The 109,991-nt window shown below is 68.2% G+C and carries 104 protein-coding genes, 2 tRNA genes, 2 pseudogenes and 1 riboswitch (2 of these 109 cut by a window edge); of the genes and pseudogenes, 68 read left to right on the forward strand and 40 right to left on the reverse strand.

Features of this window, described 5'->3' with window-relative positions; all coding sequences use genetic code 11:
- From ACMGEZ_RS00270 to ACMGEZ_RS00320, 11 genes are all read left to right on the forward strand, one after another.
- Positions 1–50, forward strand: the 3' end of a protein-coding gene (locus ACMGEZ_RS00270) for an isovaleryl-CoA dehydrogenase (protein WP_436820252.1). 1,123 nt of this gene lie to the left of the window's left edge; only the last 50 of its 1,173 coding nucleotides appear in the window; its start codon lies beyond the left edge, outside the window; the stop codon is at positions 48–50.
- A gap of 50 nt (positions 51–100) precedes the next feature.
- A complete protein-coding gene (locus ACMGEZ_RS00275) occupies positions 101–1,804 on the forward strand; it encodes an AMP-binding protein (protein WP_436820253.1) in 1,704 nt (567 codons plus the stop codon).
- Between the two features lie 31 nt (positions 1,805–1,835).
- Complete coding sequence (locus ACMGEZ_RS00280) at positions 1,836–3,437, forward strand: carboxyl transferase domain-containing protein (protein WP_436820254.1); 1,602 nt, start codon at positions 1,836–1,838, stop codon at positions 3,435–3,437.
- A 16-nt stretch (positions 3,438–3,453) separates the two neighbouring features.
- Positions 3,454–3,963 carry a DinB family protein gene (locus ACMGEZ_RS00285; RefSeq protein WP_436820255.1) on the forward strand — a complete coding sequence of 170 codons (510 nt, stop codon included), beginning with the start codon at positions 3,454–3,456 and terminating at the stop codon, positions 3,961–3,963.
- On the forward strand, positions 3,960–4,748 hold the full coding sequence (locus tag ACMGEZ_RS00290; RefSeq protein ID WP_436820256.1) for an enoyl-CoA hydratase/isomerase family protein: 789 nt from the start codon (positions 3,960–3,962) through the stop codon (positions 4,746–4,748). Before ACMGEZ_RS00285 ends, ACMGEZ_RS00290 begins: the two co-directional genes overlap by 4 nt.
- A gap of 12 nt (positions 4,749–4,760) precedes the next feature.
- Positions 4,761–5,423: a DUF4126 domain-containing protein gene (locus ACMGEZ_RS00295; RefSeq protein WP_436820257.1), complete on the forward strand. Its 663-nt coding sequence runs from the start codon at positions 4,761–4,763 to the stop codon at positions 5,421–5,423.
- Between the two features lie 19 nt (positions 5,424–5,442).
- The gene (gene bioA / locus ACMGEZ_RS00300) at positions 5,443–6,840 is read left to right on the forward strand and encodes an adenosylmethionine--8-amino-7-oxononanoate transaminase (RefSeq protein WP_436820258.1); all 1,398 of its coding nucleotides are present in this window, start codon (positions 5,443–5,445) and stop codon (positions 6,838–6,840) included.
- A complete protein-coding gene (bioF, locus tag ACMGEZ_RS00305) occupies positions 6,824–8,056 on the forward strand; it encodes an 8-amino-7-oxononanoate synthase (protein ID WP_436820259.1) in 1,233 nt (410 codons plus the stop codon). The genes bioA and bioF overlap by 17 nt, the downstream gene beginning before the upstream one ends.
- 940 nt (positions 8,057–8,996) lie before the next feature.
- Positions 8,997–9,698, forward strand: coding sequence for a dethiobiotin synthase (gene bioD / locus ACMGEZ_RS00310; protein WP_436820792.1), 702 nt, complete (start codon positions 8,997–8,999; stop codon positions 9,696–9,698).
- A 25-nt stretch (positions 9,699–9,723) separates the two neighbouring features.
- Positions 9,724–10,725 carry a biotin synthase BioB gene (bioB, locus tag ACMGEZ_RS00315; RefSeq protein ID WP_436820260.1) on the forward strand — a complete coding sequence of 334 codons (1,002 nt, stop codon included), beginning with the start codon at positions 9,724–9,726 and terminating at the stop codon, positions 10,723–10,725.
- A 32-nt stretch (positions 10,726–10,757) separates the two neighbouring features.
- Complete coding sequence (locus ACMGEZ_RS00320; protein ID WP_436820261.1) at positions 10,758–12,755, forward strand: acetyl/propionyl/methylcrotonyl-CoA carboxylase subunit alpha; 1,998 nt, start codon at positions 10,758–10,760, stop codon at positions 12,753–12,755.
- Positions 12,756–13,026: 271 nt separating this feature from the next.
- On the opposite strand, the pseudogene ACMGEZ_RS00325 reads toward ACMGEZ_RS00320, so the two are convergent.
- Positions 13,027–13,236 (reverse strand): annotated as a pseudogene (locus ACMGEZ_RS00325) (IS481 family transposase); the annotation flags it as partial.
- Positions 13,237–13,269: 33 nt separating this feature from the next.
- On the opposite strand from ACMGEZ_RS00325, the pseudogene ACMGEZ_RS00330 reads away from it, so the two are divergent.
- Together ACMGEZ_RS00330 and ACMGEZ_RS00335 are read left to right on the forward strand one after the other, a co-directional pair.
- Positions 13,270–13,389, forward strand: a pseudogene (locus ACMGEZ_RS00330) (tripartite tricarboxylate transporter substrate-binding protein); the annotation flags it as partial.
- Positions 13,358–13,507, forward strand: a complete 150-nt coding sequence (locus ACMGEZ_RS00335; RefSeq protein ID WP_436820821.1) for a hypothetical protein — start codon at positions 13,358–13,360, stop codon at positions 13,505–13,507. The pseudogene ACMGEZ_RS00330 and the gene ACMGEZ_RS00335, both read left to right, overlap by 32 nt.
- Before the next feature lie 13 nt (positions 13,508–13,520).
- On the opposite strand, the gene ACMGEZ_RS00340 is transcribed toward ACMGEZ_RS00335, so the two are convergent.
- Positions 13,521–14,855 (reverse strand): hypothetical protein, encoded by a 1,335-nt coding sequence (locus ACMGEZ_RS00340; protein ID WP_436820262.1) that lies wholly within the window; start codon positions 14,853–14,855, stop codon positions 13,521–13,523.
- Between the two features lie 81 nt (positions 14,856–14,936).
- On the opposite strand from ACMGEZ_RS00340, the gene ACMGEZ_RS00345 reads away from it, so the two are divergent.
- From ACMGEZ_RS00345 to ACMGEZ_RS00380, 8 genes are all read left to right on the forward strand, one after another.
- Positions 14,937–15,398 carry a CesT family type III secretion system chaperone gene (locus tag ACMGEZ_RS00345; RefSeq protein ID WP_436820263.1) on the forward strand — a complete coding sequence of 154 codons (462 nt, stop codon included), beginning with the start codon at positions 14,937–14,939 and terminating at the stop codon, positions 15,396–15,398.
- A gap of 74 nt (positions 15,399–15,472) precedes the next feature.
- Positions 15,473–16,402: a 2-hydroxyacid dehydrogenase gene (locus ACMGEZ_RS00350; protein WP_436820264.1), complete on the forward strand. Its 930-nt coding sequence runs from the start codon at positions 15,473–15,475 to the stop codon at positions 16,400–16,402.
- A gap of 48 nt (positions 16,403–16,450) precedes the next feature.
- Positions 16,451–17,371 carry a hydroxymethylglutaryl-CoA lyase gene (locus ACMGEZ_RS00355; protein WP_436820265.1) on the forward strand — a complete coding sequence of 307 codons (921 nt, stop codon included), beginning with the start codon at positions 16,451–16,453 and terminating at the stop codon, positions 17,369–17,371.
- Between the two features lie 47 nt (positions 17,372–17,418).
- The gene (locus ACMGEZ_RS00360) at positions 17,419–17,910 is read left to right on the forward strand and encodes a YbaK/EbsC family protein (RefSeq protein WP_436820266.1); all 492 of its coding nucleotides are present in this window, start codon (positions 17,419–17,421) and stop codon (positions 17,908–17,910) included.
- Complete coding sequence (locus ACMGEZ_RS00365; protein ID WP_436820267.1) at positions 17,907–18,164, forward strand: DUF1289 domain-containing protein; 258 nt, start codon at positions 17,907–17,909, stop codon at positions 18,162–18,164. Before ACMGEZ_RS00360 ends, ACMGEZ_RS00365 begins: the two co-directional genes overlap by 4 nt.
- Positions 18,161–18,805, forward strand: a complete 645-nt coding sequence (locus ACMGEZ_RS00370; RefSeq protein WP_436820268.1) for a 2-hydroxychromene-2-carboxylate isomerase — start codon at positions 18,161–18,163, stop codon at positions 18,803–18,805. Before ACMGEZ_RS00365 ends, ACMGEZ_RS00370 begins: the two co-directional genes overlap by 4 nt.
- Positions 18,806–18,947: 142 nt before the next feature.
- Positions 18,948–20,642 (forward strand): MFS transporter, encoded by a 1,695-nt coding sequence (locus ACMGEZ_RS00375; RefSeq protein ID WP_436820269.1) that lies wholly within the window; start codon positions 18,948–18,950, stop codon positions 20,640–20,642.
- Positions 20,643–20,758: 116 nt separating this feature from the next.
- Positions 20,759–20,905, forward strand: a complete 147-nt coding sequence (locus tag ACMGEZ_RS00380; protein WP_174263103.1) for a hypothetical protein — start codon at positions 20,759–20,761, stop codon at positions 20,903–20,905.
- A 47-nt stretch (positions 20,906–20,952) separates the two neighbouring features.
- Here the strand turns inward: ACMGEZ_RS00380 and ACMGEZ_RS00385 are convergent, their stop codons facing one another.
- Positions 20,953–22,065: an ABC transporter substrate-binding protein gene (locus tag ACMGEZ_RS00385; RefSeq protein WP_436820270.1), complete on the reverse strand. Its 1,113-nt coding sequence runs from the start codon at positions 22,063–22,065 to the stop codon at positions 20,953–20,955.
- A gap of 168 nt (positions 22,066–22,233) precedes the next feature.
- Between ACMGEZ_RS00385 and uvrA the strand changes: the two genes are divergently transcribed.
- The 4 genes from uvrA (at position 22,234) to trxC (ending at position 30,879) form a co-directional block, all read left to right on the forward strand.
- A complete protein-coding gene (uvrA, locus tag ACMGEZ_RS00390) occupies positions 22,234–28,260 on the forward strand; it encodes an excinuclease ABC subunit UvrA (RefSeq protein ID WP_436820271.1) in 6,027 nt (2,008 codons plus the stop codon).
- Positions 28,260–29,306, forward strand: a complete 1,047-nt coding sequence (locus ACMGEZ_RS00395) for a histone deacetylase family protein (protein ID WP_436820272.1) — start codon at positions 28,260–28,262, stop codon at positions 29,304–29,306. The genes uvrA and ACMGEZ_RS00395 overlap by 1 nt, the downstream gene beginning before the upstream one ends.
- Positions 29,307–29,396: 90 nt before the next feature.
- Positions 29,397–30,353: a tripartite tricarboxylate transporter substrate binding protein gene (locus ACMGEZ_RS00400; RefSeq protein ID WP_436820273.1), complete on the forward strand. Its 957-nt coding sequence runs from the start codon at positions 29,397–29,399 to the stop codon at positions 30,351–30,353.
- 88 nt (positions 30,354–30,441) lie between these two features.
- Positions 30,442–30,879, forward strand: a complete 438-nt coding sequence (gene trxC, locus ACMGEZ_RS00405; protein WP_436820274.1) for a thioredoxin TrxC — start codon at positions 30,442–30,444, stop codon at positions 30,877–30,879.
- 79 nt (positions 30,880–30,958) lie between these two features.
- Here the strand turns inward: trxC and ACMGEZ_RS00410 are convergent, their stop codons facing one another.
- From ACMGEZ_RS00410 to ACMGEZ_RS00420, 3 genes are all read right to left on the reverse strand, one after another.
- Positions 30,959–31,750, reverse strand: coding sequence for an HAD-IIB family hydrolase (locus ACMGEZ_RS00410; RefSeq protein ID WP_436820793.1), 792 nt, complete (start codon positions 31,748–31,750; stop codon positions 30,959–30,961).
- A gap of 86 nt (positions 31,751–31,836) precedes the next feature.
- Complete coding sequence (locus ACMGEZ_RS00415; protein WP_436820275.1) at positions 31,837–33,465, reverse strand: peptide chain release factor 3; 1,629 nt, start codon at positions 33,463–33,465, stop codon at positions 31,837–31,839.
- A 73-nt stretch (positions 33,466–33,538) separates the two neighbouring features.
- The gene (locus ACMGEZ_RS00420; protein WP_436820276.1) at positions 33,539–34,168 is read right to left on the reverse strand and encodes a hypothetical protein; all 630 of its coding nucleotides are present in this window, start codon (positions 34,166–34,168) and stop codon (positions 33,539–33,541) included.
- A 99-nt stretch (positions 34,169–34,267) separates the two neighbouring features.
- Positions 34,268–34,338: riboswitch (S-adenosyl-L-homocysteine riboswitch) on the forward strand.
- A 72-nt stretch (positions 34,339–34,410) separates the two neighbouring features.
- Between ACMGEZ_RS00420 and ahcY the strand changes: the two genes are divergently transcribed.
- Genes ahcY through ACMGEZ_RS00440 form a run of 4 tightly spaced genes read left to right on the forward strand, consistent with a single transcriptional unit; the run spans position 34,411 to position 38,170 of the window.
- Positions 34,411–35,850 (forward strand): adenosylhomocysteinase, encoded by a 1,440-nt coding sequence (gene ahcY / locus ACMGEZ_RS00425; protein WP_436820277.1) that lies wholly within the window; start codon positions 34,411–34,413, stop codon positions 35,848–35,850.
- Between the two features lie 19 nt (positions 35,851–35,869).
- Positions 35,870–36,667 carry a TlyA family RNA methyltransferase gene (locus ACMGEZ_RS00430; RefSeq protein WP_436820278.1) on the forward strand — a complete coding sequence of 266 codons (798 nt, stop codon included), beginning with the start codon at positions 35,870–35,872 and terminating at the stop codon, positions 36,665–36,667.
- Positions 36,645–37,478, forward strand: coding sequence for a methylenetetrahydrofolate reductase [NAD(P)H] (gene metF, locus ACMGEZ_RS00435; RefSeq protein ID WP_436820279.1), 834 nt, complete (start codon positions 36,645–36,647; stop codon positions 37,476–37,478). Before ACMGEZ_RS00430 ends, metF begins: the two co-directional genes overlap by 23 nt.
- Entirely contained in the window at positions 37,475–38,170 is a 696-nt protein-coding gene (locus ACMGEZ_RS00440) for a septal ring lytic transglycosylase RlpA family protein (protein ID WP_436820280.1), read from the forward strand. Before metF ends, ACMGEZ_RS00440 begins: the two co-directional genes overlap by 4 nt.
- A 10-nt stretch (positions 38,171–38,180) precedes the next feature.
- Here ACMGEZ_RS00440 and ACMGEZ_RS00445 read toward each other — a convergent pair whose 3' ends face one another.
- On the reverse strand, positions 38,181–39,083 hold the full coding sequence (locus ACMGEZ_RS00445) for a 23S rRNA (adenine(2030)-N(6))-methyltransferase RlmJ (protein WP_436820281.1): 903 nt from the start codon (positions 39,081–39,083) through the stop codon (positions 38,181–38,183).
- Positions 39,084–39,269: 186 nt separating this feature from the next.
- Here ACMGEZ_RS00445 and rplM point away from each other — a divergent pair, with 186 nt between their 5' ends.
- The 4 genes from rplM to mdtD all read left to right on the forward strand — a co-directional run bounded on the left by rplM (position 39,270) and on the right by mdtD (position 42,086).
- Entirely contained in the window at positions 39,270–39,701 is a 432-nt protein-coding gene (gene rplM / locus ACMGEZ_RS00450) for a 50S ribosomal protein L13 (protein ID WP_436820282.1), read from the forward strand.
- A gap of 12 nt (positions 39,702–39,713) precedes the next feature.
- Positions 39,714–40,106 carry a 30S ribosomal protein S9 gene (rpsI, locus tag ACMGEZ_RS00455; protein ID WP_436820283.1) on the forward strand — a complete coding sequence of 131 codons (393 nt, stop codon included), beginning with the start codon at positions 39,714–39,716 and terminating at the stop codon, positions 40,104–40,106.
- 131 nt (positions 40,107–40,237) lie between these two features.
- Entirely contained in the window at positions 40,238–40,603 is a 366-nt protein-coding gene (erpA, locus tag ACMGEZ_RS00460) for an iron-sulfur cluster insertion protein ErpA (RefSeq protein ID WP_068683558.1), read from the forward strand.
- 64 nt (positions 40,604–40,667) lie between these two features.
- The gene (gene mdtD / locus ACMGEZ_RS00465; protein WP_436820284.1) at positions 40,668–42,086 is read left to right on the forward strand and encodes a multidrug transporter subunit MdtD; all 1,419 of its coding nucleotides are present in this window, start codon (positions 40,668–40,670) and stop codon (positions 42,084–42,086) included.
- Between the two features lie 10 nt (positions 42,087–42,096).
- Here mdtD and ACMGEZ_RS00470 read toward each other — a convergent pair whose 3' ends face one another.
- Both ACMGEZ_RS00470 and ACMGEZ_RS00475 read right to left on the reverse strand, forming a co-directional pair.
- A complete protein-coding gene (locus ACMGEZ_RS00470) occupies positions 42,097–43,212 on the reverse strand; it encodes an anhydro-N-acetylmuramic acid kinase (RefSeq protein WP_436820285.1) in 1,116 nt (371 codons plus the stop codon).
- A 17-nt stretch (positions 43,213–43,229) separates the two neighbouring features.
- Positions 43,230–44,579 carry a peptidoglycan DD-metalloendopeptidase family protein gene (locus tag ACMGEZ_RS00475; protein ID WP_436820286.1) on the reverse strand — a complete coding sequence of 450 codons (1,350 nt, stop codon included), beginning with the start codon at positions 44,577–44,579 and terminating at the stop codon, positions 43,230–43,232.
- A gap of 160 nt (positions 44,580–44,739) precedes the next feature.
- Between ACMGEZ_RS00475 and tyrS the strand changes: the two genes are divergently transcribed.
- Entirely contained in the window at positions 44,740–45,972 is a 1,233-nt protein-coding gene (tyrS, locus tag ACMGEZ_RS00480; protein WP_436820287.1) for a tyrosine--tRNA ligase, read from the forward strand.
- A gap of 12 nt (positions 45,973–45,984) precedes the next feature.
- On the opposite strand, the gene ACMGEZ_RS00485 is transcribed toward tyrS, so the two are convergent.
- On the reverse strand, positions 45,985–46,545 hold the full coding sequence (locus tag ACMGEZ_RS00485) for an OmpA family protein (protein ID WP_436820794.1): 561 nt from the start codon (positions 46,543–46,545) through the stop codon (positions 45,985–45,987).
- A 47-nt stretch (positions 46,546–46,592) separates the two neighbouring features.
- Positions 46,593–47,084, reverse strand: a complete 492-nt coding sequence (locus ACMGEZ_RS00490) for a FecR family protein (protein WP_436820288.1) — start codon at positions 47,082–47,084, stop codon at positions 46,593–46,595.
- A 118-nt stretch (positions 47,085–47,202) separates the two neighbouring features.
- Here ACMGEZ_RS00490 and ACMGEZ_RS00495 point away from each other — a divergent pair, with 118 nt between their 5' ends.
- Together ACMGEZ_RS00495 and dtd are read left to right on the forward strand one after the other, a co-directional pair.
- Positions 47,203–48,138: a cation diffusion facilitator family transporter gene (locus ACMGEZ_RS00495; RefSeq protein WP_436820795.1), complete on the forward strand. Its 936-nt coding sequence runs from the start codon at positions 47,203–47,205 to the stop codon at positions 48,136–48,138.
- A complete protein-coding gene (gene dtd / locus ACMGEZ_RS00500; RefSeq protein ID WP_436820289.1) occupies positions 48,135–48,575 on the forward strand; it encodes a D-aminoacyl-tRNA deacylase in 441 nt (146 codons plus the stop codon). Before ACMGEZ_RS00495 ends, dtd begins: the two co-directional genes overlap by 4 nt.
- Here the strand turns inward: dtd and ybeY are convergent, their stop codons facing one another.
- Complete coding sequence (gene ybeY, locus ACMGEZ_RS00505) at positions 48,576–49,028, reverse strand: rRNA maturation RNase YbeY (protein WP_436820290.1); 453 nt, start codon at positions 49,026–49,028, stop codon at positions 48,576–48,578. It lies immediately after the preceding gene.
- Complete coding sequence (locus ACMGEZ_RS00510) at positions 49,028–49,975, reverse strand: PhoH family protein (protein WP_436820291.1); 948 nt, start codon at positions 49,973–49,975, stop codon at positions 49,028–49,030. The genes ybeY and ACMGEZ_RS00510 overlap by 1 nt, the downstream gene beginning before the upstream one ends.
- Positions 49,976–50,009: 34 nt before the next feature.
- Between ACMGEZ_RS00510 and ruvA the strand changes: the two genes are divergently transcribed.
- Positions 50,010–50,582, forward strand: coding sequence for a Holliday junction branch migration protein RuvA (ruvA, locus tag ACMGEZ_RS00515; protein WP_436820292.1), 573 nt, complete (start codon positions 50,010–50,012; stop codon positions 50,580–50,582).
- Between the two features lie 18 nt (positions 50,583–50,600).
- Here the strand turns inward: ruvA and ACMGEZ_RS00520 are convergent, their stop codons facing one another.
- Genes ACMGEZ_RS00520 through ACMGEZ_RS00545 form a run of 6 tightly spaced genes read right to left on the reverse strand, consistent with a single transcriptional unit; the run spans position 50,601 to position 56,412 of the window.
- On the reverse strand, positions 50,601–51,521 hold the full coding sequence (locus ACMGEZ_RS00520) for a phosphatidate cytidylyltransferase (RefSeq protein WP_436820796.1): 921 nt from the start codon (positions 51,519–51,521) through the stop codon (positions 50,601–50,603).
- A 32-nt stretch (positions 51,522–51,553) separates the two neighbouring features.
- Entirely contained in the window at positions 51,554–52,237 is a 684-nt protein-coding gene (locus ACMGEZ_RS00525; RefSeq protein ID WP_436820293.1) for a lysophospholipid acyltransferase family protein, read from the reverse strand.
- 26 nt (positions 52,238–52,263) lie between these two features.
- Positions 52,264–52,698: a hypothetical protein gene (locus ACMGEZ_RS00530; protein ID WP_436820294.1), complete on the reverse strand. Its 435-nt coding sequence runs from the start codon at positions 52,696–52,698 to the stop codon at positions 52,264–52,266.
- The gene (locus ACMGEZ_RS00535) at positions 52,695–54,020 is read right to left on the reverse strand and encodes a phosphatase PAP2/dual specificity phosphatase family protein (RefSeq protein ID WP_436820295.1); all 1,326 of its coding nucleotides are present in this window, start codon (positions 54,018–54,020) and stop codon (positions 52,695–52,697) included. The genes ACMGEZ_RS00530 and ACMGEZ_RS00535 overlap by 4 nt, the downstream gene beginning before the upstream one ends.
- Positions 54,017–55,777: a bifunctional alpha/beta hydrolase/class I SAM-dependent methyltransferase gene (locus tag ACMGEZ_RS00540; protein WP_436820296.1), complete on the reverse strand. Its 1,761-nt coding sequence runs from the start codon at positions 55,775–55,777 to the stop codon at positions 54,017–54,019. Before ACMGEZ_RS00540 ends, ACMGEZ_RS00535 begins: the two co-directional genes overlap by 4 nt.
- Positions 55,774–56,412, reverse strand: a complete 639-nt coding sequence (locus ACMGEZ_RS00545; protein WP_436820297.1) for a CDP-alcohol phosphatidyltransferase family protein — start codon at positions 56,410–56,412, stop codon at positions 55,774–55,776. Before ACMGEZ_RS00545 ends, ACMGEZ_RS00540 begins: the two co-directional genes overlap by 4 nt.
- A 108-nt stretch (positions 56,413–56,520) precedes the next feature.
- On the opposite strand from ACMGEZ_RS00545, the gene ruvB reads away from it, so the two are divergent.
- The 4 genes from ruvB (at position 56,521) to ACMGEZ_RS00565 (ending at position 60,750) form a co-directional block, all read left to right on the forward strand.
- Complete coding sequence (gene ruvB / locus ACMGEZ_RS00550; protein ID WP_436820298.1) at positions 56,521–57,579, forward strand: Holliday junction branch migration DNA helicase RuvB; 1,059 nt, start codon at positions 56,521–56,523, stop codon at positions 57,577–57,579.
- Positions 57,580–57,588: 9 nt separating this feature from the next.
- Entirely contained in the window at positions 57,589–58,569 is a 981-nt protein-coding gene (gene dmeF, locus ACMGEZ_RS00555) for a CDF family Co(II)/Ni(II) efflux transporter DmeF (protein WP_436820299.1), read from the forward strand.
- Positions 58,570–58,657: 88 nt separating this feature from the next.
- Positions 58,658–59,536: a UDP-2,3-diacylglucosamine diphosphatase gene (locus ACMGEZ_RS00560; protein ID WP_436820300.1), complete on the forward strand. Its 879-nt coding sequence runs from the start codon at positions 58,658–58,660 to the stop codon at positions 59,534–59,536.
- Positions 59,533–60,750 (forward strand): glycosyltransferase, encoded by a 1,218-nt coding sequence (locus ACMGEZ_RS00565; RefSeq protein ID WP_436820301.1) that lies wholly within the window; start codon positions 59,533–59,535, stop codon positions 60,748–60,750. The genes ACMGEZ_RS00560 and ACMGEZ_RS00565 overlap by 4 nt, the downstream gene beginning before the upstream one ends.
- Positions 60,751–60,765: 15 nt before the next feature.
- On the opposite strand, the gene ACMGEZ_RS00570 is transcribed toward ACMGEZ_RS00565, so the two are convergent.
- On the reverse strand, positions 60,766–60,972 hold the full coding sequence (locus tag ACMGEZ_RS00570; RefSeq protein WP_436820302.1) for a hypothetical protein: 207 nt from the start codon (positions 60,970–60,972) through the stop codon (positions 60,766–60,768).
- Between the two features lie 157 nt (positions 60,973–61,129).
- Between ACMGEZ_RS00570 and ACMGEZ_RS00575 the strand changes: the two genes are divergently transcribed.
- Positions 61,130–61,327: a hypothetical protein gene (locus tag ACMGEZ_RS00575; RefSeq protein ID WP_436820303.1), complete on the forward strand. Its 198-nt coding sequence runs from the start codon at positions 61,130–61,132 to the stop codon at positions 61,325–61,327.
- Between the two features lie 54 nt (positions 61,328–61,381).
- Here the strand turns inward: ACMGEZ_RS00575 and ACMGEZ_RS00580 are convergent, their stop codons facing one another.
- The 3 genes from ACMGEZ_RS00580 to ACMGEZ_RS00590 all read right to left on the reverse strand — a co-directional run bounded on the left by ACMGEZ_RS00580 (position 61,382) and on the right by ACMGEZ_RS00590 (position 63,628).
- Positions 61,382–61,858, reverse strand: a complete 477-nt coding sequence (locus ACMGEZ_RS00580) for a hypothetical protein (protein WP_436820304.1) — start codon at positions 61,856–61,858, stop codon at positions 61,382–61,384.
- 118 nt (positions 61,859–61,976) lie between these two features.
- Positions 61,977–62,053, reverse strand: a tRNA-Met gene (locus ACMGEZ_RS00585).
- A 33-nt stretch (positions 62,054–62,086) separates the two neighbouring features.
- Positions 62,087–63,628: a vWA domain-containing protein gene (locus ACMGEZ_RS00590; RefSeq protein ID WP_436820305.1), complete on the reverse strand. Its 1,542-nt coding sequence runs from the start codon at positions 63,626–63,628 to the stop codon at positions 62,087–62,089.
- A gap of 133 nt (positions 63,629–63,761) precedes the next feature.
- On the opposite strand from ACMGEZ_RS00590, the gene ACMGEZ_RS00595 reads away from it, so the two are divergent.
- Entirely contained in the window at positions 63,762–64,430 is a 669-nt protein-coding gene (locus ACMGEZ_RS00595; RefSeq protein ID WP_436820306.1) for a sigma-70 family RNA polymerase sigma factor, read from the forward strand.
- Positions 64,427–65,596, forward strand: coding sequence for a hypothetical protein (locus ACMGEZ_RS00600; RefSeq protein ID WP_436820307.1), 1,170 nt, complete (start codon positions 64,427–64,429; stop codon positions 65,594–65,596). Before ACMGEZ_RS00595 ends, ACMGEZ_RS00600 begins: the two co-directional genes overlap by 4 nt.
- A gap of 1 nt (position 65,597) precedes the next feature.
- Here ACMGEZ_RS00600 and ACMGEZ_RS00605 read toward each other — a convergent pair whose 3' ends face one another.
- From ACMGEZ_RS00605 to ACMGEZ_RS00620, 4 genes are all read right to left on the reverse strand, one after another.
- On the reverse strand, positions 65,598–66,377 hold the full coding sequence (locus tag ACMGEZ_RS00605) for an enoyl-CoA hydratase (protein ID WP_436820308.1): 780 nt from the start codon (positions 66,375–66,377) through the stop codon (positions 65,598–65,600).
- Positions 66,378–66,424: 47 nt separating this feature from the next.
- Positions 66,425–68,221 carry a M61 family metallopeptidase gene (locus tag ACMGEZ_RS00610; protein WP_436820309.1) on the reverse strand — a complete coding sequence of 599 codons (1,797 nt, stop codon included), beginning with the start codon at positions 68,219–68,221 and terminating at the stop codon, positions 66,425–66,427.
- Complete coding sequence (locus tag ACMGEZ_RS00615) at positions 68,221–68,931, reverse strand: DsbC family protein (RefSeq protein ID WP_436820797.1); 711 nt, start codon at positions 68,929–68,931, stop codon at positions 68,221–68,223. Before ACMGEZ_RS00615 ends, ACMGEZ_RS00610 begins: the two co-directional genes overlap by 1 nt.
- Before the next feature lie 83 nt (positions 68,932–69,014).
- Positions 69,015–70,124, reverse strand: a complete 1,110-nt coding sequence (locus ACMGEZ_RS00620) for an FAD-dependent monooxygenase (protein ID WP_436820310.1) — start codon at positions 70,122–70,124, stop codon at positions 69,015–69,017.
- Positions 70,125–70,194: 70 nt separating this feature from the next.
- Here ACMGEZ_RS00620 and ACMGEZ_RS00625 point away from each other — a divergent pair, with 70 nt between their 5' ends.
- The 3 genes from ACMGEZ_RS00625 to ACMGEZ_RS00635 are packed head-to-tail and all read left to right on the forward strand — an operon-like array spanning position 70,195 to position 72,905.
- Complete coding sequence (locus ACMGEZ_RS00625) at positions 70,195–71,079, forward strand: MOSC domain-containing protein (protein ID WP_436820311.1); 885 nt, start codon at positions 70,195–70,197, stop codon at positions 71,077–71,079.
- A 57-nt stretch (positions 71,080–71,136) separates the two neighbouring features.
- Positions 71,137–72,228 (forward strand): redox-regulated ATPase YchF, encoded by a 1,092-nt coding sequence (gene ychF, locus ACMGEZ_RS00630; RefSeq protein WP_436820312.1) that lies wholly within the window; start codon positions 71,137–71,139, stop codon positions 72,226–72,228.
- Between the two features lie 2 nt (positions 72,229–72,230).
- Positions 72,231–72,905, forward strand: coding sequence for a glutathione S-transferase (locus ACMGEZ_RS00635; RefSeq protein WP_436820313.1), 675 nt, complete (start codon positions 72,231–72,233; stop codon positions 72,903–72,905).
- A gap of 17 nt (positions 72,906–72,922) precedes the next feature.
- Here the strand turns inward: ACMGEZ_RS00635 and ACMGEZ_RS00640 are convergent, their stop codons facing one another.
- On the reverse strand, positions 72,923–73,393 hold the full coding sequence (locus tag ACMGEZ_RS00640; RefSeq protein ID WP_436820798.1) for a YqaA family protein: 471 nt from the start codon (positions 73,391–73,393) through the stop codon (positions 72,923–72,925).
- A 165-nt stretch (positions 73,394–73,558) separates the two neighbouring features.
- Here ACMGEZ_RS00640 and dusB point away from each other — a divergent pair, with 165 nt between their 5' ends.
- The 3 genes from dusB to purH are packed head-to-tail and all read left to right on the forward strand — an operon-like array spanning position 73,559 to position 76,466.
- Positions 73,559–74,617 (forward strand): tRNA dihydrouridine synthase DusB, encoded by a 1,059-nt coding sequence (dusB, locus tag ACMGEZ_RS00645; protein ID WP_436820314.1) that lies wholly within the window; start codon positions 73,559–73,561, stop codon positions 74,615–74,617.
- A 29-nt stretch (positions 74,618–74,646) separates the two neighbouring features.
- Complete coding sequence (locus ACMGEZ_RS00650; protein WP_068683508.1) at positions 74,647–74,883, forward strand: Fis family transcriptional regulator; 237 nt, start codon at positions 74,647–74,649, stop codon at positions 74,881–74,883.
- 5 nt (positions 74,884–74,888) lie between these two features.
- A complete protein-coding gene (gene purH / locus ACMGEZ_RS00655; RefSeq protein ID WP_436820315.1) occupies positions 74,889–76,466 on the forward strand; it encodes a bifunctional phosphoribosylaminoimidazolecarboxamide formyltransferase/IMP cyclohydrolase in 1,578 nt (525 codons plus the stop codon).
- Between the two features lie 40 nt (positions 76,467–76,506).
- Here the strand turns inward: purH and hemL are convergent, their stop codons facing one another.
- Entirely contained in the window at positions 76,507–77,805 is a 1,299-nt protein-coding gene (gene hemL / locus ACMGEZ_RS00660; RefSeq protein WP_436820316.1) for a glutamate-1-semialdehyde 2,1-aminomutase, read from the reverse strand.
- Between the two features lie 47 nt (positions 77,806–77,852).
- Positions 77,853–78,812 carry a bifunctional hydroxymethylpyrimidine kinase/phosphomethylpyrimidine kinase gene (thiD, locus tag ACMGEZ_RS00665; protein ID WP_436820317.1) on the reverse strand — a complete coding sequence of 320 codons (960 nt, stop codon included), beginning with the start codon at positions 78,810–78,812 and terminating at the stop codon, positions 77,853–77,855.
- A 109-nt stretch (positions 78,813–78,921) separates the two neighbouring features.
- On the opposite strand from thiD, the gene ACMGEZ_RS00670 reads away from it, so the two are divergent.
- The 6 genes from ACMGEZ_RS00670 to ACMGEZ_RS00695 all read left to right on the forward strand — a co-directional run bounded on the left by ACMGEZ_RS00670 (position 78,922) and on the right by ACMGEZ_RS00695 (position 88,840).
- The gene (locus tag ACMGEZ_RS00670; protein WP_083944691.1) at positions 78,922–79,092 is read left to right on the forward strand and encodes a rubredoxin; all 171 of its coding nucleotides are present in this window, start codon (positions 78,922–78,924) and stop codon (positions 79,090–79,092) included.
- 78 nt (positions 79,093–79,170) lie between these two features.
- Positions 79,171–79,569 carry a response regulator gene (locus ACMGEZ_RS00675; protein ID WP_068683500.1) on the forward strand — a complete coding sequence of 133 codons (399 nt, stop codon included), beginning with the start codon at positions 79,171–79,173 and terminating at the stop codon, positions 79,567–79,569.
- Entirely contained in the window at positions 79,569–79,934 is a 366-nt protein-coding gene (locus ACMGEZ_RS00680) for a response regulator (protein ID WP_068683498.1), read from the forward strand. The genes ACMGEZ_RS00675 and ACMGEZ_RS00680 overlap by 1 nt, the downstream gene beginning before the upstream one ends.
- Positions 79,935–79,963: 29 nt before the next feature.
- The gene (locus ACMGEZ_RS00685; protein ID WP_436820318.1) at positions 79,964–80,491 is read left to right on the forward strand and encodes a chemotaxis protein CheW; all 528 of its coding nucleotides are present in this window, start codon (positions 79,964–79,966) and stop codon (positions 80,489–80,491) included.
- 41 nt (positions 80,492–80,532) lie between these two features.
- The gene (locus tag ACMGEZ_RS00690) at positions 80,533–82,872 is read left to right on the forward strand and encodes a methyl-accepting chemotaxis protein (protein WP_436820319.1); all 2,340 of its coding nucleotides are present in this window, start codon (positions 80,533–80,535) and stop codon (positions 82,870–82,872) included.
- 16 nt (positions 82,873–82,888) lie between these two features.
- Positions 82,889–88,840: a hybrid sensor histidine kinase/response regulator gene (locus tag ACMGEZ_RS00695; RefSeq protein ID WP_436820320.1), complete on the forward strand. Its 5,952-nt coding sequence runs from the start codon at positions 82,889–82,891 to the stop codon at positions 88,838–88,840.
- 17 nt (positions 88,841–88,857) lie between these two features.
- Here ACMGEZ_RS00695 and ACMGEZ_RS00700 read toward each other — a convergent pair whose 3' ends face one another.
- Positions 88,858–90,360, reverse strand: a complete 1,503-nt coding sequence (locus ACMGEZ_RS00700) for a cryptochrome/photolyase family protein (protein WP_436820321.1) — start codon at positions 90,358–90,360, stop codon at positions 88,858–88,860.
- Between ACMGEZ_RS00700 and ACMGEZ_RS00705 the strand changes: the two genes are divergently transcribed.
- The 8 genes from ACMGEZ_RS00705 (at position 90,359) to ACMGEZ_RS00740 (ending at position 95,987) form a co-directional block, all read left to right on the forward strand.
- Entirely contained in the window at positions 90,359–90,958 is a 600-nt protein-coding gene (locus tag ACMGEZ_RS00705) for a YqgE/AlgH family protein (RefSeq protein WP_436820322.1), read from the forward strand. The genes ACMGEZ_RS00700 and ACMGEZ_RS00705 overlap by 2 nt on opposite strands.
- Positions 90,959–90,969: 11 nt before the next feature.
- A complete protein-coding gene (ruvX, locus tag ACMGEZ_RS00710; RefSeq protein WP_436820323.1) occupies positions 90,970–91,392 on the forward strand; it encodes a Holliday junction resolvase RuvX in 423 nt (140 codons plus the stop codon).
- On the forward strand, positions 91,389–91,883 hold the full coding sequence (pyrR, locus tag ACMGEZ_RS00715; RefSeq protein ID WP_436820324.1) for a bifunctional pyr operon transcriptional regulator/uracil phosphoribosyltransferase PyrR: 495 nt from the start codon (positions 91,389–91,391) through the stop codon (positions 91,881–91,883). Before ruvX ends, pyrR begins: the two co-directional genes overlap by 4 nt.
- Complete coding sequence (locus ACMGEZ_RS00720; protein ID WP_436820325.1) at positions 91,883–92,845, forward strand: aspartate carbamoyltransferase catalytic subunit; 963 nt, start codon at positions 91,883–91,885, stop codon at positions 92,843–92,845. Before pyrR ends, ACMGEZ_RS00720 begins: the two co-directional genes overlap by 1 nt.
- Positions 92,842–94,113, forward strand: a complete 1,272-nt coding sequence (locus ACMGEZ_RS00725; protein WP_436820326.1) for a dihydroorotase — start codon at positions 92,842–92,844, stop codon at positions 94,111–94,113. The genes ACMGEZ_RS00720 and ACMGEZ_RS00725 overlap by 4 nt, the downstream gene beginning before the upstream one ends.
- A 17-nt stretch (positions 94,114–94,130) precedes the next feature.
- Complete coding sequence (locus ACMGEZ_RS00730) at positions 94,131–94,874, forward strand: lysophospholipid acyltransferase family protein (protein ID WP_436820327.1); 744 nt, start codon at positions 94,131–94,133, stop codon at positions 94,872–94,874.
- A gap of 393 nt (positions 94,875–95,267) precedes the next feature.
- Positions 95,268–95,645 carry a hypothetical protein gene (locus tag ACMGEZ_RS00735; protein ID WP_436820328.1) on the forward strand — a complete coding sequence of 126 codons (378 nt, stop codon included), beginning with the start codon at positions 95,268–95,270 and terminating at the stop codon, positions 95,643–95,645.
- Positions 95,646–95,690: 45 nt separating this feature from the next.
- Positions 95,691–95,987 (forward strand): I78 family peptidase inhibitor, encoded by a 297-nt coding sequence (locus tag ACMGEZ_RS00740; protein WP_436820329.1) that lies wholly within the window; start codon positions 95,691–95,693, stop codon positions 95,985–95,987.
- A 30-nt stretch (positions 95,988–96,017) separates the two neighbouring features.
- Here ACMGEZ_RS00740 and ACMGEZ_RS00745 read toward each other — a convergent pair whose 3' ends face one another.
- Positions 96,018–97,100, reverse strand: coding sequence for an NUDIX domain-containing protein (locus ACMGEZ_RS00745; protein ID WP_436820330.1), 1,083 nt, complete (start codon positions 97,098–97,100; stop codon positions 96,018–96,020).
- 101 nt (positions 97,101–97,201) lie between these two features.
- On the opposite strand from ACMGEZ_RS00745, the gene ACMGEZ_RS00750 reads away from it, so the two are divergent.
- The 3 genes from ACMGEZ_RS00750 (at position 97,202) to ACMGEZ_RS00760 (ending at position 99,693) form a co-directional block, all read left to right on the forward strand.
- Entirely contained in the window at positions 97,202–97,846 is a 645-nt protein-coding gene (locus tag ACMGEZ_RS00750) for an SGNH/GDSL hydrolase family protein (protein WP_436820331.1), read from the forward strand.
- Between the two features lie 15 nt (positions 97,847–97,861).
- Entirely contained in the window at positions 97,862–98,929 is a 1,068-nt protein-coding gene (locus ACMGEZ_RS00755; protein ID WP_436820332.1) for a GlxA family transcriptional regulator, read from the forward strand.
- A 92-nt stretch (positions 98,930–99,021) separates the two neighbouring features.
- The gene (locus ACMGEZ_RS00760) at positions 99,022–99,693 is read left to right on the forward strand and encodes an HD domain-containing protein (protein ID WP_436820333.1); all 672 of its coding nucleotides are present in this window, start codon (positions 99,022–99,024) and stop codon (positions 99,691–99,693) included.
- Positions 99,694–99,717: 24 nt separating this feature from the next.
- On the opposite strand, the gene ACMGEZ_RS00765 is transcribed toward ACMGEZ_RS00760, so the two are convergent.
- The 8 genes from ACMGEZ_RS00765 to ACMGEZ_RS00800 form a co-directional block, all read right to left on the reverse strand.
- Positions 99,718–99,792, reverse strand: a tRNA-Arg gene (locus ACMGEZ_RS00765).
- 34 nt (positions 99,793–99,826) lie between these two features.
- Positions 99,827–103,870 (reverse strand): translocation/assembly module TamB domain-containing protein, encoded by a 4,044-nt coding sequence (locus ACMGEZ_RS00770; protein WP_436820334.1) that lies wholly within the window; start codon positions 103,868–103,870, stop codon positions 99,827–99,829.
- A gap of 2 nt (positions 103,871–103,872) precedes the next feature.
- Positions 103,873–105,768, reverse strand: coding sequence for an autotransporter assembly complex protein TamA (locus tag ACMGEZ_RS00775; RefSeq protein WP_436820335.1), 1,896 nt, complete (start codon positions 105,766–105,768; stop codon positions 103,873–103,875).
- Positions 105,769–105,828: 60 nt separating this feature from the next.
- Positions 105,829–106,746, reverse strand: coding sequence for a 2OG-Fe(II) oxygenase (locus ACMGEZ_RS00780; protein ID WP_436820336.1), 918 nt, complete (start codon positions 106,744–106,746; stop codon positions 105,829–105,831).
- A 158-nt stretch (positions 106,747–106,904) separates the two neighbouring features.
- Positions 106,905–108,092, reverse strand: a complete 1,188-nt coding sequence (locus ACMGEZ_RS00785; protein WP_436820337.1) for a vWA domain-containing protein — start codon at positions 108,090–108,092, stop codon at positions 106,905–106,907.
- Complete coding sequence (locus tag ACMGEZ_RS00790; protein ID WP_436820338.1) at positions 108,086–108,706, reverse strand: GNAT family N-acetyltransferase; 621 nt, start codon at positions 108,704–108,706, stop codon at positions 108,086–108,088. Before ACMGEZ_RS00790 ends, ACMGEZ_RS00785 begins: the two co-directional genes overlap by 7 nt.
- A 6-nt stretch (positions 108,707–108,712) precedes the next feature.
- Positions 108,713–108,958: a hypothetical protein gene (locus ACMGEZ_RS00795; protein WP_436820339.1), complete on the reverse strand. Its 246-nt coding sequence runs from the start codon at positions 108,956–108,958 to the stop codon at positions 108,713–108,715.
- The gene (locus ACMGEZ_RS00800; protein WP_436820340.1) at positions 108,955–109,797 is read right to left on the reverse strand and encodes an AAA family ATPase; all 843 of its coding nucleotides are present in this window, start codon (positions 109,795–109,797) and stop codon (positions 108,955–108,957) included. The genes ACMGEZ_RS00795 and ACMGEZ_RS00800 overlap by 4 nt, the downstream gene beginning before the upstream one ends.
- 160 nt (positions 109,798–109,957) lie before the next feature.
- On the opposite strand from ACMGEZ_RS00800, the gene ACMGEZ_RS00805 reads away from it, so the two are divergent.
- Positions 109,958–109,991, forward strand: the start of a protein-coding gene (locus ACMGEZ_RS00805; protein ID WP_436820341.1) for a c-type cytochrome. 650 nt of this gene lie beyond the right edge of the window; only the first 34 of its 684 coding nucleotides appear in the window; it begins with the start codon at positions 109,958–109,960; its stop codon lies off the right edge, out of view.

The following is a 109,991-nucleotide window of genomic DNA, read 5'->3' on the forward strand; positions in this document are numbered from 1 at the left end:
AGATCAGGCGCATGCTGATCGGACGCGAGCTGTTCGCCGAGACGGCCTAGCATTGGACTTCATTCCCTCCCACGGACACGAGGGCAAGACAGGAGACGATATGGCTTTGACTGAGAGCCTCGACCGCGGCCCCACCGATGTCCCGCTGATCGAGCAGACCATCGGCGACTTCTTCGACGACATGGCCCGGCGCCAGGGCGATCGCGATGCGCTGGTCAGCGCGCACGAGCAGCGGCGCCTGAGCTACCTGGAACTGCAGCGCGAAGCCGATCGCCTGGCCAGCGCGCTGCTGCAGCTGGGCCTTTCGCCCGGCGACCGCGTGGGCATCTGGTCGCACAACAACGTGGCCTGGGTGCTGATGCAGCTCGCCACCGCCAAGGTCGGGCTCATCCTGGTCAACATCAACCCGGCCTACCGCACGTCCGAGCTGGAGTACGCGCTCAACAAGGTGGGCTGCAAGGCGCTGGTCACGATGCAGCGCTTCAAGACCAGCGACTACGTCGGCATGCTGCGCGAACTGGCACCCGAGCTCGCGAGTGCGCAGCCGGGCGCGCTGCAGGCGGCGCGCCTGCCGCATCTGCGCACGGTGGCCTGGATCGACAAGCCCGGCGAGGGCGAGGAACTGCCGGGCCTGATGCGCTTCTCGGCCCTGCTCGAGATGGGCAGGCCCGGCGACCCGCGCGTCCCGGGGATCGCGAAGACCCTGAAGGCCACCGACCCGATCAACATCCAGTTCACCAGCGGCACCACCGGCTTTCCCAAGGGCGCGACGCTGACCCATCGCAACATCCTCAACAACGGCTTCTTCATCGGCGAATGCATGAAGCTCACGCCCGAAGATCGCCTCTGCATCCCCGTGCCGCTCTACCACTGCTTCGGCATGGTGCTGGGCAACCTGGCCTGCCTCACCCACGGCGCGACCATCGTCTACCCCAACGACGGCTTCGATCCGCTGACCGTGATGCAGACGGTGCAGGCCGAGCGCTGCACCGGGCTGCACGGCGTGCCCACCATGTTCATCGCCGAGCTGGACCATCCGCGTTTCAAGGAGTTCGATTTCTCGACGCTGCGCACCGGCATCATGGCCGGCTCGCCCTGTCCCACCGAGGTGATGAAGCGGGTGGTCGACCAGATGCACCTCTCCGAGATCACCATCGCCTACGGCATGACCGAAACCAGCCCGGTGAGCTGCCAGAGCTCCACCGACACGCCACTGGACAAGCGCGTTTCCACCGTCGGCAAGGTGCAGCCGCACCTGGAGATCAAGATCGTCGACCCCGAGACCGGCGCGATCGTCCCGCCCGGCGTCTCCGGCGAGTTCTGCACCCGCGGCTACTCGGTGATGCACGGCTACTGGGACGACGAGGAAAAGACCCGCGAGGCCATCGACGTCGAGGGCTGGATGCACACCGGCGACCTCGCCACCATGGACGCCGAGGGCTACGTCAACATCGTCGGCCGCATCAAGGACCTGGTGATCCGCGGCGGCGAGAACATCTACCCGCGCGAGATCGAGGAGTTCCTCTACCGCCATCCGAAGATCCAGGACGTGCAGGTGGTCGGCCTGCCCGACAGGAAGTACGGCGAGGAGCTGTGCGCATGGATCATCCCCAAGCCCGGCCAGACCCTCTCCGCCGACGAGGTGCGCGAGTTCTGCAAGGGCCAGATCGCGCACTACAAGGTCCCGAAGTACATCGAGTTCGTCAAGGAGTTCCCGATGACCGTGACCGGCAAGATCCAGAAGTTCAAGATCCGCGAGGCGATGAAGGCGCAGCTGGGACTTGGAGAGGAGAAGACCGCATGAATACGGACCCGCATTCCAACCCCGCTGAACCATGAGCCAACTAGAAACCAAACTCAACGCCCGCTCCGCCGAGTTCCAGGCCAACGCTGCGGCCATGCGCGCCCTGGTCGAAGACCTGCACGCGCAATTCGCCAAGGTCGAGGCCGGGGGCGGCGAAGCCGCGCGCAGCAAGCACACCGCGCGCGGCAAGTTGCTGCCGCGGGAGCGCGTGGCGCAATTGCTGGACCCGGGTACGCCCTTCCTCGAGATCGCGCCGCTGGCCGCCCACGCGATGTACCACGGCGCGGCGCCCGGCGCCGGACTGATCGCCGGCATCGGCCGCGTGAGCGGCGTGGACTGCATGATCGTGTGCAACGACGCCACGGTGAAGGGCGGCACCTACTACCCGATCACCGTCAAGAAGCACCTGCGCGCGCAGGAGATCGCCGAGCAGAACCGCCTGCCCTGCATCTACCTGGTGGACTCGGGCGGCGCCAACCTGCCGAACCAGGACGAGGTGTTCCCCGACCGCGACCATTTCGGCCGCATCTTCTACAACCAGGCCAACATGAGCGCCCAGGGCATTGCGCAGATCGCCGTGGTGATGGGCTCGTGCACGGCCGGGGGGGCCTATGTGCCGGCGATGAGCGACGAATCGATCATCGTCAAGGAGCAGGGCACCATCTTCCTGGGCGGCCCGCCCCTGGTGAAGGCGGCCACCGGCGAGGTGGTGACGGCCGAGGATCTGGGCGGCGGCGACGTGCACACGCGCTTGTCGGGCGTGGCCGATCATCTCGCGCAGAACGACCTGCATGCGCTGGCGCTGGCACGCACGGCAATACAAAAACTAAACCGGGCGCAAGCGCCCGGTCCTTCTGTGGTCTGCGCCCCCCTCTATGCGACGGAGGAACTCTACGGCGTGATCCCCACCGACACCCGCAAGCCCTTCGACGTGCGCGAGATCATCGCCCGCATCGTGGACGGCAGCGAGTTCCACGAGTTCAAGGCGCGCTTCGGTGCAACGCTGGTCTGCGGATTCGCCGAGATCGAGGGCATGCCGGTGGGCATCGTGGCCAACAACGGCATCCTGTTCTCCGAGTCGGCCCAGAAGGGCGCGCACTTCATCGAGCTGTGCTGCCAGCGCAAGATCCCGCTGGTGTTCCTGCAGAACATCACAGGCTTCATGGTCGGGCGCAAATACGAGAACGAAGGCATCGCGCGCCACGGCGCCAAGATGGTGACAGCGGTTGCCACCGCCAACGTGCCCAAGTTCACGATCATCATCGGCGGCAGCTTCGGCGCGGGCAACTACGGCATGTGCGGGCGCGCCTATTCGCCGCGCTTCCTCTGGATGTGGCCCAACGCGCGCATCAGCGTGATGGGCGGCGAGCAGGCCGCGAGCGTGCTGGCCACCGTCAAGCGCGACGGCATCGAAGCCAAGGGTGGGCAGTGGAGCGCGGAGGAAGAAGAAGCCTTCAAGGCACCGATCCGCGATCAGTACGAGCAGCAGGGCCATCCCTACTACGCCACCGCGCGCCTGTGGGACGACGGCATCATCGACCCGGCCGATACGCGCCGCGTGCTCGCGCTCGGCCTGGCCGCGGCGCGCCATGCGCCCGTGCCCGAACCGCGCTTCGGCATCTTCCGCATGTGACGCCAGGGAGAAGAGCATGTCGCTGCCGAACTACTTCGCGAGCCTGGCGCGCTATCACGTGTGGGCCACGCAAAAGCTGCTCGCGTCCAACCTGACGACGCTGCCCGAGGTCGACTGGCGCCGCGACTGTGGCTTGTTCTTCCGTTCGGTACATGGCACGGTCAACCACCTGCTGGTGACCGACAACATCTGGTACTCCCGCTTCGCCGAAGGCCGCTCGCCGCGCGTGCCGCTGGACACCGAGCTGTACTCCGACCGCGCCGCGCTGTGCGAGGCGCTGGCGCAGGCCGTCACGCGCTGGAGCCCCTGGCTCGCCACGCTCGCGCCCGAGCGCTACGACGGCGAGATGGCCTACACCCGCAACAACGGCGAGCAGGTGCGCATTCCCTTCGCGCCGGCGCTAGGCCATGTGTTCAACCATGCGACCCATCATCGCGGCCAGCTCACGGCGGCGCTCACAAGCATGGTCCAACCCGGGCCCGAGCTCGACTGGGTCTACTTGCTGCAGCAGGAGGCAAAGCAATGAAATTCACCACGCTGGAGCTGGCCTTCGAAGGCCCCGTCGCACGCATCTGGCTCAACCGGCCCGAGCTGCGCAATGCCTTCGACGAGGTCGTCATCCGCGAGCTCGACGAAGCCTTCTCGCAGGCGGGCGCGGCGAACGAGGTGCGTGTCATCGTGCTGGGTGCCAACGGCCCGGCCTTCTGCGCGGGTGCCAACCTCAACTGGATGCGCCGCGCGGCCGAGTTCACGCACGAACAGAACGTTGCCGATGCGGGCGGCCTGGCCGCGATGCTGCGCACCATCGACGAAAGCCCCAAGCCGGTGATCGCGCGCGTGCAGGGCGACGTCTATGCCGGTGGCATGGGGCTCGTGGCGGCCTGCGACGTCGCGGTGAGCGTGGACACCGCCTGGTATTGCCTGAGCGAAGTGAAGATCGGCCTGATCCCGGCCACCATCAGCCCTTATGTGCTGCGCGCGATTGGAACGCGCGCCGCGCAGCGCTACTTTCTCACGGCCGAGCGCTTCAGCGCGGCCGAGGCGCACCGCATCGGCTTCGTGCACGAGGTCGTGACCGCCGATGCGCTCGATGCCAAGGTGGCCGAGATCGTCAAGGCCTTCACGGCCGCCAGCCCGGCGGCGGTGCGCGCCTGCAAGCAGCTGATCGCCGACGTGGCGGGCCGCGAGATCGACGACGCGCTGATCGCGAAGACCGTGCAGGGCATCGCCGACATTCGCACCAGCGAGGAGGGCCGCGAGGGCGTGCAGGCCTTCCTTCAGAAGCGCAAGCCCTCCTGGATTCCCGGCTGAGACGCCCCCGCCATGGACTCCCTCGACCTGCCCCAACTGCTCGCCCTGTCCGCCGCCATCGGCTGGGCCAGCGGCCTGCGCCTGTACCTGGTCGTGCTCCTGACCGGCCTGGCCGGCTACCTGGGCTGGGTGCCCCTGCCGGGCGGGCTTCAGCTGCTTGCGCATCCGGTGGTGATCGCGGCCAGCGGCTTCATGGTCTTCATCGAGTTCTTCGCCGACAAGATTCCCGGCCTCGACTCGCTGTGGGACATGTTGCACACGGTGATCCGCATTCCCGCGGGCGCCGCGCTGGCCGCCAGCGTCTTCGGCGCCGACCATGCCGTGATGGCGATCGTCGCCGCGCTGCTGGGCGGCAGCTTCGCCGCCACCGCGCATGCGGCCAAGGCCACCACGCGCGCCGCCATCAACACCTCGCCCGAGCCCTTCAGCAATGTGGGCGCCTCGCTGGTCGAGGACAGCATAGTGCCCGCGGGGCTGTGGCTGGCGGTGGCGCATCCGTTCGTGTTCCTGCTGCTGTTCGTCGTGCTGCTGGCACTGTCCGTCTGGCTGATCCGCAAGAGCTGGCGCTTCCTGCGCGCGCTCTTCGGCCGCCTGACCCGCATCTTCAGCGGCCGCCCGGATCCGGGCGTGACGTCCGCCTTCCGCCTGAACAAGCGCGAGGACGGCCAGGTTTGAGTCTTTTGTACAGGTCCCCGTGCTGAACCCTGCTTCTCCTCCTCCCGCTACAGCCGCCGCGTCGCGAAATGCCGATTGGCAGCAGCGCAGCCGGCGCCACGTGTGGCACCCCTGCACCCAGAGCATCCGCCTCGAGGCCGTGCCGCCGCTGCCGATCGCGCGTGGCGAGGGCGTCTGGCTGGTCGACCACGACGGCCGCCGCTACCTGGACGCCACCAGCTCCTGGTGGGTCAACCTGTTCGGCCATGCGCACCCGGCCATCAATGACGCGCTCAAGCAGCAGCTCGACACGCTGCCGCACGTCATGCTCGCCGGCTGCACCCACGCACCCGCGGTCGAGCTGGCCGAGCGCCTGTCTGCGCTGACCGGCGGCGCGCTGGGCCATTGCTTCTACGCCTCCGACGGTGCCTCCGCGGTGGAGATCGCGCTGAAGATGAGCTTCCATGCCTGGCGCAATGCGGGCCGCATCGGCAAGCGGCGCTTCGTGGCGCTGCGCCAGGGCTACCACGGCGAGACGCTCGGTGCGCTGCATGTGACCGACGTCTCCGTGTTCCGCGATGCCTACGCGCCGCTGCTGGGCGATGCACACCTGGTGCCGTCGCCCGACGCGCGCGGCGCACGGCCGGGCGAGGACGCCATCGACGTCGCGCGGCGCGCCGCCGACGAACTGCAAGCACTGCTGGCCGAGCAGCACGACAGCATCGCAGCCGTCATCGTCGAGCCCCTGGTGCAATGCGCGGCCGGCATGGCGATGCACGACCCCGAGTACCTGCGCCGGGTGCGCGCCTTGTGCGACCGCTATGGCGTACACCTGATCGCCGACGAGATCGCCGTGGGCTGCGGGCGCACCGGCAGCTTCTTCGCCTGCGAGCAGGCCGGCATCTGGCCCGACTTCCTGTGCCTGTCCAAGGGCATCAGCGGCGGCTACCTGCCGTTGGCGCTGGTGATGACCCGCGAGGCCATCTACCAGGGCTTCGTGGACGACGACGTGGCGCGCAGCTTCCTGCATTCGCATTCCTACACCGGCAATGCGCTGGCCTGCCGCGCGGCGCTGGCCACGCTCGACCTGTTCGCGCACGAAGACGTGCTGAACCGCAATCGCGGGCGGGCCGCGCGCATCCTGCAGCGTCTGCACGAGGGTTTGGGCGCGCGGCCCATCGACCATCTGCGCCAGCGCGGCATGATCACCGCCTTCGACGTGCGCGAGCCTGGCGATCGCTTTGCCGAGCGCTTCCATCTCGCGGCCCGAGACCAGGGACTGCTGATGCGCCCCATCGGCCGCACCGTCTACCTGATGCCGCCCTACGCAATCGGCGACCACGAGATCGATCGCCTGGTCGAGGGCACCGTCGTCACGCTGGACGCGGTCGCCGCCCCGCAGGCTGCCAAGGAGGCCCGCGATGTCGCGCTTGCTTGACCGCCTCCAGCACGAGATCGCTGCGCTGGACGCGCAGACCCTGCGCCGCCGGCGGCTGATCGCCGAGACCCCCTGCGCGCCCGAGCAGCGGCTCACGCTGCCCGGCGCCGCGGCGCCGCGAACCCTGCTGGCTTTCGGCAGCAACGACTACCTCGGCCTGGCCGCGCACCCGGCGCTGGCCGCCGCGCTGGCCGAGGGCGCCGCGCGCTACGGCGCCGGCAGCGGCGGCTCGCACCTGATCCTCGGCCACTCGCGCGCGCATGCGCAGCTCGAGGAGCGGCTGGCCGGCTGGATGGCGCCGCACATTCCCGAGGCGCAGAGCCTGTTCTTCTGCACCGGCTACATGGCCAACCTCGCGGTGCTGTCGGCGCTCGGTGGGGCTGATGCCGTGATATTTTCGGAGACGCTCAACCACGCCTCGTTGATCGACGGCGCACGCCTGGCCAAGGCGCGGGTCGAGCGCTATCCGCACTGCGACCTCCAGGCGCTCGATGCCCAACTCGCGGCCTGCGATGCGCCGGTCAAGCTGATCGTGAGCGACGCCGTGTTCAGCATGGACGGCAACATCGCGCCCGTGGCCGGACTGCTGGCGCTGGCCGAGCGCCACGATGCCTGGCTGGTGCTGGACGATGCCCACGGCTTCGGCGTGCTCGGCGCGCGCGGCCACGGCGTGCTGGAAGAGACGGGCCTGCGCTCCGAGCGCCTCATCCTCGTTGGCACGCTCGGCAAGGCCGCCGGCGTGTCGGGCGCCTTCGTTGCGGCGCACCGCACCGTGATCGACTACCTGGTGCAACGCGCGCGGCCCTACATCTTCACTACCGCCGCGCCGCCGGCCATCGCGCATGCGCTGCTTGCCAGCCTGGACCTGATCGAAGGCGAGGAGGGGACCCGGCGGCGCGTGCAGCTCCACGCACGCATCGCGCAACTGCGCGCCGGCCTGCAGCGCGTGCTGCCCGCCGGGGGCGGCGCCTGGCTCGCCGAATCGCCGACCGCGATCCAGCCGTTGATCGTGGGCGACAACGCGCGTGCGATGCAGCTGTCGGCGCAGCTCGACGCTTTTGGCCTGCGCGTCGGCGCGATCCGCCCGCCCACGGTGCCTGCGGGCACGGCGCGCCTGCGCATCGCGTTGTCGGCGAGCCATGGCGAAGACGATGTTGCGCGGCTGGTCGAGGCGTTGGGGCAGCTGCTGGCTCAGCCGTGGAAGGAGGCTGCATGAGACATTCGATTCGGGCCTTGCTGGAGGACATGCGCGCGGTCTTGCTCCCTCCCCCTCCGGGGGAGGGTTGGGGTGGGGGCACCGGGCGCGTGTTGTTGCGTTGCGCTTGGTTTGAGTCCGGAGCCGGGAATTCGCCCCGGCGGGCGAGTTACTTTCTTTGTCTCGCCAAAGAAAGTAACCAAAGAAAGGCGACCCCACTGCGCGCGACCCTCCGCTTCGCTACGGGCAACCTGCGGTGCTCGCTTCAGGCGGGGTCCGCGCAAACTCGCTTCGCTCAGACACGCGCGGCCCTTAATCCGCCTGAAGCTGCGCTCCTCGGCGCGCGCAGAGGGGATTGGGGGACGGTCGGGCCATTGCTTCGCTCGGCCACCAACGGCCTCGCTGCGCGAGGCCTGGAACAGGTGCATGCGTGTGCGCTCGGACGTGAGCATGAGCATGGCTGCGAGCACCAGCACCAGCGCCAGCACCGACACGAGCACGAGCACGAGCAGCCGCACGAGCGTGCGCGTGAGCGTGAGCGTGTGCGCGAGAGCCAACGTGAGCGAAGACCCGGAGCTCACGCCAACCTGCACCCCACACAAGGACGCGCCATGGCGCGTTGGACTTCAAATCCCCTCTGCGCGTGCCGAGGAGCGGAGCTTTTCGCGGAAAAAGGGCCGCGCGTGTTTGAGCCGCAGGCGAGTTTGCGCGGACCCCGCGAAAAGCGAGCACCGCAGGTTGCCCGTAGCGAAGCGGAGGGACGCGCGCAGTGGGGTCGCCTTTCTTTGGTTACTTTCTTTGGCGAGACAAAGAAAGTGACTCGCCCGCCGGGGCGAAATCCCGGCTCCGCACTCAAACCAACAGCAACGTTCGACTCGACAGCCAGAGTGCTCCCACCCCACCCCCCTGCGGAAGGGGATGGGGCAAGTCCGCATCATGGCGCGGAGGTTTTCCGGTGAAGGTGCACTGCTTCGTCACCGGCACCGACACCGGCGTCGGCAAGACGCTGGTCAGCAGCGCCATGCTGTCGTCATTGGCCGCTTCGGGCCTGCGCGCCGTCGGCATGAAGCCGGTGGCGGCCGGCCTCGAGCTCATCGACGGCACGTGGCGCAACGAGGACATCGAGCAGTTGCAGGCCGCCGGCAACGTCGATGCACCGCTCGCGCTTCGCTGCCCCTATGTACTGCGCGCCCCGATGTCCCCGCACCTGGCAGCGCAGGAGGAAGGCTTGCGCATCGCGTTGCAACCTCTGCTGTCGGCCTACGAGCAACTGGCAGGGCAAGCCGATGCCGTGATCGTCGAAGGCGTGGGCGGCTTCCGCGTGCCGCTGGCCGACGACTTCGACAGCGCCGATCTCGCCGTGGCGCTGGGGCTGCCGGTGGTGCTCGTGGTGGGCCTGCGGCTCGGTTGCCTGAACCATGCGCTCCTCACCGCCGAGGCGATCCGGGCGCGCGGCCTCGTGCTCGCCGGCTGGGTCGGCAGCGTCATCGATCCGCAGATGCTCTCCCTCGAGGCCAACATCGAAACCCTGCGCGCGCGCCTCGATGCACCCCTGCTCGGCGTGGTGCCGCACCTGGCCACGCCCGAGGCGGCCCAAGCCGCCCGCCACCTCGACCTTCGACCACTGCACGCGTTTCGCAGCACCGCGGCGCTGGCCGCCTGAACCCGCCTACAGGAACTCTTCTTTCATGGAACACAGCATCAGCTTCATCGACCGCAAGGCCACGGCCCCGCAACAGCACGCCCTTCCTCCCGACGCCGAGTGGAGCGTCGACAGCGTCGCGGCCCTCTTCGAGCTGCCCTTCAACGACCTGCTGTTCCGCGCGCAGCAGGTGCATCGCGCGCACTTCGACGCGAACACCGTGCAGCTCTCGACCCTGCTGTCGATCAAGACCGGCGGCTGCGAGGAGGACTGCGGCTACTGCCCGCAAAGCGCGCACCACGACACCGGCCTGCAGGCCAGCAAGCTGATGGCGCTCGACGAGGTGCTGGCAGCCGCCCGGGCCGCAAAGGACCATGGCGCCACCCGCTTCTGCATGGGCGCGGCCTGGCGCAGCCCGAAGGAACGGCACCTGGAGCCCGTCATCGAGATGGTGCGCGGCGTCAAGGCGATCGGGCTGGAGACCTGCGTGACCCTCGGCATGCTCGAGGCCGAGCAGGCGCAGCGGCTGGCGGACGCGGGCCTCGACTACTACAACCACAACCTCGACAGCGCCCCCGAGTTCTACGACAAGATCATCACGACCCGGACCTACCAGGACCGCCTCGACACCCTCGGCCACGTGCGAGACGCCGGCCTGCATGTGTGCTGCGGCGGCATCGTCGGCATGGGCGAGTCGCGCCTCGAGCGTGCCGGCCTGATCGCGCAGCTGGCCAATCTCGACCCGTACCCGGAATCGGTGCCCATCAACAACCTGGTGCAGGTCGAGGGCACGCCGCTGGCCGGCACCGAGCCGCTCGACCCCTTCGAGTTCGTGCGCACCATCGCCGTCGCCCGCATCACCATGCCGAAGAGCATGGTGCGCCTGTCGGCCGGGCGCGAGCAGATGGACGAGGCGCTGCAGTCGCTGTGCTTCCTCGCCGGCGCCAATTCGATCTTCTACGGAGATCGCCTGCTGACCACCGCCAACCCGCAAGCCGCGAAGGACCGCGCGCTGCTGGCGCGGCTGGGCATGCGCAGCGACGCCTGAACCCCACACTCCACGACAAGGAAGCACCGCCCATGTTCAACAAGATCCTCATCGCCAACCGCGGCGAGATCGCCTGCCGCGTCGCCGCCACCGCGCGCCGCATGGCCATCCGCACGGTCGCCGTCTACTCCGATGCCGACGCGCATGCCAACCACGTGCGCGCCTGCGACGAGTCGGTGCACCTGGGCGGCAGCGCGCCCAAGGACAGCTACCTGCGATGGGAAAAGATCCTCGAGGCCGCCAAGGCCACCGGCGCGCAGGCGGTGCATCCGGGCTATGGCTTCCTGAGCGAGAACGAGGACTTCGCCCGCGCCTGCGCCGAGGCCGGCCTGGTCTTCATCGGCCCGCCGCCCTCCGCCATCCAGGCCATGGGCCTGAAGGCCGAGTCCAAGCAGCTGATGGAGAAGGCCGGCGTGCCGCTCGTGCCGGGCTATCACGGCAAGGACCAGGACCCGGCGCTGCTGGCACGCGAGGCCGAGCGCATCGGCTACCCGGTGCTGATCAAGGCCAGTGCCGGCGGCGGCGGCAAGGGCATGCGGGTGGTCGAGAAGCACGCCGACTTCGCTGCCGCGCTCGCCTCCTGCCAGCGCGAGGCCATCAACAGCTTCGGGGACGACGCGGTGCTGGTCGAGAAATACGTGCAGCGCCCGCGCCACATCGAGATCCAGGTTTTCGGTGACACGCAGGGCAACTACGTCTACCTGTTCGAGCGCGACTGCTCGGTGCAGCGGCGCCACCAGAAGGTGCTGGAGGAGGCGCCGGCGCCGGGCATGACGGAGGCCATGCGCCGCGAGATGGGCGAGGCGGCGGTGGCGGCGGCACGCGCGGTGAAGTACGTGGGTGCGGGGACGGTGGAGTTCATTGTCGAGCAGCGCAATGACGGCTCGATGAACTTCTTCTTCATGGAGATGAACACGCGGCTGCAGGTGGAGCATCCCGTGACCGAAGCGATCACCGGGCTGGATCTCGTCGAGTGGCAATTGCGCGTGGCCTCCGGCGAGCCGCTGCCCTTGAAGCAGGAGCAACTGCAGATCAACGGCCACGCCATCGAGGCACGCATCTGCGCCGAGAACCCCGACAACAACTTCCTGCCCGCCACCGGCACGCTGCGCGTCTACCGCAAGCCGCAGCACACCTCGTTCCAGCGCAGCCGCGTGCGCATCGACGACGGCGTGCGCGAAGGCGACGCGATCTCGCCCTTTTACGACTCGATGATCGCCAAGCTGATCGTGCATGGCGCAACCCGCGAGGAGGCGCTGGCGCGGCTGGACGCGGCGCTGGCGCAGACCCACATCGTCGGCGTGGCGACCAATGTGCAGTTCCTGCGCGGCGTGCTGCGCACCGATTCCTTCGCCCACGCGAAACTGGACACCGCGCTCATCGAGCGCGAGCGCGCCGTGCTCTTCGACCAGGAACCGCTGGGCCTGCCCTTGGCGGCTGCCGCAGCCGTGGTGCGCACGCTGCTGGCGGAGCGCTCCCAGGCTGCGCCGTCGGAGCCCTTCGCGCGCCGCGATGGCTGGCGCGGCTTCGGCGAGTACCAGCGCCGCTTCGACTTCGAGTTCCGCGGCGAGGCGCAGCAGGCGCTCCTGACTTATCGGCGCGACGGAAGCCTGTGGCTGAAGGTCGGCGGCGTCGAGGGCGTGCTCTCGATGGGGCACTTCCCCTCGGGCGAGATCGAGCTGCAGTTCAACGGCCTGCGGCGCACGCTGAACGTCTACGAGGAGGGCGCCACGACGCATGTCTTCGCCCACGAGGGCGCAAGCCGTATCGTGACGCTGGATCCGATGGCCCACGCCGGGGACACGCATGCCGATGCGGGCCGCCTCACCGCGCCGATGCCGGGCAAGGTGGTGTCCTTCGCCGTCAAGGCCGGCGACAAGGTCAGCCGCGGCCAGGCGCTGGCGGTGATGGAGGCGATGAAGATGGAGCACACCATCGCGGCGCCGGCGGACGGGACCGTGGAAGAACTGCTGTACGTGCCGGGCGACCAAGTGGCAGAGGGCGCGGAGCTGCTGCGCATTGCGGCGTAGCCGGCTGCGAGCTTCGCGTCAAGTGATTCGAGGCGCAAACTCAAAGAGGTGGCTCCGGTCTTGCTCCCCTTTGGGGCTGAGGCCAGCGGCTCCGCTTCCGCCTGCGCGGAACCGGATTGACCGAAGGGTGACCACGTCTCGCGGTCACGCGTGGGGCTGGGGTGGGGGCCCTGGACGCTCGATCTGTGCGCTGCTGTTCGTATTTGTCCCGCTGTATAGACCGGGGACCTGGGTAACAGGTGTGCGGGGACATAGTAAACACTTCGAACGCTCAATCCGAAGCGGCAGAATGGCGCAGGTTCAGGCGCATGAATCTGTGATGACAGAAGAAGGCGTCGAAGCAGCCGTCGGCCTGGGGTCCGGGCGCATTGCCACGGGCAGCCTGTGCAAGGCACTGGACAGGCGCAGCTTGCGGCCCTCGAACTGCACCCCAGCCGTTCCAGCCCACTGTCAGCACCCGGTCGTCCGGCCCGTACTCCATTCTTGAGCTTGCACCAGGTCCGTGAAGCCGCGCCCAGCATCCTCGCCGCACAAGTCTTTCGCCGACGTGATCGCCTATGAAAAGGCGCATCCGGGCCGCATGAGCTTCGCCTCGTCCGGCAATGGCGCATCCGATCACCTCACTGCAGAGCTGGCGCGCACTGGCCACCACCGAGGTGGTCGGCAATACGCCGGAGCAATTCGTCTACCAGCAGGCCGAGTACGACCGCTGGAAGAAGGTGATCGAGACGGGGAAGATCACTGCCGACTAGGCGCTGTCGCTGGTCAGAACTCGTCGTGAGACGTTGGCTCTTGTTCTGTCTCGCACCCCTCGATCCCCTTGCAGAGAATCCACACGCGGCCGTGGTGCTGGGCAGCAAACAGTTTGAGTGGGTCCAACAGTGATGGAGGAGCGATGATGCTTGCGTTCACCGACGGCGACAGCGGCAACTCCACAACCACAAGACCTTTGTCCTCGTTGTAGTAACGGTATATATCTTCCCTTTTCATGCCAATGGCCCAGGCTTGGCTCTGGAGGATCAACACGGTCGGTGCTTTTTTCTGTGCCTTTGCAAAGCCGTCCAACATATCCTTCTGGACTCTTTCAGAAAAACGCGGAGCTTTGTAGGCGGGATTTGCCATAATCAACCCCATCCATGGGACAAGCACGGTGTCTTTGCCTGCGAACTCAAACATCGCGTGTGCAGTCCCCATGCTCGCGATGTCGAAGCCATCGTGCTTCACAAACTCACGCATGTCCATCCGTGACGGGTTCTGGAACGACAGCGGTTTCACTTCTACTCGCCGCGAACTCGTCAGTTCCTCCCGCAGCATGTCCACTTCAGGGCCTGCAGCGTTCGCAGGATCTAGTACGATATGTTTGAGCACCGTTTGGAAGACAAGGTCCTTATCCGCGGTTGTCTGTAAATCCCGTTCGTATTTCTCCTGGATCTCTCGATAGTAGGAGATGCCTTCTCCCCCTTGGTTTGCGCCAGATACCGTGCCGGCAATCAGGGCAATGTTCGCCGAAGCATAGTGGGTTTCAGCCAAAATTATCTTCTTCACTCCCTTATCCCGAAGCTGTCCCACCAAGTCCTTGTAACGGGCAAGCTCCTTGTCATCCTCTCCTCCCGAGGCCTCGATCCTTTGCGAGCCCGAGATCCATTTCCACGTGCTAGAGAATGCATTCCATGCCTGGTGGGACAAGGAGCCGATCATGAAGTTGCGCTCATGCGAAAGAGTGGGAGGCCGTTCGGCAGAGTCGGCCCCATCGATGGGCAAGGTAGAGTTTGCCGATGATGGGCTTTGCTGCTCGCCGGTGTTATGCCTCTGCGGCCCAAAGAAGTGCTGCTTTGCCCGTTCACTCGCCAACTTCTGCTTTTCCGTTGCGTTGAGATAGCGGGCGGACTTCGGTCGCTGCTCCTTTGCATGGATCTTCGCCTCGTGGCGACGCGCTCTCCGATTCTTCGGGTCATTGGATTGTTGTCCGACAGGCACCAAAGCCGTAGTGTTGTTGTTGAAAGATATCGAAGCGTTGGTGTGACCGACAGACGAAAAAGAGGTGGGGGATGATGTAAAGTTCATGCAGCTTGCGTAACGCTGCGGTTGGAAAAGTTCCATGATCTCGGTCGAGCGGCATGTCCGAATCCTTGTCGGTCCGCTTCCTGAATGTCTGCTCCTGGAAAAGGCATATTGACTTATATGACTGACTATCGCCTCGCTTTCATCGCGCTGGCACGGGAGGTTTGCGATGTCCTCGGGAAAGCGCACCTCCATCTCGAAATGGATGCTGAACAACAATGCTCCTTTCAAATGGAGATGGGAGACATTCCATTCCTGATCGTTCACGGCGATACCCACGACCCCGGGCGCTTCAGCATCTACGCGCGTCTGGGCCAGCCCGCCGCTGACGACGCCCGTGCCTATCGCAGGTTGCTGGAAATCAATCCATTGCTGCTGGCCAGTGGCAATGCCACGCTTGGAATGGATTCGCAAAGCGGCGATATCGTTTTGGCTTTTCAGGACGAGATTGCGGCATTCAACGCAGACATTCTGCTCGACCGCCTGGACGACGCCGTGGACCTGGCCATTCGCTGGCGGGAAGATGGATTCGAGGCGGCGCAGGCAAGTCCGGACTGGGCCGCTGCAATCGCGATGGTGTAGGCGAGGCGGCCACGGAACAGCGTAGAGTCCCCGTTCCAATTTGATGGCACTCGCCGAAGACTCTGACATCCAGCATGCGAATCACTGTCTGCCTCACCGGCAATCGCCCCGACGCCTGGATCGAGGGCTTGCGCGCTGCGCTGCCCGCTGCCACGGTCGAGAACTGGCAGCCCGGCGCAGCGCAGGCCGACCATGCCGTGGTTTGGTCGCCGCCGCAGGCTTTCATCGACGAGCAGCCGGGCCTGCGCGGCATCTTCAACATCGGTGCCGGCGTCGATGCGCTGCTCAAGCTGCGGCTGCCGCCCGAAGCCTTGGTCGTGCGCCTCGACGATGCCGGCATGTCGGTGCAGATGGCCGAATACGTGTGCCACGCGCTGATCCGCCATTTCCGCGAGTTCGACTTCTACGAAGCCGAGGCGCGCGCAGGCCGCTGGGCCTTTCGCAAGCCGCGCGAGCGCGAGGACTTTCCCGTCGGCGTGATGGGCCTGGGCGTGCTGGGCGAGCGCGTGGCGAAAGCGGTTGCGCAATTCGAGTTTCCGATCAACGGTTGGAGCCGTTCGCCCAAGGCGATCGAGGGCCTGCGCTGCTTCGCGGGCGAGGCGGAATTCGACGCCTTCCTCGGCGCCACCCGCGTGCTGGTCAACCTGTTGCCGCTGACCGAGGCCACGCGCGGCATCCTCAATCGCCAGACGCTGTCGCGCCTGAACGGCGGCCAGCCCGGCGGTTACCTGATCAACGTCGCGCGCGGTGCGCACCTGGTCGAGGCCGACCTGATCCCGCTGCTCGAGAGCGGGCAGCTCGCCGGCGCCACGCTCGACGTGTTCGAGGTCGAACCGCTGCCTGCGGACCATCCCTTCTGGCGCCATCCGAAGATCACGGTGACGCCGCACGGTTCGGCGCGCACGATGCGCAACGCCACCATCGCCCAGATCGCCGGCAAGATCCTGGCGATCGAGCGCGGTGAGCCTGTGGCTGGCGTGGTCGAGCGGGAGCGGGGATACTGAAAAGCGGATGTCCGCATTCCTGAATGAAGCACTGAGCAAGGCCCACCCATGAAACTCCCCACCCGAGTCAAGCTCGTCGACGTCGGCCCGCGCGACGGGCTGCAGAACGAAAAGCAGGCCGTACCCGCCGAGGTCAAGATCGGCCTGGTCCACCGCCTGCAGGAGGCCGGACTGAAGGAGATCGAGGTCACCAGCTTCGTCAGCCCCAAGTGGGTGCCGCAGATGGCCGACAACGCCCAGGTCATGCAGGGCATCCGCCGCCGGCCCGGCGTGCGCTATTCGGTGCTCACGCCCAACATGAAGGGCTTCGAGGCAGCGATCGCGGCGCCGCGCGAGGAGTGGCCCGACGAGATCGTGGTCTTCGGCGCCGCCAGCGAGGCCTTCAGCCAGAAGAACATCAACTGCTCCATCGCCGAGAGCATCGAGCGCTTCCGTCCCGTGGTGGCGGCGGCGCGCGAGAAAGGGATCCATGTGCGCGGCGCCATGTCCTGCACGGTGGGCTGCCCCTACGAAGGCGAGATCGCGCCCGAGCGCGTGGGCATGCTCGCGAAGCTGATGAAGGACATCGGCGTGCAGCATGTCGGTGTGGCCGACACCATCGGCGTGGGCACGCCGCTGAAGGTGCGGCGCGCACTCGAGGCCACGCTCGAGCACTACGGCATCGACGACATCTCCGGCCACTTCCACGACACCTACGGCCAGGCGCTTTCCAACACCCTTGCCAGCCTGGAAATGGGCGTGTGGCAGTTCGACACTTCGGTCGGCGGCCTGGGCGGCTGTCCCTTCGCCAAGGGCGCGACCGGCAATGTCGCGACCGAGGAGGTGGTCTACATGTTGCACGGCATGGGCATCGAGACCGGCATCGACCTCGACCAGTTGATCGACGCCGGCGTCTACATCAACGAGGCCCTCGGCCGCGAGCCGAACTCGCGGGTGTCGAAGGCGATCCGCACCAAGCGCGCGGGGTGAGCCGATGAAGACGAACATCCCCCGCGCCAGGCACGCATGCCCGATACATGTGCGGCGCTGAATTGACTTCCCTCCCCGAAGGCGTGCAGCGCGTCGCGCGACTGCTGCAGGCGCTTGGCCATCCGCATGCCCCAAGGATGCTCGACGACGCCTGCCGTACCGCGCAGCAGGCGGCCGATGCGCTGGGCATCTCGGTGGCGCAGATTGCCAAGAGCATCGTGTTTCGACGCAAGAGCGACGAGGCGGCGGTGCTGGTCGTGACCTCGGGCGACAAGCGGGTCGACGAGAAGAAGGTCGAAGCGCTGGTCGGCAGCAAGCTGGGCCGCGCCGATGCCGACTTCGTCAAGCGCGCGACCGGCTTCTCGATCGGCGGCGTCTCGCCCTTTGCCCATGCCACGGCGCCGGTGATGCTGATCGACCGCGAGCTGTTCCGCTTCGACGAAGTCTGGGCGGCGGCCGGGCACCCGCATGCGGTGGTGCAGCTGCGGCCGCAGGAGCTCGAGGCGCTGACCGGCGCGCCGGTCGCGGAGGTGGTGTGAGCTGGGATGCCCTCCATCCGCTGGCCGACCGCGCCGTCGCCGCGCGCAAGACGGCACGCGACGTGCCCTCGCCCTGCATTTCCGTCTGCCGCATCGACCCGGCCAGCGGCTTGTGCGAAGGATGCCTGCGCACCATCGACGAGATCGCCGCCTGGAGCGGCGCAGACGACGCGACCAAACGCAGCGTGTGGCGATCCATCGAGCTGCGCGCGGATGCGGGCTTCCTGAACTCAGCGGAAAAAGATCGCCCATGAAGCACATCACCTTCCATCTCGACTTCATCTCGCCCTACGCCTACCTGGCCTTCGAGCATCTGCCGCAGGCGCTCGAAGGGCTGAGCTACAGCGTGGCCTACCGGCCGGTATTGCTGGGCGCGCTGCTCAAGCACCACGGCCAGCTCGGGCCCGCCGAGGTTCCGGAGAAGCGGTCCTGGACCTACCGCCACGTGCTGTGGCTCGGTCAGGCGAACGGAATTCCGATGGAGATGCCGGCGACGCATCCCTACAACCCGCTGCCGCATCTGCGGCTCGCGCTCGCCACCACGACGGACGGCGACATCAACCGCCACGTGGCCGAGACGATCTTTCGCGATGTCTGGCAAGGCGGCGGCGAGGCGGGCGATGCCGCGCGGCTGGCCGCCCTCGCTGCGCGGTTGCGGCTGCAACGCGATGCCGGCGGCGAGGAGGTGAGGGCCCGACTCAAGGCCAACACCGACGAAGCCATCGGGCGTGGCGTGTTCGGCGTGCCCACCTGCGAGGTCGATGGCCGCCTCTTCTGGGGCTTCGACGGGCTGGCCATGCTGGGCGACTACCTGCGCGGGAGCGCCTGGTTCGATGGCCCGGACTGGGAAGGCGCCCCGCGGCGCCCCACGCTGCTGCGCAGCAGCAATCGCTGATTTTTCTACAGCTTGAAACCCGCGCTGCGGGTTTCACCTTAAATCGTCAGCACCGGTTCAGTTTGGCGAAAGCCCTGGGTCAGTCGTCGCGCCAACAATTCGTCACGCCCCACGCCGTGGGAACAACAGGAGACGACAAAAAATGGCAGCCACACTTGATTCGCAGGGAAGGCCGATGCCTGTCCCTCGGCCCATGTCCGCGGAGGAGAAGAAAGTCATCTTCGCTTCCTCGCTCGGTACCGTGTTCGAGTGGTACGACTTCTATCTCTACGGTTCGCTCGCGGCAATCATCGCCAGGCAGTTCTTCAGCGGCCTGGATGCGGGCGCGGCCTTCATCTTCGCGCTGCTGGCCTTTGCCGCCGGCTTCCTGGTGCGGCCCTTCGGCGCCATCGTGTTCGGCCGCCTGGGCGACATGATCGGACGCAAGTACACCTTCCTGGTCACCATCCTGATCATGGGCCTGTCGACCTTTATCGTCGGCCTGCTGCCCACCTATGCCACCATCGGCGTCGCGGCGCCCGTCATCCTGATCGCGCTGCGCATGCTGCAAGGCCTGGCGCTCGGCGGCGAGTACGGCGGTGCCGCCACCTACGTCGCCGAGCACTCGCCGCACGGCAAGCGAGGCGCCTACACCTCGTGGATCCAGACCACGGCCACGCTGGGCCTGTTCCTGAGCCTGATCGTCATCCTCGGCGTGCGCACCTGGCTCGGCGAGGAAGCCTTCAGCACCTGGGGCTGGCGTGTGCCCTTCCTGGTCTCGATCGCGCTGCTGGCGATTTCGGTGTGGATCCGCCTGTCGCTCTCCGAGTCGCCAGCCTTCCAGAAGATGAAGGCCGAGGGCAAGACCTCCAAGGCACCGCTGTCCGAGTCCTTCGGCGAGTGGAAGAACCTCAAGATCGTGATCCTGGCGCTGATCGGCCTCACCGCCGGCCAGGCCGTGGTCTGGTACTCGGGCCAGTTCTACGCGCTCTTCTTCCTCACGCAGCAGCTCAAGGTCGATGCGACCACGGCCAATCTGATGATCGCGGCGGCGCTGCTGCTCGGCACGCCCTTCTTCGTGGTCTTCGGCACGCTGTCGGACAAGATCGGCCGCAAGCCGATCATCATGGCCGGCTGCCTGCTGGCGGTGGTGACCTACTTCCCGGTCTTCAAGATGCTGACCGAGTTCGCCAACCCCGACCTGGCCAAGGCACAGGCCACCGCCGGCGTGACCGTGACGGCCGATCCCAAGTCCTGCTCCTTCCAGGGCAATCCGGTGGCGCGGGAGATCGACTTCAAGAGCTCGTGCGACATCGCCAAGCGCTACCTGGTGCAGAACTCGGTGAGCTACGACAACGTCGAAGGCCCGCCCGGCTCCAAGGCCGTGGTCAAGATCGGCAACAAGACCATCGAGGCGCCGACCGGCAACGTGGTCAACCACAAGTTCGACGAGGCCTCGGCCAAGGAGATCGCCGCCTTCAAGAAGGGCGTGGCCGACGACCTGAAGGCCGCGGGCTACCCGCCCAAGGCCGACCCGGCCAAGATGAACAAGCTGATGGTGGTGCTTCTGCTGTTCTACCTGGTGCTCCTGGTCACGATGGTCTACGGCCCGATCGCCGCCATGCTGGTGGAGCTGTTCCCGACGCGCATCCGCTATACCTCGATGAGCCTGCCGTACCACATCGGCAACGGCTGGTTCGGCGGCCTGCTGCCGACCACCGCCTTCGCGATCGTGGCTTCGACCGGCAACATGTACAACGGCCTCTGGTACCCGATCATCATCGCCGGCATGACGCTGGTCGTCGGCACGCTGTTCATCCGCGAGACCAAGGACGTCGACATCTACGCGAACGACTAGGGCTTTCCAGTCGACCTGAACTGAGCAAAGGGCCACGGCCCTTTGTTCAACAAAGAGGCCTCGTGCCGTGTCCATGGCGCGAGGCTTTTTCGTTGAACATCCAGGAGATTCAGACCATGTGGAAATTGGCCATCGGCTTCGTCATCTTCGCGGCCATCTCGCTCTTCGTCATCATGCAGGCGGGCGACAAGGTCGACATGTCGGGCGAGAAGCACGGCGGCGACGTCACGCACGCGCCGGAGCCTGCCGCGGCCCCGAAGTAGCGCGGGCGTCGACCTGCCGCACGCCGTCGTTCTCGCGTGCCGAACCGTCAACGCTTGAACTTCCCGTCACTGATGATCGAAAGATCGGCGAAGTCGATGCCCGAGTGATCCTGCGGCGAATAGCTCACCTCCAGGCCGCCGCCGAGATCGAAGTTGCGAAGGCTCTCCAGGGCCGCGAGCACCTTGGGCCGGGTCGGCTTGGGGCCGGCGCGGCGCAGGGCCTCGACCAGCACCTTGGCCGAGGCGTAGCCTTCGAGCGCGGCCGGCGACAGTTCCTGCTGGCCTCCCTTGGCGCGCACCAGCGCCAGTGCCTCCTTGACCATCGGGTGACCGATCGAGCGCTCGCTGGGGAAGACCTGGGCCACGATCACGCCGCGGCTCTTGTCGCCCAGCTGCTTGATGAAGCCCGAGGAGGCGTTGTTCGACAGCGTGACCACCTGGGCCGCCGAACCCACCGCGCGCAGCGCCTTGACGCCATCGGCCACCGCCGTGCTGGAGGCGATCCACACCACGGCCTGGGCCTGGGCCGCCGCGATCTGCGGCACGAGGGCCGCGTAGTCCGGCTTGTCGCGGTCGGTCGGCAGCACCACCGCGGGCTTGGCCTTCGCCTTCGTGAACCCCGCCATGGCCCCTTCCAGCCCGTCCTGCCCGAAGGAGTCGGACACGTGCACCAAAGCGATCCGCTCGAGGCCGATGGTCAGCAGGTGCGCCACTGCCTTCTCGGCTTCGCGCTGGTAGGTGGCGCGGACGTTGAACACATGCTTCTGCAGCGGCCGGTGCAGCACCATGGCGCCGGTCGAGGGGGCGATGAGCGCCACGCCGTGCCGGTCGAGCCAGGGAATGACGGCCTGCGAGTGCGGCGTGCCGCGGCTCATGAAGAGGGCGACCACCTTCTTCTCCTCGATCAGCACGCGGGCGTTCTCGCCGGCGCGCTTGACATCGAAGCCGTCATCCATGCGCAGCATCTCGATCTTCTCGCCGTGGACGCCGCCCTGCGCGTTCGCGGCATCGATCGCCAGCTGCGCGCCGAAGATGGTTTCGTTGACGCCCGTGGCGACGGAGCCGGTGATGCCGGCCGTCTGTCCGACCAGGACCTGCGCGGCGGCATGGGCGCTGGCCAGCGCCAGCAGGGCGGTTGCGCAAAGCAGGCGCATGTGCATGGGAGCTTCTCCTGAATACGTTCGATGTAGGCAAAGGTGCCGTCCGTTGAGTCACCCACGGTACCCGGTTTGCTCCGCGCAAACCCCTGCCGAACCGGCGGCCATGTGAAGCTTTGCACGTTGTCGCTCGCCGGTTTCTAGAATGTCTGCCCCACCCCCAAGGCACTCATGACACAGGGCTCCATCCGGATACGCGGTGCGCGTCAGCACAATCTCCAGAATCTCGACCTCGACATCCGCACCGGCGAGATGACGGTGGTCACCGGGCCGAGCGGTTCGGGCAAGTCGAGCCTCGTGTTCGATACGCTCTATGCGGAGGGCCAGCGCCGCTACGTCGAGACCTTCTCGGCCTATGCGCGGCAGTTCCTCGATCGCATGGACAAGCCGGCGGTCGACAAGGTGGAAGGCGTGCCGCCGGCCATCGCCATCGACCAGACCAACCCGGTGCGCTCCTCGCGCTCGACCGTCGGCACGATGACCGAGCTCAACGACCACCTGAAGCTGCTGTATGCGCGCGCCGCGCAGCTCTTCGATCGCGAGACGGCGCTGCCGGTGCGGCACGATTCGCCCGACTCCATTTATGCCGAGCTGGTGGCGCGCGCCGCAGCTGCCGGCGATCCGCGGGTGGTATTGACCTTCCCGGTCGAGCTCCCGGCCGGCACCAGCGACGACGAGATCGCGCAATGGCTGTCGGCCAGCGGCTTCACCCGGGTTCAGGGTGAGCGCGAGATCGCCACGCCCACGGGCCCGCGAAAGGTGCTGGACGTGGTCGCCGACCGCTTCCGAATGGCGAACGCCGAGCGCGCCCGGGTGATCGAGGCGATCGAGGTGGCGCTCAAGCGGGGCAGCGGGCGGCTCACCGCGCATGCGCTGCCGGCGGACGAAGGCGGCCGCCCCGCTGCTTCATCCCCAGAGGTGTGGAAGTTCTCGACGGGCCTGCATTGCCCGGATACGGACATTCGCTACGCGGACCCGATCCCCTCGATGTTCTCCTTCAACTCGGCGGTGGGTGCCTGCGAGACCTGCCGCGGCTTCGGGCGGGTGATCGGCGTCGACCTGGGGTTGGTGATCCCCAACGACAAGCTGACGCTGCGCGCCGGCGCCATCAAGACCATCCAGACGCCGGCCTGGAAGGAAGCGCAAGACGACCTGATGCGCCATGCCGAGACGGCCGGCATCCCGCGCGACACGCCCTGGTACAAGCTCACGCCCGAGCAGCAGGCCTGGGTGATCGAGGGCTCGCCGCACTGGAACGGCAAGTGGAACCAGCAGTGGTACGGCGTGCGCCGCTTCTTCGGCTACCTGGAGAGCAAGGCCTACAAGATGCACATCCGCGTGCTCTTGTCCAAGTACCGCAGCTACACGCCGTGCCCGGCCTGCGGGGGCGCGCGGCTCAAGCTGGAAAGCCTGCTGTGGCGCATCGGGAGCAAGGCAGACGCGGATGCGGTGCTGGCGCCCTCGAAGCGCTTCATGCCGGTGGGGGTGAAGTGGTCGCGCGAACAGCTGGAGGCGCTGCCGGGGCTGTGTTTGCATGACCTGATGCTGCTGCCGATCGAAAGATTGAGGCAGTTCTTCGATGGCATGGCGGCTCCCTCCGCGTTCGGGGGAGGGCAGGGGTGGGGGCCGGTGGCGGTCGCACAGCCTGCGAGCCCCCACGTCAACCCTCCCCCGGAAGGGGAGGGAGCAAGACAAGGGGAGACGCAGGCGCTGAAGCTCCTCTTCGACGAAATCACCACCCGCCTGCGTTACCTGCACGACGTCGGCATCGGCTATCTCACCCTCGATCGCCAGAGCCGCACGCTCAGCGGCGGCGAGGTGCAGCGCATCAACCTGACGACCGCCTTGGGCACGTCGCTGGTCAACACCCTGTTCGTGCTCGACGAGCCCAGCATCGGCCTGCACCCGCGCGACATGAACCGCATCACCGAGGCCATGCTGCGCCTGCGCGACGCCGGCAACACGCTGGTGGTGGTGGAGCACGATCCGGCGGTGATGCTGGCCGCCGACCGGGTGATCGACATGGGCCCCGGCCCCGGCGTGCGCGGCGGACGCATCGTCTTCGACGGCGGCCCCGCCGAGCTGCGCCATGCCGACACGCTGACCGGCGAGTACCTGGGCGGGCGCAAGCAGATCGGCATGAGCTTCAGGCGCATGGTGAGCGACAACACGCCGCGCCTCATCCTCGAAGGCGTGCGCGAGCACAACCTGCGCAACATCACGGTCGAGTTCCCGCTGGCACGGCTGGTCTGCGTGACCGGCGTCAGCGGCTCGGGCAAGTCGACGCTGATCCAGGACGTGCTGGCGCCCGCGCTGATGCGCCACTTCGGCAAGGCGACCGAGACGCCGGGCGCGCACGACCGGCTGCTCGGCGCCGAGCAGCTGAGCGAAGTGGTCTTCGTCGACCAGTCGCCCATCGGCAAGACGGCGCGCTCCAATCCCGCAAGCTACGTGGGCGCGTGGGACGCGATCCGCGAGATCTTCGCCACCGCGGCGCTCGCGCGGCAGCGCGGCTACACGGCCTCGAAGTTCAGCTTCAACAGCGGCGACGGGCGCTGCCCGACGTGCGGCGGCTCCGGCTTCGAGCATGTGGAGATGCAGTTCCTCTCCGACGTCTACCTGCGCTGCCCCGACTGCGACGGCAAGCGCTACCGGCCCGAGATCCTCGAGGTGAAGATTGAGCGCGGCGGGCGCAGCCACAACGTGGCCGACATCCTCGAGCTCACGGTGGCCGAGGCCACGGCACTCTTCGCTGCCGACCGCGAGGTGCTGCGCGTGCTGCAGCCCATCGTCGACGTGGGCCTGGACTACGTGAAGCTGGGCCAGCCCGTGCCCACCCTCTCCGGCGGCGAAGCCCAGCGCCTCAAGCTCGCGGGCTTCCTGGCGGAGGCGGCCAAGAACGGCAGCGCCAGCAAGCAGCCGCTGGCGCGCAAGGGCACGCTGTTCCTGTTCGACGAGCCGACCACGGGCCTGCACTTCGACGACATCGCACGCCTGATGCGCGCGCTGCGCAAGCTGCTCGACGCTGGCCATTCGCTGGTGGTGATCGAGCACAACCTCGACGTGATCCGCGCCAGCGACTGGCTGATCGACCTCGGCCCCGAGGGCGGCGAGGGCGGCGGCGAGGTGGTGGCGGTGGGCACCCCCGAGCAGGTGCGCGAGAACAGCGCCTCGCTGACCGGCGCCGCGCTGGTGGACTACGAGCTGGCGATCGGGCCCGGCGCCTACAAGGTGGCGGAGCGCGCGGCACGCACGTATGCGGCGCGCGCGCGGCAGCAGCAGGCGGCCGGCCGCGATGCAATCCAGATCGTCCATGCGCGCGAGCACAACCTCAAGAACCTGTCGGTCGACATTCCGCGCGGCAAGTTCAGCGTGGTGACCGGCGTCAGCGGCTCGGGCAAGTCGACGCTGGCCTTCGACATCCTCTTCAACGAGGGCCAGCGGCGTTACCTCGAATCGCTCAATGCCTACGCGCGCAGCATCGTGCAGCCCGCGGGCCGGCCGGAGGTGGACGCGGTCTACGGCATCCCGCCCACCGTGGCCATCGAACAGCGGCTGTCGCGCGGCGGGCGCAAGAGCACGGTGGGCACGACCACCGAGGTCTGGCACTTCCTGCGCCTGCTCTACGTCAAGCTGGGCATCCAGCACTGCGTTCATGACGGCGCGGCGGTGCAGCCGCAGACGCCGGACAGCATCGCGGCACAGCTGCTGAAGCACTTTCGCGGCCAGCACATCGGCCTGCTGGCGCCGCTGGTGAGCAACCGCAAGGGCGTCTACACCGAGCTGGCGGACTGGGCCCGGCCGCGCGGCTTCACGCACCTGCGGGTGGATGGCGAGTTCCTGCCCACGACCGGATTCCCGCGCCTCGATCGCTTCAAGGAACACAGCATCGAGCTGCCGGTGGCCAGCCTCGACGTGGAGCCCGAGAACGAGGCCGAGCTGCGGGATGCGCTGGCGCGCGCGCTGGAGCACGGCAAGGGCGTGGTGCATGTGCTGAGCGAGCTCACAGGCCTGCGCGGCGCCATGATGGCGGGCGTGCCCACCTTGGGCATCGGCCGCGTCCAGGTGTTCTCCACGCTGCGCGCCTGCCCGGTGTGCAGCACCAGCTACGGCGAGCTGGACCCGCGGCTGTTCTCGTACAACAGCAAGCACGGGTGGTGCCCGGACTGCGTGGGCACGGGGGTCAAGCTCACGAAGGAGCAGCGCAAGGTCTACGACGACTCGACGATGGCGGCGGACAACCGCGGTCGGGAGCAGACCTTCGCGGAGCCCGAGGCCGAGGACGTGGGGGAGGTGGCGTGCCCGGCTTGCCAGGGGACGCGTTTGAACCGCACTGCCCGGGCGGTGTTGTTTGGCGGGGATGCCCAGGGCAGCGCCCCTTTCCCCGGCCCTCTCCGCGGCGGGGAGAGGGCGTCAAGCCCCGGCGCGGGCATGTCGACGGGCTCCGGATTGCTCCCTCTCGCGCCGGCGGGAGAGGGCTGGGGCGAGGGCGGCATCGCCATCACGCAGCTCGCAAGGATGAGCGTGACCGATATCCGCGTGTGGTTCGACCACATCGCGCTGACCGGAAGACAAGCCGAGATCGCACGCGACCTGGTCCCCGAGATCAGGAGCCGGCTCGAGTTCCTCGAGGAAGTCGGCCTCGGCTATCTCACCTTGGACCGCGGCGCCCCCACGCTGTCGGGCGGCGAGGCGCAGCGCATCCGCCTTGCGGCACAGCTGGGCAGCAACCTGCAGGGCGTGTGCTACGTGCTGGACGAACCCACCATCGGCCTGCATGCGCGCGACAACCAGATCCTGCTGGACGCGCTGCACAAGCTGGGCGAGAAGGGCAACACGCTGGTGGTGGTGGAACATGACGAAGACACCATCCGCCGTGCCGACCACATCATCGACATCGGGCCCAGCGCGGGCAAGCGCGGCGGGCGGCTGGTGGCCGAAGGCAGCGTCGCCGACCTGGAGGCCGCGAACGAATCGCAGACCGGGCGCTACCTGCGCGATGCGATCAAGCACCCGCTTCAGTCGAGGCGGGCTGTCCTTCTCTCTCCCCCGGAAGGGGAGGGAGCCTTGCGCTGGCTGACGGTGCACGGCGCCGATCTGCACAACCTGCAGGAAGTCACGGTGACCCTGCCGCTCAACCGTCTGGTCGCTGTCACCGGCGTCAGCGGCTCCGGCAAGTCCACGCTGGCGCGCGACGTGCTGCTCGCCAACGTGCATGCCATCGTCGTGCAGCGCATGACCAAGGCCGGCCGCGACGCCGACGCCGCCGGCAAGCGTCCCGCCTGGTCCGGCTGCGCCAGGATCGAAGGCTACGAGCCCATCGACCGCGTGCTCGAGGTCGACCAGACGCCCATCGGCAAGACGCCGCGCAGCTGTCCCGCCACCTACATCGGGTTCTGGGACACCATCCGCAGGCTCTTCGCAGACACGCTGGAAGCCAAGGCGCGCGGCTACGGCCCGGGCCGCTTCAGCTTCAACACCGGCGAAGGCCGCTGCCCGGGTTGCGAAGGCGCGGGCGTGCGCACCATCGAGATGAGCTTCCTCCCCGACGTCAAGGTGCCCTGCGAGGTCTGCCATGGCGCGCGCTTCAATGCCGAGACGCTGGCCGTGAGCTGGCGCGGCAAGAGCATCGGCGACGTGCTGCAGATGGAGGTGGACGAGGCGGTGGAGTTCTTCGCCTCCATGCCCAACATCAGCCACCCGCTGCAGCTGCTCAAGGACGTGGGCCTGGGCTATCTCACCCTGGGCCAGCCTTCGCCCACGCTCTCGGGCGGCGAGGCGCAGCGCATCAAGCTGGTGACCGAGCTCAGCAAGGTGCGCGACGACGTCACGCGCCGCGGCAACAAGGCGCCGCACACGCTCTACGTGCTGGACGAGCCGACGGTGGGCCTGCACATGGCCGACGTCGAGAAGCTCATCCATGTGCTGCACCGGCTGGTGAACGGCGGGCACAGCGTGGTGGTGATCGAGCACGACCTGGACGTGATCGCCGAGGCCGACTGGCTGATCGACCTCGGTCCCGAGGGCGGCGATGGCGGCGGGCGGGTGGTGGCGGCGGCGCCGCCGGAAGAGGTGGTGCGGCTGCGCACGCACACGGGTGTCGCGCTGGCGCCGGTGCTGGCGCGCGGCGCGGGGCGGCATGAGGTGGTGCAGTTGCCGGTGCAGACCGCGCCGGCACCGATGCGTCGCGAGGCCTGATGCGGACCTTCTACAACGATCGCCACGCCTTGCACCACGGCAAGGTGGAGATGTTCCGCGGCGAGCTGGTGCCGTGCTTCGAAGTGCCGGCCCGCGTGGACTACGTGCTGGAGGAACTGAAGCGGCGCGGGCTCGGCGTCATCGAGACGCCGGACGAGGTCGACGAGGCCGCATTGGCGCGCGTGCATGCGCCCAGATACCTCGACTTTCTCGCCGGCGCGTGGGAAGAATGGGTGGCCCTCGATCCGGCCAACGCGCAGCGGGATGCGCTCCCCTCCTATTGGCCGATCCGGAGCTTCCGCTCGGACGTGCTGCCCGCGAGCTTCCCTGCGCGCATGGGGCTGTTCTCCTACGACGCCGGCACGCCCCTCACGGCCGGCACGTGGACCGCGGCACGCGCCGGCGCCGGCTGCGCGCTCGCGGCGGTGGCGCATGTGCTGGCTGGCGACCGCGCCGCCTTTGCGTTGACGCGTCCGCCGGGCCACCATGCGGGCGCGGATTTCTTCGGCGGCTACTGCTTCCTCAACAATGCCGCCATCGCGGCGCAGGCGCTGCGCGACGCCGGGGTCGACCGGGTGGCGGTGCTCGACATCGACTACCACCACGGCAACGGCACGCAGGCGATCTTCTACGAGCGCGCCGACGTGCAGTTCACCAGCATCCACGGCGACCCTCACACCGAATACCCGTACTACCTGGGCTATGCGGACGAGCGGGGCTCCGGCGCCGGGCTTGGCTTCAACCGAAACCTGCCGTTGGCGCGCGGGACCGGGTTCGTTCCGTGGCGCGAGGCGCTGCAGTCTGCGCTCGCGGGCATCGCCGGGTTCGGCGCTGGGGCGCTGGTCGTCTCTCTGGGGCTCGACACCTTCGCCGGAGATCCGATCGCAGGCTTTCAACTGGCCACGCCCGACTACCTGCGAGTCGGTGAGGACCTGGCGCGTGCTGGGCTGCCGACCGTGTTCGTCTTCGAGGGCGGCTATGCGGTGGCCGAGGTGGGTGTCAACGCGGTCAACGTGCTCGAGGGCTTCGTGCAGCAGGCGGCCTGACGCTCCGGCGACAGGCCAGGGGTCAGCCCGGATTGCCCGCGCTACGGCCTCGCGGCCAAATGACAGGCCTTTCTGTCCTGGAGCTGTCCCATGTTTCGCCGTTCCCTCCTGTGCGCCGCCCTGCTCGGCCTGGCCGCCGCCGCCACGCACGCCCAGAGTTTTCCCGTCAAGCCGATCAAGCTGGTCATCGCCTTCCCGGCCGGCGGCCCCACCGACATCACGATGCGCCAGTTGGCCGAAAACGCCTCCAAGATCATCGGCCAGCCCATCGTGGTGGAGAACAAGCCCGGCGCCGGCGGCACGCTGCCCGCGCAGGCACTGCAGACCGCGCAGCCGGACGGCTACACCATCGCGCAGATCCCGCTGGGGGTGTTCCGCCTGCCCTACACGACCAAGATCAACTGGGACCCGGTGAAGGACATCAGCTATGTGATCAACGTCACCGGCTATGCCTTCGGCATCGTGGTGCCCGCCGACAGCGCGCTCAAGAGCTGGAAGGACTTCGTCGACTACGCGAAGGCGAACCCCGGCAAGCTGACCTATGGCTCCACCGGCACGCTGACCAGTCCGCACCTCACCACCGAGCTGATCGCCCAGAAGGCGGGCATCGAACTTCAGCACGTGCCCTACAAGGGCAGCGCCGACCTGATGCTCGCTGTGCTCAGCGGGCAGTTGATGGCCGCGGCCGACAGCACGGGCTTCGCGCCGCAGGTGGAGGCGGGCAAGCTGCGCGTGCTGAACACCTGGGGCGAGAAGCGGCTGGCGAAGTTCCCAGATGCGCCAACGCTCAAGGAACTGGGTCTCGACATCGTGCAGAACTCGCCGTTCGGCATCGGCGCGCCCAAGGGCACGCCGCCCGAGGTGGTGAAGAAGCTGCACGATGCCTTCAAGCAGGCGATGGAAGAGCCCAGCTACGTGGCCGCGCTGGGCCGCTACGACATGCTTCCCATCTACATGAGCTCGGCCGACTACACGAAGTTCGCGCAGACCACCTTCGCGCGGGAGAAGGCGCTCATCGAGAAGCTCGGCCTGGCCAAGCCGCAGTAAAGCTGGTGGGGGCTGGTGCCGAAGCAGCCCGGCTTGCATTTGCTGCGTCCGGCCCCAGTTCCCGGGAATGACCGCGCCGGAGTTCCCGATGAACGAATCACTGCACGTCGTCTGTCCGCATTGCCACACCACCAACCGCGTGCGCCAGGCACAGCTGGGCAGCGCGCCCGACTGCGGCAGCTGCCACCGCCCGCTCTTCACCGGCCATTCGACCGCGCTGGACCAGGCGGCCTTCGAGCGCCACATCGGCCGCAATGAAATCCCGGTGCTGGTGGACTTCTGGGCGCCCTGGTGCGGCCCCTGCCGTCAGATGGCGCCGGGCTTCGAGCAGGCGGCGGCGCAGCTCGAGCCGCAGGTGCGCCTGGCGAAGGTCGATACCGAAGCGGTGCCGGCGCTGGCCACGCGCTTCAACATCCGCAGCATCCCGACCCTGGCCCTGTTCCGCGGCGGCCGCGAGATCGCGCGCCAGGCCGGTGCGATGGGCCCGGCGGATATCGTGCGCTGGGCTCGCGCGCAGCTGGGCTGAGTCCTCGTGGGCCGTCGCCCGCGCATTTGCGCGAGCGGTCGGCTTCACGGTCGCGCCCTGAAGAAGCGGCAGGGCGGCTTCAGCCGCGTGCCTGGAGAATGGCGGCCGCGACCTCGGCAAAGCCCGCGCCTCGCTCGCTGGGCGCCACGTAGCGCGGCAAGTGCGCCAGCGCCGTCTCGAAGCGCCGCACATTGGCGACGCCCACGCTGTGGGCGAAATGCTCGAACATCAGCGCGTCGTTGGTCGAGTCGCCCACGTAGGCCCAGCGTTGCATCTCGTCATCGAGCGGCCGGGCCCAGAGCTCGCGCACGATCCAGCGCGCGCCTTCCAGCTTGTTGTGCTCGCCGTACCAGCCGTTGATGTGGATGCTGCTCACAGTGGCGTGCATGCCTTCGCTGCGCATCAGGTCGGCCACCTGCGCGATGGTGGCGTCGTCGAGCCGGGTGAATTCGCTGTGGTCGATGGCGATGTCGCATTCCCGGCCGGTGGAATCTGCGGCGCGGCGCGCGCCGGGGATCTCGCGCTCGATGCGGCCGAGCACGGCCTGCATGCGTTCGAAGTTGCGCGCCCGGGTCGCGGCATCCTGCTGGTAGCGCTTCTCGATGCGGTCTGCCGCGGTGCGCACCAGTGCGACGGCGCCGTTCTCCGCCACGATCGCATCGACCGGCCAGAGGCTCGCGAAGGGCTCGCTCCAGCCTACCGGTCGGCCGGTCACGGCCACGAGGTTCAGCCCGGCGGCCTGCAACGCGCTCATCGCGTCGAGCGCATCCGGCGTGACGGCGCCCTCGGTGGTCAGCGTGTCGTCGATGTCGGTGAACACGCCGACGAGCTGCGCGCGCGCCTCGATCGGCCAGGCGTCGAGCGGGAGCATCAGCCGGCCGCCGGGCCGCCCCAAGGGCGGCTGCGCCCCCTTGGGGGGCAGCGAGGACACGTCAGTGCCGAGCGTGGGGGGCATTGTCAGCCTGCGCTCTGCAGGGCCAGGCCCGCATGCTCGCGCAGCGGATGGAAATGGATCTTCGGAAAGCGCTCCTGCGCCAGCCGCACGTCGTAGGGTGAGGTGCACAGGTACGCCAGCGTGTCGGCCGCATCGCGCGCCATGCGCGCCGGGTAGGCGTCGGTGAAGGCGCGCAGCTCGGCCGGCGTGTCGGCCGTGATCCAGCGCGCACCGGTGTACTGGCAGCCTTCCAGCCGCACGTCGGCGTCGTACTCGGTCTTCAGGCGGTGCTGCACCACCTCGAACTGCAGCTGCCCTACCGCGCCCAGAAGCATCGGGCCGCCCACTTCGGGCCGGAACACCTGGATCGCGCCTTCCTCGCCCAACTGGGCCAGGCCCTGCTGCAGCTGCTTGGTGCGCAGCGGGTTCCTGAGGATCACGGTCATGAAGAGCTCGGGCGCGAAGAAGGGCAGGCCGGTGAACTGCAGCGAGGCGCCGTCGGTGATGGTGTCGCCCAGTTGCACGCCGCCGTGCGTGGTGAAGCCGACGATGTCGCCCGCGTAGGCCTCCTCCACCGCTTCGCGCCGCTGGCTCATGAAGGTGACCACGCTGGTCGGACGCAGCTCCTTGCCGGTGCGCTGCACCTTGAGCTTCATGCCGGGCGTGTACTTTCCCGACGCCATGCGCACGAAGGCGATGCGATCGCGGTGGTTGGCGTCCATGTTGGCCTGCACCTTGAACACCACACCGGCGAAGTCCTTGTCATCAGGCTTGATCTCGCGCACCACCGGCTGGCGGTTGACCAGGGTGGTGCTGGTACGCGGCTGCGGTGGCGGCGCAAGCTCGACCAGCGCGTCGAGCACCTCCATCACGCCGAAGTTGTTGACGCCGGAACCGAAGAAGACCGGCGTCTGCTTGCCCGACAGGAAGGCCTCGCGGTCCCAGGCCGGCGAGGCGCCGGTGGCGAGCTCCATGCTCTCCATGGCGGTTTCGAACTCGTGGCCGAAGCGCTTCTTCAGCGCTTCGGGCTCGGCCAGCGCGACGGTTTCGAAGTCCTGCGGCAGGCGCTCGCTGCCCGACTCGAACACCGTCATCGCCTTCGTGCGCAGATTCACGATGCCGCCGAAGCTCTTGCCCTGGCCCACCGGCCAGGTCATGGGCACGCAGGGCATGCCCAGCTCGCGCTCGATTTCGTCGAGCAGCTCGAGCGGCTCGCGCACCTCGCGGTCCATCTTGTTGACGAAGGTGATGATGGGCGTGTCGCGCTGGCGGCAGACCTCGATCAGGCGCCGGGTCTGCGCTTCGACGCCGTTGGCCGCGTCGATCACCATCAGGGCCGAGTCGACCGCGGTCAGCACGCGGTAGGTGTCCTCGGAGAAGTCCTTGTGGCCCGGCGTGTCCAGCAGGTTGATCACGTGCTCGCGGTAGACCATCTGCATCACCGAGCTGGCCACGGAGATGCCGCGCTGCTTCTCGATCTCCATCCAGTCGGAGGTGGCATGGCGCGAGGCCTTGCGCGCCTTCACCGAGCCTGCGATCTGGATCGCGCCGGAGAACAGCAGCAGCTTCTCGGTCAGCGTGGTCTTGCCGGCGTCGGGGTGGGAAATGATCGCGAAGGTGCGACGGCGGCGGGTTTCGGAGGCGAAGGACATGGGAGTGAACGCGGTGCACGCTCACGGGCGCGGGCGGCTGGTAGGCAAAGCTCGTGATTTTAGCGAGAGCGGCTCACATCGGCGGCGTGAAGCCGTTGCGCCCGACCAGCATGCGCAAGGCAGTGGGTCGGCCGTCCTTCACCTGCGCGGTGATCACCACCTTGGCCCCCGGCACCACCAGGGCGGCCTGATCGGCGTTGCCCGGCTTGAAGGTCACGACCGGCGTGCCGGGCGGCACGATGACGGTCTGCTCGCCGTCCTTGTACTTGAGCAGCAGCTTGTGCCCGCCCGGCGCCGAGGACGGGGCAGCTTCGAGCTGGGCCACGGTGGCGTTGGTCATCGTGCTCTGGGGCATGAGGTCCCAGGGGCGAAAGCCTTCGCCCGTCCCGCGTGCGGCCTCCGGGAACACAAGGACTTCGACGGCCCGCTGCGTGCCGTCCGGCTGCGGCATCGCGCCGGCACCGACGAAGCTGCCCGGCTTGATGTCGGCCAGCGTGAGCGGGACGACCTCGGAGACGTTCATGTCGGCGGGACGGACCATCGTCACGGTTTCCCCGCTGCGGTCCTTGACCGTGAGCGAAGCGGCGTCGACACGCTCGATGACGCCACGCACGCGCACGGTCTCCTGCGCGAAGGCAGTGACGGACACTGCGGCCGAGGCGGCGACCACGAGCGAGGTGGCAAGGGCTTTGAATATGGGCATGGGGGTTGAGGGGTGGCAGTCCGGGACGAACCGGAAGCAGTCTAGGACGATCGGCAAATCGCTGCTGGCCGCCGAAGTGCCGCACACGCTAAAATGCCGCCTTCCGAGGAGCGTTGCAGCGCCGCCAGGCGTGAGGCTCGGACCACACATCGCAACCACGCTCAACCGCTGTTCTCGCGGGTGAGTCTGTTCCGCCAGAACCCCGAAAGCAGCGGCCTCACTCAAACTTGTTTGGAGTCCTCATGAGCGCCGTACTCAAAGCTTCCCCGGTGTCCACTGCCGACCAGGCGATCGCCGACCTGTCCCTTGCCGCCTGGGGCCGCAAGGAAATCAAGATAGCCGAAACCGAAATGCCCGGCCTGATGGCCATCCGCGAAGAATTCGCCAAGAGCCAGCCGCTGAAGGGCGCCCGGATCACCGGCTCGCTGCACATGACGATCCAGACCGCGGTGCTGATCGAGACCCTGCAAGCCCTGGGCGCCACGGTGCGCTGGGCTTCGTGCAACATCTTCTCGACCCAGGACCACGCGGCCGCAGCTATCGCCGCCGCCGGCACGCCGGTGTTCGCCATCAAGGGCGAGTCGCTCGAGGACTACTGGGACTACACCCACCGCATCTTCGACTTCGGCCCCAAGGGCGCGGCCGGCGAAGGCCCGAACATGATCCTGGACGACGGCGGCGACGCCACGCTGCTGATGCACCTGGGCCAGAAGGCCGAGAAGGACCAGGGCGTGCTGGCCAACCCGACCAGCGACGAGGAGCGCATCCTCTACGCGGCTATCAAGGCCAAGCTGGCCGTCGATCCCACCTGGTACACCCGCAAGTCGGCCGAGATCATCGGCGTGACCGAGGAGACCACCACGGGCGTGCACCGCCTCAACGAAATGGCCGCCAAGGGCACGCTGCTGTTCCGCGCCATCAACGTGAACGACTCGGTGACCAAGAGCAAGTTCGACAATCTCTACGGCTGCCGCGAGTCGCTGGTGGACGGCATCAAGCGCGCCACCGACGTGATGATCGCCGGCAAGGTGGCGGTGGTGGCCGGCTACGGCGACGTGGGCAAGGGCTCGGCCCAGGCGCTGCGCGCGCTCAGCGCGCAGGTGTGGGTGACCGAGATCGACCCGATCAACGCGCTGCAGGCCGCGATGGAAGGTTATCGCGTCGTGACCATGGAATATGCCGCCGACAAGGCCGACATCTTCGTCACCACGACCGGCAACAAGGACGTCATCACGCACGCCCACATGCTCGCAATGAAGGACCAGGCGATCGTCTGCAACATCGGCCACTTCGACAACGAGATCGAGGTCGCCTCCCTCGAGAAGTACGAGTGGGAAGAGATCAAGCCGCAGGTCGACCACGTGATCTTCCCGGACGGCAAGCGCATCATCCTGCTGGCCAAGGGCCGACTGGTGAACCTGGGCTGCGGCACGGGCCATCCGAGCTACGTGATGAGCTCCTCCTTCGCCAACCAGACGATCGCGCAGATCGAGCTCTTCACCAAGCCCGACGCCTATCAGGTCGGCAAGGTCTACGTGCTGCCCAAGCACCTGGACGAGAAGGTTGCGCGCCTGCAGCTTTCCAAGCTCAGGGCCGAGCTCACGGTGCTGACGGACGCGCAGGCCGCGTACATCGGCGTCAACAAGAACGGCCCCTACAAGCCGGACAGCTACCGCTATTGAGCGGGGGCCGCGCAACGCCGTGCGCGCCGACCAGTTGCTCGTCGAACGCGGCTTGGCCGCTTCGCGCTCGCAGGCCGTGCGTTTGATCGCAGGGGGCCTGCGCTGGCGCGACGGTGCGCTCTGGCGCACGGTGGCCAAGAACGGCGAGGACCTGCCGAAGGATGCCGAACTCGAACTGCTCGACCCGGCCGAAGCGCGCTATGTCTCGCGCGGCGGGCTCAAGCTCGAGGGCGCGCTGGCTGCGGCTGGCATCGAGGTACGCGGCAGGCGTTGCCTCGACGTCGGCCAGTCGACCGGCGGCTTCACCGACTGCCTGTTGCAGCAAGGGGCCGTGCACGTGGTGGGTGTCGATGTCGGACATGGCCAGCTGCATCCGCGGCTGCGCGGCGATTCGCGCGTCACTGCGCTCGAGGGGGTCAATGCGCGCGTGCTCGACGCCTCGGCCTGGGGCGCCGCATCGCCGGCGCAGACGCAGTTCGACCTGATCGTCGGCGACCTGTCCTTCATTTCGCTCACGCTCGTGCTGCCTGCCCTTGTTCCTCTGCTCGCTGCGACAGGCGAACTCCTGATGCTGGTCAAGCCTCAATTCGAATTGCAGCCAGGCCAGATCGGCAAGGGCGGCATCGTGCGCGATGACTCGCTCTATCCGTTGGTCGAGCAGCGCCTGCGCGCGGCCTGCGACGCCCTCGGCCTGCAGGTACGGGGCTGGTTCGACAGTCCCATCGCGGGCGGCGACGGCAACCGCGAATTCTTCATCCATGCCGCTTTCGCGAGCGGCCCACCAGGAGTCGGCCGTGCGCCTTCCATTGAGCTTTGAATTCTTTCCGCCCAAGACGCCCGAAGGCGTGGTCAAGCTGCGCGCCGTACGCCAGCAGCTCTATGCGCGGCGGCCCGAGTTCTGCTCGGTGACCTATGGCGCGGGTGGTTCCACGCACGAGGGCACTTTCGGCACGGTGCGCGAGATCCTGGGCGAGGGCGTCGACGCCGCCTGCCATTTCTCATGCATCGGCGCCACGCGCACGACGGTGCGCGAGCAGCTGAAGGAGCTCAAGGCCATGGGCGTCAAGCGCCTGGTGGCGCTGCGCGGCGACCTGCCCAGCGGGTACGGCATGGGCGGCGAGTTCCACTATGCGAGCGATCTGGTCGGCTTCATCCGCGAGGAGACCGGCCGCGATTTCCACATCGAGGTCGCCTGCTATCCCGAGGTGCATCCGCAGGCGCGCTCGCCCGAGGCCGACCTGCAGGCCTTCGCAGCCAAGGTGCGCGCCGGGGCCGACGCTGCCATCACGCAGTACTTCTTCAGTCCGGAGGCGTATTTCCGGTTCGTCGAGGAGGCCCGCAAACTCGGCCTCGACACCCCGATCGTCCCGGGCATCATGCCGATCACCAGCTCCACCCAGCTGATGCGCTTCTCCGATGCCTGCGGCGCCGAGATCCCGCGCTGGATCCGGCTGCGCCTGCAGGGCTTCGGCGACGACACCGCCTCGATCAAGGCTTTTGGTCTCGACGTCGTGACCGAGCTCTGCGCGCGCCTGGCGAGTGGCGGCGCGCCGGCCATGCACTTCTACACGATGAACCAGTCGGTGGCGACGCTCGCGTTGCTGGAGCGGCTGGGCTGGGAAGGATGAGGGGGCCCTGGCTCGCGAAGCGTCTCGCGCTGGTCCTGTCGGCCGCTGCGCTGGCCGCCTGCACCACGCAGCAACCCGCGCCGCCGGCGGCACCGGCGCCAGCGACCGGCGAAAGTGGCACGGGGCTGCGCCCGCTGGCCCGCCAGCCCGCGCTGCCGCCCGGCGCACCGCCGCGATCGCAGGTGCCTTCGGTGCGCTACGACCTTGCGGTTTCGGGCGCGGCCGAGGACGACGGCGTGCCCGGGGACACAGGGCCACGCGAGATCTTCGAGCGCGGCGGCGCATCCTGGTACGGCATCCAGTTTCATCAGCGCAAGACCGCCAACGGCGAGCGCTTCGACATGACGGCCATGACCGCCGCGCACAGGACGCTGCCCTTCAACACCCGCGTCTGTGTGCGCAGCCTGGTCAATGGCCGCGAGGTGCTGGTGCGCATCAACGATCGCGGCCCCTATGCGGCGGGGCGCATCATCGACCTCAGCCGGGCCGCGGCGGACACGCTGGGCATGCTGGGGTTGGGGATCAAGCAGGTGGCGCTGTCGATCATGGGCGAGAACAGCACGCGTTGCGGCGATACGGAGATCGATCCCGTCGCAATCGATGCGCCGGCGCCGGAAGCCAAGGCCGCGAAGCCTGCCAGGAACCCGGCGCCCCGGCGCATTCGCGAGGTGCCGCCGCGCCTGCGGCGTTGAAGATCGCCGCTCAGCCGCCGCTGTCGAGCGAGAAAGCGGCGTGGCGGTCCTGCGCGAGGCGCTGCGCCATCTGGGGCATTGCAGGTTCGAGCCGGGCCTTCAGCGTAAAGGGCGGATTGACGAGGAACATGCCGCTCGCGGGCAGCCCCGGCCGGTGCTGGACGCCGGAGGCGTCGGTCAGGATCTTGCTCGACTTGACGGTCAACGTGGCGTGCAGCCAAGGCTTGCCGGCCTTGGTGGCCAGGGTCTTGAGACGGCGCGGCAGGTCGTGCGCCTCGGGCCGCGGAATGATCGGATACCAGACCGCGTAGGTGCCGGTCGCGAAACGCTTGAGCGCCTCGGCGACGAAGTCGAGCACCCGCCCGTAATCGCTCTTGATCTCGTAGCTGGGGTCGCAGAGCACCAGCGCCCGGCGCGAAGGTGGTGGCAGGAACTTGGTGGCGCTGCCGAAGCCGTCGTCGCGCAGCACCGCGATCTGGCGGCCGGCCTCGAGCTGGGCGATGTTGGCGCTGAGGGTGCGCGCGTCGGTGGGGTGCAGCTCGAAGAGCTTGAGCTTGTCATGCTCGCGCAGCAGGTGATGGACGATGAAGGGCGAGCCGGGATAGATGCGGGCACCGCCCTTGGGATTGAAATCCCGCACCACTGCGAGGTAGCGTTCCAGGGCGTCGGCGAGCGGCGCCTCGTCGGCCTTTGACTTGGCTTCGGAGAGCAGCCGCAGCACGCCTTCGGCGGCTTCGCCGCTGGTGCCGGCGTAGTCGCCGTCGAGGCGGTACAGGCCGGCGCCGGCATGGGTGTCGACCACCGTGAGCGCGGTGTCCTTCTCGAGCAGGTGCTCGAGCGCGGCGATCAGCACCGTGTGCTTGAGCACATCGGCGTGGTTGCCGGCATGGAAGGCGTGGCGGTAGCTGAACATGGGGGGATGGTAACTGCCATGGCGCCGTCGCCGCGTTGCGCGGGCCATTCTTTGTATAATCGCAGGCTTCGCAGCGTTTTGTGGCCCCGCGGCGGAGCACTCGACCCCCACCTAAGAGATTCCCGTCAGAGGAACGCCGACCGTGGAAAAGGGCCCGCCAAACCACTTTCCCTTCAAGGAAAACTCATGACCAAAACGTTCAGCGCCAAGCCCGCTGACGTGACGCACGAGTGGTTTGTGATTGACGCGACCGACAAGGTCCTCGGACGAGTAGCCAGCGAAGTTGCTCTCCGTCTACGCGGCAAACACAAGGCCATTTACACGCCTCACGTCGATACCGGTGACTTCATCGTCATCATCAACGCAGCCCAGCTGCGCGTCACCGGCGCCAAGCCGCTTGACAAGGTGTACTACCGCCACTCGGGTTACCCGGGCGGAATCACGGCCACCAGCTTCCGCGACATGCAAGCCAAGCATCCGGCTCGCGCCCTGGAAAAGGCCGTCAAGGGCATGCTGCCCAAGGGTCCGCTGGGCTACGCCATGATCAAGAAACTCAAGGTGTACGGCGGTGCAGAGCATCCGCACACCGCCCAACAGCCCAAAGTGCTGGAACTCTAAGGAGCCTTGAGAATGATTGGTGAATGGAACAATGGCACCGGCCGTCGCAAATCGAGCGTCGCCCGCGTGTTTCTGAAAAAAGGCTCCGGCAAGATCACGGTCAACGGCAAGGACATCAATGAGTTCTTCGGCCGCGAAACCTCGATCATGATCGCCAAGCAACCGCTTTTCCTGACCGGCAACATCGAGACCTTCGACATCATGGTCAATGTGGCGGGTGGTGGCGAATCGGGCCAGGCTGGTGCGACTCGCCACGGCATCACCCGTGCGCTGATCGACTATGACGCGTCGCTCAAGCCGGTGTTGAGCCAAGCTGGCTTCGTAACTCGCGACGCCCGCGAGGTGGAGCGCAAGAAGGTCGGCCTGCACTCCGCACGCCGCCGCAAGCAGTTCTCGAAGCGCTGATCGGTCTGCCGATTGCCTTGGGCTTATTGCTCGTACTGCCAAAAAGCCGCCTTCGGGCGGTTTTTTGGTTATTGCAGTAGCATTCTTGAGTTGGCCGCTCCGTTCGGCCCCTCCACAGGAGTTCTCCATCCATGAGCGCCGTTGCCGAAAACATTCAAACCCAGATGCCTGAACCGATCGTCTTCACGGACAGCGCGGCCGCCAAGGTGGCCGACCTGATCGCGGAAGAGGGCAATCCCGATCTCAAGCTTCGCGTCTTCGTCCAAGGCGGCGGCTGCTCGGGCTTCCAGTACGGCTTCACCTTCGACGAGATCGTGAACGAGGACGACACGACGATGACCAAGAACGGCGTCTCCCTGCTGATCGATGCCATGAGCTACCAATACCTCGTCGGCGCCGAGATCGACTACAAGGAAGACCTGCAGGGTGCCCAGTTCGTGATCAAGAACCCCAACGCCACGAGCACTTGCGGCTGCGGGTCCAGCTTCTCGGCCTGATGCTTTAACCCCGCCACAAAGAGCCGCCTTCGGGCGGCTTTTTGCTGCCCGTCGCTTGGGTCTCATGAGCACCTCCCTCTCCGCGCGCAAGAGCCTGCTGTGGCTGGTCGCCGTCGGCTTTTTCATGCAGACGCTGGACGCCACCATCATCAACACCGCCCTGCCGGCCATGGCCGCCGGCCTGGGGGAGAGCCCGCTGCGGATGCAGTCGGTCGTGGTGGCCTATTCGCTGACGATGGCGATGTTGATCCCGGCCTCCGGGTGGATCGCCGACCGCTTCGGGACCCGGCGGGTGTTCTTCTCGGCCATCGTGCTGTTCGTGCTCGGCTCGGTGGCCTGCGCGCTATCCCGCAGCATCGGCCCTCTGGTGGCCGCGCGGGTGCTGCAGGGCCTGGGCGGTGCACTGCTGCTGCCGGTAGGCCGGCTGGCGCTGCTGCGCACGGTGCCGCGTGCGGAGTTCCTGGCGGCCATGAGCTTCGTGGCCATTCCGGGGCTGATCGGTCCGCTGCTCGGGCCCACGCTGGGCGGCTGGCTGGTGCAGTACGCCTCCTGGCACTGGATCTTTCTGATCAACGTGCCGGTGGGGCTGGCGGGCTGCCTGGCCACGCTCAGGCTGATGCCGGACCTGCGGGCCGTGCAGCAGCGGCCTTTCGACGGCCTCGGTTACGCCATGCTGGCCTTCGGCATGGTGGCGATCTCGCTGGCGCTCGATGGCGTTTCGGGGCTGGGCTTGCGCCAGGCAGGCGTGCTGCTGCTGCTGGTGTTCGGCTTCGCCAGCATTACTGCCTACTGGCTGCATGCGGTTCGTCGGCCGGACCCGCTTTTCGACCCTTCGCTTTTCGGGATCCCGACGCTCAGCATCGGCCTGCTCGGCAACCTGTTCTCGCGCCTGGGCAGCAGCTGCATGCCCTTCCTGATTCCACTGCTGCTGCAGGTCTCGATGGGCTACACGCCGCTCAGGGCCGGGCTGATGATGCTGCCGATCGCGCTCGCCGGCATGGCGATGAAGCGGGCTGCCGCGCCGCTGATCACCCGCTTCGGCTATCGCCGGGTGCTGGTGGTCAATACCGCGTTGGTCGGCCTCACGATGGCCAGCTTCGGCCTGGCCGCGCCATCGCAGCCGGTGGCAATGCACGTCCTGCAACTGCTGGCTTTCGGCGCGGTCAATTCCCTGCAGTTCACCGCGATGAACACCGTGACCTTGCGGGACCTGGACGAGGGGATGGCCAGCAGCGGCAACAGCCTGCTTTCGATGGTGCAGATGCTGGCGATGAGCCTGGGGGTCGCGGGTGCCGGCGCGGTGTTGGCGGGCTTCACCGAGGTCTTCGGCAGCCTCAACGCGTTGACCACCTTGCATGCTTTCCAGGCGACCTTCGCGAGCATGGGGCTCATCACGGTGGCCTCTGCCCTGATCTTCTGGCACCTGCCGCCGCACGCGAGGGCCGTGCAACCCGAGCAGCCCGAAGTCTCGGGCCAGCATTAGGCGCGGCGATTCAGGCCGGGTAGATCGCGCCCAGCACGCGGGCCCCGCGTGCTCCCGTCACGCTCGCCAGGTTGCCGGATTCCCGGCGCATCGTCCGGCGCGCCAGCCATGCGAAGGCGGCCGCCTCCACCTGCTGGGGCGGCAGGCCGCGCTCGGCCGAGGAGAGCACCTGCACCGTGGGCAGCAGGGCCCGCAGCCGGCCCATCAGGTGCTCGTTGAGCGCACCGCCGCCGCAGACGATCAGCAAGCGGGTATCTCCGCCATGGCGCTGCACCTCGGTGGCGCAGACCTGGGCCGTCAACTCGGCCAGCGTGGCTTGCACATCGGCCGGCTGGGCGGCTGCGCCGGCCAAGCGTGCGGCGAGCCAGGTGGGATTGAACAGGTCGCGGCCGGTGCTCTTGGGCGGTGGCTTGGCGAAGTAGGGGTCGGCCAGACAGCGCGAGAGCAGGTCAGGCAGCACGCGGCCGGTGGCGGCCCAGCGGCCGCCCGCATCAAAGGGCTGGCCGATATGGCTCTGGCACCAGTGGTCGAGCAGCGCGTTGCCCGGGCCGCAGTCGAAGCCCAGCACCGTGCCGCTGCCGGCCGGCAGCAGGCTCAAGTTGGAGATGCCGCCGATGTTGAGCACCGCCATGGGCTGCTCGTCGCGAGCGAACAGTGCCCGGTGGAAGCCGGGCACCAGCGGCGCGCCCTGCCCGCCGGCCGCGAGGTCGCGGCTGCGGAAATCGGCGACCACGCAGATGCCGGTGAGCTCCGCGACCAGCGAGGGGTTGTTGATCTGCAGGGTATAGCCGACATCGTCGAACTCGCCGGGCCGGTGCCGCACCGTCTGCCCATGCGCGCCGATGGCGGTCACTGCCGCGGGCGAGGTGCCGGTGTTCGTGAGCAGCTGCTGGACCACCCCGGCGTAGACCCGCGCGAGTCCGTTGCCGGCGAGGGCGGCGCGGTGCAATTCGTTGTCGCCGCCAAGGGAGTTGAGCGCCATCAGCTCGGCGCGCAGCGAAACCGGGAAGCTCGCTGTCGCGTGGGCGCGCACCGCGATGTGCCCGCCGGAGAAGTCGGCGAGAACGCCGTCGACCCCGTCGAGCGAAGTGCCGGACATCAGGCCGATGAAGAGCTCTTCAGCCATGCCGGAAGAGCAGTGGCCTAGTCGGCGCTGGCCTGGACGACGGAGAAGGCGGCAGCCAGTTCGTTACGGGTGGCCACTGCCAAGCGGTCGAAGGAAGGCCGCGCGGCCGCCGAGATCGGTGCCCCGCCTTCCTGCTGGGCAATGGTCGTGGGATCGTGGTACTCGCCGTTGATGCGGAATTCGAAATGCAGGTGCGGTCCGGTCGCCCAGCCGGTCGAGCCGACGGCGCCCAGCGTCTGGCCCTGGGCCACGGTCTGGCCGGCCTTGACGTCGATGCGGCTGAGGTGCGCATAGGCGGTCTGCTGGTTGTTGCGATGGTTCACGATCACGATGTTGCCGTAGCCGCTCTGCGTACCCGCGAACTCCACGGTGCCGTCGCCCACCGTGCGCACCGCCGTGCCGGTCGGGGCCGCATAGTCGACCCCGTTGTGCTGGCGCCAGGTGTTGAGGATCGGGTGCAGGCGCGTCGCGAAGCCGCTCGATACACGCGTGAACTCGACCGGGAAGTTCAGGTAGGCGCGGCGCAGACTGTCGCCATTGGGCCGATAGTAGGCGCCCTTCTGGCCGGGTTCCTGGAACCACAGCGCCTGGTGGAGCTTGCCGTTGTTCTCGAACTCCGCGGACAGAACGCGGCCGCTGCGCAGCGTCTGGCCGTCGGCGTCGAAGGTCTCGTAAACGACGGCGAAACGGTCGCCCTTGCGCAGGGAGCGGAAGTCGACGTCGCCGGAGAAGATGTCGGCCAGCTGGCTGGCTACGGAATCGGGAATGCGCGCCTCGTCGGTCGCGGCGAAGAGCGAACTGCGGACGATGCCGCTGGCCAGGCGGGTGCCCGGAGTCAGGGCGTCGGTCTCGGTACGGGCGCGGAAGCCGTCGCCGACCTTTTCGACCACCAGGCGCTTGAAGGCGCCGTCGCCATCGGGGATCCAGCGGGCGCTGAGCTTCTGCAGGGTGTTGTCCTGGCTGGCTTCGGCCGTGACGGTCCGGCCTGCGCGGCCGAGCAGCGCCATGCGCGCCTCGGGATTGCCGCGCACGAAGGCCGCCGCGGCATCGTCGGCGATGCCCAGGCGCCGCAGCAGCGCCTCGGCGGTCTCGCTCGAGCGGGTGATTTCGGTGCGGAAGAGAGTGAAGCCGTGGGTGTCGAGCGCTTCCACCTGGCTTTCGAAGGCGAGCGGCTTGACGGCCTCGAACACCTGCTGGACGGGCAGTTCGGACGCGTCGGGACCGAGCGAGGCGACGGCGAAGGCGCCGCCGCCGGCGGACAGCAGCAGCGCAGCGATCGCCGCCGTGATCTGCCGCGGGTATGTCCGGAAAGTGTGCGCCAGCCGGGAAGCAAGCGCTTCTTCGGCGGCCAAGATGCCGTTGATCAAAACTACGAATTCCAGCTCAGGTTCTGCAAATCCGCGCTGCAAGAAGCCGTGTCGGACGGGCGGCAGGGCGGTGCGGAAAAAAGCGCCGCTTAGAATCCGGCGCTTGAAAAAGTCCGGGCAAGTATAGCTTCGGACATACGGAAAACTGCCGCAATTAGCCATGAAACCGGGTTTTGTTACAACCACAAGTCTGTCCGAAGGTGTAGGACGAGCCCTCGAAATTTCACTTCGTGGCACCGACGAGCTGTTGCCCCAGGACGAGTGGGTGAAGAAGCTCGAGCGCTCGGAGGCCACCGGCCAGCCGTTGCGCATCAAGCTGGGCCTCGATCCGACCGCCCCGGACATCCACATCGGCCACACGGTGGTGCTCAACAAGATGCGGCAACTGCAGGATCTGGGCCATACGGTGATCTTCCTGATCGGCGACTTCACCACGACCATCGGCGACCCTTCAGGCCGCAACAGCACCCGACCACCGCTCTCGCGCGAGCAGATCGAGGCCAACGCGCAGACCTACTACCGCCAGGCCAGCCTGGTGCTGGATCCATCGAAGACCGAGATTCGCTACAACTCCGAGTGGAGCGACCCGCTGGGAGCGCGCGGCATGATCCAGCTGGCCGCGAAGTACACCGTGGCGCGGATGATGGAGCGCGAGGACTTCAGCAAGCGTTTCAAGGCCGGCCAGTCGATCTCGGTGCACGAATTCCTCTACCCGCTGATGCAGGGCTACGACTCGGTTGCGCTCCGATCCGACCTCGAACTGGGCGGCACGGACCAGAAGTTCAACCTGCTGGTCGGCCGCCATCTTCAGCAGGAATACGGTCAGGAGCCGCAGTGCATCCTCACCATGCCGCTGCTGGAGGGGCTGGACGGCGTCGAGAAGATGTCGAAAAGCAAGAACAACTACATCGGCATCAGCGAGGACGCCAACACCATGTTCGCCAAGGTGCTGTCGATCTCCGACGAGCTCATGTGGCGCTGGTACACGCTGCTGTCCTTCCGCTCGCTGGCCGAGATTGCGGCGCTGAAGGCCGAGGTCGATGGAGGCCGCAACCCGAAGGACGCCAAGGTCGCGCTCGCCAAGGAGATCACCGCGCGCTTCCACAGCGCAGCCGCGGCAGAGGCGGCGGAGCAGGACTTCATCAACCGCAGCAAAGGCGGAGTGCCGGACGAGATCCCGGAGGTTTCGCTGTCGGGCGCCCCGCTGGGCATCGCGCAGCTGCTCAAGCAGGCGGGTCTGGCGCCGTCGACTTCGGAAGGCAACCGCTTGATCGACGGCGGCGGCGTGCGCGTGGACTCCGGCGTGGTCGGCGACAAGGGGCTCAAGCTGGGCGCTGGCACCTATGTCGTGCAGGTCGGCAAACGCAAGTTCGCGCGCGTGACGCTCAGCTGACGGTCCCGGTTCTCAGCGGACCTCGATGACCACGCGCCGGTTGCGCGGTTCTTCGACTTCGTCGGCAGTGGGGATGGTCAAGTCGCGCTCGCCGCGGCCCACCGCCTCGATTCGCTGCGCCGGGAAGCCCCGCGCAAGGAACAGCTGCCTGACCTGCTCGGCCCGGCGCCGCGACAGTTCGTCGTTGCGCGCCGAAGAACCGATCGTGTCGGTATGCCCCGTCAGGACGATCTCGCCCCCGCTGCGCGCCAGCGCATCCTTGAGCGCGTCGTTCATTGCGAGCTGCGAGGAGCCGGTGAGGACAGAGCCGCCGATGTCGAAGTACACCGTATAGCTCTGCACCGGCGCGGGGAGCATCTCGAAGAGCGCCTTGTGCTCGGCTTCCAGCCCGACGGGGTCGGCCTTGTCGATCAACGGCGCGCCCCGGGCCTTGGCGGTCGCGCGCTGATAGGGCTGGGACAGCGTCCGCTCGTCGTCGTTGTTGGCACGTACGACCACCGCGGAAGGCGTGCCGTCCGCCTGCGGCAGCAGCACCACCCGCGTGGTGGAAGGCGCGGCGCAGCCCACGAGCACTGCGGTCAACAGGGCAGTCGCGAAATGGGCGAGGCGGCGCTGCACCATTACTGCGCGGCGTCCGCCTCCACGATGAAGTCGGTGCCGCGGATGCCGATGGTGGCGGTCTGGGTCTCCACGCGCACTGCATCGGGTTGCGTCTTGCCGATCAGGCCGGTGATCATGCGCAACGAGCCGCGCAGCAGCGACACCAGCAGACCGCCATCGCGCGTCGTCGAATCGAAGTGGAACTGCTTGAAATCGAGCCGCGACGAGGGCCCCACCACCATCGTCGTGCCGTCGCGCAGCATCAGGCTGGCGGCCGAGTCGGCCTCTGTCTGAAGACGATCGATGGGCGCGATGGGATCACCGGCCTGCGCCGGCCGTGTGCTGCCGTCGGCACCCAGCAGCAGGACCTTGCCGCGCACGGACTTGAGGATGCCTGCGTGCTCGGCGCCGGCAGGCGGCATGCCCGACGCAACAGGAGTGGTCTGGGCGAGCGCACCGGCGCCGGACAGGAGAAGGCCACACAGCATCGTGGCAAGGCATTGCTTATTCATATGTATGCAACAAAGTTCCCGATGGCCGGAAGATGGTACGCGACCGCGCGAGCCGTGCGGGCTGAACCGCATAATCGGCCACCCGCCGCGGCGCCTGTCTGATTGCTTCTTGTCCTTCCTGGTTCCCTCTCCATCGTCCGGGGCGTTGAGCCCGAAGCTGCTGCTGCGCATCTCGATCGCGGTCGCGCTGGCCACCATCGTGCTGAAGGGCGCGGCCGGCTGGCTGACCAATTCCATGGGCCTGATCTCGGACGCGTTGGAGTCCTTCGTCAACCTGGCCAGTGCGATGTTCGCGCTCGCAATGGTCACGATCGCGGCGCGGCCCGCCGATGCGGACCATCCCTACGGCCATCACAAGGCCGAGTACTTCTCCTCCGGCTTCGAGGGCGTCCTGATCATTGCCGCGGCCGCGGCCATCGTGTGGGCGGCAGTCGTGCGGCTGCTCTCGCCCGAGCCGCTGCAGCAACTGGGCTGGGGCCTGGCGCTCTCGGTGCTGAGCTCGGCTCTGAATGCGGCGTTGGCCCTTGCGCTGTTCCGCGCCGCGCGCACCCATCGTTCCATCGCGCTCGAGGCCGATGCGAAACACCTGATGGCCGATGTATGGACCTCGGCGGGGGTGCTGGTGGGCGTCGTCGCCGTCGGACTGACGGGGTGGCTGTGGCTCGACCCGCTGCTCGCGATCGGGGTGGCGCTCAACATCGCGCGCGAGGGCGTGAGACTGGTCTGGCGCTCCTCGCAGGGCCTGATGGACGAGGCGCTCGACCCCGAGTCGCAGGCGCTGCTGCATGCCGCCCTGGAGCATTTCGCTGCCAGCGTGCCCGAGGGCCGGCAGCTGCGCTTCGACGATATCGCCACGCGTCGCGCCGGCCAGCGCCGCTTCGCCGACCTGCACATGCACGTGCCCGGCGAGTGGCCGCTGCAGCGCGCCGCAGACCTGCGCGACGCGCTCGAGCAGGCCCTGATGGACGCCGTGCCCGGGCTGCGCGTGACCATCCAGCTGCTTCCGCTGGGCATGGAGGCGCGCGCCACGCGCATCGAGGAGCCGCCCTTGTGAAGGCGCTGCTGCAGCGCGTGGCCGAGGCACGCGTCGACATCGCGGGCCACACCGTCGGCGCCATCGGCCCGGGCCTGCTGGTGCTGCTGTGCGCCGAGCGCGGCGACGGCGAGGCGCAGGCGGACCGGATGCTGGCGAAGATCCTCAAGCTGCGCATCTTTTCGGACGACGCCGGCAAGATGAACCGCAGCGTGCAGGACACGGGCGGCGGCCTGCTGGTGGTGAGCCAGTTCACGCTGGCGGCGGATGCCAGCGGCGGCAACAGGCCCAGCTTCACCCAGGCTGCGCCGCCCGATGAAGGGCGGCGGCTCTACGCGTACTTCGTCGCGCAGGCGCGGGCGGCGCATCCGGCGGTCGCCACCGGCGAATTCGGCGCGGACATGCAAGTGCACCTGGTGAACGACGGGCCGGTCACTATCCCGCTGCAGATTTCATAGTCAATAGGGGTTCTTGATCCCCAAGCCCGCGAGGATCTCGATCTCGCGTGCCTCCATCGCATGGGCGTCGGCTTCGCCCGTCTCATGGTCCCAGCCCTGGGCATGCAGCGTGCCATGCACCAGCAGGTGAGCGTAGTGCGCGGCCAGGGTCTTGCGCTGCTCCTTCGCCTCGCGCGCGACCACCGGCGCGCACAGCACCAGGTCGGCCATCACGACCGGTCGCTGCGCATAGTCGAAGGTCAGCACGTTGGTCGCATAGTCCTTGCCGCGGAACTCGCGGTTGAGCTGCTGGCCTTCCGCAGCATCGACGATGCGCACCGTGATCTCGCCATCGGTCTCGAGCGCATGGCGGATCCAGCGCGCGACCCGATGCCGCGGCAGCGCGGCGCGGTGGCGCGCCACCTCGCGAAAGCGCCCGAACTGGAGCGACAGCGACAAGCTGGCCAGCGCCATCAGCGCGGAGTCGCGCGTTTGCGCGCGCCGTCGTAGGCATCGATGATGCGGGCCACGAGCGGATGCCGCACCACGTCGGCACTGGTGAAATGCGTGATGGCGATGCCGTTGACCCGCCTGAGCACCCGCTCTGCATCGATCAGCCCGCTCAGCTGTTCCTTGGGCAGGTCGATCTGGCTCACGTCGCCGGTGACCACCGCCTTGGCGCCGAAGCCGATGCGCGTGAGGAACATCTTCATCTGCTCGGGCGTGGTGTTCTGTGCCTCGTCCAGGATCACGAAGGCATTGTTGAGCGTGCGCCCGCGCATGAAGGCCAGCGGCGCGATCTCCAGCGCGTTGCGCTCGAAGGCCTTCTGCACGCGGTCGAAGCCCATCAGGTCGTAGAGCGCGTCGTACAGCGGACGCAGGTAGGGATCGACCTTCTGCGTCAGGTCGCCCGGCAGGAAGCCGAGCCGCTCGCCGGCCTCGACCGCCGGGCGCGTGAGCACGATGCGCTGCACCGCGCTGCGTTCCAGCGCATCGACCGCGCTGGCCACTGCCAGGTAGGTCTTGCCGGTGCCGGCCGGGCCGATGCCCAGCGTGATGTCGTGCTCGGCGATGTTGTGCAGGTAGACGCTCTGGTTGGGCGTGCGCGCACGCAGGTCGGTACGCCGCGTGGCGAGTTTGGCGGCGCCATCCTCGGCCTCGCCCAGCGTGCTGTCGCCAGCCAGCGTGAGCTGCACCACGGCTGCGTCGATGGGGCGCTGGGCGATCTCGTAGAGCGCCTGCAGCACGTCCATTGCACGCTGCGCGTTTTCCTTGTGGCCTTCGACCTTGAACTGCTCGTGCCGGTGCGCGATCTTGACGTCCAGCGCCTCCTCGATGCGCCGCAGGTGCCCGTCCAGCGGCCCGCAGAGATGGCTCAGGCGAGTGTTGTTGGGCGGAGCGAAGGTGTGTCGCAGAATCACGCGAGTTTCATTTTCAAAAGCGAGAAGGGCACCCATGATAGGCAAACTCACCGGCATCCTGGCCGAGCGCAACCCGCCCCAGGTGGTGGTGGACTGCAACGGCGTCGGCTACGAGGTCGACGTGCCGATGAGCACCTTCTACAACCTGCCCTCGGCCGGCGAGCGCGTCTCGCTGCTGACGCACTTCGTGGTGCGTGAGGACGCGCAGATCCTCTACGGCTTCGGCAGCGCAGAGGAGCGTGCCGCCTTCCGCCAGCTGATCAAGATCTCCGGCGTGGGGCCGCGCACGGCGCTGGGCCTGCTGAGCGGCATGAGCGTGGGGGAGCTGTCGCAGGCTGTCACGCTGCAGGAGGCCGGTCGGCTGGTGAAGATCCCCGGCATCGGCAAGAAGACGGCCGAGCGGCTTCTGCTCGAGCTGAAGGGCAAGCTTGGTGCCGACATCGGTGCACCCGCACATGCCGCTACCGATGCGCAGGCCGACATCCTGCAGGCGCTGCTCGCGCTGGGCTACAGCGACCGGGAAGCGGCGGCGGCGCTGAAGGCGCTGCCGAAGGACGTGGCGGTGGGCGAGGGGATCAAGCTCGCGCTGAAGGCGCTCGCGAAGTAGGGGCGCTCGCAGGGCCGGCTACGGCACCCACCAGAACCGCAGCGCATGAAAGTAAATCGGCGCCGCGAAGATCACCGAGTCGAGCCGGTCCAGCATGCCGCCGTGGCCTTCGATCATGGTGCCCCAGTCCTTGACGCCCCGGTCGCGCTTGATGGCCGACATCACCAGGCCGCCGAAGAAGCCCATCACGCAGATGGTGAGCGCCATCAGCGCGGCCTGCCAGGGGTTGAAGGGCGTGGCCCAGTAGAGCGCAGCGCCCAGCGCGGTGGCGCTGGCGACTCCGCCGACCAGGCCTTCCCAGGTCTTCGAGGGCGAGAGCTCGGGGGCCACCTTTCGCTTGCCGAAGAGCTTGCCCCACACGTACTGCAGCACGTCGCTGCCCTGCACCACGATCACGAGGAAGGCGATCAGGAGCAGGTTGCGGCCCTCGAAGCCGGGGATCGGCAGCGTCAGCAGCGCGGGCACATGGCTGATGCAGAACACGCAGACCATCAGCCCCCACTGCACCTTGGACGTGCGCTCCAGGAAACGCTTGGTGTCGCCGCCCACGGCCGCGAGGATGGGCAGCACGAGGAAGGCGTAGACCGGGATGAAGATCGCGTAGAGCCCGTACCACTCGATCCAGATCAGGAAGTACTGCACCGGCAGCGCGACGAAGAAGGCCACCGCGATCGCATGATGATCGCCGCGGCGCGTGTAGGCGAGGCTCATGAATTCGCGCAGCGCGTAGAAGGAGATCAGGTAGAACAGAATGATCACGCCGCCCTTGCCGAGGGCGAAGGCCAGGCCGATCACGGCGACCATCACCCACCAGGCGTTCACGCGCGCGTTGAGGTTGTCGATCACGGAATGGGGCTGGCCGTGCGCGACGCGCCACTTGAGCAGCGCGCCGATGGCCGAGGCGAGGATCAGCACGGCGGCCACGCCGCCGAACAACATCCAGGTGGCATTGGGGGAAGCGGTCACGGTCATCAGTCCTCTGCGCGGTCGTATTCGGGCCGCAGGTCGAGCATGGCGGCACGAGCGCGCGCGATGAATGCCGCCTTGTCCTCGCCCTCGGCCAGCGCGATCGGCGTGCCGTAGCGCACCGTACAGGCCAGGGGCACGGGCACCAGCGTGCCCTTGGGCAGCACGCGCTTGAGGTTCTCGATCCACACCGGCACCAGTCGTACCTGCGGGCAGGCGCGTGCCAGGTGGTAGAGCCCGCTCTTCAGCGGCAGCAGCACCTCCTCGCCGACGTTGCGGGTGCCCTCGGGGAACATGATCAGCGAGTCGCCGGCCTGCAGCGCCTCGGTCATCTGCTCGACGGGGTTGAGGGCTGCCTGGCTGCCCGGTGCGGCGCTGCCGTCGCGCCGGATCATCAGTGCGTTGAACACGTCCCGTCCGATGAAGCGCCGCAGCGCCGAGGCCTTCCAATAGTCTTGTCCGGCCACGGGGCGGGTGAGCGCGCGCAGGTCAGGCGGCAGCGTGGCCCACAGCAGCACGAAGTCGCCATGGCTGGTGTGGTTGGCGAAGTAGAGGGTCTGCTCGGCCGTGGGGCCGGTGCCGCTCCAGATGGCGCGTACGCCGGTCAGCAGCTTGGCGAAGAGCACGATCAGCCAGGCCGAGACGACGGCGGCCGCCTGGAGCGACCGGCCGGGGGCGGAAGAACTCATGAACGGGGCTCCTTGCGATCCATGGCTCAACGCCAGTCCTGCATCGCGAGCGCCATGGCGAAGAGGACCGTCTGCGCGATCACCGCGATGCCGTGGCGCTGCAACAGGTGCCGGGCGCCGAGCACGCGGTCGGCCAGGGGGCGCGTGCCATCCGCGCGGCGGCGCAGGCCGAGGGTCGCGAGCGCGCGATCCATGGCAGGCGCCGAGGCGATCGTGCTCCTTGCCAGCCCGTCGAACAGCGCCGCATCGAGCCCCACACGCATGGCCAGGTAGCGCTCGGGCAAGCCGATCAACGCGACGACGGCGAAGGCCGCCCAGGTGGCCGACGGCAGGGAGCGACCCGTCAGCGCCAGCACCAGGCCCGAGATGAGAGAGAGCGCCAAGCCCCACAAAGCGAGCGCGCCGCCTGCCCGGAGCAGGGCGGCGGTGGTGGCGCACAGCGCGCGGTCGTCGTCGTTCATGGCCGTAGCTTCCCGGAAGTCAGCTGGTCCAGCAGGGCGAGCCAGCCTGCGCGCAGCACGATCTGGGGCCGCGCCTGGCGTACCGCTGCGTGCGCCGCGGCCAGTGTGGAGTCCGCGCCGTGCAGGCCGAGCCAGGCGACCACCGAGGCGGCGCTGCGCGAGAAGCCCAGCGCGCAGCAGACCCAGACCGGCTGGCCGCTGCCGCGCAGCCCTTCGATGATGGCGACTGCGCGGCGCAATGGCGCGGGGCCCGGTAGTGCGAGGTCCAGCATCGGCACGCAGCGGGCGCCGGGCACCGCCGGCAACTGGAGCTCGGCGCACAGGCCGAGCAGCCGGGGGCGGCCTGCCGCCTCCCACTCGGTCAGGCTGGGACGCCGGCCCAGTCGCAGGCCCGGCGCGACCTCCACCGAGGCCGGCAGGCCGCGCGTCCAGAGCCGGGCGTTGAGAGCGGCGCCGAGGCGATAGGGTGCAAACAGCCAGCGCGCGCTCCAATGCATGCGGCCATGGCCATCCATCCGGAAGCCGCGGGCCCCGAAGCCCGCATAGTTCAGCGCGACCCCTGCGAGTGCCGCGGCCGGCCAGGCCAGCCACAGCGCCGCGCCGCGGAGGCTCAGCGCCACGGCGAGGAAGAGCAGCGCCCCGGCGGCGTAGCAGCCCGCCAGTTTCCAGCGCTGCGGGTCGCGCGCGAGTCGCCAGGCGCGCGGCAGCGCGACCACGCGCTCCAGCGGCCAGAGCCACACGCAGACCAGGCCCAACAGTGCGCCCGTCGGAATGTCGATGAAGTGGTGCTGCCAGGTGGTGAGCACCGAGGCGCAGATCGCGAAGGTCCAGAGGTGCAGCACGATACGCGCCCACTGCGCGTGGATCAGGCGCTGGTAGAAGTCCCACAGGATCACGGCCAGCGCAATGTGCAGCGAGGGCGCCTGGTTGAAGGGCTGGTCGAAGCCGCGCAGCGCGTTGAACAGGAAGGCCGGCGCACCCTCGACGGAGGGCTGGCCGAAGCTGAAGCGCAGCGGCCAGAGAATGAAGCAGGCCACCGCCACGGCCTGCGCCGTCAACAACCGTGCCGCATGGCAGTCCAGCACGTGGCGATCGCGCGCGAGGAAGAGCGAGAGCGCGTAGAAGGCGTTGATGGTCCAGTAGGGAAAGATGGTCCAGGGCCAGAAGGGCAGGCTGCGCTCCCACTCGAAGGCCAGCACCGGCACCTGGGCGCGGGTCGAGGCCCACCAGTTCGCGAAGCCGTAGCTGGCGTAGAACAACGGGCCCAGCAGCGCCAGCCAGGCGGCGGCGCGCTTCCAGGGGCGCGGCCGTGCTGCGCTCATCTTCCTGTGCGCACCGCCAGCGAGACGGTGAAGATCCCCCACTCGTCGATGCGCTGGTCGATCTTGCGGAAGCCCGCGGCTTCGACCAGCTGGTCCATCTCGGCCTGCGTGCGCCTGCGCATCACCCATGCCTGCCCCTGGCGGTGGCTGGTGAGGGCGCGCGCAATCATCTCCAGCTGCGGATGCCAGGGCTGGCCGGTGTAGACCAGGTAGCCCCCGTCCTCGACCGCATCGCCCACGCCCGCCAGCGAGCGGCTCACCATCTCGTTGTCGGGGAAGAGCTCGTACAGGCCCGAGACCACCGCGAGCGTGGGCCGCGGCGTCACGCTCGCCAGGCTTGCGCGGTCGAAGGCATCGGCCTGCACGAATTGCGCGCTGTCCTGCAGCGACTTTTCGGCAATCAGCGCGCGGCCGTCGCGCACGTTGATGTCGCTGCAGTCGCGCAGCAGGATCGACCCGGCCTTGACGGGGCTGGCCAGCACGGCGTCGAGCACATAGCGGCCGTGGCCGGCGGCGATGTCCATCAGTCGCACATCGCGATGCTGCTCGGCCAGCATCTCCATGGCCTTGCGCAGTAGTTCCTCGACGTGCAGCTTGCGTTGGCGGATGCCCCGCCAGCCGATCGAATCGAGATAAGCGCGGTCGATCATCCGGCCCAGCGGGCCGGCACCCTGCGCCTGGTTGCGATAGACGTAGTCCAGCGTGCTGCCGGAGTCGAAGCCCGTGTCGTGGCCCAGCCTGACGCCGCGCGACAGCAGGCCGCCGAAGCGCAGGCTCGCACGCGTGAGAGCCCAGTAGGCGCCGCGCGGGGACAACGCGGGCAGCGGCTCGGCCAGCGCGCGCGATTCGTCGGCGGTCGCGCCACTCAGGTGGGCGCCGCGCAGATCCACCGGCGGCGGCGCCTGATCGAACAGTTCCAGCACGAAGTCGCGGATGGCCTTCACGGCCGGGCCGCGGTCCTTTTCGCCCAGCGTGTCGTGGAAGAAGCCGGGCAGCTCCAGCTTGCGCTTGACGGCGCTGCCGAGCCGGTCGAAGAAGTCGTGCTGGGGCTGGTGATGCACCACCCAGTCGGCGCCGGAGATCAGCAGCTGCGTCGGCAGCGTGATCGCATGGGCGTCCGCCACCACCCGCTCGGCGGCCTCGTAAAGGCCCAGCAGGATGTTGACGGCGATCGGCCTCGAGATGAGCGGGTCGCTCTCGTAGCTGGCAATACGCTCTGGGTCGTGCGTGAGGAACTTCGCCTTCACATAGCTGTTGACGAAGAAGAGCCCACGCAGCTTGTGCATGAGCGCGAGCCCGGGGCGCGCCAAGGGCACGTAAAGCTTCACCCGAAAGGCCGGCGAGGCGAGGGTGAGCCCCCGCACCTTGGGCGCGTAGTCGTGCGCCCAGGTCGCGACCAGCACCGCGCCCACGCTCTGCGCGACCACGTGGATGTCTTGGGGCGGCACGCCGTGCGCACTGCCGATGTGCTCGATGAAGGTCTGCACATCGCGCACGGAGGTCGCGAAGCCGGGGCTGAAGCCCCGCTGGCCCGGCGACCGGCCGTGGCCGCGGGCGTCCCAGGCGAAGAAGTCGAAGTCGGGCAGGGCCAGCTCGTCCACCAGGTGGGCCATGCGCGCGCCGTGCTCGTGGCCGCGGTGAAACAGCACGACCGCCCCACGCCGCGCGCCGCCGGTCGCGGGCCAGTGCCGGTAGAACAGCGAGACGCCGTCGTGGGTCTGGAATTGATGTTCTTGTGGCACGCGGGTGGCGCTCATGATCGGGTCGGATCTCCTCGGCTGTGCGATGCGGCGCCGGCTTCGGCCAGCGCGCGACGGATGCGATTGACGATGGTCCACGCCACCAGCAGGGCCAGCAGCGGCATGAGCCCGGCGCTCCAGGCCGGCAAGGGCCCGCCGAGCGCCACATACAGGCCCAGCGCGCCGAACACGAAGGCGCGGTCGCTCTTGCCGAGCGGGCCGTCGTAGCGGCGCGAGGCGCCCACCGTCGGACCCAACGCGCCGGTGAATTCGGACAGACCGGCCAGCACGATCACGGTCCCGACCCAGAAGGGGCTGAACGGCGCGACCAGCGCGAAGGGCATGTAGAGCGCCGCGTCCGAGAGCACGTCGGTCAGCTCGTTGAGAAAGGCGCCGAGCGCGCTTTGCTGGCCGTGCTCCCGCGCCAGCATGCCGTCGATGGCGTTGAAGGCCATGCGCAGGAACATCCAGAGCGGGATCAGCGCGAAGGCCGCCGCGGAAGGCGCGGCGAAGAAGAGCCACAGGCCGAGCGCGACCGAGAAGACGCAGGCCGCGACCGTGACCTGGTTGGCCGTCACGCCCATGGCATGCAGGCGCCGGACCAGCGGGCGCAGCAAGGCCTGGAATCGCGGCTTCAGCTCGTAGATGGACACGCTCACTCTCCTCGGTGGCGCATTCTGCCGCAGCGACGCGCGGCGGCAGCCCTGCGTGAGCCCTCGGCATGCCGTTCGGCCGACTAAACTGTCCGTCCAGCCTACGCCATGACCATCCAGACCGACGACTTCGCCCCGGCCCCGCAACGCGTGGTCTCCGCCGCACCGGCCTCGCCCAACGAAGAGGCGATCGAGCGGGCGCTGCGGCCCAAGCTGCTCGACGACTACGTGGGGCAGGTCAAGGTGCGCGAGCAGCTGGAGATCTTCATCGGCGCAGCGCGGCACCGCGCCGAGGCGCTCGACCACGTGCTGCTCTTCGGCCCGCCGGGCCTGGGCAAGACCACCTTGTCGCACATCATCGCGGCCGAGCTCGGCGTCAACCTGCGCCAGACCTCCGGCCCGGTGCTCGAGAAGCCGAAGGACCTGGCCGCGTTGCTGACCAACCTCGAGCGCAACGACGTGCTCTTCATCGACGAGATCCATCGCCTCTCGCCGGTGGTGGAGGAAATCCTCTACCCCGCGCTGGAGGACTACCAGATCGACATCATGATCGGCGAGGGCCCGGCCGCGCGCAGCATCAAGCTCGACCTGCAGCCCTTCACGCTGGTCGGCGCCACCACGCGCGCCGGGATGCTGACCAACCCGCTGCGCGACCGCTTCGGCATCGTGGCGCGGCTGGAGTTCTACACGGCCGAGGAACTGGCACGCATCGTGCGCCGCAGCGCCGGCCTGCTTTCGGTGCCGACGGACGACGCCGGCGGCCTGGAGATCGCACGCCGCTCTCGCGGCACGCCGCGCATCGCCAACCGCCTGCTGCGCCGGGTGCGCGACTACGCGCAGGTCAAGGGCGACGGGCGTATCACCGAGGCGCTGGCGCACAAGGCGCTGGCCATGCTCGACGTCGATCCGCAGGGCTTCGACCTGATGGACCGCAAGCTGCTTGAGGCCGTGATCCACCGCTTCGATGGCGGCCCGGTCGGGCTGGACAACATCGCGGCCAGCATCGGCGAGGAGCCGGGCACGATCGAGGACGTGATCGAACCGTACCTGATCCAGCAGGGCTATCTGCAGCGCACGCCGCGCGGGCGCATCGCCACCCTGGCGGCCTACCGGCACCTGGGCGTCGCCGCGCCGCAGCGCGACGCCAGCGACATGTTCGGCAACTGAAGGTGTCCCATGCACACCCATGACCTGAGCGACTGGCAGCACGAGCACCGTTTCCAGGACGACAACCGGGCCGCGGAGCGCAGCACGCGGCTGGTGATGTGGATCACCGCGGCCGCGATGGTGCTCGAGATCGGCGCCGGCTGGTGGTTCAACTCGATGGCGCTCCTGGCCGACGGCTGGCACATGAGCTCCCATGCCGTGGCGATCGGGCTCAGCGCCTTCGCCTATGCGGCAGCGCGTCGCTATTCCGGCGACCGGCGCTTCGCCTTCGGCACCTGGAAGATCGAGGTGCTGGGCGGCTTCGCCAGCGCGCTGTTCCTGCTCGGCGTGGCGGTGCTGATGGTGGTCGGTTCCCTCGAGCGGCTCTGGGCCCCGGCCGCCATCCGATACCAGGAGGCGATCGTCGTGGCAGTGCTCGGGCTGGCGGTCAACCTGGTGTGCGCGTGGCTGCTCGGCGGAGCCCACCACCACGATCACGGTCACGGGCATCGAGGGCATGCGCACGGGCACGACGGGCATGACCACGGTCATGGCCAGGATCACGGGCACGACCTGAACCTGCGTTCCGCCTATCTGCATGTGGTGGCGGATGCCGCAACCTCGGTGCTCGCCATCGTCGCGCTGGCCGGTGGCTGGCTGTATGGGTGGGCCTGGCTCGACCCGGCGATGGGCATCGTCGGTGCGGTGCTGGTCGCGAGCTGGGCGCGCGGTCTGCTGGTCGATACGGCCAAGGTGCTGCTGGACCGCGAGATGGATCATCCGGTGGTCGAGGAGATCCGCGACGGCGTCGAACAAGCCCTCGCGGATTCGCACACCCGGGTTGCCGACCTGCACGTGTGGCGCGTGGGCCAGGGCGCCTACGCCTGCGCGCTCAGCGTTGTCACGCATTCGTCAACGCTGACGCCCGACGAGGTGCGAGCCACCTTCGCGATGCACGAGGAAATCAGGCACTCGACGATCGAGATCAATCGCTGTCACGCAGCTGCGTGACGCTTCGCCGCGGTGGGTGCGGCCCTGTCATCGAAGCTTCACCGCGCCGCCATGGCGGCGTCATCCGCCTTGGCGACGATGACCCCCCATGCAACGCGACGATGCCTTTCTCCGTGCATGGCACGACACGGCCGCTGCCTCCCTGGGTGCGGAGGAGCACGACGTCTCGCGTCCCTCCCAGCGCTACCGGACGCTCTGGATCTCCGACCTGCACCTGGGCACGCCCGGTTGCCAGGCCAAGGCGCTGCTCGATTTCCTGAAGCACACCGAGTGCGAGACGCTGTTCCTGGTCGGCGACATCATCGACGGCTGGCAGCTGCGCCGCCACTGGTACTGGCCGCAGCCGCACAACGACGTGATCCAGAAGCTGCTGCGCAAGGCGCGCAAGGGCACGCGCGTGATCTTCATCCCGGGCAACCACGACGAATTCGCGCGCAAGTACCTGCACCACAACTTCGGCGGCATCGACGTGGCCGAGGAATGGATCCACGAGACCGCCGACGGCCGCAAGCTCTGGGTCATGCACGGCGACCTGTTCGACGGCGTGATCCAGTGCGCGAAGTGGCTGGCCTATGTGGGCGACTCGCTGTACGAGTTCACGCTCAAGCTCAACCGCCACCTCAACTCGCTGCGCGCGCGCATGGGGCTGCCTTACTGGTCGCTATCGAAGTACCTGAAGCTCAAGGTCAAGCGCGCGGTCAGCTATGTGGGCGACTTCGAGCGCGCCGTGGCGCGCGAGGCCCGCAAGCGCGGCGTGCAGGGCGTGGTCTGCGGCCACATCCACCACGCCGAGCTGCGTGATGTCGACGGCATCCTCTACGCCAACGACGGCGACTGGGTCGAGAGCCTCACGGCGCTGGCCGAACATGCCGACGGAACGCTCGAGATCCTCCACTGGGCCCAGCACATGCCGGTCACGGCGCGGGCCGGCCGCGCTGCCTCGCGGCGCGAGCCGGCGCACGCATGACGATCGCGCCCTTGACGAATACAGCCGCCGCCGTCCACCGGACCGTCGATCTGGTGTACTTCAACGCCGGCGGCGGACATCGCGCGTCGGCCCTGGCGCTGGAGGCCGCGATCCGTCGCGCAGGCCTGCCGTGGACCGTGCGCCTGGTCAACCTGCGCGAGGTGCTCGACCCGAACGACAGCTTTCGCAAGCTGACCGGCATGGACCCGGAAGACGTCTACAACAAGCGGCTCGCCCGCGGCTGGACGCTGGGACTGACGCACGAGCTCAAGGTCCTTCAGGCGCTGATCCGCTGGGCCAAGCCCAAGCTGGTGCGACCCTTGCAGCAGCACTGGCTGGCGACCGAACCCGACATGGTGGTCTCGCTGATCCCCAACTTCAACCGCTCGCTCTACGAATCGGTGGCAACGGCGCTGCCGGGCGTGCCTTATGTGACGGTGCTGACCGACCTGGCCGACCATCCGCCTCATTTCTGGATCGAGAAGGGGCAGGACCAGTACTTCGTCTGCGGCTCGGCCAAGGCGGTGCAGCAGGCGCGCGCGGCCGGCTACGCGGAGGACCGCATCCATGCGACCTCGGGGATGATGATCCGGTCGGCCTTCTATGAGACCAGGCCGATCGATCGCGCCGAGGAGCGCCGCCGTCTGGGCCTGGACCCTGACCGGCCGACCGGCCTGGTGCTGTTCGGCGGGCAGGGCTCGAAGGCCATGATCGGCATCGCCAAGCGCCTGCCCGACATGCAGCTGATCCTGGCTTGCGGCCACAACGAATCGCTGGCCAAGGCACTGCGCGCGCTGCCCGCGCGGGCGCCGCGGCTGGTGCTGGGCTTCACGCCGGACGTCGCCCACTACATGCAGCTGTCCGACTTCTTCATCGGCAAGCCGGGGCCCGGCAGCGTCAGCGAGGCGGTGCAGCTGCATCTGCCGGTGATCGTGGTGTGCAACAGCTGGACCCTGCCCCAGGAGCGCTACAACGCCCAGTGGGTGCGGGAGCAGGGCGTGGGCCTGGTGCGCTCCAGCTATGCCAAGGTGCCCGACGCGGTCGAGGAGCTGGTGCGCGATCTCGACCTTTACCGTGCCGCCACGCACAAGGTGCACAACCGGGCGGTGTTCGAGATGCCGGGCATTCTGCAGGCCATCCTGGCGCGGGCCGAGGCGCGGGTGGGTGCCGAGGCGCCGATTCCCGAACTGGCCCCGGCGGCTGCCCAGCCCTGAGGGGCTACCAGTCCCTCACGGGAGTTGGAGGAGGCCCAGCCTGAAGGCCTCGACCACCACCGCGCCCACCGCCGCGCCACCTGCGAAGCGGATCCAGGACCAGCGACGGCGCGCCGGTTCGTGCGTCAGGTGGGCCGGGTTGAGCGGCGCGAGTCTGCTGCTGTCGTTGGCTTCACCCTCGTTTCCCGACCCTTCTTCATTGCGCGCTCGACGAAAAATCATGTAGTACATAGTAGCTACATGATATGGGGAGCATGACGCAGAAAAGTAATACCGATTTCTAAGTTTTCTTCTGAAAAGAGAACTTCTGTTTAAAACAATTGGGTTAGCATCGGCCGCCTGTCGCAGCCGCGCCGCGGGCGGATTCGAGGAGCCCAGTATGAAGAAGACTGCTTGGATGTCGATTGCGAGCCTCGCCCTGGCGGTCGGCTTGAGCGCCTGCAAGAGCAATGGCCCTGCCTCGACAACGACCTCCGGCAATGTGAACGCCGTGGGCGTGCCCGCCCCCGTGACGGCGACTTGGCGACCTACGGACAAGACTGCCGACTTTCTCAGCGCGTTCCGGCCGCAGGAATGACTCCGCGCGCCCACGATCGAGCCCGCTTGCAGCTGGCTTCTTGATGGCTGCCCGTCAATGGGCGCTGCCGTGGACTCGCCCGGGGCTGCGTCGGTGCCGACCCATCAGAGGACGCCGATCCGGCACCAGCCAGCTGCCGGCCCGCTCTGCTGCGAGCCAATTGATGTGGTCCTGCCGCTTGAAGGCGAGTTCCAGCGCCGCGCGAGCCCTGGCTTTTCGGCGGTCGAGCCAGGCCAGCGGCGTGGTCACGATGAGCCCCGCCAGGGATACGAAGGCCGCTATCAGTGCAGTCACGGTCAGCAGAAGCTGAAGGTCATGCAGATCGAAACCGCCGGCGGTCGGTCGGACGGTCATGGGCGGCGGCGCCGGCAACGGTGAAAAGGCGAGCTCCACCCAGACGAGTACGAACGCCAGCATCGTCGCCAGCATGAAGGTCCAGGCAAAGAATCGCTGATAGCTCTTGTGCACGGCAGCGGGGGAATCCATGCGCCCTCCGGCAAATGACGGGATGACGATGGTGGGGGCCAGCACGCAGAAGCTTGTCGGACAACGCGCACGGCGCATGCCGGACCACGCCGGAGCTGTGTCCCTTCGGGTGCAGCAAAGAAAAAAGCCTGCTATCGATGTGATAGCAGGCTTTTCTTATGGGTGGTGGCTCTTCACGGACTCGAACCGCGGACCTGTGGATTATGATTCCATCGCTCTAACCGACTGAGCTAAAGAGCCGAGCCCAAAATTATACCTCGGCTTGAGGGAGCCTCAACTGCCCCTGGGCAGTTTCGCCAGCTCCTCGCTGACCAGCCGCACGATCAGCCGGTCCAGCGTCTGCACCGAGTAGTTGCTCACGTCGTGCGCCGTCTCGCGGCCCGGCCCGCTGCCCGGATTGCTCGCCTCCCGGTAAGTCAGGAACACGAAGCGCCCGCCGGTGAACTGGGCGATCTGCCGCTGGATGTACTCGCCCTGCTTGTCCAGTCCGCTCGCGCCCACGCTGAACACCTTGATGCCCTTTCCGAGCGCGGCCATCATGTCTTCGTCGTACTGAGGCCCGCCATAGTCCAGGTGCGGCGGGGCATCCGCCAGCAGCACCACGAGGCGCGTCGCGCCGGTGCCGCGCCAGCTCAGCCGGTGCACGGCCTCGTGCAGCGCCTCGTTCATCGCCTCGGGATAGTCGCCGCCGGCATTTGCCTGCAGCGCGTCGAGCACGGACTGGAACGCGCTCAGGTCGTTAGTGAAGTCATGGCGGCGCACCAGGAATTCGTCGCTCCGGTCGCGGTAGGCCACCAGGCCGAAGCAGGTGTCGGGCCGGCTCGGCAGCCGCGCCACCTCGTTGGCGATGCTGCGCAGGCTGGCCTTGAGCTTGCCGATCTCGTCGCCCATGGAGCCGGTCGCGTCGATCAGGAAGACAAGGTCCAGCCGGGCGCGCTGCGGGGCCGCGGCCTCGTTGAGCACCAGCTCGACCGCGCTCTTCTGCCCCCGCCGAAGGAAGGCGGTGCCGTGCTGCCCGCTCTTGCGCACGGCCACCTCGTAAAGCGCGCTGCCCGAGCGGTCGAAGGCCCGGGGATGCAGCCAGACGCGGCCGGCTGCGTCAGTGCGTGCCCACATGGCGGCACCGTTTGCCGCCTGGACCGCGACCTCCGCATCGGGTACCGGGTCGCCGCGGCGGTTTCGCACCTGGAGCAGGTAGCGCTCGCTTACCTCGCGTTCGCGATGGGCGACCTGGGTACGCTGGCGGAATTGCAGGTAGGCCGCGAAGTCGGCGTTGTCGTCCACCACGCCTGCGGTGACGATCTCCTGCGCCGGACGCGGCCGCTGGCTGACCTGCGGGGTGGGCGCCGGGGGCGGGAAGCGCGGCCCTGCCTCGCCTTCGGCGGCCAGTGCTTCCTTGGCGGCGGCCGCGGGCGGGCTGGCGGGAGCCGGCATGGCGGCCGTCGCATCGGGCGAAGCGTCGCCGGGTGACATCCGACGGGCCCGCGCCTCGCGCGCCAAGGGCGCAGCGCCGTGCCCGCCCATCGCCGTCGCTTCGTCGCGCTGGCCCGCCACGCGGCCCGGCGTCTCCGACGTCTGCACCGGCCGCGCGCAATGGGTGGCCGAAGGCGCCTGGAAGTTCGGCACCGTGCGCGCCGCTACCTGGGCCGGCCAGTGAGGCGACGAAAAGGTCGGCGGTTCGGGCTGGGGCGCGGGCGTGGGCCAGTGCCCGCCGCCCGGCGCGAGCTCGGTGGCGCTGCAAGCGCCGAGCAGGAGCTGGGCACACAGCAGTGCGGCGAGCGAGCGTTGGAACAGTCGGGAAGGGCGAGGAATCATCAGCGGCTCCGGTTGTGGATGCAGGCTGATACGGCTGCCGCGGCTGCCGCGGGTTAAGACGCCGCAGTTTTTTGCGCTATCGCTAACCCCGGGCACCGCCGCCGTTCGTAGAACGAGAGGTGAAAATCTGCCGATGCTTGCGCCACCCGCCGCGAACCCCGCGCTCCACGCCACGATGCCGGACGACCAGTTGATGCTTGCCTACGCCGACGGCGATCCCAGCGCCTTCGACACGCTCTATGCGCGCCACGAGAGCGCGCTGCTCCGCTTCGTGCGGCGCCTCATGGGCGTCCGGCTCGCGGCGGAGGTCGAGGAGGTGTTCCAGGAGACCTGGATGCGCATCATCGCGGCGCGCCAGAGCTTCTCGCCGCAGGGCGCGAGCTGGCGCACCTGGGCCTTCACGATCGCGCACAACCTGGCCATGGACCGCCTGCGCCTGAGTGGGCGCGAAGTCGCCTTCTACGCCCATGACGAAGACGGCGACGGCCTCGAGGCGGCCCGCCTGTTCAGCCGCGGTTTGCTGAACGGAGGCGCGGCGCCTTCGGATGGCGCCCATCCGTCGGCCGAGGAACAGGCCTTCTGGCGCGCCGCTGGCCGCCGCCTGCTCGCTTGCCTCGACGAGCTGCCGGACGAGCAACGCTCGGCCTTCCTGCTGCACCATGAGGAGGGCTTCACGGTCGAGTTGATGGCGCAGACGCTGGACGTCAATTTCGAGACCGTGCGCAGCCGCCTGCGCTACGGGCTCAAGAAGCTGCGCGGCTGCATGGAGCGGTACCTGTCCGTCCTGGAGCGTCGTGCATGAGCAGCAAGACGGACGACAACGGCACCGGCGACCTCCGCGACGAGGCGCTGCGGCGCGCGCTTCTGCATGCGCCGGATCACACGGTGACGCCGAACTGGCGCCTGCGCAAGGCGATCCTCGACCATGCGCACGAGGCGGTGATGCCTTTCGCGGCCCCGGAAGCGCCCGAGCCCGTGCGGCCCTGGTGGCAGCGGCTGTTGGGCATCGGTGGCGGCAAGGACGGTGGCAGCCGCATGCCCTGGAACGCCGCCTTCGCGACCGTGCTGGTCGGCGTGCTGATCGCAGTGCTTTGGCAGCGCGAGCCCGTGCCCGGTGCCCGTCCCGACGGCGAGGCACTGGTGCGCGCGCCAGCGCAGCGCAGCGAGGCCCCGCCCGCGCCGGCATCTCCGCCGCCGGCCGCGCCTGCGCCAGCGCCCGCCCTCCCGCCTCCGGTGACAGAACGGGCATTGCCGTCGAGCCAGGACATCCCGGGCGGCCCTGCGCCTGCGCCGCAGGCGGAAACGGAAGCGGCCCCGATTCCGGCCCCGGCGCAAGGCGCTCGCCCCCCGCGCTCCGCGGAACGCCCTGCACCCGCCGCCTCGCCTTCCGAACTGGCTCGCCGGCAAGCCGACGAGGCTGCACCCTCTGCAGCGGCCGGCGCAGCCGCGACGGAGGCCAGGAAGAAAGAAGCCGCCGCGGCCGGAGGCCCGCCGGCGCCTCCGCCCGTCGCGGCGGCGCCACCCGCGCCCGCCGGATCGCCCGAGTGGCCCAGCTTCTCCGCGCTCTCGCAATGGACCCGGCTCACCATCACGCAGCGCGGCGGCGCCAGTCGAACCCTTTCGCGCTCGGAGGGGCAGGACCTCAACGCCCTGCTGGGATCGGCTGCGATCTCGGCCGTGGGCGCGCAACCGCTGGCGGGCACGCCGGAATGGCGCGTCACCCTGGAGCGCAGCAACGGCGATGTAATGGCGACCTTCGAATTGGGACGCAGCCAGGTGCGCTGGCGCGAGGGACGCGCAGCAGCGACAACGGGGACGCCTTCGCCGGCATCCGTGGCGGCGCTGCGCGAGGCCCTGCAACGCGCCGTCGAGCAGCCGCCGCAGCCTGCGTCCCCGCCCCAGTTCCAGTTGAACCCGGCGCCGCAGCCGCCGGTCGAGTCCGGGACGCCTCCGCAGCCGTCCCGCTAGCTCATTCGTGCTTGAAGGCCGGCTTGCGCTTGTTGACGAAAGCGTCCATGCCTTCCTTCTGGTCGCTGGTCGCGAAGAGTGCGTGGAAGAGGCGGCGCTCGAACATCACGCCGTCCGCCAGCCCGCTCTCGAAGGCGCGGTTGACCGACTCCTTGGCGGCCATCACCGCCACCTGCGAGAAGTCGGCGATCACGAGTGCCGCGCCGAGCGCCTCGTCCATCAGCTTGTCGTAAGGCACCACGCGGCTCACCAAGCCGGAGCGCTCGGCCTCGACCGCGTCCATCAGGCGGCCGGTCAGCGCCATGTCCATGGCCTTGGCCTTGCCCACGGCGCGGGGCAGGCGCTGCGTGCCGCCGGCGCCCGGGATCACGCCGAGCTTGATCTCAGGCTGGCCGAACTTCGCATTGTCGGCCGCGATGATGAAGTCGCACATCATCGCGAGCTCGCAGCCGCCGCCGAGCGCGAAGCCGCTCACCGCGGCGATCACCGGCTTGCGCACGCTGCGAATGGTTTCCCAGTTTCGCGTGATGTAGTCGCCCTTGTAGACGTCGACGAAGCTGTAGCTCGCCATGGCGCCGATGTCCGCCCCCGCGGCGAAGGCGCGTTCGCTGCCGGTCACGATGATGCAGCCGATGGCCGGGTCGGCGTCGAAGGCCTTGAGCGCGTCGCCGAGCTCGGTCATCAGCGCGTCGTTGAGCGCGTTCAGCGCCTTGGGCCTGTTCAGCGTCACGATGCCGACCTTGCCGGCTTCGGTGCGGACTTCGATGTTCTCGTAGCTCATGAAGGTCTCCTTGAAGGGAATAGTCGGGAACGGCTCGTCGGCAGGTTTTACCGCCGCGCCAGCCACTGCGCGAGCTTCGCGGCATCCTGCACGGCCAGCCGCAAGGTGGTGACGCCGGTGGGCAGCGTGAGCGGCAGCCGCAACAGGCGCCGGTCGCGCGCCACCAGCGCGGTGATCTTCTTGAGCGCGCCGAGGTAGAGCGCGAGATCATCGAGCCGCGCGATGCGCCAGCCCTGCGCCGGACGGCCCTTGGCGGCGGCCAGCTCGATGCCGATCCACTCGTCGTTGGCCGAGAAGCCGGCCTGCTCGGCCGCGCCACCGCGCAGCACCATCTTGACCTGCACGCTGCCACCGGACTCCGCCACGCGCAGGCCGAGTTCCTGCGCGCGCTGCGACGGATCCTCGTTCACGGCGACGCCGTGCTTGCCCAGCAGCTCGGCCAGCGGCAGTTCCTCGGTCGAATGGACCCAACGCGCGATCTCGTCCGAGAAGGAGCGGCCTCCGACCGCTTCCAGCGCCGCGGCGAAGTCCGCCTCCGTCACCGGGCCGCCGCCGCTGCGCTTCCACATCAGCCGCATCACGTCATCGAGCGAGCCTCCTGCGCCCGCGGCGCGCAGCGTCAGATCGAAGCACAGGGCGACCAGCGCGCCCTTGGTGTAGTAGCTGATGGTGGTGTTCGCCGTCTGCTCGTCCTGCCGGTAGTACTTGACCCAGGCATCGAAGCTCGCCTGCGCCACCGACTGCACATGGCGGCCCGGCGCCTGCAGGACCTGGTTGGCGGTCTTGTTCACCAGGCGCAGATAGCCAGCGTCGTCGAGTAGGCCGGCGCGGCGAAGCAGCAGGTCGTCGTAGTAGCTGGTGAAGCCCTCGAAGAGCCACAGGAGCTGCGTGTAGTTTTCCTGGCCGTAGTCGTAGCGTTCGAACTCGGCGGGCCGCAGGCGCTTCACGTTCCAGGTATGGAAATACTCGTGGCTGATCAGGCCCAGCAGCGTGGTGTAGCCATCGCCTTGCTTCTTGAGCCCCAGCTGCGGCAAGTCGCGCCGCGTGCAGATCAGCGCCGTCGAATGGCGATGTTCGAGCCCGCCATAGCCGTCGTCCACGGCGTTGAGCATGAAGACGTAGCGGTCGTGCGGCGGCTTCGGCGCGCCGCGCTTGCCGACCTTGGCGCCATGCCAGAAGCGCATCTGCGTCTCGCAGATGGCCCGCGTGTCGGCGATCAGGCGCTCGCCGTCGAAGGAGGGCGGTGCGCCGGCGACGACGAAGCGGTGCGGCACGCCGCACGCGTCGAACTCGGCGCTCCAGAAGGCGCCCATCTCGACCGGGCTGTCGGCGAGTTCGTCGTAGCTGGCGGCGAGGTAGCTGCCGAAGCCGTGACGGTCGGTCTTGACGGGCTTCAGGGCCGTGGCGCAGGACCAGCGTTGCTCATCCGGCAGGAGCGCGGGCGCGACGATCTCCATCGCTTGCGGCACGTCGACCTGGCCCTCGACGCGCAGGCACAGGCTGGTGCCGTTGAAAAATGCCCGCGCGCTGTCCAGCCACGCGGTGCGCACCGAGTTGTCGTACGCGCAGACCTGGTAGCGCAGCTCCAGCGGCTTGTCCGCCGCGCAGTCGATCTGCCAGCTGTGCTTGTCGCGCTGCTGCACGGCCACCTTGCGCCGGCCCTGGCTGGCCTGCAAGTGCTGCAGGTTCTTCGAGAACTCGCGCACCAGATAGCTGCCGGGGATCCAGACCGGCAGGGAGACGCGCTGACCTGCGTCAGGCCGATCTATGCGCAGGGTGATGGCGAACAGGTGCGCGTTGCGGTCCGCGCACTCGACGCGGTAGTGGATGGCCTCCGCGACCATCAGTTGATCGCGGCGAGCTGCTTCTCGACCTGCGCCGCCGGAATCGCTCCGGGGGTGCGCGTGCCGTCGCTGAAGATCAGCGTGGGCGTGCCGGTGATGTTGTGCTTCTGGCCGAACTCGCGGTTGCGCGTGAGCGCGGCGGTATCGCACTCGGCCGTCTCGGGCGTGATGCCGCGCTGCATCCAGTCGGCCCAGGCCTTGGCCTTGTCCTTGGCGCACCAGATGTTGCGCGACTTGGTCACCGAGTCCGGCCCCAGCACGGGGTAGAGGAAGAGGTGGATGGTCACGTTGTCGACCTTGGTCAGGTCGCGCTCGAACTGCTTGCAATAGCCGCAATTCGGATCCTCGAAGACCGCGAGCTTGCGCTTGCCGTTGCCGCGCACGATCGTGAAGGCGTCCTTCACGGGCAGCTTGTCGAAGGCGACCTCGCTGAGCTTCTCGACGCGCTCCTCGGTCAGGTTGCGGCGCGCCTTGACGTCGATCAGGTTGCCCTGCAGCAGGTAGTTGCCCTGCTCGTCGGTGTAGAAGATCTCGAAGCCGTTGATGCGCACTTCGTAGAGTCCCGGCATCGGCGCCTTGCGGATCTCGTCGATCTTGGCGAACTGCGGGATGCGCGCGGCGAGGTTCTGGCGGATCTCGGCTTCGCCGGCCGTGGCGCCCAGGCTGCAGCCGAATGCGAGCGCAGCAAGAAGAGCGGATGCGGATTTCATGGTGGTGGTCTTGCTTGCGGAATTCATTGGAGTACCTTCGCCTTCGGCTGCGGTGCTATTCGCCTTCGGAGCGGCCGTGCGTCTCATGGCAGCCCCATGGCCTGCTTGGCGACCCAGTTCTTGATGAGCCGCGTACGGTCGAAGCCGCGCATGCCCCAGTTGCGCAGGGCCGGCAGCGGGTCGGCACTGTGCGCGAAGAGCTGCTGCAGGCCGTCGGTGGCAAGGCTCATGGCCAGCACCTCGGCCCGGCGCGAGCGTTCGTAAGCGCGCAGCAGCCGGGCGTCGCCCACGCTGCGCCAGTAGTCGCGTTCCTTGATCACCTTCGCCAGCGCCGCGGCATCGGCCAGGCCCAGGTTGAGGCCCTGGCCCGCCAATGGGTGCACCGTGTGCGCCGCGTCGCCGGCCAGCGCCCAGGCATTGCCATCGGCCAGCCGGCCGGTCCAGCGGTCTGCGATGGCGCGCTGCAGCGGCCAGGAAGCACGCTCGCTCACCAGGCGCAGCGCGCCCAGCGCACCGTGGCTGGCCTCGTGCAAGGCGGTGTTGAACTGCTCGGCCGTCAGCGCCAGCAGCTCCGGTGCGTGGAACTGATCGACCGACCACACCAGAGCAAGCTGCTTGTCGCTCATCGGCAGCAGCGCGAACACCTCGCCCCGGTCGTTGAACCATTGGCGCGCGGCGCCGTCGTGCGGCTCGTCGGCGACCACGCGGGCGGCGATCGCGTGCTGCGGATAGCGGGTGACCTCATAGCGCACGCCGAGCGTTTCGCGGGTGGCGCTGATGCGGCCCTCGCAAACCACCGTGAGCGGCGCCTGCACAGGCTCGGCCACGACTTCGATGCGGGACTGGAAGCGCACCGCGTCGGCGAGCTGCTGCTCCAGCGCCGGCACGTCGACGATCCAGGCCAGCGCCTCCACCTTCTGCCGCGCCGCATGGAACTGCACGCGGGCGCCTTCGTCGCCATGCACCAGCATCTCGCGCACTGGCGTGGCATGCGGCGCATCCGGCCAGCCGCGCACGGAGTCGAGCAGGCTCTTCGAGGCCGCGTTGAGGGCATAGGCGCGGACGTCCTCCTTTTCGGCCCCGGGTGCGGGCGCCACCAGCGCGACGCGGACGCGTTCGCGCGCCAGCAGCAGCGCCAGTGTCCGGCCGACGATGCCGGCACCGCGAATGCAAACTTCGGGGGGGAGAGCCATCGGGGCATTGTAGGAGGGCGTTTGCGCCCGCGGTGCGGGACAATCGCCCGCTTCAGCCAAGGATTCCCCCGTGACCGCTCAGCCCGACTTCGACCTGCAGGCGACCATCGCCCGCCTCTTTGTCTACCCCATCAAGTCCTGCGCCGGCGTCGAGCTGCCGGAGGCGCTGCTCACCGAGACGGGGCTGGAATTCGATCGCGCCTGGATGGTGGTCGACACCGAGGGCGAGTTCGTCACGCAGCGCGAGCTGCCGCGCATGGCGCTGATCCGCCCGCAGATGAAGCACTCGGAGATGGTGCTGCGCGCCCCCGGCATGCTGGCGCTGCACATTGCCTTCGACCGGGTCGAGCAGCCGGTGCGCGTGCGGGTCTGGAAGGACGAAGTGGCCGCCTACGACATGGGCGACATTGCGGCGCAATGGTTCAGCGATTTTCTGTCGCAGCCCGGCCGCCCGCAGAAGCTGCGCCTGGTGCGCTTCGATCCCGAGCACAAGCGGCTGTCCAATTTGAAATGGACTGGCGGCGTCGAGGCGCAGAACCAGTTTGCCGACGGCTATCCGCTGCTGGTGGCAAGCGAGGGCTCGTTGGCCGAGCTCAATGCGCGGCTCGCCGCGGCGGGCCACGCGGCGGTCGGTGTCGAGCGCTTCCGTCCCAACATCGTGCTGGCCGGCCTCGAGGCGCACGACGAGGACCGCGTGGAACTGTTGCATGTGCATACGGACGAGGGCGAGGCACGCCTGCAGCCGGTGAAGCCATGCTCGCGCTGCCCGATTCCCGACATCGACCCGGCCACGGCCGAAAGCAGCCCCGAGGTCGGCGACATGCTGCGGACCTACCGTGCCGATCCGCGTGTCGACGGCGCCATCACCTTCGGCATGAACGCCGTCGTGCTGCAGGGCATCGAGTACATGCTCAGGCGCGGCCAGCCGGTCGGCGCCAACCTGCGCTTCGAGTGAGGGTGAAGCGGCGCGCCTAAAATCCGCGCTTCCCCAAAGCATCCTGAAAGTCCCGCCATGAGTCTCCAGTGCGGCATCGTCGGCCTGCCCAACGTCGGCAAGTCCACCCTTTTCAACGCCCTGACCAAGGCTGGCATTGCGGCCGAGAACTATCCCTTCTGCACCATCGAGCCCAATGTCGGCGTGGTCGAGGTGCCCGATTCGCGGCTCGCCCAGCTGGCCGAGATCGTGAAGCCGGAGCGCGTCGTGCCGGCGATCGTCGAGTTCGTCGACATTGCGGGGCTGGTGGCCGGCGCCAGCAAGGGCGAAGGCCTGGGCAACCAGTTCCTGGCCCACATCCGCGAAACCGACGCCATCGTCAATGTGGTGCGCTGCTTCGAGGACGACAACGTGATCCATGTGGCCGGCAAGGTCGACCCCATCTCCGACATCGAAGTGATCCAGACCGAGCTGTGCCTGGCCGACCTGGCCACCGTCGAGAAGGCGTTGCAGCGCCATACCAAGACGGCGCGCTCGGGCGACAAGGAGGCCATCAAGCTGGTGGCCCTGCTCGAGAAATGCCAGGCTGCGCTCAACGACAACAAGCCGGTGCGCACCGTCGAATTCAGCAAGGAAGACAAGCCGCTGATCAAGCAGTTCTCGCTGATCACCGCAAAGCCCGCGATGTTCGTCGGCAACGTGGCCGAGGACGGGTTCGAGAACAACCCCTTCCTGGACCGGCTGCGCGAGTACGCGGCGGCGCAGGACGCGCCGGTGGTCGCCATCAGCGCCAAAATCGAATCAGAGCTGGCCGACATGGACGAGGAGGACAAGAAGATGTTCCTCGCCGAGATCGGCCAGGAAGAGCCGGGCCTCAACCGCTTGATCCGCGCCGCCTACAAGCTGCTGGGCCTGCAGACCTATTTCACCGCCGGCGTGAAGGAGGTGCGCGCCTGGACGATCCACATCGGCGACACCGGCCCGCAGGCTGCCGGTGTGATTCATACCGACTTCGAGAAGGGCTACATCCGCGCGCAGACCATTTCGTTCGCCGACTACATCGCCTACAAGGGCGAGCAGGGCGCGAAGGATGCAGGGAAGATGCGGGCGGAAGGCAAGGAGTACGTCGTCAAGGATGGGGATGTGATGAACTTCCTGTTCAGCACCTGAACATGATCGTTGTTCATCACCTCGAGAACTCCCGCTCCCAACGCGTGCTGTGGCTGCTCGAAGAGCTCGAGCTGCCCTACGAGATCGATCACTACCAGCGCGACCCGAAGACCATGCTCGCGCCGCCGAGCCTGCGCGCCGTGCATCCCCTCGGCAAGTCGCCGGTGGTGACGACCGGCGAGGGGCTCACGCTTGCGGAGTCGGGCGCGATCCTGGAGACGCTGATCGAGCGCCATGGCAACGGCCGCATGGCGCCCGGGGCGGGCACGCCGGAGGCGCTGCGTTATCGCTACTGGATGCACTACGCGGAGGGCTCGGCCATGCCGCCGCTGCTGCTCAAGCTGGTGTTCGACCAGATCGAGAAGGCGAAGATGCCTTTTTTCGCCAAGCCGATTGCGAAAGGCATCGCGAGCAAGGCGAAGGCGGCATTCGTCATGCCCAACATCACGAACCATCTGAATTTCATGGAAAGCGAGCTCGGCAAGAGCGAATGGTTTGCCGGCGCCGATTTCTCCGGCGCCGACATCCAGATGAGCTTTCCGATCGAGGCGGCGGTCGCGCGCGGGGGGCTGGATACGAAGCGGCCGAGGCTGATGGCCTTTCTCGAGCGCATCCATGCGCGGCCTGCATACCAGCGCGCGCTGGAGCGCGGCGGACCTTACGGCTTGCTGAGCTGAGCCTGGGGCGCGTAGCCTCAGTTCGGCCAGATATAGAGCAGCGCGATGGTCATCGTGACGTAGCGCGCGAACTTGCCGATCGCCATATAGATGACGCAGGGCCAAAAGGAGAGCTTCAGCCAGCCCGCAACGGCGCAGAGCGGATCACCCACCAGGGGGAGCCAAGCCAGCAGGCAGGCTTTGGGCCCCAGCTTCTCCAACCAGATCAGCACGCGCATGTGATGCTTGGAGTGCGAGTACTTGTCGGCCACCTTGTGCGCGCCGTAGCCGATCCACCAGTCGACCATGCCGCCGAGCGTGTTGCCTGCGGTCGCGACGAAGACGGCCGGCCAGAACAGTTCGGGATTGAGCTTGAGCAGGCCGAAGAGCGCCGGCTCGGAGCCGACCGGTACCAGCGTGGCCGAAACGAAGGCGGCGATGAACAGGGTGCTAAGCCCGTATTGCGGCAGCGCGAGAAGCGCAAATAAGGATTCGAGCCAGGCTTGCATGTGCGCCGCAGTATAGAAAGACGCGGCGATATGTGGCGTGGGCGTATAGATCGAAGCGTGCGCTGCCGCACCGGCCAAAGTGCAAATCGTTGCAGCGGCCGCTTCGCGGCACCGCTACAATCGTGCCTCATTTTTCAGCAGCCCCCGGCGCTCGCCACTTCCTCCATGACCCTGCAGATCGGCAACATAGTGCTGGAGAACCGTCTGTTCGTCGCCCCCATGGCGGGCGTGACCGACCGGCCGTTCCGCATGCTGTGCCGCGAGCTCGGTGCCGGCTATGCCGTGAGCGAAATGGTCACCTCGCGCAAGGAGCTGTGGAACTCCCTCAAGACCTCGCGCCGCGCCAACCATGAGGGCGAGCCGGGTCCCATCGCAGTGCAGATCGCCGGCACCGATGCCGCCATGATGGCCGAGGCCGCGCAGTACAACATCGAGCGTGGCGCCCAGATCATCGACATCAACATGGGCTGCCCTGCCAAGAAGGTCTGCAACAAGTGGGCCGGCTCTGCATTGATGCGCGACGAGCCCCTGGCGCTGGAGATCGTCGAAGCAGTGGTTCGTGCTGCGGCGCCGCATGACGTACCGGTCACGCTCAAGATGCGCACCGGTTGGGACGAAGATCACCGCAATGCCGTCGCGCTGGCGCGGCGTTTCGAAGACGCCGGCGTGCGCATGCTCACGGTCCATGGCCGCACTCGCGAGCAGGGCTACAAGGGGGAGGCCGAGTACGACACCATCGCCGCGGTCAAGTCGGCTGTGCGCGTGCCGGTGGTTGCCAACGGCGATATCGACTCGCCGGAGAAGGCGCGCGATGTGCTGGCGCTCACTGGCGCCGACGCGCTGATGGTCGGCCGCGCTGCGCAGGGGCGGCCCTGGATCTTTCGCGAGATCGTGCACTTCCTCGCCACCGGCACGTATCTCGCACCACCGCTGGTGGCCGAAGTGCGACGCCTGATGCTCGACCACCTGCAGCAGCACTACGCGCTCTACGGCGACTACAGCGGCGTGCGCACCGCACGCAAGCACATCGGCTGGTATGTGCACGACCTGCCGGGCGGCGAGCGTTTCCGCAACGAGATGAATGCCATCGAGGATTGCGAGGCGCAGTGGCGCGCGGTCGCGGACTTTTTCGACTTGCTTGCGCAGCAGATGGACCGCATTCCGCTCGACGAAGGCGGAAGCACGCGGAGGCGCAGCGCTGAGCAGGCCGACGCATTGGCATGAATGAACAAAGAAAAGAAGAGCAGAGGGCCATGAGCAAAAAGCACATTGAAGACTGCGTGCGAAGCAGCCTGGACAGCTACTTCCGCGATCTGCGGGGCACCGAGCCCGATGGCATGTACGACATGCTGGTGCGCGTGGTCGAGAAACCCTTGCTCGACGTCGTCATGACGCGGGCCGAGGGCAACCAGTCCAAGGCCGCCCAATGGCTGGGCCTGAACCGCAACACGCTGCGCAAGAAGCTGGTCGAACACAAACTCCTGAAATAGCCCCCATGGCACTGACTGCACTGATCTCCGTCTCCGACAAGACCGGCATCCTCGAATTCGCGCAAGCGCTGCATGCGTTGGACATCCGCCTCCTGTCTACCGGCGGCACCGCCAAGCTGCTGGCCGATGCGGGCCTGCCCGTCACCGAGGTGGCCGAGCTCACCGGCTTTCCCGAAATGCTCGACGGCCGGGTAAAGACCTTGCATCCCAAGGTGCACGGTGGCCTGCTGGCGCGTCGCGATGTGCCTGCCCATATGGCGGCGCTCGCGCAGCAGGGCATCGACACCATCGACCTGCTGGTGGTCAATCTCTATCCCTTCGAGGCCACGGTCGCGAAGCCCGACTGCACACTCGAAGACGCGATCGAAAACATCGACATCGGTGGGCCCGCCATGGTGCGCAGCGCCGCAAAGAACTGGAAGGACGTGGGCGTTCTGACGGACGCCTCGCAGTATGCGCAGGCGCTTGCGGAGCTGAAGGCCGAAGGCCAGCTCAGCCGGAAGACGAAGTTCGCTTTCTCGGTGGCGGCCTTCAACCGCATCAGCCAGTACGACGGCGCGATCAGCGACTATCTCTCCGGCCTGCAGGAGGATGGCACGCATGCGCTGTTCCCGGCGCAAAGCAACGGCCGCTTCGTCAAGCTGCAGGACCTGCGCTACGGCGAGAACCCGCACCAGCAGGCCGCCTTCTATCGCGACCTGTACCCGGCGCCCGGCTCGCTCGTCAGCGCGAAGCAGTTGCAGGGCAAGGAGCTCAGCTACAACAACATCGCCGACGCCGACGCGGCCTGGGAATGCGTGAAGAGCTTCGATACGCCGGCCTGCGTGATCGTTAAGCACGCGAACCCCTGCGGCGTGGCGATCGGCAAAGACGCGCACGAGGCCTACGCCAAGGCCTTCAAGACCGATCCCACCTCGGCCTTCGGCGGCATCATCGCCTTCAACCGGCCTTTGGACCGCGCCGCCGCGGAGGCTGTCTCCAAGCAGTTCGTCGAAGTGCTGATGGCGCCCGGCTATGCGCCCGAGGCGCTCGAGGTGTTCAAGAGCAAGGTCAACGTCCGCATCCTCGAGATCGCGTTGCCGCCTGGCGGCAAGACGGCCTGGGAACAGGGGCGCAACCTGGTGGACGTCAAGCGGATCGGCTCGGGCCTGCTCATGCAGACGGCCGACAACCGCGAGCTGACGATCGACGAGCTCAAGGTGGTGACGAAGAAGCAGCCGACACCGCAGCAGTTGCAGGATCTTCTGTTCGCCTGGAAGGTCGCGAAGTACGTCAAGAGCAACGCCATCGTGTTCTGCGCAGACGGCATGACCATGGGCGTGGGCGCGGGCCAGATGAGCCGCCTGGATTCGGCGCGCATCGCCAGCATCAAGGCGCAGCACGCAAAGCTGTCGCTGCAAGGCACGGCGGTGGCGAGCGATGCCTTCTTCCCGTTCCGCGACGGGTTGGACGTGGTGGTCGATGCCGGCGCGCGCTGCGTGATCCAGCCCGGCGGTTCGATGCGCGATCAAGAGGTGATCGATGCCGCGGACGAGCGCGGGGTGGCGATGGTGTTCTCAGGCGTTCGCCATTTCCGGCACTGAGCGAACCCGATCAGAGAAACGGTACTTCAGCCGGCCGCCCTCATGCGCGCGGCTGCAAGGTCTTGAAGATGTCGTGCGCGGCCTCGATGGTGGCGGCGAGGTCCTCGTCGCTGTGCGCCGAACTCACGAAGCCCGCTTCGTAGAGCGCTGGCGCAATGTAGACGCCGCGAGCCAGGAGGCCATGGAAGAGCGCGTTGAATTTCGCGTTGTCCGTGACCATGACCTGGCTGTAGTTCTGCGGCAGTTGCTCGAGCAGGAAGAAGCCGAACATGCCGCCTTCGCTGTCGGCACTGAAGGGGACGCCTTGCGCCTGCGCCGCCGCCTTGAGTCCGTCGACCAGCGTGCGGGTCTTTCGAGACAGCGCGTCGAAGAAGCCGGGCTTCGCCACCTCCTTCAGGGTGGCGAGGCCGCAGGCCGTGGCCACAGGGTTGCCCGATAGCGTGCCGGCCTGGTAGACCGGGCCGAGCGGCGCCAGCTGCTCCATGATCGCGCGCGGCCCGCCGAAGGCTGCGAGCGGCATGCCGCCGCCGATCACCTTGCCCAGCACCGTGAGGTCGGGCCGTACCCCGAGCACGCCCTGCGCGCCGTGCAGGCCCACGCGGAAGCCGGTCATGACCTCGTCGAACACCAGCAGCGCGCCATGCTGGGTACACAGCTCGCGGCAGCGCTGCGCGAAGGCCGCGCTCGCGCGCACGAAGTTCATGTTGCCCGCGATGGCCTCGATCATCAGGCCGGCGATCTCGTGGCCGTGCAGGGTGAAGGCCTCCTCCAGTTGCCCGAGGTTGTTGTATTCGAGCACCAGCGTGTGCTGCACCACCTCGGGCGGCACGCCGGCCGAGGTCGGGTTGCCGAAGGTCGCGAGGCCGGAGCCGGCCTTGACCAGCAGCGCATCGGCATGGCCGTGGTAGCAGCCTTCGAACTTGATGATGTACTTGCGGCCTGTCGCGCCGCGTGCCAGGCGCAGCGCGCTCATCGCAGCCTCGGTGCCCGAACTCACGAGGCGCACCATCTCCATCGAGGGCACGAGGGCGAGAATGGCTTCGGCGAGCTCGATCTCGCGCTCGGTCGGCGCGCCGAAGGAGAAGCCCTCGGCCGCGGCGCGCTGCACCGCCTCGACCACCGCCGGGTGGCCGTGGCCCAGGATCATCGGGCCCCAGGAGCCGATGTAGTCGATGTAGCGACGATCGGCCGCGTCCCAGAAATAGGCGCCTTGGGCGCGCTTCACGAAGCGCGGCGTGCCGCCGACGGCCCGGAAGGCGCGTACCGGCGAATTCACGCCGCCAGGGATCACGGCGCGGGCGCGCTCGAAGAGGGTCTCGTTGGGATCAGTGTTTTGCATGGAGGGGTTGCGGCTACACGGAATGAGCAAGCCTGGGGCGAGCCGTCCTAGTGTCTGGTGTCGTGTGGCGGCAGGGCGAGATCGATGGGTGAGAGGGAGTCGTCATTCTCCTCGTCCTCCTCGGGTTGGGCCCAGAAGAGGCGGTCGGGCAATACATGGCCCATGCCAGGACGGAAACCAGCGTCCAGGCAGCGGTCCATGTAGCTCAGCGCCTCGGTGGCAGCGGCGGCCAGGTCGGTGCCGCTGGCAAGGAGTGCAGCCAGCGCGGCGGAGAGCGTGTCGCCGGCGCCTGCGAACACGGCGTCGAGCCGCTCGTACTTCTCGCTGGCGAGCACTGATTGCGGCGAAGCCAGGACGTTGTCGAAGTACTGGTCGGGCAGCACCATCCCCGTCACCAGCGTGTACGGCACGCCCATCTCCCCGGCGGCGCGTGCGATATCGCGCGCGCTGGGCGGGCGCTCGCCGGCCCAGTCCGGCAGCAGCCAGCGCCACAGAGTGCTGTGATTGCCGACCAGCACGGTGGTCTGCGGCAGCACCAGGTCGCGGAAGGCGTCGAGATAGGCCTCGATCTGCGTGTCCTCCCACCAGGAAAGATTGGGCATGTAGGCGACCACTGGCACATCGGGGTAGTCGGTCGCGGTCTCGGCCACGGTGCTCAGGTTCTCGGGGGAGCCCACGAAGCCCACCTTGATCAGCTGGACTTGCACGTCCTCCAGGATCGTGCGCGCCTGTTCGGCAACGGCCTCCTCATCGAAGGGAAAGTGGTCGAAGATCTCGGACGTGTCGCGCGCATAGGCACCGGTCACGACCGGCAGCATGTGGGCACCCACCGAGGCGATGGCCACGGCGTCGCAGGCGAGGCCGCCGGCGCCGCTGGGGTCGCTCGCGTTGAAGACCAGCACGCACGGCAAGGTCGGTTCGCTCTCGGCGCTGACTTCGTCGCTGGTGGGGTCGGTAAGATCGCTCACTTTGTGGCCTTGCTCCATTGGTAGTAAGTAAGTTGTCATGCGCAGCTGGGCCAACCAAATGGTGGCGGATCCGAGACGCTTATCACGCGATTTCTTGATACGTCTGGATACGATCGTTGCATTCTATGAACAGGGACTTTAAGCTGCGATGAACACGAAAACCTGGATGTGCCTGATTTGCGGGTGGATCTACGACGAAACGGTGGGGGTGCCCGAAGATGGTATTGCGCCAGGCACGGCATGGGCAGATGTTCCGATGAATTGGACCTGTCCGGAATGCGGAGCGCGCAAGGAAGACTTCGAGATGGTTGAAATCTGAAGCATGGCATAGGGGCCGTGCTTCTTACGCCCCGCGAGGGGCGTTTCGGTCTTAGAGTGTCACAAAGGAGCGGCGAGAATGAGCTCGAATGGATCCGGTTACAAGGTTCTCGTCATCGACGACAGCAACACCATCCGGCGCAGTGCCGAAATCTTTCTCAAGCAGGGCGGCCACGAGGTGCTGCTGGCGGAGGATGGTTTCGACGCGCTGTCGAAGGTCAACGACCACAAGCCGCATCTGATCTTCTGCGACATTCTCATGCCGCGCCTCGACGGCTACCAGACCTGCGCCATCATCAAGAGGAACGCCCACTTCTCCAGTGTGCCGGTCGTGATGCTGTCTTCCAAGGATGGCGTATTCGACAAGGCGCGCGGCCGCATGGTCGGGTCCCAGGACTACCTCACCAAACCCTTCACCAAAGACCAGCTGCTGCAGGCCGTGCAGCAGTTCGGCGTCGTTTCGCAGGAAGTGCAGTAATGGCTATTCGCAAAGTGCTCGTGGTCGACGACTCCAAGACGGAGTTGATCTTCCTGACCGATCTTCTCCAGAAAAACGGCTTCTCGGTGAAGACGGCCGAGAACGCCGAGGACGCCATGCGCCGCCTCGAGGAAGAGCAGCCCGACCTGATCCTCATGGACATCGTGATGCCGGGCCAAAATGGCTTCCAGCTCACCCGCGCGATTGCGCGCAACCCGCAGTACGCGTCGGTGCCCATCATCATGTGCACCAGCAAGAACCAGGAGACCGACCGGCTCTGGGGCATGCGGCAGGGCGCTCGCGACTACATCGTCAAGCCGGTGAATGCGGCCGAGCTGATTGCCAAGATCAGCGCGCTGGCCTGACCGCCAGGCTTTTTCTTCCTCTCTCGTACATGGCCAACCGCGACGCTCTACGCGCTTTCCAGTCCCGGCTCGCCAGTCGCCTGCAGGCGGCGCGCACTTCGGGCGTGTCCGCCTCCTGGCTCGCCGTCGAGGCGGGCGAGGCGAAGTATCTGTTCCCGCTCGGGCATGCCGGCGAGATCTTCCCCTGGACCCCTCCGCAGCCCGTGCCTTACGCGCAGCCCTGGTTCCTGGGCGTCGCCAACCTGCGCGGCGGCTTGTACGGCATCGTCCAGCTGTCCACCTTCGCTTCCGGCGATGCTCCCGCAGCAAGCGAGGCGTCACGCGCCCAGTCGCGCCTGGTGGCGCTCAATGAAATGCTGGAAGTCAACTGCGCACTGCTGATCGACAGGCTGGTGGGCCTGCGCGGCGTGGAAGCCTTCACCGCATCGCAGCCCCCGGATGGCGACGCCCCTGCGTGGATGGGGCATGCCTACACCGACGCGGCCGGTGAGCGCTGGCAGGAAATCAACCTGCAGGCGCTGTCGCAGCAACCGCAATTTTTGAGTATCGGCGCCTGAGCGCAGCGCCTTGCACCGACCACTTACCTGAAGGACCGACCGTGAGCTCGATCGCCGACAAGTTCAAGAAATTCCTGCCTGTGGGTGGCGACAACGTCACCGTGCGTGTCGACAGCGGGTCGACGTTGTCGATGGACGGCGGCGACACCTTGCAGCCGCCCGAGGAGAAGACGGTGCGGATCCGACGCGATTCCACCACCGATGCGAAGCCCGAGCCTGTGGTTCTCGCCATGGACGCCGCCAACGACCAGTCCCCGGCCGCCGCGATGGACAACGACCCCGTCCTGGCCGAAAGCCCCGGCGCCGCGCCCTCGGAGCCGGCTGCCGGCGGGGGCTCGCTGCGCTCCAATCCCGCGCGCCAGCAGCGCGTGCTGGCGATCGTGCTCGCCGCCGTGGTGCTCCTGCTGCTGCTGGTGGCCGGCTCCGCCATCCTGCGCGCCGAACGGTTGGCGCAGCAGGTGGCTGCCACCGGCCAATCGCTGATGCAATCGCAGCGCCTGGCCAAGTCGGTCTCGCAGGCCCTGGTGGGCAACGTACCGGCCTTCACGGAGGTGAAGGAGAGCGCGGACGACCTGACGCGCCGCGTGCAGGGCCTGGCCAACGGCGACGACGCGCTCAAGCTGGAGCGCGTGGGCTCCCAATACGACGCCGAGCTCGCCAAGATCACGCCGCTGGTCGAGCGTGCCGACAGGAGCGCGAAGGCGGTGCTGGCGCAACAGAAGATCCTGACCCAGGTCGGCACCGCGCTGCGCGATATCAACCGCCAGTCGTCGGACCTGCTCGAAATGACCGAGACGGTCGCCTCCCTGAAGATGCAGCAGAACGCGACGCTGCCGGAGATCTCGGCCGCAGGCCAGCTGGTGATGCTGACGCAGCGCATCGGCAAGTCGGCCAACGAATTCCTCACGGTCGAGGGTGTGAGCCCCGACGCCGTGTTCCTGCTGGGCAAGGACCTGAATACCTTCCAGGAAGTCACCCGCGGCCTGCTCGAAGGCAATGCCCAGCAGCGGCTGCCGGGCACGCGCGACGCGCAGACGCGTCAGCAGCTCGAGACGATCCTCAAGACCTATGAGCAGACCCGGACGCAGGCTGGCGCCATCCTCGGGAACCTCCAGGGCCTGGTGGCCGCACGCGAGGCGCAGGCCGCGATCCTGGCCGACAGCGAGCCGCTGCGCACCGCGCTCGGCGACCTGCAGGAGAAGCTGTCGGCGCGCACCGGCCTCGGCGCCGGTACGGTGGTGATGCTCTTCGTGCTGTCGCTGGCCGCGCTGGCGCTCGCTGGTGCGATCGGCTTCGTGCAGGTGCGCGAAGGCCGCGAGCGGGCACTGGCCGCCGAACGCGAGCGGATCGCGGCCGAGCGCGCCAGCGAGGACGCCAGCCGCGTCAATGCCGCCAACCAGGCGGCCATCCTGCGGCTCATGAACGAATTGCAGACCGTGGCGGAAGGCGACCTGACCCAGGAAGCCACCGTGACCGAGGACATCACCGGCGCCATCGCCGATTCGGTGAACTACACGGTGGAGGAACTGCGCTTGCTGGTGGGCAACGTGCAAAACACGGCCACCCGCGTGGCGCAGACCACCTCGCAGGTGGAAAGCACCTCGACCGAGCTGCTGGCCGCCTCGACCGAGCAGCTTCGGGAGATCCGCGAGACTGGCCAATCGGTGCTGACGATGGCGGAGCGCATCAACGGCGTCTCTTCCCAGGCGCAGGAATCGGCCACGGTGGCGCGCCAGTCGCTGGAGGCTGCGTCCTCCGGCTTGCAGGCGGTGCAGAACGCGATCGGCGGCATGAACTCCATCCGCGACCAGATCCAGGAAACCTCCAAGCGGATCAAGCGCCTTGGCGAATCGTCCCAGGAGATCGGCGAAATCACCGAGCTGATCTCGGACATTACCGAACAGACCAACGTGCTGGCACTGAACGCGGCCATCCAGGCTGCGTCCGCCGGGGAGGCCGGCCGCGGCTTTTCGGTGGTGGCGGAAGAAGTGCAGCGGCTGGCGGAACGCTCTGCCGACGCCACGCGCCAGATCTCTGCACTGGTGAAGGCCATTCAGACCGACACGCAGGACGCGGTCGGCGCCATGGAGCGCTCCACGCAGGGCGTGGTCGAGGGGGCCAAGCTCTCCGACAACGCCGGTACTGCGCTGTCGGAGATCGACCGCGTGTCGCGCCGGCTGGCCGAGCTGATCGAGCAGATCTCGCAGTCCGCATCGCGCGAAGCCGATTCGGCCAACGTGGTCGCCGCCAACATCCAGCACATCTTCGCTGTGACCGAGCAGACCGGCGAAGGCACGCGCACCACTGCACAGCAGGTGCGCGAGCTCTCGCACATGGCCGAGGAACTGCGCCAGTCGGTGGCCCGCTTCAAGATTGCCTGAACCCCGAGCATCCAACGTGTCGATCCAAAGCCCCGCCACCGCCCCAAAAGCCGGTCCCGCGCCGGCCCATGAAGATCTCGGGCCGCTGGCCTGGGTGCTCGGAGAGATCCAGAAGTCGCTCGACAACGCCAGCAAGACGCTGAAGCGCTTCGCGCGAGAGAGCAGCGGCAGCGCCGAAGCCGACACCGCACCGTTGCGCCTGGCCAGGCAGCAGTTGCACCAGGCTGTCGGCGCGCTGCAGATGGTGGGGCACCCCGCCCCTGCGCTCGTGCTGGGCGCGATGGAGTTCGCCGTCCAGAGCTTCATCTCCGAGCCGGCGCGTTGCACCGAGGCCGCAGCGCAGAAGATCGACCGCGCGGGCTTCGCTGTGGCCGACTTCCTCAACGCGCAGCTGGCGGGCAAGACCGTGTCCCCGGTGGCGCTGTTCCCGCAGTACCGCGATGTGCTCGAGCTCGTAGGCAACGAGCGCGTCCATCCGGCCGACCTGTGGGACATGAATTGGCGCTGGGCCGAGATCAAGCCCTCGCCCACCCAGACGGCGATGGTGTACGACCCGGCGGTGCGCTCCAAGCTCGACCGCGAGGTGCTCAAGATCGTCAAGAACGGCGACGACCAGGCCGCGCGGCGGCTGCAGGCCCTGTGCCTGAGCCTTGGCCGCGGCGCCTCGCTGCCGCGCGTGGCCAGCTTCTGGACGCTGGCGGCCGGCTTTTTCGAGGCGCTGGCGCTGGCGTTGATCCCCGCCGACGCCCACGTCAAGCGCGCAGCCTCGCGCGTGCTGCTGCAATACGCCACCTTGGCGCGCGGCGACAACACCGTTTCCGACCGACTTGGACAGGACCTGCTGTTCTTCTGCGCCCAGGCCGTGCCGGGTCCGCGCGACGAGGCCGCCACATTGCGTGCGGTGCGCGCCGCCTGGGGCGTGGCCAACGAGCAGAAGATCGACTACACCATCGAGCAGTTCGGCCGCTTCGAACCGCAGGTGCTGATGCAGGCGCGCAAGCGCATCGAGACCGCAAAGGAAATGTGGTCTGCACTCTCCGGCGGCGACGTCTCGCGCACGCGCCAGGTGGCCGACACCTTCGCACAGCTCGGCGAGTCCCTGCAGAAGCTGCATCCGCCCAGCCTGCCGATGGTGCAGGCCCTGAACAACGCAGTCGACGCATCGATGCGCTCGGGCCGGCCGCCAGCCACCGAGTTGGCGATGGAGGTCGCGACCTCGGTGCTCTATCTCGAGGCCGCCTTCGAGGACCTCGACCCGCATGATCGCCAGCTCACGGCGCGTACCGTCCAGTTGGCGGGGCGCATCGAGCGCGCGCGCGAAGGTGGCCGATCGGAGCCGCTCGAGCCCTGGATGGAGGAGCTCTACCGCCGCGTGAGCGACCGCCAGACCATGGGCACCGTGGTGGGTGAGCTGCGCAGCCACCTGAGCGAGCTCGAGAAGTCGCTCGACCAGTTCTTCCGCCGTCCGACCGAGAAGGGCCTGCTGCGCACGGTGCCGACGCAACTGCTGCAGATGAAGGGCGTGTTCTCGGTGCTGGGCCTCGACCAGGCGGCCCAGACCGTGCAGCGCATGCGCGAGAACGTCGATCGCCTGTTGGCCGTTGAGGCATCCGCCAGCGACGCCACTGACTTCGACCCGCTCGGCAACAACCTGGGCGCGCTCGGCTTCCTGATCGACATGCTGAGCTACCAGCCGGCACTGGCGAAGCGCCTGTTCGTGTTCGACGCCGAAGCCGGCGAGCTCAAGCCCCTGATGGGCCGCCAGGCTGCCGAGGCAGCCGCGCCCGAGGCGGCGCCACCGGTGTCCTTCGCCTCGGCCTCCGGGCCGGTGTCTGTCACCGAAACCGTGCTCAGCGTCGAGGAGGTCGATGCCCAGATCGCGGCCAAGCTCGCCGCGCTGGCGACGCCGGCGCGCAAGGCGCCGCCGCCGCCGATCGAGGAAGTCAGCCGTCCCAGCGCGAGCTGGACTGCCAAGATCACGGGCCCGGCACCGCTCGAAGGCCTGCCCGATACCGAAGTGCGGGAGCTGGAGGAGGACGATCTCCAGAACATCTTCCTCGATGAGGCCCGCGAGGTGCTGCACAACGGCCTGGCCGCCGTCTCGGTGCTCGGTTCGCGCCCGGACGACAACGCCGAGCTGACGGTGCTGCGCCGCGCCTTCCACACCCTCAAGGGCAGCTCGCGCATGGTCGGGCTGATGGACTTCGGCGAGGCCGCCTGGTCCTTCGAGCAGGTGCTCAATACCTGGCTGGCCGACCAGCGTCCCGCGACGCCCGAGCTGCTTGCCGGCACGCGCCGCGCGCTGACCGATTTCGCGAAATGGGTCGAGGCCATCGCCTCCAACGAGCCGCACGGCTGGCAATCCGCGCCATTCCGCAGTATTGCGGAGTCCTTGCGCACCGGCGAGCCGATCGCGCCGCACGCGCCAGTGGCCGACGCCGACACCCTGGTTGCGGCGGCGCGCCACATCGCAGCCGAAGAGACCCTGGCCGACGTCAAGGCCGCGCCCGAGGCGCAGTCCGAGCCGCTGCCGCAGCCCGAACCGCTGGCCCTGCCCGAATTGCCCGACCTGGAGTTGGGGCCGCTGACTTTCGATGCGCCCGCAGAAGCGCCGCCCGTCGCCGATGCGGAACCCCCGCGCGCCGAGGTGCAGCCACATCCCGCCGCTGCCGACGACGACTTCGCCTCGACCGATTTCCTCGACTTCGACGACCGGTCAAAGTCGCCGCTGGAGGCGCCGCAACTCCCGGCGGACCTGGAAGACATCGACTTCCTCGAGACCGCGCAGGCGAGCATCGAACCCTCGCTGCCCATCCCGACCACCGAGCCTGCAGCCGAGCTCCAGCCCGATGCACTTCCCGTGCCCCTGCTGAAGGAAGCGTCGGTCGACGAGGAGCCCGGGCACGAGCCCTTGCCGGAACTCTCGCTGGAACTGCGCCTGGAGTCTGCTCCCGAAGAAGCCTTCGCCGAGCCACGCGTCGAGGCGGAGCCCGAACCCCAACCCCTGCCCGAACCGCCCGCCGCCACGCCTGCGTTCGCGGAAGCCCTGCCCGCGGACATGCCGCCGGTGGCTGGCGTCGACGACCAGGTCAAGGTGATCGGCCCGCTGCGCATCGGTATCGCGCTCTACAACGTCTACCTCGTCGAGGCCGACGAATGGTCGCGGCAACTGGCCCATGAGGTCGGTGAATGGGCGCTCGAATCGCACCGGCAGGTGCCGGAATCCGCGATCAACCTGGCCCATTCGCTGGCGGGCAGTTCTTCGACCGTCGGCTTCCAGGGACTGTCGGACATGGCGCGTTCCTTCGAGGCGGCGCTGCAGCACCTGTACATGCAGGGCCGCGGCGGCACGCCGGCGCAGGGCGCGGTATTGGTGGCGGCGGCCGAGGAACTGCGGCGCCTGCTGCACCAGTTCGCGGCCGGCTTCCTCAAGGAGCCTGCCGTCGCGACGCTGCGGGCCCTGCGCGAGGTGGCGGAGTCGCCGATGCCCCTCGAGATCGGCGAGACGGCTGCAGCCGCCGCTGCGGTGCTGCGTCCCGGCGGCGCCGATGTGGCGCTCGACGAGGGCGATGACGCGATCGACGTGGCCGATGCGGTCGATGTCGACCTCTTCCCGATCTTCGAGGAGGAGGCGGCCGAACTGCTGCCGCAACTGGGCAGCGCGCTGCGCGAATGGTCGCAGCACCTGGACGACCCGGCCCCGCGTGCCGCGACCTTGCGCACGCTGCACACGCTCAAGGGCAGTGCCCGGCTGGCTGGCGCCATGCGCCTGGGCGAGCGCGCGCACCGCATGGAATCCGAGATCGAAGCGCTCCGCGCCGACGGAGCCGACCGCGCTGCCGTCGAGCAGCTGCTGGCGCGCTTCGACGCGCTGCAGGCCACCTTCGATGAGCTGCGCGCCGCCGATGAGGCGATGCAGAGCGAAGCGGCGAAGCGGGCCGTTGCCGTGCCCCTCGCCGCCGAAGCACGTCCGGAAGCGCCGGAGATCGAGGCCGACGCCGAGTTCGTCCCGCCAGCGGACGACCGATCCGACGACCAAGCGCCGCGTCCCGCAGTGGCGCTGCCTTCTCCCTCCGCCCTCACGCCGCTGCGCCCGTTGTCCAGTCAGGCGGTGCGCATTCGTACCCACCTGCTCGACCGCCTGGTGGCGCAGGCCGGCGAGGTCATCATCACCCGCTCGCGCCTGGAGGCCGAGCTGGGCCAACTGCGCAGCTCGCTCGGCGACCTGACCGGCAACCTCGATCGCCTGCGGCAGCAGCTGCGCGACATCGAGGTGCAGGCCGAGAGCCAGATGCAGTCGCGCCTGGCGCAGGCCAAGGATTCGCAGCAGGGCTTCGACCCTCTCGAGTTCGACCGCTTCACGCGCGTGCAGGAGCTCACCCGGATGATGGCGGAGTCCGTCAACGACGTGGCGACCGTGCAGCGCACGCTGCAGAAGACGGTGCAGGCCACGGAAGACGACCTCAGCGCGCAGGCGCGCCAGACGCGCGAGCTGCAGCGCGGGCTGCTGCGCACGCGCATGGTGGAGTTCGAGGGTATTTCCGAGCGCCTCTACCGCGTGGTGCGGCAGGCCTCCAAGGACACCGGCAAGCAGGTGCGCCTGGACATCGTCGGCGGCAGCATCGAGATGGACCGTGGCGTGCTGGACCGCATGACACCTGCTTTCGAGCACCTGCTGCGCAACTGTGTGGCGCACGGCATCGAAGACGCGGCGGCGCGCGAGAAGGCCGGCAAGGAGCCGAGTGGCCTGATCGCCATCGAGCTGCACCACGAGGGCAACGACGTTTCCGTGAGCTTCCGGGACGACGGCGCGGGGCTCAACCACCCCCGAATCGTCCAGCGCGCTCGCGCGCTGGGCCTGATCTCCGCGGATCACCAGCCGAGCGAGGACGAGGCGGCCGAGCTGATCTTCACCCCCGGCTTCTCGACCGCCGAGCAGGTGTCCGAACTGGCCGGCCGCGGGATCGGCATGGACGTGGTGCGCGCACAGGTCGCAGCACTCGGCGGCCGCATCGAGATCCAGAGCAAGCCGGGCGAGGGTACGCAGTTCAAGTTGGTGCTGCCGCTGACCACGGCCGTGACGCACGTCGTCATGCTGCGTGCCGGCGCCACGTCGATCGGCGTGCCGTCGAACCTGGTGGAACTGGTGCAGCGTGCCGGTGCGTCGGAGCTCGAAACCGCCTACCTGGAGCAGCGCTATCCCTTCGGCGGCGAGCAGGTGCCCTTCTTCTGGGCCGGTGCGCTGCTGCAGTCCTCCGCACGCAGCGAGCGCGGGACGGCCAAGGCCAACACCATCGTCGTCGTGCGAAGCGCAGCCCAGCGGGTGGCCCTGCATGTGGACGAAGTGCTGGGCAACCAGGAAGTGGTGGTCAAGAACCTTGGTCCCCAGCTCTCTCGATTGCCGGGCATGGCCGGCATCTCGGTGCTGGCTTCCGGTGCGGTCGCGCTGATCTACAACCCCGTCGCATTGGCCGCAGTGCATGGCGAGCAGGCGCGGCAGTTCCAGGCCAGCGGTGCATCGGCCGCTGCCTCGATGCGCGGCGCGAGCGCCGTTGTGGCCCCGACGGCGCCGCCGCAGATCCCGCTGGTGCTGGTGGTCGACGACTCGATCACCGTGCGCCGGGTCACGCAGCGCCTGCTGCAGCGCGAGGGCTATCGCGTGTCGCTGGCGGCCGACGGCCTGCAGGCGCTCGAGCGTCTGCAGCAGGAGCGGCCCGCGGTGGTGCTGTCGGACATCGAGATGCCGCGCATGGACGGCTTCGACCTCGCCCGCAACATCCGTGCCGACGCCTCCCTGGCCGGCCTGCCGATCATCATGATCACGTCGCGCATCGCGGAAAAGCACCACGACCATGCGCGCGCGCTGGGCGTCAACCACTATCTCGGCAAACCCTACGCAGAAGACGAGCTCCTGCGGCTGGTGCGGCACTACACCAGTGCCGAGGTGCCGCAGGCAATGGCGGCCTGAGCGGGCCGCGCGGCACTTCAGGCGCGGCCCTTTCTTTCATCCTTCGCCTCGCGCACGACCGCATAGCGCTGCAGCGTGCGCGCCCGCGCCTCGGCGTGGTCGACGATAGGTCGGGGATAGTTCTCGCCCAGCCGCACCCCGGCCGCCTCCAGTTCCAGCGGTGCCGCCGTCCAGGGCGCGTGGATGCTGGTGCTCGACAGTTTCCCGAGCTGAGGCAGGTAGCGGCGGATGAACTTCCCGTCGGGGTCGAAGCGCTCGCTTTGCGTGACGGGATTGAAGATCCGGAAGTAGGGCTGCGCATCGCAGCCGCTCGAACTGGCCCATTGCCAGTTGCCGTTGTTGGATGACAACTCGAAGTCGTTGAGCTGCAACGCGAAGTAGCGCTCGCCCCGCTGCCAGTCCAGGCCGAGGTTCTTGCACAGGAAGCTGGCCACGACCATGCGCAGGCGGTTGTGCATGTAGCCGCTCTGGTTGATCTGCGCCATGGCAGCGTCGACCAACGGGTAGCCGGTGCGCCCCTGGCACCAGGCCTCGAAGAGCATGTCGGCGTGCTTGCCGTGGTGCCACTGGATGCGGTCGTACTCCGGCCTGAAGCTCTTGCCTTCGCCGACTTGCGGGTAGTGCGCCAGCACCTGGAAGAAGAAGTCGCGCCAGATCAGCTCTGCGAGCCAGGTCGATGCGCCGGAATCGCCCTGCAGCGCCAGCTGGTGCGCCACGCCTGCGAGCTGGCGAACCGAGACAGTGCCGAAGCGCAGGTGCACGCCGATGTAGCTGGGCCCACGCACGGCCGGGTAGTCGCGCGCCTGGTGGTAACGGTCGACGCGCTGGAAGAAATCCTCGAAGAGCGCCGCGCCGCCTCGGCTGCCCGTCGGGATCTCCAGCTCGGAAAGATTGCTCTTCTCGAAGCCGATCTCGGCCAGCGACGGCACCGGCGCGCTCACGTCTGCCGGCACGGGCGCCAGCGCATCTGCGTGGCTGCGCACCGGGTAGGGCTTGAGGTAGAAGGCATCCACCTTGGCCAGCCAGGCGCGCTTGTAGGCGGTGAAGACGGTGTACGGCTGACCGGTCTTCGTCAGCAGCTCGTCGCGGTCGAAAACGGCCTGGTCCTTGTAGGTGTGGAAGCTGATGCCGCTGTTGGCCAGCGCGCCCAGGACCTTGGCGTCCCGTGCCAGCGCTGCGGGCTCGTCGTCGCGGTTCGCGAAAACTGCCTGCACCTGCAGGGTCCGCGCGAGCGTTGCGATCTCGTCCTCCGCGACCGCATGGCGCACGATCAGCCCGCCGCCCAGGGCGCGCAGCTCGGCCTCCAGCTCGACCAGCGATTCGCGGATGAACTCCACGCGCCGGTCCGCGCGCGGCAGCGCATCGAGGATCGCGCGGTCGAAGACGAATACGCAGAGCAGCTGCCGGCAGGCGCGCAGCCCGTGGTAGAGGGCCGCGTTGTCGTCCACCCGCAGGTCGCGGCGAAACCACATGAGGCCCTTGGCGTAGGTCTTGTCGGCGGCCAGTAAAATCGGCGGCATGGCCTTCGATTCTGCCCCGATGAACCTTACGCATCATTTCCTGATTGCGATGCCGGGTCTGACGGACAAGGCCTTCAGCCGCAGCGTGGTGTACCTCTGCGAGCACAGCGAGCGCGGCGCGCTCGGCCTCGTGATCAACAAGCCCAGCGACATCAATCTCGGAGTGCTGTTCGAGAAGATCGAGCTGCGCCTGGCGCGGCCCGAGCTTGGCAGCGCGCCGGTGTTCCAGGGCGGCCCGGTGCAGACCGAGCGCGGCTTCGTGCTGCACGAGGCGGTGTTCGGGGAAGGCGAGAAACCCAACGAGTCGGTCTACGCCTCGACCATGACCATTCCCGGCGGCCTGGAGATGACCACCTCCAAGGACGTGCTGGAGGCCCTGGCCACCGGCGCCGGGCCGCGCAAGGTGCTGGTGTCGCTGGGCTATGCCGCCTGGGGCGAGGGCCAGCTCGAATCCGAACTGGCAGAGAACAGCTGGCTCACCGTGGGCGCCGACCCGGCGGTGATCTTCGACACCCCCATCGAGCAGCGCTACGACAAGGCCTTGTCGCTGCTGGGCCTGCAGGCCTGGACGCTGTCGCCCGAAGCGGGGCATGCATGAGGGTTGAGGCAATGCCCGACAGCGCTGCCCCTCCTGCTCCCGTCCCCTCCCATTTCCAAAGCTTCCTGGCCTTCGACTTCGGGCAGAAGCGCACCGGCGTCGCGAGCGGCAATCGGCTGCTGCGCAGCGCCACGCCGCAGGCGACGATCAAGGCCGAGGGCGACGCCCGCTTCGCTCAGGTCGAGGCGCGCATCCGAGAGTGGCAGCCCGACGCCCTCGTGGTCGGGGTGCCCTACCACCCGGACGGGGCGGCGCACGACAACACGCGGGCCGCCCAGCGCTTCGCCCGGCAATTGAGAGGACGCTTTCGCCTCCCGGTCTACGAAGTCGACGAGCGCTACAGCACGACCGAGGCCCTCGCGGCGGGCGCACGCGACGCCGACGCGGCCTCGGCCTGCATCATCCTTGAACAGTTCTTGAGGAACCTCCCGTGAATACGATTCCAGACGCCGAAGCGCTCTATCTCGAGCTGCTCGCCGGCGTAAAGCCCTTGATGCGCCCGGACACGCGCCTGGTCGGCGTCACCTCCGGCGGTGCCTGGCTGGTCGAGCGACTGCAGAAGGATCTGGGCCTGCCCGGCGCGCCCGGAATCATCTCCTCGGCCATGCACCGCGACGACTTTGCGCGCCGCGGCATGGCGGCGAGCGCACAAACCTCGTTGCCCTTCGACGTGAACGGCGCCGACGTGCTGCTGCTCGACGACGTGCTCTACACCGGCCGCACCATCCGCGCAGTGCTCAACGAGCTGTTCGACTTCGGCCGACCGGGCTGTGTGCGGCTGGCGGTACTGGTCGATCGCGGCGGTCGCGAGCTGCCCGTTGCGGCCGATTTCGCGGCCGCGCGGCTCGAACTGCCGGCAACGCAGTCGCTCGCGCTTGCACGCGACGACCAGGGAGTCTTCAGCTTCCAGGTGGAGCAAGCCTGATGCTTTACAAACGCAACCCTCAACTCAACAAGAACGGCGAGCTGATCCACCTGCTGTCCATCGAGGGCCTGCCGAAGGCCATCCTCACGCAGATCCTCGACACCGCCGCCAACTTCACCAGCGTGAGCGACCGCGAGGTGAAGAAGGTGCCGCTCCTGCGCGGCAAGAGTGTGTTCAACCTGTTCTTCGAGAACTCCACGCGCACCCGCACCACCTTCGAGATCGCGGCCAAGCGGCTGTCGGCGGACGTGATCAACCTCGACATCGCGCGCTCCTCCGCGAGCAAGGGCGAGTCGCTGCTCGACACCATCGCCAACCTGAGCGCCATGGCCGCCGACTTGTTCGTGGTGCGGCACGGCGAATCGGGCGCGCCCTACCTGATCGCGCAGCATGTGGCGCCCCACGTGCACGTGGTGAACGCCGGCGACGGCCGCCACGCGCATCCGACGCAGGGCCTGCTCGACATGTACACGATCCGCCACTACAAGAAGGATTTCGCCAACCTCACGGTGGCGATCGTGGGCGACGTGCTGCACTCGCGCGTTGCGCGCTCCGACATCCACGCGCTCACCACGCTGGGCTGCGCGGAGGTGCGGGTGGTCGGCCCCAAGACCCTGGTGCCGGGCGACATGGCGCAGATGGGCGTGCGCGTGTGTCACACGCTCGAGGAAGGCATCAGGGATTGCGACGTGATCATCATGCTGCGGCTGCAGAACGAGCGCATGAGCGGCGCTCTGCTGCCCTCGTCGCAGGAATTCTTCAAGACGTACGGCCTCACGCCCGGGAAGCTGCAGCTCGCCAAGTCCGATGCGATCGTGATGCATCCGGGGCCCATCAACCGCGGAGTCGAGATCGACTCCGCGGTGGTCGACGGGCAGCAGAGCGTGATCCTGCCTCAGGTCACTTTCGGGATTGCCGTGCGCATGGCCGTGATGAGCATCGTGGCAGGTAACGAAGCATGAGAACCCTGATCACCAACGGACGCGTCATCGATCCGGCCAGCGCGCTCGACAAGCAGGCCGACGTGGCCATCGCCGACGGCAAGGTGCTCGCCATCGGCGGCAAGCCGGCCGACTTCAACCCCGAACGCACGCTCGATGCGCGAGGCTGTCTGGTCGTGCCGGGCCTCGTCGACCTGGCCGCCCGCCTGCGCGAGCCCGGCTACGAGCACGAGCGCATGCTGGAAAGCGAGATGGCCGCGGCCGTGGCCGGCGGCGTGACCAGCCTGGTCTGCCCGCCCGACACCGATCCCGTGCTCGACGAGCCGGGCCTGGTCGAGATGCTCAAGTTCCGCGCGGAGAAGATGCAGAGTGCGCGCCTCTTTCCGCTGGGCGCGCTGACCCGAGGTCTGAAGGGCGAGGTACTGACCGAGATGGCCGAGCTCACCGAAGCCGGCTGCATCGGCTTCAGCCAGGCCGATGTTCCGTTGAACAACACGCAGGTGCTGCAGCGCGCGCTGCTGTACGCCAGCACCTTCGGCTACACCGTGTGGCTGCGGCCGCAGGACCGCGACCTCGGGCAGGGCGTGGCCGCCAGCGGCCCGCTCGCCACGCGGCTGGGCCTGTCGGGCGTGCCGGTGGCGGCGGAGACCATCGCGCTCTTCACCATCATCGAGCTGATGCGTGCCACCGGCGCACGCGTGCACGTGTGCCGCCTGTCGAGCGCGGCCGGCGTGGCGCTGGTGCGTGCGGCCAAGGCCGAGGGGCTGCCGCTCACCTGCGACGTCAGCATCAACTCGCTGCACCTGGCCGACACCGACATCGGCTACTTCGACAGCCGTGCCCGTCTCAATCCGCCGCTGCGCCAACAGCGCGACCGCGATGCGCTCTCGGCCGCGCTGGCCGACGGCACCATCGACGCGCTGGTGTCCGACCACACGCCGGTCGAGGCCGACGCCAAGACCTTGCCCTTCGCCGAGAGCGAGCCCGGCGCGACCGGGCTCGAGCTGCTGCTGCCGCTGGCGCTGCAGTGGGGCGAGCAGAGCGGCGCGGGGCTGCTGCGCGCGATGGAAGTGGTGACTGCTGCTCCCGCCCGGCTGATCGGAGCCGCCGAAGCGGGGCGCCTGGCGCGCGGCGGGGTGGCCGATCTCTGCGTTGTCGATCCCGCGCTCGAATGGCAGGTGCTGCCCGAGGCGCTGCGCAGCCAGGGCAAGCACACGCCCTTCGGCGGCTACGCCTTGCGCGGCAAGCCGCGCCACACGCTGGTCGGCGGGCGGTTCGTCCACGGCTGAGGTCGACCGCGGCCCCGATGCAGTCCCTGTCCGCCTTGCTGAAGCTCATACGCGCGCTGGCTCATGCGCATGTCGGCTGGTGGACCATCCGCGCCCAGTTCCCCAAGCTCTCCAAGGCCGAGCGCGAGCAACGGGTGCAGGCCTGGGCAGCGCGAATGCTCGCGATCATGGGCATCCGCCTCGTGGTGCAGGGCACACCGCCGCAGGGCGGGCCGCTGCTGGTCGTGAGCAACCATCTGTCCTGGCTGGACATCATCACCATCCACGCGGCGCGGCATGTGCGCTTCGTCTCCAAGGCGAACGTGCAGCACTGGCCCATGATCGGCACCCTGGCCAACGGCGCCGGCACCCTCTATATCGAGCGCGAACGCCGGCGCGACGCGCTGCGGGTGGTGCACAGCATGACCGAGGCGCTCAGCAAGGGCGACGTGATCGCGGTGTTTCCCGAAGGCACCACGGGCGACGGCAGCACCGTGCTGCCGTTCCATGCCAATCTGCTACAGGCCGCCATCTCATCGGGCGCGCCGGCGCAGCCCATGGCCCTGCGCTTCGCCGACGCCGTCACCGGCGAAACCAGCCTGGCTCCGCGCTACATCGGCGAGGACAACCTCGCGACCTCGCTGTGGAAGGTGCTGAAGGCGCCGCCACTCCTCGCAATCGTGCGATTCGGAGAGCCCCAGCCTTCCTGGGGCCGCGACCGCCGGGCCTGGGCGCTGTCACTGCATGCGGACGTGCTGGCTTTGTGGCGGGAGACGCACTGAGGCAGCGGCGCCGGTGCCACCAAAAAAACAGCGCCCCGGAGGGCGCTGTGCAACGGCGCCATGGGCGCCGGGGAGGAGGAAACTGTCGAGCTGTCTGTCCAGGAGGGCGCTTGCGGAAGATCAAAAAACCATGGATCTTTTCGCTAGCAGTTGCTGCAGCTTAGACGCGGGGTCCACTTCTTTCCTGCCGGAGAAGGCAATGCGCCCGCGTGGGTCGGGGCCTACAGCAAGGGTGGATATCAAACCGCTGGTTTCACCGAAGCGGCTCGCCGCGCGAATCATTCCCGGCTCTTGCGGGCCGTCGCCTGGTGAATCTCACCAATTGTTGCACCGCATCGCTCCGTCGGGCAGCGCTCGGCATCATTCGCGCCTCTTCAGCGAATGGACGAGCTCATGGACACGCTTCTTCTGTTGATTGCCATCAACTTTCTCGTCGTGCCTTTTCTGCAGGAGGCCGAGGCCCAGGGCCGTCGACTTCTGGGCTTCCCCCGCCTGCCCTGGATCCTGCGCCTTGCGCATGTACGCAGGTCGCATTGGTTCCGGCCCTTTTGCATCCTCGCTCTCTTCTTCCTGGCCGTTGCCGGGGCGCAGGCCCAGGCGGGGCGGGTGGACGTTGCGACCCTGCTGGTTCACTTCGTGACCATGCAGGTGGTGTTGTGGGCGGTGGTGGTCCTGAGCGTGCGCAGGCATGCCAAGGGCCGGTCCGACGGGAGCACGGTCGGCGAGCCGGCCGGTGGCAACCTCGTCGCACCGCCGCTGCACCGGCTCTGAGGCGAAAACGCAGACAGGCTGCCTGTGTACCGCGCGCTGATTCTCTTGTCCCTCGTCCTGCTGGGCGCTTGCCAGATTCGCGGCGAGCCCCGGCCACTTGCTTCGGAAGCCCTGCCACCCCCAACCTTCGTCGACGCCCCTGCGCGCTGCACCGCGGCGCGTGCCCGCTTCGCGCTTGGCCGGCGCATCACCGCTGCGCTGCTGGAGGAAATGCGCATGCGCACCGGAGCCCGCCAAGCGCGCCTCGTGCTGCCGACCGATCCCGACACACCCTTCGATGCCGCACGGCTGATCGTCGACATCGAGCCGAACGGCCGCGTGGTGGGCGTGCGCTGCAGCTAGCGCCCGCGCCTTGGCCCTGATCCAGGCGCCTCAGGTGCCGATGAAGGGACGCGGCAGCAGGCCCAGAAAATGGTCGAGCATCTGGAAGTGGTCGTCCAGCAGACGGTCCTCCAGGCCCGGCAGTGCCGCGATCGGGATCCACTCCGCAGCCGCCGCGTCGTCGTCCGCGCGTACCTCGGGCAGCGGCTGCCGGTCGCCCAGGTCGAAGTAGTGGCCGTGTGTGATCGTGCGGCCGCGCTGGCTGCGATCCGGGCGATCGAACACCTCCGTGCGGGCGAGGCAGGCGAGCAGTTCGGCGGGCGGCAGCGCCAGGTGCGTCTCCTCCTCGAGCTCGCGCAGCGCGGACTGCAGGGTGGTCTCGCGCGGCTCCAGGAAGCCCCCCGGCACCGCGTGCAGCCCCTTGCCGGGCGAATGGCCGCGGCGAATCAGCAGCACATGCCCGCTGCACTTGACGACGCAGTCCACTGTGACCAGTACCACCGGGTAGGGCGCCACCGACCATGCCGCGTCGTGCTGGCGCAGGAGCTCCCATTCCTGAGCCAACTCTGAATGCAGCGGCGTCGTCATCCAGCGGCGCAGGAAGGCGAGCGTGCCGGCGGGCACCGCGCGTGCCAGCACTTCGGGCGCCTCATTCGCGCCGCCGAAGATCGCCTCGCGCACGGTGGCCGCGCTTGCGCTGTGAATGCGTTCCGCGGCCTGCAGCGTCCAGCCCTCGAAGCCGTGCAGGTAGTCGCGCGTGGCGTCCTTCACATGGCCGATCAGCACCGTCGAGTGGGCCGCCGCAGGGGCCGCGCCCTGGGCGGCGAGCCCCGCATCGATCGCCAGGCGCGCCTCGGCGAACCAGCGCTCCTCGTCGACGTGATCGCGCAACGGCACGAAGAGCACGCGCGGGCGGTCGGCCTCGGCGAGCGACAGGCGGATCATTTCCGCACGTTCCTGCCACGTGAACGGGTTCTTCGGCGATCGTGCCTGGAAGGCCGAGCCGATCGCCACCACCACGCGCGAAGCAGCGACGAGCGCCTTTCGCAGGAGGGCGTGGTGCGCGTTGTGGAAGGGCTGGAAGCGGCCGATGAAAACAGCGACCTCGAACCTGGGATGAAGTGGTGCGGTCATGGGGCAGGCTTGGTGTGGTGCTTCATTCTGGCGCACATGTATCCTCGCGGTCCTTGGCCGTCGCGACAATGCGGCAGCGGAGAAAAGCAAGAAGGGCAGTCATGGCAGTTGCACGCATGGGACGCGCGTTCGCTCTCGTTGCCGCTATCGGGTTCGTTCTGGGATGCAGCGAGGCGGGCGGAGGCAGCGGGTTGCCGCGCGCCGCTGCCGATTGCAGCGTCACGCTGTACGGCGACAGCATCCTTTATGGCACTTACGGAACGACGCCCACGAACCGCCTGCCCGAACCGCCCGCCGCGGCCATCAAGCGCCTGCGGCCGGCCTACACGGTCGTCGATCGGAGCTCGCCGGGTGACTTCGTCAACCTGCGGCTGCCGGCGTTCCGGCAGGACCGCATCGACACGCGCATCGTCGTGATCCAGCATGGCATGAACGACGCCGGCAATCGTTTCGACTATGCGGAGCCTCTCCGGTCGATGATCCGCGGCGTGAAGTCCTTGGGAAAGACGCCCATCGTCACCGGTCTGTCGCGCCCACGGTCGGGCGAAGTCAGCACCCGCGATGCCTACGATAAGATCGCCCGCACCGTCGCCCAAGAAGAGGGCGTCCTCTTTGCTGACTGGGGCGCGGTCGCCATGACCGACGCGGACCTGCAGGACGCGCTCCATCCCGGACAGGACTACTCGCAGCGACTCGCCGAGCAGTTGGTGGCGGCCCTGGACAGGGTGGCGCCGGAGTGCCGCTGATCCGGAGCCTGGTTCATGCATCGAACCGTTGCCCTGCTCGTCTTCTCGGGAGTCCAGGCGCTCGACGTGAGCGGGCCCATGGACGTGTTCTCGGAAGCCAACCGGTTCCTGCCGCCGGAGGACCACTACGGGCTCGAGGTGGTCGGCGTGGAGCACGGCCTCATGCCTTGCTCGAATGGCCTTTTGCTGAAGGCCCACCGGCATTTTGGCGAAGCGCACGACGCCTATGACCTGCTGCTGATCGCTGGCGGCCCTGCGCTGGTTCGCCAGCACTTCGACCCGGCCTTGTACGAGTGGCTGACGCAGGCCAGCGCGCGTGCCGGCAGCTTTGGCTCGATCTGCAGCGGCGCGTTCATCCTGGGTCGCGCCGGCCTGTTGGCGGGACGCACCGTCACCACGCACTGGAATGACGCGGCGGCGCTCGCCAACCTGTGCCCCACGGCACGGGTCGAATCCAACCGGCTGTTCAACCAGGACGGCAAGCTCTACACCTCGGCCGGGGTGACGGCGGGCATCGATCTGTCGCTGTACCTGCTTGCGCAGCACCATGGACCCGAGGTGGCGCTCAACGTCGCGAAGCGGCTCGTGGTTTTCACGCAGCGGGCGGGCGGCCAATCGCAATTCAGCCCGTTCCTCACGCCACAGGCCGAGCCGAGCTCGCCCGTCGCGCAGGTCCAACGCCATGTGCTCGCGCACCTCGGCGATGAGCTCACGGTGGCCATGCTCGCGAAGGTGGCGAACATGAGCGAGCGCAGCTTCGCACGCGTCTTCGCGCGCGCCGCCAAGGTCACGCCTGCGGAGTTCGTCGAGCGGGCGCGCGTGGACGCAGCGCGCGTGATGCTGGAAAGCGGCAATGCGCCGCTGAAGACAGTGGCCTACCAGTGTGGCTTCCACGACGCGAACCGCATGCGTGCGGTGTTCCTGCGGCGGCTCGGCGTCACGCCCCGGCAATACCGGTCGAACTTCAGTGCGGCCCAAGCGCCGGCGAGCTCCGGTGCCTGGAAGCCGGCAGGAGAAGCGGTGCGGCCCGGGGTTGCGAGTGCCTCGGCGAATCCCGCGCCACAGCCGGTTGGCGGGAAGTAGTCGCTGTTTGGCAGATGCCGCGATGACGCCGGCGCGCAAGGGAGGTCGGTGCCCAGGACACTGGCATTTCCCTTTTTCTACTGAAGCATCCCATGACCGAATCGATTGCCGGCATCCGCATTCCGGACAGCCAGTTGGCCCGCGAGGCCACGCAACTGGTGCGCGACACCGAAACCGACCTGCTGTTCAACCACTCGCGACGGGTGTTCCTTTTCGGCGCACTGGCCGGCGAACGCCGCAGTCTCGCCTACGACCCCGAGCTCCTGTACATCGGCGCGATGTTCCACGACATGGGGCTGGTCGCCCCTTACAGCAGCGCGACCGAGCGCTTCGAGGTGGATGGCGCCAATGCCGCAAGAGACTTCCTGGTGCGCCACGGCATTGCAGAGCCCGACGTGGAACAGGTGTGGGACGCCATCGCGCTGCACACCACCCCGGGCATCCCGCAGCACAAGAAGCCGGTGGTCGCACTGGTGACCGCGGGGGTGGAGATGGATGTGCTGGGTCTCGCCTATGACGAATTCCCGGCCGAGCAGCGCGCAGAAGTCGTCAAGGCGCATCCGCGCGAGCCGAACTTCAAGGAGGGCATCATCGATGCATTTGCGAAGGGCACCCGCTTCAAGCCGGAGACCACCTTCGGCAACGTGAAGGCCGACGTGCTGGCGCTGAAAGATCCCACCTACAAGCGGCTCAACTTCTGCGGGATGATTCTCGGCTCCTCGTGGAACGACGGTGCCTGTGGTGTGCCTGGATGCAAGCACTGAGTGCGCTGGGGGGCGCCCGGTCCGTGGTGCCCTCGACAGGAATCGAACCTGTATCTGAGTCTTAGGAGGACCCCGTTCTATCCATTGAACTACGAGGACGGAGGGCGGTGGCGACTTTAACAGCTCGGGGGTCTCAATCGTATTTCACGGTGTAGATCAGGTCGATGCCGCTTTGCTGCCCGGCCTGGCCACGCAGCGTGAGGCGGCGCGTGAGGTCGTAGAAGATGAACAGGCTGCCCAACGTGCCCGAGAGGCTGCGCTCGTACGTCAGATAGAAATCCTTCGACAAGCGCTTGCCCACCGTGACCGCCGAATCGCGCACGTCGCCCCCGTTGCCCGGCCCCTTGAAGCCGATCTCGTCCAGCCCGAAGCGGCTCGCGAGCCCGCCGCCGGGGCTGCCCGAGCCGAGCCGGCCCAGCAGCGCCAGCGCGGCCTGCTGCAGCAGCAGCGATTCCCCGCCACTGCTGGCCGAGGCGCGGCCCAGCACCACCCATGACAGCGTCTCCGCGTCGGACAACGCCGGCTCCGAGTACAGGCGCACGCGCGGCGATTGCGCGGTGCCGGTGATCTGCACGCCGGCACGCTGCGAGATGTTGGGTCGGATGGCAAGGATGTCGAGCGCCGGGTTGTCGTAGGGACCATTGAAGCGCGCGATGCCGGTCTCGACGTCTAGCCGCTGGCCGTAGGCGCGGTACTGGCCCTTGACGGTGCGCACCTCGCCGGTGATGCGCGGCGGCGCGTTCAGGGCGGCGCTGCGGATCTCGAGCTTGCCCTCCAGCCTCGTCGTCAGGCCGCGCCCTTGCACCGCGAAATCCTCGCCGAGGTCGAAGCCGACGGCAATGTCGGGCGGCTTCGCGGTTTGCGCCTTGGCGGCTTGCGCGTCATCGCTGGCCGCGCGGCGCTGCGCGGCTTCGGCTGCCTCGCGGTCCTTGGCGGCGGAGCGCACCACCACGTCGCTGCCAAGGCCGGGCGCGCTCTCGTCGGGCAGGATGATCACCGCCCGGTCGGTCTTGAGGTTGCCGCGCACGTTGAACTGGCCACCGTCGAGCCGCGCCTGCAGATCGCCCGAGAGCGTGACCTGGCGATCGGTCCGAACCAGCACGCGCAGCGCGCGCAACTGGGCCTGAATCGCCATGCGGATGCCGGTGCCGCTGGCCGGTGCCGCGCCCCAGCTCAGCTCCCCGCGCGCCGACAGCGTGCCGCCGCCGCTGGCGGCCTCGCTGGCCGCGGTGCTGAGGTTGCCGCTCTGCCCCGGGATGCGGGTGCTGCTGCCGGCGCCGCCCTTGAGGGTGAATTCCGTGATCTCGATGCGCTGGCCGCTCAGCGAGGCACGCAGGCGCCCGTCACGCAGGTCCAGCCCTTCGACCAGCGCGCGCAGCGCGAGCTGGTCGGCCGACAGCGTGCCATTCCAGCGCGGCAAAGCGCGGTTGCCCGAGAGCGCCGCCTCGGCCTCCAGCGTGCCGGCCACGCGCCAGCCGGGAGGCGCCAGCATCGACCAGACGCCGAGATTGGGCAGCCGCGCCGTCACCCGCCCGGCGAGCGGGGCATCCGGTGCCCATTGCCAGCCGTCTGCGCGCTGCAGCACTTGCGTGCTGGCTTCGGCGCGGATCTGGCCGGCGCGTTCGCTGTCCCAGGTGAGGCTGGCGCGCACGGTGTTGCCCTCGGCGTCGAGGCCCAGCTCGGCCTGGCGCAGGCCGGCCGGAGTGCTGGGTCCTTCAGCGGCCGCATTCATCTTGCGCTCGCTCGCCGCCCCGGTGCCGCGGCTTTCGATGCGCGTGACCAGCGCGGCCTCGCCGGCCTGCACGCGAATGTCGCCGCTGGCGCGCGCGAGCTTGGCACGCGCGCGCAGCGTGTCGCCGGCTTCGATGTCCCAGTCGCCGTCGAACAGCAGGTCGCCGCTGATGCCCATCTCGGCCAGCGTCGCGCTGCCGCCCACCGCCTCGGCCCAGGCCATCGGCAGGCCTCGCAAGCGGCCCTGCGAACGCAGCCGGAAGGCACGGTTCGGCGCCGCGCCGCCGTGGCTGTAGCGCAGCGGTTCCCAGTCGACGCGCACCGTGCCCGGCGCCGGGCCGCGCAGCGCGGCGCTGGCGGCCGAGGCCTCCACCTCCAGTTGGCCGGCGTCACCGCTCCTCAGGGCGATGCCGAGGGCGCGTTCCAGTTCCAGCGTCCACGGTCCGGGGCGCTGGCTGTCATGCGCCTGCAGTCGCAGGCTGGCGATCGAGGCACGCCACTGCTTCGCGCGTTCCAGGCCGCCACTGCCGCGTGCGTCGAGGCTGAGCTTCTGCGTGCCGCTGCTGGCTTCGCCCTTGAGCGCCAGCGTGGCCTGGGCGATGCTGCCGGCCAGTTCCGCCCGCAGGTCGTGCAGCTGGATCTCCGTCGCCGCGCCATTGGCAGGCGCTGCCAGCCGAAGCGCCAGGCGGGGGGCCGAGAGCGTAGCTTCGACGGTCGGCTCGGCGCTGCCGCGTGGGGCCGGCGTACTCGCGTTCTGCAGGCGGCGTTGCACCGCCTGCCAGCCCCCTTTCCACGAAGCGTCGAGCTGGGCCCTGCCTTGTGCGCTGCTGCCCCCGAACACGGACGAAAGTTCGGGCAGGCTTTCCACCCAGCGTTGCAGGGTGGCGGCCTCATCGACGCGGGCCCGGAGCTCGCCCCCGCCGCTGGCCGGAGCAATGCGGCCCTGCAGTTGTGCGCTGCCGCCGGGCACGACGAGCTTCAGGTCGCCGTTGCCGGCCTTCTCGGCGACGCGCACCTGCAGCTTGCCTTCGAGGCTCGCGTTCGCTGCGTCGATGCGCAGCGTGCGCAGGTCCAGCACCTCGGACTGCCACTGGCCGCGTGCCAGTGCGCGGTCGAGGCGCAGGCCCTGCAGCGCCTTGCTGCCGGCACCGCCCTGGGCCTGCAGCGCGAGATCGAAGAGCAGCGCCTCGCCCCGCTGCTCTGCAGTGAGGCTGCCGCTCACCGGCGCGCCGGCCAGCTCGCTGTGCAGCGCCGCGGGGCGCACGCCGCGCACCCGGGCGCGCGCCTGCCAGGGCGCGGGCGCGGGGCTCCAGCGGCCCTGGGCCTCGATGCGGCCGCCGCCGGCGCGCACCGTGGCCTCGGGCAAGGTCCAGGTGCTGCCGTCGAAGCTGGCGCGAGCCTGGACCTGCTCGACAGGCAAGCGGCCGCTGTCCCACGGGCCGGGCTTCGCGTTGCGGATGTCGGCGCGGGCCTGCCACACCGTGCTGCCGGCGGGCGCGCTGCCATCGGGGCCGGCTTCGATCTCGCCACTCAGCAGCGTGCTTGGCGCCTCGGGCCACAGGAGAGCCACGTCGAGGTTCTGCAGCTGCGCCCGGGCGTCGACTACCGGCTGCGGCTGCCAGGGCGCGATGTTGGCCTGCAGCTGCGCCTGCATCGGCGCTGCGGCGCCGGGATCGGCGGGCCTGAGCTGGGCTGCCACGGCCAGCCGGGCATCGGCCGTCGCGAGCGTGCCCTTGGCGCTCGCCTCGGCCAGCACCTCGATGCCGCGGCCTTCGGCCAGCGGCGCGTGCACGCGGCCCTCGAGCGCAGCATCGAGCGCCATCGGCGCCGGGCCCTGCAGCGTGACCCGCGCGCCGTAGTGGCCCTCGGCAATGTCCACGCCGTCGACCACGAGTCGATGCTCGTTGCCCGCATAGCGATAGCTGCCCGCCAGCCGGTTCGCCTGGAGCGCGGGCGGGCCGGCCCAGCGCAGCGTGTCGATGCGAAACGGAAGCTCGACTTCCACCGGCAGCACGATCGGGGCCAAGGGCTCGAGCGGCTTGTCTTCCATCGGCCCCCGGCGCTCGATCAGCAGCTGCGCCGCATGCACCTCGCCGAGTTGAACCTTGCGCTTCAGCAGGGGCGCCAGCTGCCAGCCGATGGTGGCCTCGTGCACCTCCACTGCCAGGCTTTCGCTCTGCCAGCGCAGCCAGCCGATGCGCCCGCCGGTGCGCAGCGAGCCGGTGACGTCGCGGCTCTCCAGGGTCTGGCCGGCCGGCAGGTAGCGCGCGGCCCGCGCCAGCGCGAAGGCCAGCGATTGGTTCGAGCCCAGCCACCACCAGGCGCCCGCCGTGAGCACGCCCACCAGCAGGACCAGGCCGAGCAGGCTCCATGCCAGGCCGCGCACGACTCGACGGCCGCGCGAGCGCTTCGGCGGAGGGGAGGGGGGCCGCGCGTCCGGCTTCATGTTCAGAACGTGAAGCCCAGCCGCAGGTGCAGCCTGAACTTCTTCGTGTCGACGCCATAGGCCAGGTCGGCCTGCACCGGCCCCACCGGGCTGCGCCAGCGTGCGCCCACGCCGATGCCGACCTTGGTCTTGAGGTCGCCGGGCCGGTCGGCAACTGCGCCCGCATCGATGAAGACCGCGCTCTCCCACTCGGTCAGCTTGCCGCGGTAGACGAAGGGCCGCTGCCACTCGACGCTGGCCACGGTCATGTAGCGGCCGGCGATGATCTGGCCGTCGGTGCGCTCGGTGCCGATCTGGCGGTAGTCGTAGCCGCGCACCGTGGTGTCGCCCCCGGTCAGGAACATCAGGGTCGAAGGGATCTGCGCGCTCTGCTTCGCGGTCACGGCGCCTGCCTCGGCACGAAACTGGAGGCGGCTGCTGCGCGCCGCGCTCGCGCTGTCGCCCCTCGAGCCCCAGTCCAGCGGCACGATGCCGAGCCAGCGGCCGTAGATGCGCGTGAACGGCAGGTGCTCGCCGGTGAGCGTGTAGCCGGCGCCGAGCTCCAGCGCCAGTCCGTGGCCGCGCGTCGGCATGCCCGGGTCGTCGAAATAGCGGCCCGTCCAGCCCCAGTTGACGGACAGTGCCGAGGCCGAGGGCGGCGCGTTCACGCCGCGGTTCTGCGCATAGTCGTACTGCAGGAAGTAGTTGTAGTCGATGTGGTCGCTCGACTTGGCCAGGCCGCCGCGCAGCCGTCCGCTGTCGACCTTGTAGCTGCCGGAGGTCTCGCTCTTGAGTTGGCCCGCGCCGAACCGGCGCCAGCCCTTGTCGTCCGGCACGGCGTTCCATTCGGTGCCCAGCGACTTGGTTTCTTGGTCGATCAAGAGCTTGGAGACGGCACGCCAACCCAGCAGGGGCATGCGATTGTGGATGTGGTCCACCGACACCCGCGGCCCGCTGTCGGTGGTGAAGCCGACCCCCAGCACCACCTTCTGCAGCGGCGCCTCGCGCACCTGAGCGATCACGGGCGCCCACAGCGGGTTGCTGCCGTCGGTGTCGAGCGTGAGGAAGACCGAGTCGTAGTAGCCGCTGCTGGCCAGGCGCTGCTGCGCATCGAGCAGCTTCTGCTGGTCATAGTCGCTGCCGGTGGGCACGCGCGCGATGCGGCGTGCGGCGTCGGCGTCGTAGCGCTCGTTGCCGTGCACTTCCAGCGGGCCGAAGCGGTACGCCGGGCCCGACCGGTAGTCGACGCGCAGGCTGGCCGCGCCGCGATCGGCGTCGATCTCCGCCCGGCTCAACGCCACGCTGCCGTTCGGGAAGCGCTTGGCGGTGAGGCTGCGCAGCGCGGCCGACTTGGCGTTGTCCCAGCCGAGCTGGGTGAAGGTCTGGCCCGCGCGCAGCGGCCAGTCGTTGCGGATCGCCTCGCGCTGGGCCGCGGCGGCGGGATCGGTCGCAATGGCTCCGCTGAAGTCGATCTGCACCTGGCGCACCCGTGTGGGCTCGCCGGGATCGACCGTAATGCGCACCTCGCGCGGCGCCTTGGCGGCCGGCGTCTCGTTCAGCTCCAGCGTGAGCGCGGGCGCGAAATAGCCCAGGGTCGCGAGCAGCTCGCGCGCATTGCCTTCGGCGGCCACCATGAGGCGCGAGAGCTCGGTGGCGCCGAGGTCATCGATCTGGCGATAGCGCTGGATTTCCAGGTGGCGCTCGAGGTATTCGCGCACCGTGTCGGGCGCCTGCACCGTGACGCTGAAGGCCTCGCGCCTGCCGGCCGGCCTGTCGCCGCCGACGGGCCGGGCGCCCGCGTCTGCCTCGGCCGGCTCGCTCTTCGGCAGCAGGCTGCAGCCCTGCAGCAGCAGAAGGATGCCTGCACAAAAAAACGCCGGCATCCACGCCGGCGCGAGTGACCGAAACACCCTGAGCATGCGGCCATTCTGACAGCATGCCCGGCGCGGCCGCCGTAGGCGGGAGCCGCGGGCTGCCGCTCAGGCGCGGCCGGTGACCTTCCGTGCGAGCAGCCAGACCACCGGCGGCGTGATCATGCGCGCGAGGGCCTTGGCCCGGTCCACGCGATGCGTCTTCATGAAGACCGAGGCCGATTCATCGCCGTGCTGCTTGCCGGCCAGCGGGCTGCTGTAGTAGTAGGCGGCGACCGAGCGGCGCGGGCGGCCGTCCGGCGCCTGCAGCGGCTTGGTATGGCCGTGGTAGCTGACCGCACTATGCGGCAACAGGATGGTGCGCCCGAATTCGGGCTGCACGGTGGTGACGCAGCGGTCGTGCTTCTTGTCCCAGAGCTCCAGGCCGGAGCCCCAGTCCGGGTTCCATCCCTTGTTGAGATAGGTGATGAAGACCATCTCGTTCTTCAGCCCGAGATGCCGGTGGCGATTGAAGTCACGGTGCACGGCAAAGGTCGCGCCGGTGCGGCTCTCGTGCAGCCCGCCGCCGAACAGCTTGGGGTCGGCGAGCAGGTAGGGCACGCCGGTCAGCGAGGAAAGCCAGTCGATGAACCAGCCGGAATGGATGATGTCGAAGTACAGCTGCGTCGCCGGGCCCAGCGACGGAGCGAGCACCGAACGTCGCGTCGATTCGTAGCGGCTCTTGACTTCGGTCCAGGAGGTGCCGGGCTGGACATCGAACTCCTCGGCAACCAGTTCCAGCAGCGCCGGGTTGAACAGGTTCTCCAGCACCAGGTGCGGGAACGGAGAGGCGGCCATCAGCGCGTTGCGCAGGCGATCCCGCAGGGTCGCCGAGAACAGGGAACGGTCGACGAGCTCGGTCCGCGGCAGGCGTACGCCGCGGATGCTCACATAGTCGCTGGGCGGGAACAGCGCGTCGGGCGCCGCCGGGGGCAGCTTTTGCTCGAGAACCGGTGCCTCGAGCGGCAGCGAAAGAACGGCAGACATGGCGCAACACCTCCAGCAGGCGCCTCGTCAGAGAAGCGTCTGAATTGAATCCTTAGGTGTTAAATGTAACCTCAGGTCTCTGACCTGTGACAACTTTTTTCGCAGTCGTCACGATCGAACAACCGTCGGCGGAGCTGCGTGTGCCCCCCGCGCGCCGCCTACTTCGAGAGCAGTCGCATGGCTTCTTCGAGGCCCTTGAGGGTCAGCGGGAACATGCGGTGGGATACGAGTTGTTGCATGACCGCGATACTTTGCCGGTACTGCCACACACCCTGCGGCTCGGGGTTGATCCAGGCGAATTTCGGGAAGGTGTGGGTCAGCCGCTGGATCCACTCGGCGCCGGCCTCCTCGTTGTTGTATTCGACGCTGCCGCCCGGCTGCAGGATCTCGTACGGGCTCATGGTGGCGTCGCCGACGAAGATCAGCTTGTAGTCCTTGTTGTACTTGCGAATGATGTCCCAGGTGGCGAACTTCTCGGAGAAGCGCCGCCGGTTGTTCTTCCACATGAAGTCGTAGACGCAGTTGTGGAAGTAATAGAACTCCAGGTGCTTGAACTCCGTCTTGACGGCGGAGAACAGCTCCTCGACGCGCTGGATGTGCTCGTCCATCGTGCCCCCCACATCCATCAGCAGCAGCACCTTCACGTTGTTGTGGCGCTCGGGCCGCATCTTGATGTCGAGGTAGCCGGCGTTGGCCGCCGTCTTGTGGATCGTCTCGTCGAGGTCCAGCTCGTCCTCGTGGCCTTCGCGCGCGAACTTGCGCAGCCGCCGCAGGGCGATCTTGATGTTGCGCGTGCCCAGCTCCTGGCTGTCGTCGTAGTCCTTGTAGGCGCGCTGGTCCCACACCTTGACCGCGCTCTTGTTCTTGCCGGCGCCGCCGATGCGGATGCCCTGCGGGTTGTAGCCGCCGTGGCCGAAGGGCGAGGTGCCGCCCGTGCCGATCCACTTGCTGCCGCCCTCGTGGCGCTCCTTCTGCTCCTCGAAGCGCTTCTTGAGCGTCTCCATGAGCTCGTCCCAGCCCATCTTCTCGATCTTGGCCTTCTCCTCGGCCGTGAACTCGCGCTCCAGCGTCTTGCGCAGCCAGTCGAGCGGCACTTCCTTGGTGAAGTCCGTCACCAGCTCCACGCCCTTGAAGTAGGCGGCGAAGGCGCGGTCGAACTTGTCGTAGTGCTTCTCGTCCTTCACCAGCGCGGTGCGCGAGAGGTAGTAGAAGTCGTCGAGCCCGAAGGCGTCCTCCGAGTTCGGGCCGACCACGTCGGCCTGCAGCGCTTCCAGCAGGCTCAGGTATTCCTTGACGGACACCGGCAGCTTCGCCGAGCGCAAGGTGTAGAAGAAGTCGATCAGCATGGCGAATCACTCCGGGGTTCGGGACGCGGCTTGTCCAGCAGGTAGAGCAGTTGGGCCCGCACCTCGGGCCACTCGCCCGAGCGCAGGCTGTACATCACCGTGTCGCGGATGGTGCCGTCGCGGCGCAGCCCGTGGCCACGGATCACGCCGTCCTTGCGTGCACCCAGGCGCTCGATCGCGCGCTGCGAGGCGTGGTTGAAGTTGTCGGTGCGCCAGCCCACCACGTGGCAGCCCAGCGTGTCGAAGGCGTGCGCCATCATCAGCAGCTTGCAGGTGGTGTTGACGTGCGTGCGCTGGCAGCGCCGGGCGTACCAGGTGTAGCCGATCTCGACGCGCTTCACGGCGGGCAGGATGTCGTGAAAGCTGGTCGACCCGAGCACCGTGCCGCTCGCCTCGTCCGTCACCGCAAAGGCGAAGCGGTGGCCGGCCTCGCGGCCTGCGAGCGCTGCCTCGATGTAGTCGCGCGTGTCCTGTGGCTCCGGCACCGAGGTGACCCGGATCTTCCACAGCTCGCCATCGGCGGCCGCAGCGCGCAGCCCCTCTTCGTGCGCCAGCGCCAGCGGCACCAGCGCGATGCCGCGCGATCTCAGGGTGACCGGCTCGACGAATGCCATCTTTCGCTAACTCCTCGGTGAACCGTACCTTTTGGTGAACCAGGTCTTCGCCAGCTGCGCGCCGGCGCCACCGCCGAGGCCGATCAGCAGGATGCCGAAGATCGCATTGTTGCTGTAGCCGCCGGGACCGAAGGCATCGAGACCGAGCGCCAGGCCCAGCCATCGACCCAGCACCGCGCCCACGACGAACAGGACCGCCTGCGCAAGGCCGAGCAGCAGCAGGTGGCGGGTGGACGGACGGCCTTGGTTCATCGGTTGTGGCGTTGCATGAACACCAGCTTCTCGAACAAGGTCACGTCCTGCTCGTTCTTGAGCAGCGCGCCAACCAGCGGCGGCACCGCGACCTTGTCGTCCTTGCTCTGCAGCGCCTCGAGCGGGATGTCTTCGGCCACCAACAGCTTGAGCCAGTCCAGCAGCTCGGAGGTGGAAGGTTTCTTCTTCAGGCCGGGCAGGTTGCGCACGTCGTAGAAGGTCTTCATCGCCGAGGCGAGCAGCTCCTGCTTGAGGCCGGGGAAGTGCACCGCGACGATGCTCTTCATGGTGTCGGCGTCGGGGAACTTGATGTAGTGGAAGAAGCAGCGGCGCAGGAAGGCGTCGGGCAGCTCCTTCTCGTTGTTCGAGGTGATGAAGACGACCGGGCGGTGCTTCGCCTGGATCAGCTCGCGCGTCTCGTAGCAGTAGAACTCCATGCGGTCGAGCTCGCGCAGCAGGTCGTTCGGGAATTCGATGTCGGCCTTGTCGATCTCGTCGATCAGCAGCGCCACCGGCTCATCGGCCGTGAAGGCCTGCCACAGCACACCCTTGACGATGTAGTTGTGGATGTCCTTCACGCGCTCGTCGCCCAATTGCGAGTCGCGCAGCCGGCTCACCGCGTCGTACTCGTAGAGGCCCTGCTGGGCCTTGGTGGTCGACTTGATGTGCCACTGCAGCAGCGGCAGCCCGAGCGAGCCGGCCACCTCTTCCGCGAGCATCGTCTTGCCCGTGCCGGGCTCGCCCTTGACGAGCAGCGGGCGCTTGAGCGCGATGGACGCGTTGACCGCGAGCATCAGATCCTGTGTGGCGACGTAGTTGTCGGAGCCCTTGAATTTCATGGATGGCGTAGTGCAGAGAGGGGGTGGATGAAGGACCCAACATTCCATTCATCTGCGTCGCGCAACGCCCGAGTGCCTCACGCACGGGACTGCCAGGAGCCCCCGCATATAATCAAATGTTGACTTGAAAACCAGTTTTCCACGAGATTGTGCGCGCAAAATGAACAAGTTGTTGTCCACGGTATTTGCTCTCG

The sequence above is a fragment of the Variovorax stachyos genome, assembly GCF_051400855.1.
GTDB lineage: Bacteria > Pseudomonadota > Gammaproteobacteria > Burkholderiales > Burkholderiaceae_C > Variovorax.

What these genes read in the sequence shown, in the direction of transcription:
- ACMGEZ_RS00275 (WP_436820253.1), top strand. Translation starts at nt 101, where the DNA reads ATGGCTTTGACTGAGAGCCTCGACCGCGGCCCCACCGATGTCCCGCTG.
- ACMGEZ_RS00280 (WP_436820254.1), top strand. Translation starts at nt 1,836, where the DNA reads ATGAGCCAACTAGAAACCAAACTCAACGCCCGCTCCGCCGAGTTCCAG.
- ACMGEZ_RS00285 (WP_436820255.1), top strand. Translation starts at nt 3,454, where the DNA reads ATGTCGCTGCCGAACTACTTCGCGAGCCTGGCGCGCTATCACGTGTGG.
- ACMGEZ_RS00290 (WP_436820256.1), top strand. Translation starts at nt 3,960, where the DNA reads ATGAAATTCACCACGCTGGAGCTGGCCTTCGAAGGCCCCGTCGCACGC.
- ACMGEZ_RS00295 (WP_436820257.1), top strand. Translation starts at nt 4,761, where the DNA reads ATGGACTCCCTCGACCTGCCCCAACTGCTCGCCCTGTCCGCCGCCATC.
- bioF (WP_436820259.1), top strand. Translation starts at nt 6,824, where the DNA reads ATGTCGCGCTTGCTTGACCGCCTCCAGCACGAGATCGCTGCGCTGGAC.
- bioB (WP_436820260.1), top strand. Translation starts at nt 9,724, where the DNA reads ATGGAACACAGCATCAGCTTCATCGACCGCAAGGCCACGGCCCCGCAA.
- ACMGEZ_RS00320 (WP_436820261.1), top strand. Translation starts at nt 10,758, where the DNA reads ATGTTCAACAAGATCCTCATCGCCAACCGCGGCGAGATCGCCTGCCGC.
- ACMGEZ_RS00335 (WP_436820821.1), top strand. Translation starts at nt 13,358, where the DNA reads ATGGCGCATCCGATCACCTCACTGCAGAGCTGGCGCGCACTGGCCACC.
- ACMGEZ_RS00340 (WP_436820262.1), bottom strand. Translation starts at nt 14,855, where the DNA reads ATGGAACTTTTCCAACCGCAGCGTTACGCAAGCTGCATGAACTTTACA.
- ACMGEZ_RS00345 (WP_436820263.1), top strand. Translation starts at nt 14,937, where the DNA reads ATGACTGACTATCGCCTCGCTTTCATCGCGCTGGCACGGGAGGTTTGC.
- ACMGEZ_RS00350 (WP_436820264.1), top strand. Translation starts at nt 15,473, where the DNA reads ATGCGAATCACTGTCTGCCTCACCGGCAATCGCCCCGACGCCTGGATC.
- ACMGEZ_RS00355 (WP_436820265.1), top strand. Translation starts at nt 16,451, where the DNA reads ATGAAACTCCCCACCCGAGTCAAGCTCGTCGACGTCGGCCCGCGCGAC.
- ACMGEZ_RS00360 (WP_436820266.1), top strand. Translation starts at nt 17,419, where the DNA reads ATGTGCGGCGCTGAATTGACTTCCCTCCCCGAAGGCGTGCAGCGCGTC.
- ACMGEZ_RS00370 (WP_436820268.1), top strand. Translation starts at nt 18,161, where the DNA reads ATGAAGCACATCACCTTCCATCTCGACTTCATCTCGCCCTACGCCTAC.
- ACMGEZ_RS00375 (WP_436820269.1), top strand. Translation starts at nt 18,948, where the DNA reads ATGGCAGCCACACTTGATTCGCAGGGAAGGCCGATGCCTGTCCCTCGG.
- ACMGEZ_RS00380 (WP_174263103.1), top strand. Translation starts at nt 20,759, where the DNA reads ATGTGGAAATTGGCCATCGGCTTCGTCATCTTCGCGGCCATCTCGCTC.
- ACMGEZ_RS00385 (WP_436820270.1), bottom strand. Translation starts at nt 22,065, where the DNA reads ATGCACATGCGCCTGCTTTGCGCAACCGCCCTGCTGGCGCTGGCCAGC.
- uvrA (WP_436820271.1), top strand. Translation starts at nt 22,234, where the DNA reads ATGACACAGGGCTCCATCCGGATACGCGGTGCGCGTCAGCACAATCTC.
- ACMGEZ_RS00395 (WP_436820272.1), top strand. Translation starts at nt 28,260, where the DNA reads ATGCGGACCTTCTACAACGATCGCCACGCCTTGCACCACGGCAAGGTG.
- ACMGEZ_RS00400 (WP_436820273.1), top strand. Translation starts at nt 29,397, where the DNA reads ATGTTTCGCCGTTCCCTCCTGTGCGCCGCCCTGCTCGGCCTGGCCGCC.
- trxC (WP_436820274.1), top strand. Translation starts at nt 30,442, where the DNA reads ATGAACGAATCACTGCACGTCGTCTGTCCGCATTGCCACACCACCAAC.
- ACMGEZ_RS00410 (WP_436820793.1), bottom strand. Translation starts at nt 31,750, where the DNA reads ATGCTCCCGCTCGACGCCTGGCCGATCGAGGCGCGCGCGCAGCTCGTC.
- ACMGEZ_RS00415 (WP_436820275.1), bottom strand. Translation starts at nt 33,465, where the DNA reads ATGTCCTTCGCCTCCGAAACCCGCCGCCGTCGCACCTTCGCGATCATT.
- ACMGEZ_RS00420 (WP_436820276.1), bottom strand. Translation starts at nt 34,168, where the DNA reads ATGCCCATATTCAAAGCCCTTGCCACCTCGCTCGTGGTCGCCGCCTCG.
- ahcY (WP_436820277.1), top strand. Translation starts at nt 34,411, where the DNA reads ATGAGCGCCGTACTCAAAGCTTCCCCGGTGTCCACTGCCGACCAGGCG.
- ACMGEZ_RS00440 (WP_436820280.1), top strand. Translation starts at nt 37,475, where the DNA reads ATGAGGGGGCCCTGGCTCGCGAAGCGTCTCGCGCTGGTCCTGTCGGCC.
- ACMGEZ_RS00445 (WP_436820281.1), bottom strand. Translation starts at nt 39,083, where the DNA reads ATGTTCAGCTACCGCCACGCCTTCCATGCCGGCAACCACGCCGATGTG.
- rplM (WP_436820282.1), top strand. Translation starts at nt 39,270, where the DNA reads ATGACCAAAACGTTCAGCGCCAAGCCCGCTGACGTGACGCACGAGTGG.
- rpsI (WP_436820283.1), top strand. Translation starts at nt 39,714, where the DNA reads ATGATTGGTGAATGGAACAATGGCACCGGCCGTCGCAAATCGAGCGTC.
- erpA (WP_068683558.1), top strand. Translation starts at nt 40,238, where the DNA reads ATGAGCGCCGTTGCCGAAAACATTCAAACCCAGATGCCTGAACCGATC.
- mdtD (WP_436820284.1), top strand. Translation starts at nt 40,668, where the DNA reads ATGAGCACCTCCCTCTCCGCGCGCAAGAGCCTGCTGTGGCTGGTCGCC.
- ACMGEZ_RS00470 (WP_436820285.1), bottom strand. Translation starts at nt 43,212, where the DNA reads ATGGCTGAAGAGCTCTTCATCGGCCTGATGTCCGGCACTTCGCTCGAC.
- tyrS (WP_436820287.1), top strand. Translation starts at nt 44,740, where the DNA reads ATGAAACCGGGTTTTGTTACAACCACAAGTCTGTCCGAAGGTGTAGGA.
- ACMGEZ_RS00490 (WP_436820288.1), bottom strand. Translation starts at nt 47,084, where the DNA reads ATGAATAAGCAATGCCTTGCCACGATGCTGTGTGGCCTTCTCCTGTCC.
- ybeY (WP_436820290.1), bottom strand. Translation starts at nt 49,028, where the DNA reads ATGGCGCTGGCCAGCTTGTCGCTGTCGCTCCAGTTCGGGCGCTTTCGC.
- ruvA (WP_436820292.1), top strand. Translation starts at nt 50,010, where the DNA reads ATGATAGGCAAACTCACCGGCATCCTGGCCGAGCGCAACCCGCCCCAG.
- ACMGEZ_RS00520 (WP_436820796.1), bottom strand. Translation starts at nt 51,521, where the DNA reads ATGTTGTTCGGCGGCGTGGCCGCCGTGCTGATCCTCGCCTCGGCCATC.
- ACMGEZ_RS00525 (WP_436820293.1), bottom strand. Translation starts at nt 52,237, where the DNA reads ATGAGTTCTTCCGCCCCCGGCCGGTCGCTCCAGGCGGCCGCCGTCGTC.
- ACMGEZ_RS00530 (WP_436820294.1), bottom strand. Translation starts at nt 52,698, where the DNA reads ATGAACGACGACGACCGCGCGCTGTGCGCCACCACCGCCGCCCTGCTC.
- ACMGEZ_RS00535 (WP_436820295.1), bottom strand. Translation starts at nt 54,020, where the DNA reads ATGAGCGCAGCACGGCCGCGCCCCTGGAAGCGCGCCGCCGCCTGGCTG.
- ACMGEZ_RS00540 (WP_436820296.1), bottom strand. Translation starts at nt 55,777, where the DNA reads ATGAGCGCCACCCGCGTGCCACAAGAACATCAATTCCAGACCCACGAC.
- ruvB (WP_436820298.1), top strand. Translation starts at nt 56,521, where the DNA reads ATGACCATCCAGACCGACGACTTCGCCCCGGCCCCGCAACGCGTGGTC.
- dmeF (WP_436820299.1), top strand. Translation starts at nt 57,589, where the DNA reads ATGCACACCCATGACCTGAGCGACTGGCAGCACGAGCACCGTTTCCAG.
- ACMGEZ_RS00560 (WP_436820300.1), top strand. Translation starts at nt 58,658, where the DNA reads ATGCAACGCGACGATGCCTTTCTCCGTGCATGGCACGACACGGCCGCT.
- ACMGEZ_RS00565 (WP_436820301.1), top strand. Translation starts at nt 59,533, where the DNA reads ATGACGATCGCGCCCTTGACGAATACAGCCGCCGCCGTCCACCGGACC.
- ACMGEZ_RS00570 (WP_436820302.1), bottom strand. Translation starts at nt 60,972, where the DNA reads ATGATTTTTCGTCGAGCGCGCAATGAAGAAGGGTCGGGAAACGAGGGT.
- ACMGEZ_RS00575 (WP_436820303.1), top strand. Translation starts at nt 61,130, where the DNA reads ATGAAGAAGACTGCTTGGATGTCGATTGCGAGCCTCGCCCTGGCGGTC.
- ACMGEZ_RS00590 (WP_436820305.1), bottom strand. Translation starts at nt 63,628, where the DNA reads ATGATTCCTCGCCCTTCCCGACTGTTCCAACGCTCGCTCGCCGCACTG.
- ACMGEZ_RS00595 (WP_436820306.1), top strand. Translation starts at nt 63,762, where the DNA reads ATGCTTGCGCCACCCGCCGCGAACCCCGCGCTCCACGCCACGATGCCG.
- ACMGEZ_RS00600 (WP_436820307.1), top strand. Translation starts at nt 64,427, where the DNA reads ATGAGCAGCAAGACGGACGACAACGGCACCGGCGACCTCCGCGACGAG.
- ACMGEZ_RS00605 (WP_436820308.1), bottom strand. Translation starts at nt 66,377, where the DNA reads ATGAGCTACGAGAACATCGAAGTCCGCACCGAAGCCGGCAAGGTCGGC.
- ACMGEZ_RS00610 (WP_436820309.1), bottom strand. Translation starts at nt 68,221, where the DNA reads ATGGTCGCGGAGGCCATCCACTACCGCGTCGAGTGCGCGGACCGCAAC.
- ACMGEZ_RS00615 (WP_436820797.1), bottom strand. Translation starts at nt 68,931, where the DNA reads ATGAAATCCGCATCCGCTCTTCTTGCTGCGCTCGCATTCGGCTGCAGC.
- ACMGEZ_RS00620 (WP_436820310.1), bottom strand. Translation starts at nt 70,124, where the DNA reads ATGGCTCTCCCCCCCGAAGTTTGCATTCGCGGTGCCGGCATCGTCGGC.
- ychF (WP_436820312.1), top strand. Translation starts at nt 71,137, where the DNA reads ATGAGTCTCCAGTGCGGCATCGTCGGCCTGCCCAACGTCGGCAAGTCC.
- ACMGEZ_RS00635 (WP_436820313.1), top strand. Translation starts at nt 72,231, where the DNA reads ATGATCGTTGTTCATCACCTCGAGAACTCCCGCTCCCAACGCGTGCTG.
- ACMGEZ_RS00640 (WP_436820798.1), bottom strand. Translation starts at nt 73,393, where the DNA reads ATGCAAGCCTGGCTCGAATCCTTATTTGCGCTTCTCGCGCTGCCGCAA.
- dusB (WP_436820314.1), top strand. Translation starts at nt 73,559, where the DNA reads ATGACCCTGCAGATCGGCAACATAGTGCTGGAGAACCGTCTGTTCGTC.
- ACMGEZ_RS00650 (WP_068683508.1), top strand. Translation starts at nt 74,647, where the DNA reads ATGAGCAAAAAGCACATTGAAGACTGCGTGCGAAGCAGCCTGGACAGC.
- purH (WP_436820315.1), top strand. Translation starts at nt 74,889, where the DNA reads ATGGCACTGACTGCACTGATCTCCGTCTCCGACAAGACCGGCATCCTC.
- hemL (WP_436820316.1), bottom strand. Translation starts at nt 77,805, where the DNA reads ATGCAAAACACTGATCCCAACGAGACCCTCTTCGAGCGCGCCCGCGCC.
- thiD (WP_436820317.1), bottom strand. Translation starts at nt 78,812, where the DNA reads ATGACAACTTACTTACTACCAATGGAGCAAGGCCACAAAGTGAGCGAT.
- ACMGEZ_RS00670 (WP_083944691.1), top strand. Translation starts at nt 78,922, where the DNA reads ATGAACACGAAAACCTGGATGTGCCTGATTTGCGGGTGGATCTACGAC.
- ACMGEZ_RS00675 (WP_068683500.1), top strand. Translation starts at nt 79,171, where the DNA reads ATGAGCTCGAATGGATCCGGTTACAAGGTTCTCGTCATCGACGACAGC.
- ACMGEZ_RS00680 (WP_068683498.1), top strand. Translation starts at nt 79,569, where the DNA reads ATGGCTATTCGCAAAGTGCTCGTGGTCGACGACTCCAAGACGGAGTTG.
- ACMGEZ_RS00685 (WP_436820318.1), top strand. Translation starts at nt 79,964, where the DNA reads ATGGCCAACCGCGACGCTCTACGCGCTTTCCAGTCCCGGCTCGCCAGT.
- ACMGEZ_RS00705 (WP_436820322.1), top strand. Translation starts at nt 90,359, where the DNA reads ATGGCCTTCGATTCTGCCCCGATGAACCTTACGCATCATTTCCTGATT.
- ACMGEZ_RS00700 (WP_436820321.1), bottom strand. Translation starts at nt 90,360, where the DNA reads ATGCCGCCGATTTTACTGGCCGCCGACAAGACCTACGCCAAGGGCCTC.
- ruvX (WP_436820323.1), top strand. Translation starts at nt 90,970, where the DNA reads ATGCCCGACAGCGCTGCCCCTCCTGCTCCCGTCCCCTCCCATTTCCAA.
- ACMGEZ_RS00720 (WP_436820325.1), top strand. Translation starts at nt 91,883, where the DNA reads ATGCTTTACAAACGCAACCCTCAACTCAACAAGAACGGCGAGCTGATC.
- ACMGEZ_RS00725 (WP_436820326.1), top strand. Translation starts at nt 92,842, where the DNA reads ATGAGAACCCTGATCACCAACGGACGCGTCATCGATCCGGCCAGCGCG.
- ACMGEZ_RS00730 (WP_436820327.1), top strand. Translation starts at nt 94,131, where the DNA reads ATGCAGTCCCTGTCCGCCTTGCTGAAGCTCATACGCGCGCTGGCTCAT.
- ACMGEZ_RS00735 (WP_436820328.1), top strand. Translation starts at nt 95,268, where the DNA reads ATGGACACGCTTCTTCTGTTGATTGCCATCAACTTTCTCGTCGTGCCT.
- ACMGEZ_RS00745 (WP_436820330.1), bottom strand. Translation starts at nt 97,100, where the DNA reads ATGACCGCACCACTTCATCCCAGGTTCGAGGTCGCTGTTTTCATCGGC.
- ACMGEZ_RS00750 (WP_436820331.1), top strand. Translation starts at nt 97,202, where the DNA reads ATGGCAGTTGCACGCATGGGACGCGCGTTCGCTCTCGTTGCCGCTATC.
- ACMGEZ_RS00755 (WP_436820332.1), top strand. Translation starts at nt 97,862, where the DNA reads ATGCATCGAACCGTTGCCCTGCTCGTCTTCTCGGGAGTCCAGGCGCTC.
- ACMGEZ_RS00760 (WP_436820333.1), top strand. Translation starts at nt 99,022, where the DNA reads ATGACCGAATCGATTGCCGGCATCCGCATTCCGGACAGCCAGTTGGCC.
- ACMGEZ_RS00770 (WP_436820334.1), bottom strand. Translation starts at nt 103,870, where the DNA reads ATGAAGCCGGACGCGCGGCCCCCCTCCCCTCCGCCGAAGCGCTCGCGC.
- ACMGEZ_RS00775 (WP_436820335.1), bottom strand. Translation starts at nt 105,768, where the DNA reads ATGCTCAGGGTGTTTCGGTCACTCGCGCCGGCGTGGATGCCGGCGTTT.
- ACMGEZ_RS00780 (WP_436820336.1), bottom strand. Translation starts at nt 106,746, where the DNA reads ATGTCTGCCGTTCTTTCGCTGCCGCTCGAGGCACCGGTTCTCGAGCAA.
- ACMGEZ_RS00785 (WP_436820337.1), bottom strand. Translation starts at nt 108,092, where the DNA reads ATGCTGATCGACTTCTTCTACACCTTGCGCTCGGCGAAGCTGCCGGTG.
- ACMGEZ_RS00790 (WP_436820338.1), bottom strand. Translation starts at nt 108,706, where the DNA reads ATGGCATTCGTCGAGCCGGTCACCCTGAGATCGCGCGGCATCGCGCTG.
- ACMGEZ_RS00795 (WP_436820339.1), bottom strand. Translation starts at nt 108,958, where the DNA reads ATGAACCAAGGCCGTCCGTCCACCCGCCACCTGCTGCTGCTCGGCCTT.
- ACMGEZ_RS00800 (WP_436820340.1), bottom strand. Translation starts at nt 109,797, where the DNA reads ATGAAATTCAAGGGCTCCGACAACTACGTCGCCACACAGGATCTGATG.